The sequence below is a fragment of the Ruegeria sp. YTSA168 genome (assembly GCF_059610045.1).
In genome coordinates this window covers 54,754-166,798 of sequence record NZ_JBXWMW010000006.1, presented here as the reverse complement: position 1 = coordinate 166,798, position 112,045 = coordinate 54,754, and the positions used below count along the sequence as shown (strand labels likewise).

Genomic DNA, 112,045 nt, shown 5'->3' with positions numbered 1-112,045 from the left:
CCCACCGGGGCGAACCAGGATCAGATCGCCCACGGTCAGGTCCGAAACAGCAACCTCTTCCTCGACCCCATCAATGACGCGAATGGCGCGAGGCACCTCAAGCGCGGTCAACTCCTCGGCTGCGGAGCGCGCCGCCGCCCGGGTTCGGTAGTCCAGATATCGTCCAGCCAGCAGGAAAAAGGTCAGCGTTAGCGCAGCATCAAAATAAGCATGTTTCCCGCTAAGCGCCGTTTCCCAAAGCGATGTCGCCAAGGCCAGCAGGATCGCCAATACAATCGGCACATCCATGTTCAGACGTCGCACGCGCAGGGCGCTCCAGGCGTTGGCAAAGAAGGGCTGTGCCGAAAAGGCAATCGCGGGCAAGGCGATGGCGGCAGAAATCCAGTGGAACATATCGCGCGTTGCATCGGCTGCACCCGACCAGACCGACACTGACAACAACATCACGTTCATCGAAGCAAACCCGGCCACAGCGAGCCGCATCAACAGATCCCTTCCCGCCTTATCCGCACTGGTTGCAGACAGGGCGCCGGGGTCCAGCTCATGCGCCTCATATCCGGCGCGTTCCAGAACCGGGATCAGGTCTGTCGCCCGCGTTTCGGGCGTGGCTTTGATCATCGCGCGTTTCAGAGTCAGGTTCACGCGTGCATCCTCGACACCGGGATGTGCGTTCAGTGCACGCTCGACATTCGCGATACAGGCCGAACAATGAATGCTCGGCAATGACAGCGCAATCTGCACATCCTCGGGGATCGGGCGCGCCGGTTCAGCCGGGGTTGCGATGCACCCTGGACAAGCTGCCGTACCTGAAGACATCTGTGCCGTCACACCATCAGCCTTTCACATAAAGCGGAACGCGCTGAGCAAACTCAGCCCCCGCATGATCGCGAGCCACCAGACGGATATTCCAATTCCCCTTACCCAATGCAGCAGGTGTCGCATAGGCGATGCCATCAAAGGTGAACTCGGGCGAGAAATCATCCTTTACATGGGTCGCGCGACCTACAACGGCCTGCAATTCGGCGACCTGAACCGGTGCGCCGGTCGCATCGGTGATATGCAGGATCAGCAACCCGCCCTTGGTTTCGGCCCGCACGTCCCACCCCAAGGCCCGTTGCTCTTGCAGACGTTCATTGAAGTTCTGGCTGGCCACGTAGGAGTTCTTTACCTCCAACCCCGGAAAGGTTTTCACGGCGCTATAAGCGAGCAGCAGATTGACCGAGATGATGACCGTGAAAGCCCCCACAAATATGGCAAGCGCATGTTTTCCCGTAAACTTACGTTCTGTCATGATCCGTTTCCTCGTCCATTGAACGTGGTGTCTTTGTAAGCGCGTTCGCCACTGATGATATCCTCAACCCAAATCCGTACCGGCGTTGTGTGCGCACCGGCGGGGCCGGTATCGCCCGAGGCGATAATGTAAACCCGTACCAATTGGGCCGTATCGGCCGTCACATTTACAGTATGTAGGTTTGTACCTTCAATCTCCAACCGCATGCTTGGGTCCCCGGCCAGCGACAAATTGAACAACCTGTCCTCGCCATGTTTGTTGCGCAGGCGCACATCATAGGTGTTGCGGATGGTGCCATCAGACAGAGTCACAAAGGTAGGGTTTCGAACCGGCGCAACCGTCAGATCGATATCGGATCGGATGAACAGGGCAAAGAGCAAGGCGAAGCCGACGGCAGACCACAGGCCTGTGTACATGATGGTGCGCGGGCGCAGGATATGCTTCCACACGCTCTTGGGGGTCCTGCCTGCACGTTCGCGGGGCTCATCGCTTAGCGCCATATAGTCGATCAACCCGCGGGGCTTGCCGATCTTTGCCATCATGTCGTCACACGCATCGATGCACAGGGCACAAGTGATACACTCAAGTTGCTGGCCGTCGCGGATATCGATGCCAACGGGGCAGACATTCACGCAGGCCATGCAGTCGATGCAATCGCCTAGCTCGGAATCGGCGGTGCGTTTGCCCTTGCCGCGCGGTTCACCCCGCCATTCGCGATAGCCGACGACCAGAGTATCCTCGTCCATCATCGCGGCCTGAATACGTGGCCATGGGCAGGCATAGATGCAAATCTGCTCACGCGCGAACCCGCCGAACAAGAAGGTCGTGCCGGTCAGGATCAGAACAGTTGTGTACGCCACCGGATGCGCATTGCCGGTCACCAGATCACGCAACAGGGTTGGCGCATCGGCAAAATAGAACACCCAGGCACCACCCGTCAGAAGACCGATCAGAAACCATGACACCCACTTGGTCAGGCGCAGGCGTGCTTTGCGGAAATCCAGCTTCTCTTGCCGGTGCAGGCGCAAGCGCGCGTTCCGGTCCCCCTCGATCCAGCGTTCAACCAGAATGAACAGATCCGTCCAGACGGTCTGCGGGCAGGCATAACCACACCAAACCCGGCCCAAGGCCGAGGTAAACAGGAACAAGCCCAGCCCCGCCATGATCAACAGGCCAGCGACAAAGTAGAACTCATGTGGCCAGATTTCGATCCAGAAAAAGTAAAAGCGCCGGTTGGCCAGATCCAGCAGCACTGCCTGATCCGGCAGGCTGGGTCCACGATCCCACCTGATCCACGGGGTCACATAGTAAATCCCCAAGGTCACGATCAGGATGATCCATTTCAGGTTGCGAAATGGTCCGGATACGCGCCGCGGAAAGATCGGCTCTCGGGCGGCATATAGGCTGGGGGCGGGGTCGGAATCGCTCACGGGCTGGCTCCAAAAAAATGGCACTTTGGCTCGCGTGTTCTCTCAGATCACGTCCGCGCAAACTTTGACATGGGTCAAAACGCGCATCGAACACACATCTTTTAGGGCGTTGCGTCCGCTTGTCGCTTAAGCCAGCGTACAAATGTCTTGACGGCGGGTCTAAGCGGCGTTTTTGCCGTTAACACATGGTATCCGCTGCTTTCCGGTTCGAAATAAAGCTCAACCAGGCGTCCGGCGCGGATATCCTGTTCGACGAAATGTCGCACCGTGGCCGTCACTCCCTGCCCTGCGCGAAGCCCATCCAACAGCAGATTGCCTGGTAAAGACAGACGGCCCGCCAACGGGGGATGATCCACACCCCGTTTGGCCAACCAATTGCTGGCCTCGGTTGTGCCAAGTTCCTCCAACCAAGGCAACTGGCTCAACTCCTCTGGCGTCCACTTGGTTTTGCCCCCTAACAAAGCAGGCGCTGCCACGACGACAAAAGGTGTTTTTAGCAACATCTCAACATCTACTCCCGGCCACCCGCCAGCACCGTACCGGATTGCGACATCAACCCCGCCGGGCGCAAGGGTGACGAGATGTGGTGAGGGGTCGATGGCCAGGTTGATATCAGGGTGCTCGGCCTGAAACGCGGGCAAGCGTGGCATCAGCCACGATGCGGCGAATGAAGGTGTCAAAGACACATGAACCGGGCGCGCCTCGCCTGACCTCATCAGATCTTCTACAACGGCGCTGATTGATCCAAAACCAAGCTGCAGGGCGCGGGCCAGATGCTCACCTTCGGCTGTCAGGGTCAACGCCTTTCCAGTGCGATCTAACAGGGCGACGCTGAGGTGTTTTTCAAGCACGCGAAGCTGTTGGCTGATTGCCGCATGACTGACGTTCAACGCGGCACCGGCATCGCTCACATTCCGCCTTTCAGCAAAGGCCGCGAAAGCCCTGAGTGAGGCCATCGGGGGCAGAGAAAGCCAATCCATATGTAACCCATACTTACATGACGGAATGGTAATTGAGTGGCATTCAGCGCGTCAAAGGTCAATCTTTATTGTCAGAAACGCTTCTGCACAGGAGAGAAACCATGCTGACTGTTCTTGCACGCTCTTTTATGACTGCGACCCGAATAGACACACCGCGCATCCAAGACGCACCAAAACCAGGCGACCGCAAACGTCGCTGGCTGCCAGAGGGTCACTGGTGGGTAAAGAATCCGCGCGATGTGGATCTGAGCAATCTTTGATACGCGCAAAGATAAAGTATCCGAGCCGCTGCCAAAGGCAGCCATATTGTTAATATACAGACACCGGTTGCCCAGGAAACGCGCGAACAGATCGAGCAGCCGGTGCCTGAACCTGCGGGCAGCGCACTGCCTGCAGGTATTCTTGTATGCTTACTGACCGCCACCCAGCTGGTGGACATAGGCCGTGACCGCACGGATCTGAGCTTCGGTCAGGCGGTTATCCCAAGGCGGCATCACGCCAAAGCGGCTGTATGTCACCGTTTCGGTCAAGGCCTCCTCGCTTCCGCCATAAAGCCAGATCGCATCGGTCAGGTTCGGGGCACCTTGGAAGACATCCCCCTGACCATTCTCACCATGACAGGCCGAGCAATTATCTTCGAACACAACCTTGCCAGCTTGCGCCGCCGCATCGTCGGTTTGCGCGTTGGTCAGTGACATGACGTATTGCACCACCTGGGTGATCTCCTCTGATGCAAGGATGTCACCAAAGGCCGGCATCTCGGACCACCGTGTGTCGTCACTTTCTTCGCTACGGATGCCATAGCTGACTGTAGTTTCGATATCTTCCAGCGTTCCACCCCACAGCCATGCGTCATCCAGCAGGTTCGGGAAGCCGGTTGCACCCTGCGCACCCGAACCGTGACATTGCGCACACCAGGTGCGGAACACCGCGCTGCCTGCGTTGACGGCATATTGCTGCAACTCGGCATCTTTCGAGATATCCTCAAGCGGGGTTTCCACCAGCTTTACGTTCCAAGGCGCGTTGGCCTCTTCAAACGCAACCAGTTCCTTCTGCACCTCTTCACGGGATGACCATCCCATGACACCTGCGGTGGCAGATTGGACCAGTGGCCATGCCGGATACATGATCGTGTAGATCACACCCCAGATAATCGTGACGTAGAAGGTCCAGAGCCACCAGCGTGGCATCGGGTTGTCAAACTCTTCGATCCCGTCCCAGGTATGGCCAGTGGTGTTTGGATCACCCGGCTGTTTATCAGGTGTCTTGTTCATTGCCGCGCCTCCTTGGATGTGGCGGGTTCGTCTTGCTGCGGTGCAGGCGCATCGGCGTGCCGGAAGGGAATATTGGCCGTATCTTTGTATTCCTTGCTGGCGCCCGGCCGGAAAACCCAGACCACGATGCAAACGAAGAAGGCAAAGAGCAGCAATAACATCCAGCTATCCGCGAATTGCCGTAGGAGTGTGTATTCTTCCATCTTACCCTCCTGTTACCGGTTTGCTGCGGGGGTGAAGGTCGAGAAGTCGACCAGCGTGCCCAGCATCTGCAGATAAGCGATCAGCGCATCAGCCTCGGTCAGTTCGGGCTGACCATCGAAGTTGCGCACATTGACCTTGTCACCGTAACGCTCCAGCAACCCGTCAAAATCACTGTCCGGATCGGCCTGAGCGCGGAAGTCCGCCACAGCGTTCTCCAACATCTCTTCGGTGTAGGGTGTTCCAACAACAGCGTTCACCGCCATGATGTCACCAATGTATTCACCGTCGATCTTGCGGTTCTCAAGGAAACCGTATTTCGGCATCACCGATTCCGGCACAACCGACTGTGCATCGCGCAGATGGCGCACGTGCCAGTCATCCGAGTAACGGCCACCCACGCGGGCCAGATCAGGCCCCGTCCGCTTGGATCCCCATTGGAACGGGTGATCATACATCGACTCAGCCGCCAGCGAGTAATGGCCATAGCGTTCGACCTCGTCCCGCATGGGGCGGATCATCTGGCTGTGGCAGACATAGCAGCCTTCGCGGATGTAGATCTCACGCCCTGCCATCTCCAGCGGGGTGTAAGGGCGCATGCCCTCCACCTTTTCGATGGTGTTCTCAAGATAGAACAGCGGGGTGATCTGAACGATGCCACCGATGGTTACGACCAGGAAGCTGAAGATCAGCAGGAGGGTCGCGTTGGTCTCGAGGATCTTGTGTTTGTCGAGAATTGCCATTGCTCCGGCCCTCCTTATTCAGCCGGGACTGCGACGGTCAGGTTGGCCTCACGGGCCGGCGCTTTCCGTACAGTCATCCACAGGTTGTAGCACATGATCACCGAGCCAGCGAGGAACAGGACCCCACCCAAGCCACGTACCACATACATCGGGAACTTGGCGGCCACGGTGTCAGCGAACGAGTTCACCAGGAAGCCATTGGCATCCACTTCGCGCCACATCAGGCCTTCCATGATACCGGTGACCCACATCGACGCGGCGTAGAGCACGATGCCGATGGTGGCGAGCCAGAAGTGCCAACTGACCATCTGCAGCGAGTACAGACGCTCACGCTTCCACAGGACAGGAACCAGGAAGTACAGCGCGCCAAAGGTGATCATGCCGTTCCAGCCCAGCGCGCCCGAATGCACGTGACCGATGGTCCAGTCGGTGTAGTGAGACAGGCTGTTCACCGCGCGGATCGACATCATCGGTCCCTCAAAGGTGGACATGCCGTAGAAGCCGACCGAGATGACCATCATGCGGATAATCGGGTCTGTGCGCAGCTTGTCCCATGCGCCCGACAGGGTCATCAGACCGTTGATCATTCCACCCCAGGACGGCATCCAAAGCACGACCGAGAACACCATACCAAGCGTCGACGCCCAGTCTGGCAGCGCGGTATAATGCAGGTGGTGCGGACCAGCCCAGATGTACAGGAAGATCAGGGCCCAGAAGTGGATGATCGACAACTTGTACGAGAACACGGGGCGTTCGGCCTGCTTTGGAATGAAGTAGTACATCATCCCCAGGAAGCCAGCGGTCAGGAAGAAGCCAACGGCGTTGTGGCCGTACCACCACTGGATCATGGCATCCTGAACACCCGACCAGACAATGACCGATTTCGAGCCCCAGATGCTGACCGGGATGGTCATGTTGTTGACCAGGTGCAGCATGGCAACGGTCACGATAAAGGCCAGATAGAACCAGTTGGCCACGTAGATGTGGGGCTCTTTCCGCTTGATGATCGTACCCAGATAGACCGCCAGATAAGCGACCCAGACGATGGTCAGCCACAGATCGACATACCATTCCGGCTCGGCATATTCCTTGGATTGTGTGCCACCAAGAACATAGCCGGTTGCTGCCAGTACGATAAACAGCTGATAGCCCCAGAACACGAACCATGCGAGGTTTCCACCCCACAGGCGCGCAGCACTGGTGCGCTGCACCACGTAGAACGAGGTTGCGATCAGCGCGTTGCCACCAAAGGCAAAAATCACCGCCGAAGTGTGCAGAGGACGCAGGCGCCCAAAGTTCAGATAGCCCTGAGCCCATTCAAAGTTGAGCGTTGGAAAGGCCAGCTGGAACGCAATAAAGGTTCCCGCAAGGAACCCGACAACGCCCCAAAAGGCGGTTGCGATCACGCCATAGCGGATCACGTCATCCATGTATTCGCCCGAGCGATCTACAAGGATATCTGGCTCATCCGTGTTTCGAAGCGTCCAGATAAACAATCCCGCGGCGATGACCATCACCAGAATCGCATGCACCTGATACGCCAAATCCCGTGCATAGTTTGTCCCGATGGCGGCAAACACCACCAAAAGGCCAAGCACGATCAGCTTGATGTAATTCGACATATTGCGTCCCTTTACCCTGCTCTGCGCGATTTACATGCCGCGAAGAACCTTTTTGACTGCTTGATGTAATGTCGAATGATGGTCCCGACTGCTTTGATCTGAGTCAAGACAACCCGCCGTTTTCTGTGACACGCATAATAGGTGAATGGGCGTTTACTGATACCGAACCCACGCCCGGAAGATGAGGTCAACATGGCTTATAAATCTATTCTCACCATCATGACTGAAACAAAGGCGGCGCTGCCCGCGCTTGCTCAGACGGCCGCATTGGCCCAGGCACAGGATGGCCATGCCGAGGCCTTGTGCCTAGGCGTCGATCGCAGCCAAACCGGCTATTACTATGCCGGGGCCAACGCGATGATCCTTCAGGAAACCCTAAGCCGGGCCAACGCTGAAGCCGAAGAAGTGCTGGCCTTTGCAAAGGACTATCTGCAAAAAACAGGTGCGCGCTGGTCGGCGGAAAGCGGCGTTGCCCAGATTGCCGACATTGGTCGCCACGTCGCGCACCGCGCGCGGTTTTCAGACCTAGTCGTTCTGCCTCAACCCTATGGTGAGGATTGCGGGGCCGAAGCCGAACCCATCATCGAGGCCGCGATGTTCGAAGGTCATGCCCCGGTTCTGGTTGTACCGGGCACGGACAATCCTGTCTCTGCGCCTCAAAACATCATGATTGCCTGGAACGAAAGTATCGAAGCGATGCACGCCGTTCGACGCGCTTTGCCATTCCTTAGGCAAGCCGAATTGGCACACATCGTTGTAATCGACCCACCCCGCCACGGGCCCGACCGATCGGATCCGGGCGGCGGCTTGTCACAGATGCTGGCACGGCACGGCGTCAAATGCGAAATCGAAGTGCTCAGCAAAACCATGACTCGGGTCTCCGACATCCTGAACCGACATGCGACCGACACGGAATCGGACATGATTGTCATGGGGGCCTATGGCCATTCGCGTTTTCGCGAGGCGATATTGGGCGGGGCAACGCGCAATATGCTGGAACAGTCTGTGGTGCCGGTTTTTCTTGCCCACTAAACAAGGCTTACACTGTGGAGGCTGCCTGTCCGGGCAGCTTCCTTGATCACCCGCGCCGCACCAGACCGATCAGGAACAACAATATCACCGCGCCAATAGTGGCGGCGAAGATGGACGAGAACACGCCACCGCCAACGGAAAAACCCAGCGCCGGGAAAATTAGACCGGCTACAAAAGCGCCAACTATTCCGACGATGATGTTCCCGAACAGTCCAAACCCGCGACCTTCCATGATTTTGCCCGACAACCAACCTGCGATTGCACCGATTGCAACCATGGCCAATACACTGCTGAATTCCACGGTCTTCTCCTTAAAAAGGGCGTGCGGCCCTTTGCGACCGCTGCCGAGCCGGACACTCAGACAAGAAATCCGCCATCCGAGTCATCTCCGGCCTCTTCCATCAGCCGATCCATATCCGGTACGGTCACATGTCGTTTGCCTTCCAGCAAGATCACCCCGTCCTTTTTGAGCGCTGAAATCTGTCGACTGACGGTCTCTAACGTCAAACCAAGGTAATCCGCCATGGCTTCGCGTGTAAGCGGGAGATCGAAAACAAACGGACCAGACAGCCCCTTTTGGCTGACCGATGCATCGCGCCGGGCAATGATCGACAACAGGCTGGCAATCTTTTCCCGCGCGGTTTTGCGCCCCAGGACCAACATCCACTCGCGGGCAGCGTCCAACTCATCCAAGGTCATTTGAAGCAGACGATGTGCAATATGTGGCGTCACATTCATCATGTCTTCGAAGGGTTTTTTACGAAAACAGCACATGACGACATCCGTGGTGGCCTGCACATCATAGGCCGCCGCGTCGCGCCCAGGGCGACCGACAAAATCACTGGGCAGCAACAGACCCACCATCTGGGTCCGGCCGTCCTCCATGGTTTGTGTCAGCGAGGCGATGCCCGACACGATCGAGCCAACAAAGTTCATCTGGTCGCCTGACCATATGATCGTCTGGCCCGCTTCGAAGCTGCGGTAGTACTTGATGTTATCGAGCACTTCGAGCTCATCCGCATCACAGCGCGCGCACACGGCGCGATGACGGATGGGGCAACTTTCACAGTTGGCGTGATCGAACTGTACTTTTGCAGTCATGCGCGTTCCCACTTGATCTCGGTCAAAGCAGCCAGGTCGTCTAGGTGCCTAGGGTATCGCCATGATACAGAAATCACAATTGGCTCGGCTTGGACTTTTTGACGCGAAGGTACCGCGCTACACCAGCTACCCCACCGCCCCCCATTTCAGCAATGATGTGGGGGCGGATCGTTTTGGTGACTGGGTGTCCGCAATCAAGCCTGGAAGCGCGATCTCGCTATACATTCATGTCCCCTTCTGCCGCAGACTGTGCTGGTTCTGCGCTTGCCGCACGCAGGGAACGCAAACCGATAACCCAGTGATCGCTTACGTGGATGTGCTGAAAGTCGAGCTTGATTTGCTGGCAGCGCGCCTGCCCGACGGTGTGGTTTTATCGCGTCTTCATTGGGGTGGCGGCACGCCAACCTTGTTGAACGCCAATCTGATACGCGATCTATCTCGGCATATCCTTAGCATTGTTCCCCTGGGCCCCAAGGCGGAGTTCTCGGTTGAAATCGACCCGAATGAGGTTGACGAGGCACGGCTGGATGCGCTGGCCGAGGTTGGCATGAACCGGGCCTCAATCGGCGTGCAGGATTTCGATGATGAGATTCAAAAGACAATTGGCCGCGTTCAAAGCTACGAGACCACCCGACATGCAATAGACATGATCCGCGCCCGCGGCATCACCAGTTTGAACGCCGATATTCTATATGGCCTGCCCCATCAGACCAAGGCGCGTATGACAGAAAGCGTTCAGAAGCTTTTGTCGCTCAATCCGGATCGGGTCGCCCTATATGGTTATGCACATGTGCCGTGGATGGCCAAGCGGCAGCAGCTGATTCCATCGGATGCCTTGCCCACCCCGGAGCAGCGACTGGATCTCTTCGACACAGCCCGCCGCCTGTTCATATGGGATAACTACGCAGAGATCGGCATCGACCATTTCGCGTCGCAAGAAGACGGCCTGACCAAGGCGTTGAATACAGGGCGGCTGAAACGAAACTTTCAAGGTTACACTGACGATCAGGCCGAGGTTCTCATAGGCATTGGCGCAAGTTCGATCTCGCGCTTTCCGCAAGGTTATGCACAGAACGACCCGGCGACTTCGGCCTATATCAAGGCGATCCGCGACGGCACATTCTCGACCTCACGCGGACATTTGTTCAAAGGTCAGGACGTGTTGCGGTCTCGGCTGATCGAAGCGTTGATGTGCGATTTCCAAATCAACTCAGCGGAAATTCTGCGCGACCACGATGTGTCAACTGAGGAATTGAACCGTATGTGCAATTCGGTAAACGCAGCCTTCGACGGGTTACTGCGCGTCACCACCGATGGGCTGTTCATTCCGCCTGAGGCCCGCGCCTTGACCCGGATGATCGCACGGAATTTCGATGCCTATGACCTGAGCAAAGCCGGGCATAGTTCCGCGATCTAACATCCCGAGTTGCGCAGCACCCCCGGACAGGCGATGCGAAACAGGGGACTTGACGCACGGCATGTGTATTCCGCACACTCAAGGCGTGGGCCTCTATATGGGCCCACAGCCCGAGGCAGGCCCATTCGCAGACAACCCGTGCCGACGCCCCAAGCGTAAGGCAACCCCTTTCGTGCAGCCACTCTGCAACCTGAAAGAGGGACAGCACTTATGCGCGTTTTCACGGTTCTAGGCCCCAGCCAATCGGGCAAATCCACTCTGGTCGAGGCCATAAGCCGCCTCGACGGGCGCCCCACAACATTCGACATCTGCGGAACCGTGCATTTGCACGGTTTTTCTTATTTGGACGAGCCCTGGTGCGCGGTTGACGTCGATGGCGGTGGCGATGCGCTGGCCTATGTCGGCCCCGCCATGGCAATCTCGGACGCGGCGGTTGTGGTCGTGCCACCCGACCCGGACGCCGCGGTACTTTGCGCACCCTATCTGCGCCTGATCGAAGAGGCTGGTATCCCCTGCTTTTTGTTCATCAATCGAATGGACAACCCAAATGGCCGTGTCCGCGACATCATCAGCGCGCTGCAGACCTATTGCTCCCATCACATCGCATTGCGACAAGTGCCAATCCGGGATGGGGACACGATCATCGGCGCGGTTGATCTGATTTCCGAGCGGGCGTGGAAATATCAAGAAGGCCAACCCTCGGCTCTGATTGAGCTGCCACAATCGGTTGAGGATCGCGAACAAGAGGCGCGCACCGAGCTCCTGGAAACCTTGTCGGACTTTGACGATCACCTGCTGGAACAATTGATCGAGGACAAGCAACCCCCAAGCGCCGAGGTTTATGAACTCGCCGCGCAAGTCTTACAGAACCACCAACTGATCCCGGCCTGCCTGGGGGCCGCGAGCCATGGCAACGGCCTGACCCGGCTCATGAAAGCTCTAAGACACGAAGCCCCGGAGTTTGACATCGCCGCCGGACGAGATGAGGCGGCGGACAATGCGCGGGCCATCGCAGGGTTTGCCGATGTGAAAAAGCATATCGGTAAGATTACCGTGCTGCGCTGCCTGGGCGATGGTATCAAAGCGCATGAGGCCTTAGGCGGCGAAACCGTTGGCAACCTGACCACGCTGGACGCCAAGACACAGATTGGTGCCCTTGAGGCCGGGCAGATCGGTCTGGCGGTCAAGTCCGATCACCTCAACCCCGGGTTCATCTATGACAGCCGCGCAGCGACACCGCTGCCCGATTGGGCCGCGTCGCACCCGGTTGCGCATCGACAGGTGGTCTCGCCCGCGCATGAGCGGGACGATGTGCGCCTGTCAAATGCCCTGACACGGTTGGTCGAGATCGATCCAGGGCTTCAGATGGAACAGGATGAACTCAGCGGGCATGCTATTCTGGGTTCGCAAGGACCGCAGCATATGCGGCGCGTTACCGCCAAGCTGGCCGAAGATTTCGGGATCGAGATCGAGACCGACGCGGTCGAGACCGCCTATCGCGAGACAATTCGCGCACCCGTCGACCACCGACATCGACACCGCAAGCAATCAGGTGGGGCAGGACAGTTCGCTGATGTCGTCATCTCGGTTTCGCCATTACCCCGCGGCTCGGGCTTTCAGTTTGAAGAGGTCGTCAAGGGCGGGGCCGTTCCCAAGAACTACATCCCATCGGTTGAACACGGGGCACAGGATGCTCTGGTTCAAGGCCCCGAGGGCTTTCCGGTGGTAGATGTCAAAGTCATCCTGAGCGATGGTAAACACCACAATGTCGACAGCTCGGACTATGCATTCCGAACGGCTGGCAAGAACGCTGTACGTGAGGCCCTGCCGCAAGCCAAGCCGGTTGTGCTGCAGCCCATTCTGAGTGCCGAGATTCACCTGCCATCCGATTTTGTGGGTGATCTGGTCCCCACGATCAGTTCGCTGCAAGGCCAGGTTCTGGGGTTCGAAGGCAACCCAAATGCGTCGGGGTGGGAAATTTTCAACGCCCAACTTCCGGCCGTCGCACAGGATGAACTGCACCGAACCCTCGCCAGCGCCACGCGTGGCACCGGCTGGGTAAACCTGAACTTCGATCACTACGAGGAGTTGCGCGGACCGGTCCCAACTACGGCCACACGCGAAAAAGCCAACGCATAAAAAGCGCGCGAGGCGGGCGTCAGCCCGCCGCTGCGATCAGTTCGCGTGTATAATCTGTTTGAGCGTTTTCAAACAGGTCTTCTGCTGCGCCCATCTCGATCACATCGCCGTTGCGCATGACGATCACGTTATGCGACATCGCCCGAACGACCTTCAGATCATGACTGATGAACAGATAGGCCAGCCCGTATTTCCGCTGTAGATCCCGCAGCAGGTCGACAATCTGCACCTGCACCGTCATATCCAGCGCGCTGGTCGGTTCATCCAGTACCAGCAGCTTTGGTCGCAACACCATGGCACGCGCAATCGCGATCCGCTGACGCTGCCCGCCCGAAAACTCATGCGGATATCGATCCATCGAGGCAGGGTCCAGACCCACCTCGGTCATCACCTCGGCCACCAATTCGCGCGGCGCGCGGTGCGGGTCGACATTGTGAATGGCCAACCCTTCGGAAATGATCTGCTGACAGGTCAAACGCGGGCTCAGACTGCCAAACGGGTCCTGAAACACGATCTGCATGTCCTTGCGCAACCGCCGCAACTCGCGCGTTGACCAGCGGCGCACGTCCTGATCGCGGAACGTGATACCGCCTTCAGATGCGATCAACCGCATGATGGCCAAGGCAAGCGTCGTTTTGCCCGAACCACTTTCGCCGACAATGCCCAACGTCTCTCCAGCCCTGACACTCAGCGTGGCGTCATTGACAGCCTTCACATGCCCGACGGTGCGTTTCAGGAAACCACGCTGGATCGGGAACCAGACTTTCAGATGATCCGTGCGTGCAACCTCTTCGGCGTCCGCAGCCACTGGGTCAGGCTGGCCCGAAGGCTCAGCCTCCAATAGCTTGCGCGTATAGGGGTGTTGCGGATTGTCGAAGATCTCAGCCGTGATCCCGGTTTCGACGATCTCGCCATCCTTCATCACGCAGACTCGATCAGCAATCCGCCGCACGATTCCAAGGTCATGGGTAATGAACAGCATCCCCATATTCTCGGATTTCTGAAGTTCTGCCAGCAGTTCCAGTATCTGCGCCTGTATAGTCACGTCCAACGCGGTCGTGGGCTCATCTGCGATCAGGATGTCCGGCTTGTTGGCCAAGGCCATCGCAATCATCACCCGCTGGCGCTGCCCACCCGACAGTTGGTGCGGATAGCTGTCCAGCCGTTCCTCGGGGTCGCGGATGCCAACCTTGGTCAGCAATTCGACAATCCGAACGCGCGCTGCATCGCCCGTTAACCCCTGATGCAACGCCAGAGACTCGGCCATCTGCTTCTGGATTGTGTGCAATGGGTTCAGCGATGTCATCGGCTCCTGAAAGATAAAGCTGATGTCGTTTCCGCGTACCTCCATCAGCTTGGCATCAGACGCGCCAATCATCTCTTGCCCGTCATACCGCACGGACCCTTCCACAATCGCGCTGTCCCCCAACAGGGACACCGTCGACAAGGCTGTCACAGATTTACCCGATCCGGATTCCCCGACCAGCGCAACAGTTTCACCCCGGTCCACGGTGAACGAAACACCTTTGACCGCCGCAGAGATCTGCCCGTCCTGCCGGAACGAGACCTTAAGGTTGTTCACATCCAAAAGGCTCATGAGAAGGTCTTTCTGGGATCAAATGCATCGCGGACGCCTTCGAAAATGAAGACAAGCAGCGATAGCATGATGGCAAAGGTGAAAAACGCGGTGAAGGCCAGCCACGGGGCCTGAAGGTTCTGCTTGGCCTGCAAGGTCAACTCACCCAGAGACGGGGCCGAGGATGGCAGGCCGAAACCAAGGAAATCCAGTGAGGCCAGCCCGCCGATGGTGCCGGTTACGATAAATGGCATGAAGGTCAGCGTGGCAACCATTGCATTGGGCAGCATGTGGCGGAACATGATGGTCATGTTTCCCACGCCCAGCGCGCGCGCGGCACGGACATATTCCAGATTGCGCGCCCGCAGGAACTCGGCCCGAACAACACCCACCAGACCGGTCCAGCCGAACAGTATCATCAATGCCACCAGCAACCAGAAACTTCGGCCTAAAATGGCAAACATGATGATGATGACATAGAGTGAGGGCGTTGCTGACCAGATCTCGATAATCCTCTGGAAAATCAGATCAAGCCAACCGCCAAAGAACCCCTGAATGGCCCCCGCAAAGATACCGATCAGGCTGGCCGCGCCTGTTACAAGCAGGGTAAACAGGATCGACAGGCGGAAGCCATAGATAACCCGCGCCAGCACATCGCGTTTCGTGTCATCCGTGCCCAGCAGGTTCTGCCCGTTGGGCGGCAATGGGGCCGCTCCGGGGCGGTCGACGCTGGTGTTGTAGGAATACGGGATCAGAGGCCAGATGGCCCAGCCGCGTTCGAACCCGTCGGCCTGATATGTTCCGGCATCGATCTGTTCAATGATGCCTTCGGGATCGTCGAAACAGGCGTCCATACCACCACTGTCGATCAGGCACATGACCTCTGGGTCGCGATAAATCGCTTCGGTTTGGAAGTCGCCGCCAAATTCAGTTTCAGCGTAGAAGTTGAAGATCGGCGTATAGAAATCGCCGCGGTATTGCACCAGGATCGGTTTGTCGTTGGCGATGAACTCGGCAAACAGGGACAAGCCGAACAAGATTGAAAAGATGATCAAAGACCAGAAAGCCCGGCTGTTACGCCGAAAATTGCGCCAGCGGCGCTGGTTCAGAGGGGAGAGAGCCACTTATCCCTCCCGCTTTTCAAAGTCGATCCGCGGATCGACAAGGACGTACATCAGATCGCTGATGATCCCTACAACCAGACCCATCAAGCCAAAGATGAACAGCGTCCCAAATATCACCGGATAGTCACGCGCCACGGCAGCTTCGAACCCGAGACGGCCGAGCCCGTCCAATGAGAAGATCGTCTCGATAATGATTGATCCACCGAAGAACACCCCAATGAAAACAGCAGGGAATCCAGCGATCACGATCAACATGGCATTGCGGAACACATGGCCATAGAGAACCCGTTTCTCACTCAACCCCTTCGCGCGGGCCGTCATGACATACTGCTTTTTGATCTCATCCAGGAACGAGTTTTTGGTCAGCAGCGTCAGCGTCGCAAAGGCAGAAATGGTCAGCGCAATGATCGGCAAGGCGATGTGCCAGAAATAGTCAGCAATTTTGCCAAACAGGCTCAAGCTCTCCCAATTGTCCGAGGTCAGCCCGCGTAGTGGAAAGATTTGCCAATAGGATCCTCCGGCAAAAAGAACCAGCAGCAGGATGGCGAACAAGAAACCTGGGATGGCATAGGCGACGATAATGGTTCCGCTGGTCCAGGTATCGAAGGTCGATCCATCCTTGACGGCCTTGCGAATGCCTAAGGGAATGGAGACCAGATAGGCAATCAGGGTCGACCAAAGGCCCAGAGAGATCGACACGGGCATCTTTTCGAGCACCAGATCGATCACGCTGATCGACCGGAAGTAGCTTTCACCAAAATCCAGCGTCAGGTAGTTACCCAACATGTTCAAAAACCGCTCTAGCGGCGGTTTGTCGAAACCGAACTCCTTTTCCAGTTCTTCGATGAATTCCTTCGGCAGTCCACGGGCGCCGATGTATTCGCTGTCCGACCCAAATGTTTCTTCGGTCTGAACGTTCTCGCCCCCGGCAAAACCGGCGAATACATCACCTTCGCCCTGCATCTGAGCCAGAATTTGCTCGATCGGGCCACCTGGCACAAATTGCACGAGCGTGAAGTTCACGATCATGATGCCAAGCAGCGTTGGAATGACCAGCAAAAGCCGGCGTAGTACATATGCGCCCAAAGCCTGTTACCTCACCGCGCCGGCAGTTTTTAGTTTCTGGTATTTTTCCTCGTTAAACCACCAGAAATCAAACTGACCCACAGCCAGCGGAGGCAGTACCTCGGGATGCTCATACATGTCGTAGTAGGCGACCCAGGTATCTGAAACATATCCAGACGGTACCTGAATACGCAGGTATCTAAGGACACGATCCAGAGCTTTTAGTGATGCGATCTCTTCCTCGCGCGACTTGGTATCCAGAGCCGCATCAATGATCGCATCAACCAACGGGCTTTGCAAAGATTGCGGGTTGTAAGACGATACGACGGCGTTTTCTGATCCATACGCCTGTTTGAGACCGGTACCTGCTTCCAAGAACGGCTGGTTGCGGAAAAAGATCATGTCGAAGTCTTTATCATAGTACCGCTGAATCCACTGGGCACTGTCGATCTTTTCAACCGTGACTGAAACACCAAAGCTTTCCAGGCTTGATGCATAGGTAGTCACGATAGCCTCTGCCGTGTCCGAAGAGGACGCATTCAGCATGATCTGGATGGACATTGGATTGCCATCTGCATCCTGCAGTTTGCCCGCACCATTTACAGTCCAGCCCGCTTCGGACAGCAGTTTCAACGCGGTGCGTTTGTTCCTACGATCCACGGTACGCGATGGATTTGAGCTGTGCGCACGCACCGCTTCTTGTGTCAGAACCTCTTCGGGGACCAAATCGCCAAGTGACTCGAGGAAGGTTTTTTCAAGACCTGTCGGGACCCCCTCGGCAGCGACTTCCGAGTTTTCTGCGAAGGAATGGCGCTGTTCTGTCAGACCATATTGCAGAGATTCAGACGTCCATTCGAAGTTGAAGGCAAGCCCCAAAGCCTCGCGCACTTTGATGTCGTCAAACGGTGCCCGCGTCATATTGAAGATAAAACCCGAAGGCGATGGAGGCGACATGACCGGAATTTCTTCACGTTTCACATAGCCGTTTTGGACAGCCGGAAACTCATATCCCGTTGCCCATTTTTTGGTGCTGCCTTCGGCCCGGAAGGTGTAGACACCCGCCTTAAACGCCTCAAATTCGGCAGCATCGTCTGCGAAGTATTCGACCCGAACGGTCTCAAAGTTGTGACGACCCACATTGATCGGCAGGTCCCAACCCCAATAGTCGGGGTTGCGGCGATAGACGATATAGCGGTTCAGCTCAAAATCATCGACCACATAGGGCCCGCTGCCCATCGGAGTTTGCAAGCTCTGCTTATCCAATCGCTCGCCCGTTTTTTCGTACCAGGCTTTTGAAAACACAGGGGTCCCGCCAACCTGAGAAATCAAGGAGCGGCGCGAAACCCCATCCACGAAGTTATATTTGATCGTGTGGTCATCGATGATCTCATAACCTTCGATCCGCTGCTTCACCGCGCGGGCATAGCTGCGGATGCCTTGTTCCAGAAACAGGTCATGCGTGAACGCTGCGTCATGAGCGGTCAGCGGAGTGCCATCTGCAAACCGAGCTTCGGGGCGCATATAGAATATGCACCATTCCTTGGTGTCTGGGTATTCGACGGCCTCGGCCAACAACCCGTAAGCTTCTGTGATGGAGTCTGCAGGCGTCGCAGATCCAAATGGGCTTTCGCCAAACATGCTTTCCGCAATCAGCCCCGAATACCGCCCGGCTTTGCCTTGCCAGTTGAACCGGTTCATCCCATCGAACGTGCCGCGCGTTGAAACCGATATATGGCCCCCGACAGGAGCATCCGGGTTCACATAATCAAAATGTTTGAAGTCAGGTGGATATTTAAGGTCACCAAAGAACGAATACCCATGTGCCCGAATGATGGTCTCTGCTTCAGTACCAGCGGCCAAGACGCCGCCGAGCCCGGGGGCGGTTGCAGCAACTGCCGTACCGCCCAATAGCTGCAGCGCGGTGCGCCTGTTCATACGCGCCTGCGTTGGTATCGTGCTTTTGCGTGTCATCCCCACCTCTCCTACAAACCTGTCAACGTCTTGATGCGTCTCAGCCTAGCTAAAGGCCTAGAACACACAGTTTCAAGTTTAGAATGCATGAGCGTATTGTGAAGTAATCCTCACGCAAAAATTAAAGCCGCTGCAACAGGCAGCGGCTTTCACGAGTTTTTGATCTGTCAAAGGATCAATTGCCGATGGTCTGCAGATAGGCAATCAAATCTGCGCGATCTTGCGGCTTTTTCAGGCCAGCAAAGCTCATGGATGTGCCCGAGATATAAGCGCTTGGGCGCTCAAGGAAGGCATCCAGCGCTTCGGGCGTCCAGTTGCCACCATGCGCTTGCATCGCTGCCGAATAGCCGGTGAACCCTTTGGCCGTTGCAACAGGGCGGTCAACCACAGCATACAGATAGGGGCCTGTTCCGTTCGCTCCGTCTTCCAGCTTGTGACATGCGGTGCATTTGCGGAACACTTTGGCGCCCTTGTCGACATCGGCTGCGGCCAGCAGGTCTTCGAAGACCAATTCTTCGCCATTCGCGCTTTCGCCCGCGCTTTCGGTTTCGATAATGTAAGCGGCTTCCGCCTCGCCATGACCACCGGGCGAATACAGGATATCCGCGCCCCATTTAGCCAGAAGAAGCACCAGGAAAGTGCCGAACAGGCCTGCTGAGGCCTTGGTAACTGTCATCGTGTCGAACATTGATCGCGTGTCCATTTCAGCTGTCTGCGCAGGTGTCTAAGGCTTCCCCTGACGAGAGGCAAGGTATAGACACCGCGACTAAACGCCCAATTCAAGAACTTGTTGCACGGAATCGACCAAATGACCAATCGCATTGCATTTCAAGGGGAACCCGGTGCCTATAGCCACGAGGCCTGCCGCAATGCGCGGCCGGATATGGAGGCGTTGCCCTGTCGGACATTCGAGGATGTGATCGAATCGGTTCGCTCGGGCCAGGCCGATCTGGCCATGCTGCCGGTCGAGAACACCACGTATGGGCGCGTGGCCGACATTCACCGGCTTCTGCCCCATAGCGGCCTGCACATCATTGATGAGGCGTATGTGCGGGTTCACATCAATCTGCTTGGTGTCCCCGGCGCCAAACTTGAGGATGTGACCGAGGCGCATTCCCATCTGGTTTTGCTGCCTCAATGCGCCACTTTCCTGCGCGAACATGGCATTCGGGGCCGCGTCAGCCCTGACAACGCCCGCGCCGCACGTGAAGTCTCTGAGGCTAACGATCCGCAATCAGCCGCATTGGCCAGCGAACTGGCCGCTGAAATCTATGGCCTGGACGTGCTGGCGCGCCATATCGAGGACCACGGCGACAACACAACGCGGTTTCTGGTTATGTCACCCGAGGCTGATACTTCGCGTCGTGGTGACCATGAGATGATCACCAGTTTCGTCTTTCAGGTCCGCAACATTCCCGCTGCTCTCTATAAGGCCATGGGCGGGTTTGCGACCAATGGGATTAACATGACCAAGCTGGAAAGCTATATGGTTGATGGCTCGTTCACAGCGACCCAGTTCTACGCCGATATCATGGGGCATCCGGACGACCGGAATGTCCAACTGGCAATGGATGAGCTGCAGCACTTTACGACCAATGTCGAGATTCTGGGGGTCTACCCGGCCGCCCGGCCCAGAGGCTGACAACTACTCGCTAGGTTGTGGCGTCCGAGAACTCGGACCGGCGTTCACCGCTGCGCCATGTGGCGAGTATGGCATCAACGCATAGATCGGTTCCATCGGTCGAGGTGACCTCAAGATCGTATCGCCTGCCGATGTGGATCGTAGCTTGATCCCGCGCGGCGCTGCCCAATGGGCGGTCCCCTCGTCGACGCTCACGCTCGGTTAGTACCGGCAAAGGGCAATGGACCGCGACAAACAGCACATCATGAGCTCTGAACAGGAACTGAAGCTGCTCCGCCCAACCCGGTGTATCCAGGATATGCTCAAGCATCAAATGATTGCCCGCATCCGCATAAGCGGCCACCGACCTGTGGAATCCATCAAAGAATGCGGCCCGATCCGAGGGCCAATTAAACTCTTCTGCGCGATACCGATCCAAAGGCAGCACCCCGGCATCCCGAAGATGGTCGATCGAGATATGCCAGAACGGCAGTTCTATCTTCTTCTGAAGTGCGCGGGCGATTGTGCTCTTGCCACTACTCGATGCGCCATGAAGGACAATGATATGAGACATGCGTATCAGACTAACAGAGTATAGGCTTTCGACACCCCACCATCGAGCTGTCGATAGGTTCGGAACCCCATCGCGTCATAGTAGGCAAGGCCATCCTCGTTATCCGCACCAATCGTAGCGTCGATTGACGTCAACCCGAAAGTGCGAGCAGCATTCAGCGTCTGGGCAAACAATCCACGCCCAATGCCGCGTCGTGCGGCTGATGGCCGGATATGAGTGCCAATGATGCCCCAACCGATCGCGACATCGTACGGATTGTTTTTGGCGGCATATCTCAGCGACTGAAACCCAAGAATCTGCCCGCTTTGATTAACGGCAACCGTGCAGCGAATACTGTCAGGATGGGTGATATAGTGACCCAGAACAAACTCGGCTGTTGCTGGCGCCTTGCGCTTTCCCGCCTCAAAGATGTGCTGCAAGACGCTTGCGATACCCTCTGCGTCACCTTCTCGCGCAGGTCTGTACAAGATTTCGCTCAAATCCCTGCCCCTAACTGCCCGCAGCAACCAACATTATGCCCCGTGCTTGTAACGTTGCTCCAACTCGCGCGCGAATTCAGCCAGCCGTAGTTGAAATTGCTTGCGGAACCGCGCTTGCCCCAGCTTCATGGATTGCAACAGCAACCGCGCGGGCAGGGATTTCGCGCTCAGCGACATATCCACGCTCAACCGGGTCCTACGCTGCGACAGCGCAAGCAGATCAATTGTCGTAACGCCTGCCATCCCCTTGCTGTTGGCCTCAAACCGCATCTGCGCCGGGCGTTCACAATCTGTCATGACGACGGTCATCTGGCGCGCTTTGCCACGCAGTTTGAATTCAGTGTCCCAGGTAGTACCTGCGGCGGGCGGTATATCTTGCGTCACGCGCCGCACATCGATGCCACGCCGCATCGCCATCCGCTCGAACCGGTCGAAATCGGCGACCATTTCGAACACCGAGTTTATCGGGGCTTCGATATCTTCACGTGCTGAAAACTGCATTTCGGCCTTTGCTGTGCTTTTATCTAGTTTTTCGTCAGTCTATGGTATCTGCAAGCCAGTTTCGTAAAAGGAAATGCGCGATTGCACCTTTTCGGGCGGGCAGAAGCTTGGGGTGATCTCCGGCAAAGGCCTGCATCATTTCGGTTTTGGTGACCCAAAGCGCGTCCTCGATTTCAACCGGGTCAATCTTGATGTCACGCGACAGTGCCTCTCCCGCGCAGCCAAACATCAGCGACGACGGAAACGGCCAGGGCTGGCTGGACAGGTACGAGACGGCGCCCACCGGCACTCCTGCTTCCTCCATCACTTCGCGGCGCACGGCGGCTTCCAGCGTTTCACCCGGCTCAACGAACCCCGCGAGTAGAGAATACATCCCTTCGGGCCATCCAGGCGACCGGCCCATCAGAACCGCATCGCCATGGGTGATCAGCATGATGACAACCGGGTCGGTGCGTGGGAAATGCTGGGCCCCGCAAGACGGACAGCTGCGTTGCCACCCTGCCTGCGCGATCTGAGATAGCACACCGCATTGGGCACAGAACTTATGCGTCTTGTGCCAGCCAACAACGGACTTGGCGGTTGCAGCCAACTCGGCATCGCGGTTTGAAAGCCGGGTCATGATCCGGCGCAGCTCAGCGAACGCAGTGCCCGCGGGCAGGTCGGGATGTTGCTGTTCAGACCGATCAACAAACGTATCAAGGCCGGTCAGATCCTGCCCCTCGGCTGCCCAGCCCGAGATATCATAGGCAAAGATCGGTGCGCGCGCTTCTTCCAAACCCAAAAGGATCGGGGCAGAGATAATCCCACCCGGTCCGTTTTGAATCACAGGGTGTGACATTGGAAGCCTGACAAGCTGATCCAGCGCCTCACCCTGCACCAGCAGTTTTCCGCGCCACAGCAGGACACAGCGCGCCTTTGTATCATCGTGCGCTTGTTGCAGCTGTTCTGCATCAGATCGCAGCTCGGCGGCTCGATTCAGGCCCGAACCACCAAAAGTCACCAGTTCTGCGTTTTTCATTCATTGTCCCTTGGGCTTTGCTGACAGGGCTGCCACGGCAACCGGAATGTTGCAATGCCATTTCTTGGCGCGCGCCTGACCCTGCGACAACGCAGTGGTTGATACGCCTAAAAATATGTGCATTAAATCTACTAAATGTTGATTTTGAATAATATTATCGCCCAAAAGTAGTAGTTCAGAGTGAAAACAAGACCAGTTTGTACAGGTCAGACTGAAAGCGCAGACGTGAAAATTCGTATTCTTGCGACAACCGATCTGCACATGAACCTGACCGGTTTCGACTATTACTCCGACCTGCCCGATGTTTCGGTCGGGCTTACGCGCACCGCCAACCTGATCAACTCCGCGCGTAAATCCGCAGGTAACGCAGTTGTCCTGTTGTTTGACAATGGGGATGCGCTTCAGGGCACTCCGCTTGGCGACCGGGCAGTGCAAGACCAAGACCCTAATCCGATGATGCAGGGCTTTGCCGCTTTACAGTACGATGCGATAGGTCTGGGTAACCACGACTTTGGCTTCGGACTGGATGCTCTGGACCGCATTCTTGCCGACGCGCCCTGCCCGGTTCTGTGCAGCAATATGCACCCTGCCAAAGGCATCAGGACGCGCTGGCAAGGCCACACGATCTTTGACCGAACCGTTTTGTGGGACGGGCAAGATATCCCGCTGCGCATCGGTGTTTTTTCGGTTCTACCGCCGCAGACAATCCAATGGGAGGCCCATCACCTAAGTGGGATGGTCGCCGCCGAAGGCATGCTCGACGCGGCCAAACGCGCAGTACATACCTTGAAATCGGCGGGATGCGATCTGATCATCGCCTTGGCGCATTCAGGTATCGAGCAGGAAGACGACGCCCCCGGGTCTGAGAATACGGTGATCGCACTGGCAGATCTTAAGGGCATAGATGCCCTGATCGCAGGACATACCCATTTCACGCTGCCCGGCCCAAGCCATAGCACCATGCCCCATGTCGATCACGACGCCGGGCTGATCCATGGCAAACCTGTGGTCATGGCTGGATCCGCGGGCTCACATCTGGGACAGATTGATCTGCATATGACGCATTCAGCCGATGTTGGCTGGGCCATTATCGCGCAAAGCGCAAAACTGCATGCGGTAAGCGCGGCCTCCGAAGATGATGAAGTGCCGGAAGATCCCGAACTGGTCGCGCTCTTTGCACCAATCCACTCTAAAACCCGCGCCGAGATGGCGAAACCGGTGACTGAAATCTCACAGCCCTTGCACAGCTATTTCAGCTTTTGCGCCCCGGATCAGGGGCTTGCACTTGTTGCTGTGGCTCAGGCGGCAGGCCTAAGGCCATATTTAGCTGGCTCGGCACTGGCAGATCTACCAATTCTATCGGCTGTCTCTCCTTACAAGTGTGGTGGTCGATCTGGCCCTCGCTTCTATACCGACGTCCCCGCAGGTGAGGTTTGCCTGCGCCACATCGCCGACCTGCATATTTTCCCCAATGAGCTGCGCGCCGTCAGACTCACCGGAGCACAGGTTCTTGACTGGCTTGAGATGTCGGCCGGCGTTTTCCAACAGTTACAAGGCGATGCCGCATGCGAACTGATTGATCCAAGCCGCGCAGGGCATAACTTTGACGTGCTGTTTGGGCTGACCTACCAGATCGATCTGTCACAACCAGCGCGATTTGACCGCCAAGGGCAATTGCTAGGCCAAGACCATCGGCGCATACGCCAGCTGCGCATTAACGGGTCTGACCTGCGGCTCGAGCAGGAGGTCATCGTCGCACTCAACAACTATCGCGCCAGCGGAGGTGGGTATTTCCCCTTCGTCAATGAGGCGCATGCCATCAACTTACCGCCATTGGATATCAAACGGGTCCTGCGCGACTATTTGATTGGCGATCTGCCCGCCGATCCGCTGGCGCAGACACCCTATCCTTTTGCACTTGCCCCCCAAGACGGGGCAAAGGCGATCCTGACCACCGGACCTGGCGCGCTGAAGTATTTGGCGGAGCTAGACATATATGAACCACAAGTTCTGACCCCTGATCCCTCAGGTTTTGAACGCATTGAGTTAACTCTCTGACGGGTTGCCATTTGCAGCGGGCTTGCCTATATCAGGCCCTGAGAGGTTGGCGCGGGCGAGCGCCTCGCCAACCTGGTCAGGTCCGGAAGGAAGCAGCCACAACGAGCCCCGCTTGGGTCGATGTCCAACCTCTCACTGATCGCAACCCACAAGCCGCGGGAGGGCTTTTATGAGTGTAGCAAAACCCCTTCAGGCAGCGTGGTTCTGATCACCATCTAACCAACTGCCTGAACACATCGCCGCCGGATGCGCGTTTGCCATCTGGCCGCCATGCTGTTTCTGAACATAGGCAGATCAATGTCTCATACACTTTCGGACCTTGGATGGTCCTCTCATTTTGCCGCGCAAAGCGTGGATGACCCTAGTTGTATCCCCTATCGCATCTCAGCGGTGCATCGTGATCGTCTGATCGGGCTGTCAACTGCAGGCGAAGTGCCACTTATCTCACCTTCTCGTTCAACTGGCGACTTTGCAGTGGGCGACTGGGTTCTTGCTGATCAGGATCAGCGCATTCAGCACCTGCTGTACCGGCGCAGCCTGCTGCAACGCCGTGCCGCTGGCACGGGGGCCGAAGCGCAGCTGATCGCTGCAAATGTGGATGTGCTGTTCATCGTCACCTCATGCAATGCGGATTTCAACCTGCCCCGGCTGGAGCGATATCTGGCGCTTGCCAATCAGGCCGGGTGCTATCCGGTCATCGTGCTGACCAAAGCGGACCTGTGTGCTGATCCCGACGCGGTTCAGCGCCAGGCACAGGAACTTGGGCCTTTCCTGACCATTCTGACCGTCAACGCGCTTGATCCTGCGGATATAGGATCCGTCCTCAGCTGGTGCCCCACCGGACAGACGGCTGCTCTGGTCGGCTCGTCCGGCGTTGGCAAAACCACGCTGGCCAACGGGATGACCGGTCAGGCCGAGGCTACCGCAGGCATTCGCGAGGATGACGCCCATGGGCGTCACACCACAACTGCTCGTGCCCTGCATCCTATGCGAAACGGGGGCTGGCTGATCGACACACCGGGCATGCGCGCGTTGCGGTTGCTTGACGCGCAGGAGGGGGTGGATGAGGTCTTCTCGGACATTCTCGACCTTGCGCAAGGGTGCCGGTTCTCGGATTGTCAGCATGATCAGGAACCGGGATGTGCCGTGCAGGTTGCGATTACCGATGGCATACTTGATCCCGCGCGGCTGGATCGATGGCGCAAGCTGCGGCGCGAGGATCAGAGGAACTCAGAAACCATCGCCCAATCCCGCGCACGTGACAAAGCCTTCGGAAAGATGGTCCGGTCGGTTGTGAAAGGCAAAAAGCACCTAAAAGGTCGATGATCAAATCAGGGGCGTTGCGCGATCGACGCCCCTACTCAATCAGACGCGGCCAAACGGCCGCATTACGCCGCGCAAACGCGCCAATATGACCGATCTCCTTAACCCCGAAATCACGTGCAGACAGCACATGGCGTCGCGCCTCGGAGCCATAAAGATCGGCCAGTCCCCAGACCGCCTTAGGTGGAACGGTCTGATCATCATCGCTGGTGAACAGATCCACCGGGACACCCAGTTCCGCCCAGCGCGCTTGTGGCAGGTCTTGACCCATCTCGGGCAGATAGCTGCGCGGTGCGGTACACCACCTGCGCCATTGCCAATAGACAGGCCCCGGCAAATCAGCCCCAAACCCGATCGCCTTGCCCGGCAGATACCCCAGCGCCTTCACCAGCAAAGGCACATGCCCACGCCAAAACGTCCAGGCCAGCCCTTTGTACGGCCAAGGATGATCCGACAAGGTGACCAGCCCCGAGCAGACACAGATCATACGGTCGATCTTGTCGATGTCCGGCTGTATTGGCCCCAGCATCCCACCAACCGAATGACCAATTGTCCACTGATTGGCATCAGGAAAACGCCGCCGCATCTCGGCCCGTGCGGCTGGCATGTCGATCAAGGCCCAATCGGCCATTGTGACCTTAGAATCTCTCAAACGGCCCGTGCATGAATGGCCAAAATCGCTATAATCATAGGTCAAGCAGGCAATGCTGCGTTCTGCTGCCAACCAGCGCGCAAAGTGTTGATAATAGTCACGCGGCACACCCGTTGCGCCGTTTAACACAACAACTGTTTCGGGTTCGACTACGGGGCAATACAAGCGCGCCGACAACATCGCTGATCCGGATGGGAACCGAAAGTCTTCAACCGTCGCTGCCTCGTGCGTGTCTAACATCGCGTCTTCGGGTGCTTTCTGAACCGATCAGTTTACCGAATTAGAAAGCACAGCAAACCTTGTTCGAGTCAACCCGAGGGCTACTTGACCAAACGTCCACCTACGCAACACCATACATCTGCCCTACGTTGCAAAGATACCGCTATAGACCCTCAGGGGTGCTACCGGATCACCCCGAACGCAGTTCGAGTACGTCAGTGGTCGCGCGTGTAGCCCAGCTCATCTGTTCGTTGGTCTCCACAGCGCACGGACGCAGCGCCCGTAAGCGGGCCAACGCTTGATCAAAACGCTCACCGCATTCGATCATCAACCGCAAAACTACCATTCCGGACCGCCCGCACCCGCCCCGACAATGAACCAACACTCGGCCACCCCCGGACAGCGCATGTCTCGCTGCCGCGCTGACGGCAACCCACTCATCATCGATATTGGACAAAGGAGCTCCATAGTCCTCGACCGGCAGATGCACCCACCGGCTGGCACGCCCCTGAATATCACTGCCAAAGGTTTGGGCTCCGTCCTGAAGCATCTCAACTTCCGTCGTCATCGAGATCACAAGCCCGGGTTTCCAGTCAGATATCCTGTTCAGATCATCGGCATAATCGCCACCTCGACCCGGCAGTGATGTCAACGCAAGCGTGCCGCCCCCGACTTGCAAAGCATAGACCACTAGCTGAGACATCAACGACCTCCTCCCAAATACGCACCTGTTCAATAGTTGTATTTCTACAAATCTGAGACCTCAGTTTACGCATATCCCGATTCGCTCCAAACCAAATTTCCTGAATCGCGCTGTGGACGCGGACAGCAGCGGCCACTACGCTGTGTCGACGCCCCGAATCCGCCAGAGCAGACATGACCGAAACAGACAGCCCCGCCTATCAGGTTCTCGCCCGCAAATATCGCCCGGAAACCTTTGCGGATCTGGTGGGGCAGGATGCGATGGTCCGCACCCTGAAAAACGCGTTCGAAGCCGATCGGATTGCACAAGCCTTCGTTATGACCGGCATTCGCGGGACGGGTAAGACCACCACGGCCCGGATCATCGCCAAAGGCATGAACTGCATCGGGCCGGACGGCAATGGCGGCCCGACAACCGAACCCTGCGGCGTCTGCGAACACTGCACCGCGATCATGGAAGGCCGTCATGTCGACGTGATGGAGATGGACGCCGCCAGCCGCACCGGCGTCAATGACATTCGCGAGATCATCGACAGCGTCCGCTATCGCGCCGCCTCGGCCCGCTACAAGATTTATATCATTGATGAGGTTCACATGCTCTCGACCAGCGCCTTCAACGCGCTGCTCAAGACGCTTGAGGAACCTCCCGCACATGTCAAATTCATCTTCGCCACCACCGAGATCCGCAAGGTCCCGGTGACAGTTCTGTCTCGCTGCCAGCGCTTCGACCTGCGACGGATCGAACCAGAAGATATGATCGGCTTGCTCCGCAAAATCGCGGCTGCCGAAGGGGCTGAGATTGCCGAGGACGCATTGGCATTGATCACCCGCGCGGCCGAGGGGTCAGCGCGGGATGCAACCTCACTTCTGGATCAGGCGATCTCGCACGGGGCTGGAGAGACGACAGCGGATCAGGTGCGCGCCATGCTTGGCCTTGCGGATCGTGGCCGGGTTCTGGACCTGATGCATATGATCCTGCGCGGCGATGCCGGTGGCGCGCTGACCGAACTCAGCGCGCAATATGCCGAAGGCGCCGATCCACTGGCTGTGCTGCGTGATCTGGCTGAGATCACCCATTGGGTGTCGGTCGTGAAAATCACGCCGGACGCAGCAGAGGACCCAACCGTATCGCCTGACGAACGCGCGCGCGGCCAGCAGATGGCCGAGGCCCTGCCCATGCGCGTGCTGACCCGGATGTGGCAGATGCTGTTGAAAGCGCTTGAGGAGGTCTCGGCCGCGCCAAACGCGATGATGGCAGCCGAAATGGCCGTGATCCGCCTGACCCATGTGGCCGATTTGCCCAGCCCGGAAGAATTGATCAAACGTCTTCAGGATGCACCGCCACCGCCCATGGGCGGACCGGGAGGCGGCGCACCTGCCCACAACAATGGCGCAGCGCCGGTAGAAGCGCGCGGTCCGATGCCCACACATCACCAGCCCACCGCGCGCAGTTCCGGGGGCGCACCGGTCGCGGCGCTGGCGCAGGATGTGCAGGCGGCACTTGCGCGGTATCCAACCTTTGACCATGTGGTCGAGCTGATCCGGACCAACCGCGATGTCAAACTTCTGGTCGAGGTCGAAAATGGTGTTCGCCTGGTTTCGTACCAACCCGGCCGAATCGAGTTCTCACCCGCACCTCAGGCCCCGACCGATCTGGCCCCGCGTTTAGGTTCGGCCCTGCAACGCTGGACGGGCAACCGCTGGGCCGTTTCAATTGTGTCGGACGGAGAGGCGCCGACCATTGCCGAAATTCGCGACAAAGCCGAATTTGCACTGAAGGAAGAAGCCTCTGAGCACCCTCTGGTCCAGGCCGTGTTGGCGCAGTTCCCGAAAGCCAAAATTACCAAAATCGAGACCCCCGAACAACGCGCCGCACAGGTGGAAACCGAAGCCCTGCCTGAGGTAGAAGACGAATGGGACCCGTTCGAGGAGGATTGATTGTGGCTCAAAAGCCAATACTCCCGCGCCCGTCACGGGCCATCGGCTGACGCCGATACCCCTGAACGGCCTTGGGCCCGGCAGCGCACGGGCAAAGCCCGTGCGCTGCCGGGCCCAACGGGAGGAAAGGTCTTGCCAAAGACCTTGACGACGGACGGGAGGTTTTCTGCCCCCTTGTACCGCAACCACACCCCCCGTATTTAAGCATCAAACAGAGATACAGGAGACTCTAAATGCTCAAAGGACTAGGCGGTCTGGGCGATATGGCCAAGATGATGAAATCGGCTCAGGACCTGCAGACCAAAATGACCGATATGCAGGAAGAGCTGAACACCATCATGGTGGTTGGTGAATCCGGTGCAGGTCTGGTCAAGGCAACGGCCACAGCCAAAGGCGAGCTCAAAGGGCTGGATATCGACCCGTCGATCTTCAACGGCGACGACAAAGAAGTGGTCGAAGATCTGATCCTGGCCGCGATAAAGGACGCACAGACCAAAGCAGCTGAGCGCTCGCAGGCCGAGATGGCCAAGCTGACCGAAAGCATGGGCCTGCCCGCGGACATCAAGTTACCGTTCTGATCTTTATCTTTTCGAATACACTTCCGCCGGAGGCCTCCCCCGGCGCCAGACAGGACAGGCCGTGAGTTCAAACAGCGACATCGACAATCTGATCGACCTGATGGCCAAATTGCCGGGCCTCGGCCCGCGTTCGGCCCGTCGCGCTGTGCTGCACCTGATCCGCAAACGCGCCCTGTTGCTGACGCCTTTGGCGGACACGATGCAGCAGGTCGCCGCCACCGCCCGCGAATGCCTGAATTGCGGCAATGTCGGCACAACCGATATCTGTGACATCTGCAATGACGAGGCCCGCGCGACCGGAGAGCTCTGCGTGGTCGAAGATGTCTCGGACCTCTGGGCGATGGAGCGTGCGGGGGTGTTCAAGGGTCGCTACCATGTTTTGGGCGGTACGTTGTCGGCGCTTGATGGCGTGGGCCCGGACGAATTGCGCATCCCCCGGCTCAAAGACCGCGTCGTGGCCGAAGAGATCACCGAAGTCATTTTGGCCCTGAACGCCACCGTAGATGGCCAGACCACCGCCCACTACATCGCGGATCAGTTGGAAGGGCAGGTGCGTCTGACCTCACTGGCGCAGGGTGTGCCGATTGGGGGCGAGTTGGATTATCTGGATGACGGGACGATTACGGCGGCGTTGCGGGCGCGGAAGGAGTTGTAGTTCTCTCTATTGCGTGCTGCTTTGCTAAAATTAATCTCTGACGATGTCACAGATCTCTAACCAATCCTTTGGAAGGACATTGACAGCGACGTTGTTCGGCAGTTGATAAAACGACATGCTCCGGTAGCTCCATGCATATGGAACACAGTCCTTTAGGGCGGCCCCGTGCAAAAAGAACTGTTCCTCTCTGGGAGCATTCCGGAGTGTCTGAAGAAAAGAGTTCCTGAGTTCCATATCTGGGCCGAAGGCACGAATCTCCTTTGCCCTCCAAACGCTTGCGCAAGCCCCGACCAGCGCCGTGGAGAAACCCATCGCAAGAACAATGAAAAACGGAATTGTTACGTAAGACTTGACCCCAAGCCGCCCTAGCAATGCGGCGATCAAGAAACCAAGTACGGCACCAAGGTAAACGAGGACTAACCAAAATGCGATACCCGGTCTGCCGCCCCAAATCATAAGCAAAGCAATTGGTTGAAAGGTATCACCAAACAGAACCCTCCCCATTGCGGCATATGCAACAAGGCTAAAAACGATGGTCAACAGGAATTTCATCGGAACCAAACCCTACCTGCGCTTAAATCAAATTCACGCCTTTGTAATTCAATAAACTTTCAATACAGTCATCCAGCCGAGGACTCTATCCATGACCCGCCTTTTCGCCCTTACCTTCGCAGCCTTCACCGCAACGACCGCCTTCGCGCAAAACCTCATCGACAAAGGTTTCGTCGAAGGCTGGAACATCATGATGGACCCCGCGCTTGGGAATGGGTGCCTGATCCAAACCGTGTATCAGGACCTCTCGGTCGTGCGGCTGGGCTATGATGCGTTGGACAATCGCGGGTATTTTACTGTGTTCAACAAGGCTTGGGGCGAGATTGAGCCGGGGCAGAGCTACCCAATCCGGTTCGAGTTGGACGGCAAGAGTTTTGACGCCACCGCCATCGGGTTCAAACAGGACCGCGTGCCGGGGGCGACGGTGTTCTTCACTGACCGTACCTTCGTGGCGGCGATTGCGCAGAACAAGACGATGACCGTGTTCAACCCCGAAGATCAGCCGGTGATGGCGATTGATCTGACAGGCACCGCAAAAGCGCTGGAATACGCGCGCGAGTGTCAGAACAAAGAGCTTTAACGAATCGGGTCAAACACCGCGTCGGTTGCCTTGCAATCGCGGATCACGTCCCGTCCGCAGGGAACCGGGGCCAGATCACGTGACAGGCACAGGCGAACCTCTTCGATGTAACCCTGCTTGCAGGTCACGGTGATCATGTCGCGCTCTAGCCCGGGATTGGCCTTTAGGAACGCCTCTTCGACCACTGCGGCGGGCAGTTTCACGGTTGCGTCCAGTTGGCGGAAAACACTGGGGCGTTCAACACGGCTATAGGCCTCGCGCGATAGGGCGAAATACGCGGGCACAGAGAGGCCCGAGCAGGTGCCGTGTTTCTTCCACTGATGCCAGGCCAGGCCGGAACTGCCCTGAATATCCTCCATGTCTCGGGTCATCCCTCGCGATGGCGGAACTTCGGTCGTGCGGCAGTACGACGGCCAGCCCTGATGGAACTGCGGCCAGAGCCCATGCAGGACCCAACCGTGGTCATGTCGCGCATCACACTGATCCGACCCGCGCGCGTCCCCTTCGCGGGCGCACCAATTGGGCGACCAGCTGAGCGACAGAACATAATAGTCAAATTCGCCCGCCTTCTCGCCCTCGGCCTGAACAGCCACAGCGCCGATCAGCGCGAAAACAAAGCCCAAAACCCCTTGGCGCATTCGCCTCTTCCCTTCTTGTACTGGCGCGACTATATACGGGCCAAGTTCCCCGACAACGGAAACCTGCCCCAAAATCCGGGGCCGCCGAATTCCGGCGACGGGAAAGATGTATGTATAGGAGACGGGCTGATGGCAAAACCGCTTATGGCCAAGGCAACCGCCGTATGGCTGGTGGACAACACCACGATCAGCTTCAAGCAGATCGCGGATTTCGTAGGGATGCACGAGTTGGAAGTGCAGGGCATCGCCGATGGTGATGTAGCCACTGGTGTGAAGGGCTTCGACCCGATTGCCAACAACCAGTTGACACAGGAAGAGATCGACACCGCGCAGAACAACCCGCTGCACAAGCTGAAGCTCAAGTTCAACCCGTCGGCCACGGGCGAGGAAAAGCGCCGCGGCCCGCGCTACACCCCGCTGTCCAAGCGTCAGGACCGTCCGAACTCGATCCTGTGGCTGGTCAAATTCCACCCCGAACTTACTGATGGACAGATCGCCAAGCTGGTTGGCACCACCAAGCCGACCATCCAGTCGATCCGCGAGCGGACGCACTGGAATATCGCCAACATGCAGCCCGTCGACCCTGTTGCTCTGGGCCTGTGTAAACAGTCCGAGCTGGACGCAGTGGTTCAGAAGGCGGCCGCGAAGAAGGCGGCCGAAGGCGGCGTCATGAGCGATGACGAGCGCCGCAAGCTGGTCTCAACCGAGCAGTCGCTGGAAATGGACGCTGCACCGAAAATCCCGACGGCGATTGAAGGTCTGGAAACGTTCTCTCTGTCCGATGATCCGGAAGGTGAGGCAGAAGACAGCGATCCGATCGTGGATGCTGACAGCTTCTTCAACCTGCCCAAAGGCGGCGGTGACGAAGAAGATGAAGACGATCAGCGCCCCTGATGTGTTGGCCGCCTCGGTCTAAACAGGCCGGGGCCTTCTTTCCAACGGAAGCCTTATGCTTAGCGTACTTTCCGCCATTTTTGGCCCACACAACGCCGTTTCGATTTATGCGTTCCTCAGGACATGGGGCCTGGGTCTGGCTGCGGGCGTTGGGATGATCGCAATCGTATCCACGCTGTTCTTGTTGGGCGGAGATGGCGAGCACGAGCATCATTCGTTCATGACTGTCCCGGTCCTGTCCGCCACCGCGATCAATGGTGACCTCAGGAATGGCGTGATTGCATCGGTTCGGCTGCCGGATGGTACCGCGGCCTCGATCACGTCGACCGAGGCCCCGATCTCTCAGACGGTTGGCACCAGCGCCTGTATCGAAAAACGCATCTATGTGGACAGCGGAGAGCCCAGATACCGTTTCAAACTGCCAAAGTTCTGCGACGCAAGCTGACTTGAATGGAATTGAAACCGCCCGGCCATTGTGCCGGGCGGTTCCCTTTAGAGGGCCTGGAACACGATCCCGGCGACGATTGCACCGCCAACACCGAGGCTCAGATAGGTGGCAAAAACACGCGGTTTCACCAGTGACCAGACCGCCGCCATCGCAGGGATCGAGCTCACAGCACCCGCGACCATGAACGACATCGCAGCGCCTGCAGTCATACCTTGCTCCATCAAACCCGCCAAAAGCGGTGGCGCAACGTAGGAGTTCAGGTAAGCAGGCATGCCAACCAGTGCCGCGATCACGATGGGCAGCACGCCTTCGCCACCAACAACGCGGGCAATCAGGTCTGCAGGCACGTAGCTAACCAGCAGCGCCTCAAGCACGTAGGCAAGCGCCAGCCATTTCAGCAGAAAGATGCCATTGTGCAGAAACTCGGCGCGGAAACGCTGACGTCGTTCGGGTTCCTGCCAGAACTTCCAGACCGGCTTGTCGTCCATCTTGGGCCCGCAGCCGCAGCATCCCGCCGGTTTGTATTCCCGCAACGGCTGGGAAAACGCCCCGCTGCGCATCAGAAAGCGGACGGCGAAACCGCCGAACAGGCCCAGCGCTACGGCTGCCACTGCCTTGCCAATGGCAAAGGGCCAACCCAATGCGCTTGCCGTAATCAGCAACGTCGGCGGGTCGATCAGCGGCGAGCTGAGCCAGAACGCCATCACTGCCGACAAAGGGGCACCCAAAGCCAACAGACCGGCGATAAACGGAATAACCTCGCAGGAACAAAACGGCGCGAGACCACCGAACAGGGCCGCCAGAAAGATCATCCGTGTTTCGCGCCCTTCAAAGGCGCGCGCCACCATAACTTCGGCCCCTGTAGCCTTGAGATACGAGAGAAGCAAAACGGCGAACAGGATGTATTGACCAGTATGTGCAAGCGCTTTGACCGCAAAGGTCACAACCTCGCCCCAGTTACCCGGATCCAGAATCGCCACCAATGCCAATATGGCGACGATCAGTGCCCAGGGCGTTTTGATCAGGTCAAACACGGCCTTAGATGACAGTTTCGGATTTTGTGTTAACTCAGCCATCGTTTGCGGCCTTTCCTACCTCATCCACGCAGCATTCGCTGAGAATGAATTCTGCCAGATTTCTCAACTCATCAAAGCAGGCGCGGTTGATCGTACTGCGTCCGATCTTCTCCTGCTCGACCACGCCACCGGCAGCCAGAAACCGTAGGTGATGGGCCAGCGTCGATGGTGCAATCCCGGTACGCGACTGGATTTCACCAACCGTCAAACCAGTCTCACCCGCACGGACGAGTGTTTTCAGAACCTGTAGCCGGGCCTCGGAGCCCATGGCCGAGAATCCTGCTGCTGCGGTTTCCCACATCTGACTTCTCCATTAAACTAATTTTCTAGTTATTTAGTTTGATTCGAGCTGCCCGTCAATCCACTGCTAGAAATTTCAACAAATAGAGTAAGTCCAGATTGCACCATCCTTAAGTCCAACCTATAAGCGCCTATGGCCATCTCGATCGACACCTTCTTCCTTGAGCTCAATGGGCAAGGCACCCTGCAGGCACAGATCCAGCAGATGATCGCCGAAGGTATTCTGTCAGGTCGGTTCCATGTCGGAGAGAAACTGCCATCTTCCCGGAAACTGGCCGCACATCTGGGCGTCAGCCGCATCACCGTGACGCTGGCCTATACTGAACTGCTGGCCAACGACTACCTGACTGCGAAAGGCCGATCCGGATACTACGTGTCCGAGAATGCGCCAGTACCGCCAAAATATACGCCAGTACAGCGCAACGAAGAAACCATTGATTGGAACAGCGCCTTGGCCCGTCGGTTTTCAGGCGGGGATTTGTTGTCCAAACCCGCTGATTGGCGCGATTACCGATATCCATTCATTTACGGGCAGGCCGACCGAACCCTATTCGATCATGCCAACTGGCGGCTCTGTGCTGTTCGCGCGCTTGGGCATAAGGACTTCGCTTCGTTAACAGCTGATTACGTGGATCAGGATGATCCGCTGCTGGTGGAATTCATTGCCCGCCACACCTTGCCCCGCCGTGGCATTGCTGCCAGGCCCGAAGAGATTTTGATTACCATGGGCGCGCAGAACGCGCTTTGGCTGGCTTCACGCGTGTTGCTAACCCATCATCGCACCGCGGTAATCGAAGACCCATGCTATTACTCGCTGCGCAACCTGCTAGACCATTGGGACTGCGATATAACGGCCCTTCCCGTCGACCGGGACGGCCTGCCCCCAGATCAGTTGCCCGAAAACACTGATGTGATCTTCACAACCCCCAGCCATCAAAGCCCGACCACCGCGACCATGCCCATTGCGCGCCGACACAAACTGCTGGAACGCGCGCGCGAATTGGACGCGATGGTGGTCGAAGATGACTATGAGTTCGAGATGGCCTTTCTTGGCGCGCCCTCTCCGGCGCTGAAGTCGATGGATCGGGATGGGCGCGTGATCTATGTGGGCAGCTTCTCAAAATCTCTCTTTCCAGGATTGAGACTGGGTTACATGGTCGGGTCCGAGCCCTTCATCCGAGAAGCGCGCGCCCTGCGATCCATGGTGTTGCGCCACCCGCCGGGACACATCCAACGGACTGCGGCCTATTTCCTGTCGCTGGGCCACTACGACGCTCAAATCAGGCGCATGTCCAAAGCACTGGCAGATCGGCGGGAGGCGCTCGACAAAGCCGTCGAACACCACGGGTTGACCGTTGCCGGGCGAGGCATCATGGGCGGGTCATCGCTGTGGATGTCGGCGCCTCGACATGTCGATACCACCCGGCTTGCACAAAAGCTGCAGGGACAAAGCGTGCATATCGAACCTGGCCTGCCCTTCTTCTCGGGGCCGGAGCAGCCGCAGAATTATTACCGCCTCGGATACTCTTCGATTCCAGAGGACCGGATCGAACCCGGGATAAAGCTGATCGCCGAGGCGATCCGGGCCATCTGACAACCGACTGGACCTAGTCCGCGCTGCGTTCTGGACCTAACGCCACCCTGTCCAATGGGTCAAAACCAAAAGCAACGGCGGGGCAGCGTGCCCGGCCATTCCTCACCTGCCCGGAGATCAGTCACATGAAAATGACCACAGAAGAAGCTTTTGTTAAGGTCCTGCAGATGCATGGGATCGAACATGCGTTTGGGATTATCGGCTCGGCCATGATGCCGATCTCGGATCTGTTCCCCAAAGCCGGGATCATGTTCTGGGACTGCGCCCATGAAGGCAGCGCCGGTATGATGGCCGATGGCTACACCCGCGCCACCGGCAAGATGTCGATGATGATCGCCCAGAACGGCCCCGGCATCACCAACTTCGTTACCGCCGTCAAAACCGCCTATTGGAACCATACGCCGCTCCTGTTGGTCACCCCGCAGGCGGCGAACAAGACCATCGGTCAGGGTGGTTTCCAGGAAGTCGAACAGATGAAGCTGTTCGAAGACATGGTCGCCTATCAGGAAGAAGTCCGTGATCCGTCCCGCGTGGCCGAAGTCCTGACCCGCGTCATCAGCCAGGCCAAGCGTCTGTCTGGTCCGGCGCAGTTGAACATTCCCCGCGACTTCTGGACACAGGTGGTCGACATCGAAATCCCCGAGCCCATCGAATTCGAACGCAGCCCGGGTGGCGAAAACTCGGTCACGAAAGCGGCTGAGATTCTGTCAAACGCCAAGAACCCGGTTATCCTGAACGGCGCGGGCGTCGTTCTGTCCGAGGGCGGGATCGACGCCTCGATGGCATTGGCCGAGCGTCTGGATGCGCCGGTTTGTGTCGGCTACCAGCACAATGACGCCTTCCCCGGCAAGCACCCGCTGTTTGCGGGTCCGTTGGGCTATAACGGCTCGAAAGCCGGGATGGAGCTGATCAAGGACGCCGACGTTGTTCTGGCCCTTGGCACGCGCTTGAACCCGTTCTCGACCCTGCCCGGCTACGGCATGGAGTACTGGCCCGCAAACGCCAAGATCATTCAGGTCGACATCAACCCGGACCGCATCGGCCTGACCAAGAAAGTCAGCGTCGGCATCGTGGGAGATGCAGCCAAAGTGGCCAAGGGCATTCTGGCGCAACTGTCCGACACCGCTGGTGACGAAGGCCGTGACGCGCGCAAGGCGAACATTGCCCAGAAGAAATCCACCTGGGCGCAGCAACTGTCCAGCATGGATCACGAGGATGACGATCCCGGCACCACTTGGAATCAGCGCGCTCGCGACGCCAAACCCGACTGGATGAGCCCCCGCATGGCCTGGCGCGCAATCCAGCAGGCCCTGCCGCGCGAAGCCATCATCTCGTCGGACATCGGCAACAACTGCGCCATCGGCAACGCCTATCCCGATTTCGACGAAGGCCGCAAATATCTGGCTCCGGGCCTGTTTGGTCCCTGTGGTTACGGTCTGCCCGCCATCGTCGGCGCCAAGATCGGTCAGCCGGACGTGCCGGTTGTTGGTTTTGCTGGTGACGGCGCATTTGGCATTGCGGTGAACGAACTGACGGCCATCGGCCGCTCGGAATGGCCCGCCGTGACCCAGATCGTTTTCCGCAACTACCAGTGGGGTGCGGAAAAGCGGAACTCGACCCTGTGGTTCGACGACAACTTCGTGGGCACCGAACTGGACACGCAAGTGTCTTACGCCGGTATCGCACAGGCCTGTGGTCTGAAAGGTGTGGTCGCCCGCACGCAGGACGAGCTGACAGCAGCCCTGAACCAGGCCATCGAGGACCAGAAAAACGGTATCACCACCCTGATCGAAGCCATGATCAACCAGGAACTGGGTGAACCCTTCCGCCGCGACGCGATGAAGAAACCTGTTGCAGTTGCTGGTATCGATGCCAGCGACATGGCTGCACAGTAAGCCAAACTCGGATCGGAGCCGGAACGTATGACCCTAACGCCCATCGAGCTGTTGCGTCAGAACGTCCCGGCGACCCGACCTGTTATCTCTCTCTGCGAAGGCAGTGATCCCCGCATCGTCGCGGGGGCGCTGGCCGCTCATCAGGCCGATCTGGCCGATATTATTCTGGTTGGCCCACAGGCCGACGTCGAGGCCGCGCTGCAAGAACACGAAGCCGCCCCTACGAACGGTATCATGATCCATGATCCCGTAACCTCGGACCTGACCGAGGAATTTGCCCAAACCTATTTTGAGCTGCGACAGCACAAGGGCGTCGACCTTGCGAAAGCGCAGGCCGCTGTCAAAACACCCGCTATCTATGCGGCCATGCTGGTCCGCAGTGGCCGCGCCAATGGCACGCTTGGCGGTGCTGTTCACACGACCGGAGACATTGTCCGCGCCGCCCTGCAAGTGATTGGCATGGCTCCTGACGCCGGTATGGTTTCCTCTTTCTTTATGATGTACCCGCCGAAAAACTCAGACCCCGGTGCACGCGCGATGATATACTCCGATTGCGCGCTGATCATTGATCCGACCCCGGACGAACTCAGCAAGATCGCCATCGCTTCGGCCGCCTCAGCCCGCACCCTACTGAGGATCGATCCCAAGGTCGCGATGCTCAGCTTTTCAACCAAAGGCAGCGCCCGGCATTCGGATGTTGACAAGGTGATCGCGGCTACAGATACGCTGCGTCGCACCACTCCTGATCTGGAAGTTGATGGAGAGCTGCAATTCGACGCAGCCTATGTTCCGTCGGTTGGAGACCGCAAATCCCCCGGATCATCCGTTGCCGGTCAGGCCAACGTGATGATCTTCCCCAATCTCGATGCGGGCAATATCGCTTATAAAATCACCCAAAGGCTGGGTGGCTACGCAGCGGTTGGCCCTGTCTTGCAAGGGTTGGCCCAACCCGCCAACGACCTGTCGCGCGGCTGTAGCGCCGAGGACGTGACCCAGATGATCGCTGTGACCGCATTGCAAGCAATTGAAATCTAGAACCCAAATCAGGCATCGACCTCAGAACGATGTTCTCAAATCGACGGGAAAATGACAATGTTCTCCCGAAGTAACAGGTAGGACCCGCCAATGACCCATCAGCAGCCGATCCTTGATACATCGCCCAAAGTCTCGGACGAGATACGCAAGACCACGTGTTACATGTGCGCCTGCCGCTGTGGCATCAATGTGCATATGAAGGATGGCAAGGTCGCCTATATCGAAGGCAACCGCGATCATCCGGTGAACAAAGGCGTTCTTTGCGCCAAGGGCAGCGCCGGTATCATGCAGGTCAACGCCCCATCCCGTCTGCGCAAGCCTTTGCGGCGGGTTGGCCCACGCGGATCCGGTGAATTCCGCGAAATCGAATGGGATGAGGCGATCAGCACCGCCGTTGGCTGGCTAAATGAATTGCACGAAACTGCGCCACAAAAGCTGGCCTTCTTCACGGGCCGCGATCAAAGCCAAAGCTTCACCAGCTTCTGGGCGCAGAACTTCGGCACCCCAAACTATGCGGCCCATGGCGGGTTCTGTTCCGTCAATATGGCGGCGGGCGGCATCTACACGATGGGTGGCGCGTTTTGGGAGTTCGGCCAGCCCGATTGGGATCACACAAAGCTGTTCATGCTGTTCGGCGTGGCCGAGGACCATGACAGCAACCCGATCAAGATGGGCATCGGCAAGATCAAGGCGCGCGGCGCGCGGGTGATCGGGGTGAACCCGATCCGCTCGGGCTATAACGCCGTGGCTGACGACTGGGTCGGGATTACGCCCGGCACCGATGGCCTGTTCATTCTGTCGCTAATTCACGTGTTGATGAAAGCAGGTAAGATCGACCTCGACTACCTCAGCCGCTACACCAACGCGCCGGTATTGGTGAACGCCTCTGAGGGGCCGGAAAAGGGCCTCTTCCTGCGCGACATCGACGGCAAACCGCTGGTTATCGACCGCGTTACCGGAGAGCCCACAGCGTTCGACAAACCCGGCGTCCGGCCCGACCTGTCGGCCACCTATGACAAAGACGGCATCACCCACCGTCCGGTCTTCCATCTGATGGCCGAGAAATACCTCAGCGACGACCATGCCCCCGAAAACGTGGCCGACCGCTGTGGCATCCCTGCCCAACGCATCCGCGCCATTGCCGCAGAAATTGCCCGCGTCGCCTTTGATGAGGCCATCGAGCTGGATCATGAATGGACCGACTTCCGAGGCGAAACCCATTCCAAGATGACGGGTCGCCCGGTCAGCTTCCACGCCATGCGCGGGATTTCCGCCCATGCCAACGGGTTCCAGACCTGTCGCGCCCTGCATGTGCTGCAAATTCTGCTGGGCACGGTCGAGGTACCTGGCGGCTTTCGTTTCAAACCGCCCTACCCCAAACCAGTCGAGGCGCATCCAACCCCGCATGGCGACCGTCGCCCGGGCCGCCCGCTGGAGGGCCCGCATCTGGGCTTCCCGCGTGGCCCCGAAGACCTACTGCTTGACGCGTGTGGCACCCCACAACGCATCGACAAGGCCTTCACCTGGGAAAATCCGATGTCGGCACACGGGCTGATGCATATGGTTATCTCAAACGCCGCTGCGGGTGATCCCTACAAGATCGACACGCTGTTTATGTACATGGCGAACATGTCGTGGAACTCCTCCATGAACACCAAAGGTGTGATGGAGATGCTGACGGCCAAGACAGAAGACGGCAAATATGTCATCCCCAACATCATCTATTCGGATGCCTATTCCTCGGAAATGGTAGCCTATGCCGACCTGATCCTGCCTGATACGACCTATCTGGAACGGCACGACTGTATCAGCCTGCTGGATCGTCCAATCTGCGAGGCTGACGCCGCCGCAGATGCGATCCGCTGGCCCGTGATCGAACCTGATCGCGATGTGCGTGGCTTCCAATCGGTTCTGATCGAACTGGCCAACCGGATGAGCCTGCCGGGCTTCACCAATGAAGACGGCACGCCCAAGTGGAAAGACTACGCGGACTACATCGTCAATCACCAACGCAAGCCGGGCATCGGCCCATTGGCGGGGTTCCGGGGTGAAAATGGCGATAAAGAAGGGCGCGGAGAGGTCAATCCAGACCAGCTGAACCGCTATATCGAAAACGGTGGTTTCTACGTGGCCCACATCCCCGAAGGCGCCGACTACTACAAACCATGGAATGTAGCCTATCAGGACTGGGCGGTGGGCATGGGTATTTATGACAGCCCACAACCCTACCTGTTCCAGCTCTATTCCGAACCTATGCGCAAATTCCAACTGGCCGCTGAAGGGCACGGAGATCGCCAGCCGCCGGACCATCTGCGCGAGCGGATCAAAGACAAGATGGACCCGCTACCGATCTGGTATGAAACAGACCAACAAGGTAACGAAGGCTTCACCGTCAACGCTCTGACCCAACGCCCAATGGCCATGTATCACAGCTGGGGCACCCAGAACGCGTGGCTGCGGCAGTTGCACGGGCGTAACCCGCTCTACGTCCCAACCAAACTGATGCGCGAACATGGGCTGCAGGATGGCGACTGGGCCAAAGTCAGCTCTCCGCACGGGGAAATCACAGTGCCAGTTATGGAGATGGCCGCGCTCAACGACAACACCGTCTGGACCTGGAACGCCATCGGCAAACGCAAGGGCGCCTGGGCCCTGCAGGACGACGCCCCCGAAGCCACCAAAGGCTTCCTGCTGAACCATCTGATCCACGAACTCCTGCCGCCAAAGGGCGACGGAATGCGATGGGCAAATTCTGATCCAGTGACCGGACAGGCCGCCTGGTTCGACCTGAAGGTCAAAATTGAAAAGGCTAACCCGCCATCAGACGCCGAAAGCCAACCCGAATTCGCCTCGATTCAATCTCCGGTTGGCACTGGCCCAAAGGATATCGCATGGAAGGTTGGAAAATGACCGAATCCATTCTTCATCTGGCCCAAAATATCTCGGGGTCGCCATTGTCGCGCCATTGGTCCGAGAGACAATGGCGACGGGCAGAGCCCCAGCCCACTCTCACCATCAAAGCGGAGGCAAGGCAGTCATGACCCAGCTCCCCCAATCCACGGAACGCAAGATGGGTCTGGTCATCGACCTTGATACCTGTGTGGGCTGCCACGCCTGCGTGATTTCCTGCAAAGGTTGGAACACCGAAAACTACGGCGCCCCTCTTTCGGATCAGGACGCCTATGGCGGCAACCCATCCGGCACCTTCCTGAACCGTGTACATTCTTACGAGGTGCAACCCGAACAGGGCGCGGCTCAACTCATCCATTTCCCCAAATCCTGCCTGCATTGCGAAGACGCCCCCTGCGTCACCGTCTGCCCCACCGGGGCCAGCTACAAGCGGGTCGAGGACGGGATCGTGTTGGTCAATGAAAACGACTGTATCGGCTGCGGGCTCTGCGCATGGTCCTGCCCCTATGGCGCGCGCGAGATGGACATGGCCGAAGGTGTGATGAAGAAATGCACCCTCTGCGTTGATCGCATCTACAACGAAAACCTGCCCGAAGTAGACCGCGTGCCTTCGTGTGTGCGCACCTGCCCGGCCGGTGCCCGCCATTTCGGCGACCTCGGCGATCCGGACAGCGATGTCAGCAAACTGGTGGCCGAGCGGGACGGCATGGACCTGATGCCCGAGATGGGCACCAAACCGGTTAACAAATACCTGCCACCCCGACCCAAGGATCAGATCGAGGAGCAGATCGATATCCTCGCCCCTCTCCTGGCCCCCATCGCGGAAGAGCCCAAGGGGTTCCTCGGCTGGCTCGACAAAACACTGGAGAAGCTCTGATGCATCCGGCCCCTTCCGTCATCATCTTTACCACCTTGTCCGGGCTGGGCTTTGGCCTGCTCGTCTTTCTGGGCCTCGGCCTGCCAGAAGTCACGGGCTGGGTTGCGTTTGTATTCTTTGCGATCGCCTATGCCCTGGCCGTCGGCGGCCTGATGGCGTCGACCTTTCACCTTGGCCACCCGGAACGCGCGATCAAAGCCTTCACGCAATGGCGCTCAAGTTGGCTCAGCCGCGAAGGTTGGTGCGCGGTTATCGCGTTGATCGTCATGGGATTATACGCCATCGGCGCAGTGTTTCTAGGGCAGCATTGGGGTGCACTTGGACTACTGGGCGCGCTATTTTCGCTTGCGACGGTGTTTACGACATCAATGATCTACACGCAGCTCAAGACGATACCGCGCTGGAACTTGAAGCTGACGCCGGCGATGTTCCTCAGCTTCAGCCTGGCCGGGGGAGCACTGCTGGCCGGCCAGACGTCTATCGCCATACCATTGTTGTTGATTGCTGCGTTGGTCCAGATTCTGTACTGGCACCAAGGAGACAGCGCGCTCGCAAACTCTGGAACTGATCTGGGCACCGCAACCGGATTGGGCGCGCGTGGAACCGTGCGCGCGTTTGAGCCGCCGCATACAGGCACTAACTACCTGCTGCGCGAATTCGTCCATGTGGTGGGCCGCAAACATGCGCAAAAACTGCGGATGATCGCGTTTGCGTTGGGCTTTGTCTTGCCGCTTATTCTGCTGGCTCTACCGGTCGGAGGTTTGGCGATAAAGCATCTGTTTGCGCTATTGGCCGTGATCTCACATCTGGCGGGCATTGCCACGTCGCGCTGGTTGTTCTTTGCCCAAGCCGAGCATGTGGTCGGATTGTATTATGGCAAGCGATAGGTAGGGGGCCAGCCCCCTCTTGAGCCCGCGGCTCAATTCACCCCCCGGGATATTTCTGGCCAGATGAAGTCTGGATCCGGGCTGAAATGGAAAAGGCGGCGCTCGGGGATCGAGGCCGCCCTTTTTGCTTGGATTTGTTTAGGCTCAGATCAGACCGGCATGGGCCATGGCCGCATCAATGGCGGCTTTGGTGCTGTCTTCCAAGCTGGTCAGCGGCAGGCGCACCTCAGCGCTGCAGCGGGCCAATTTGCTAAGCGCGTATTTGGCACCCACAAGGCCGGGCTCGATAAAAAGAGCCTCGTGCAAGGGCATCAACCGATCCTGATAGGCCAATGCTGTTGCGTAGTCGCCTGACAATGTCGCCTGTTGGAATTCAGCGCAGAGTTTCGGGGCCACATTGGCCGTGACCGAGATACACCCGATACCGCCATGGGCGTTGAAGCCCAAAGCCGTCGCATCTTCCCCAGACAGTTGGCAAAAGTCGGCACCGCAGCTTGCACGCTGTTGGCTGACCCGCGCCAGATCGCCAGTGGCGTCTTTTACCCCTACAATACGTGGCAGCTTGGCCAGTTCACCCATCGTGGCGGGCGTCATGTCGATGATCGAGCGACCAGGGATGTTGTAGATGATGATCGGAATGTCGGCACAGTCGTGCAACGCGGCAAAATGTTCAAACAGGCCACGCTGAGTCGGCTTGTTGTAGTAGGGCGTCACAACAAGTGCAGCATTCGCGCCGACTTTCTTGGCAAATTGCACAAAGCGCACTGCTTCAACCGTGTTGTTCGAACCCGCACCGGCAATCACCGGCACACGACCTGCGGCGGCCTTGACCACCTCTTCCACAACCGTCTCATGTTCATCATGGCTCAGCGTCGGGCTTTCGCCGGTGGTGCCCACGGGGACCAGCCCGGTAGAGCCGGATTCGATCTGCCATTCGACAAGGTGTTTGAGCGTATCCAAGTCCAACGCGCCGTTTGTGAACGGGGTGACGAGGGCGGGCATAGAGCCTTTGAACATGACACGCTCCTTAAGGTGCAGTTTCCGTGTTTTTTACACCGCGGGCCATCACGATTTAGGCTTTGTGAGTTGATCCCGGCGATGCAAGGTTTATCCTCACAGGCTCTATCCTTGGTTGGTTGGGAAATGCAAGGCATGACACGCGTTCTGGGCCTGATGATGGCCGTGATTCTGTATTCCGCTTTAACGCCACAACCCGCGCAGGCGGATGCTGCTGCCGATTTGCGTGCCGGGTTAAGCGAGATGCGCAAGGGTGACTGGAACGAGGCACTGCGCGTGTCTGGGCAGCGCGGATCGGTTTCGCGCGATATCATCGTGTGGGAATGGCTGCGGCAGGGCTTTGGCAGCTCGGGCGATGTGCTGGTGTTTCTGGATCGCCGTCCGGACTGGCCCGGTCTGGCCTGGCTGCGCCGCAAAAGCGAGCCGTCTTTTACCGGCGCAGACCCCGATCGCGTGCTGAAGTTCTACTCAGATGTGCCGCCGCAAACGGCGGAGGGTGCGTTGAATTACGCCGTCGCCCTGATGGCAAAAGGACAACAGGGTGAGGCACAGGCGGATATCGTCACAGCCTGGCGCACCATGCCCATGGGCACGGGGTTGCAGAAAAATTACGTCGAGAATTTTGGCAAGTTGCTGAAACCCCATCACGCAGCGCGGTTGGACCGGATGTTATGGGATGGCCATCTGGTGAGTGCATCCCAGATGTTACCACTGGTGGGCGCGGATGATCGCAAACTGGCCGAAGCACGGATTGCGTTGCAAAAGCGTCTACCTGGCGTCGATACAAAGGTGGCGGCAGTGCCAAAGTCGGTTGCGGATGCCCCGGGTCTTGCCTTTGACCGTTTCGTCTGGCGCGACAGAAAAGAACTGGACGACAGCGCGGTTGATCTGATGCTGGCCCGATCTACCAGCCCGGAGGCTTTAGGCGAGCCTGACAAGTGGGCCGAAGGACGGCGCAGGTTGGCACGGCTGGAGATGCGGCAAGGCCGACCGGCGCGGGCCTACAAGGTTGCCTCAACCCATCATATGACGCCGGAAATGGGCTATGCCTATGCTGATCTGGAATGGCTGTCAGGTTTTCTGGCCCTACGCAGACTGAACGATCCAGCCACTGCTGTGCGTCATTTCCAGAATTTCTCGGACGCCGTGCAATCCCCGATCTCGAAAGGTCGCGGGGGATATTGGCTGGGCCGCGCTTATGCGGCGCAGGGTGAGGCAGAAAAGGCTTATGAGGCTTACGCCATCGGGGCGGACAATCAGACCTCGTTCTACGGGTTGCTGGCGGCTGAACAGATCGGACGCCCGTTTGATCCTGAATTGGCCACACCCCGCCGTGCGCCGCATTGGCGGCAGGCGGATTTCACCAATTCCAGTGTTCTGGAAGCCGGGCTGCTGCTGTTGAAAGCAGGCGAGGATAATCTGTCCGAGCGGTTTCTGACGCACCTGGTCGAAGGCCTTGATCCGGTTCAGGCCGCTCAGTTGGGCGATCTGGCGATCGAGCTGAACGAACCCCATCTGGCGGTCATGATTGCCAAACGGGCAGCCACCACCGGTACAGTCCTACCGGCGGCCTACTACCCCGTGCACCCTGTGGCCGATATGGGCCTGCCGATGGCCAAGGAAATGACACTAGCCATCGCACGACGCGAAAGCGAGTTTGATCCGGTCGTCATCAGCGGTGCAGGCGCGCGCGGTCTGATGCAAGTAATGCCAGCCACCGCGAAACTGGTGGCGCAGGAGCTAGGTATCCTCAGCGGGCATCAGACCGGACGCTTGACCTCGGACTGGCAGTATAACGCGAAACTCGGGGCCAATTACCTGTCGGGGCTGGCGGCTGATTTCAACGGCAATGTGGTCATGATGGCGGCAGGGTACAATGCCGGACCTCGGCGGCCTATTTCCTGGATGGAACGCTATGGCGACCCGCGCCGGGGCCAGGTGGATGTGGTCGATTGGATCGAGACCATCCCCTTTAGCGAAACCCGCAACTATGTGATGCGCGTGGCAGAAAGCCTTCCGGTTTATCGGGCTCGCCTGGGTCAACCTGCCCTGCCAATCCCCTTTTCGCAGGAGTTGAAGGGCTCAACCCTGGCTGCGTTCGCGCCATAGTGTGAACAGGCCCGCGGCCACAACAACCGCCGCCCCGACAACCACTTCGGGGCGCAACACTTCACCAAAGATTGAAATACCCAGGATTGCGCTCCAGACGAGGTGGAAATAGGCAAAGGGTTGAACGGCGCTGGCCTCGGCCATCTCATAGCACTTGATCAGCAACCAGTGCCCAAGCGCCCCGCTGACGCACAACACCGCCATCCAGCCCCAATCGCCTTGGGCCATGGGTTCCCAGAACCACATGCCAACAAGCGTCATGGCGACCGCACCGGACACGCCGGTCCAGAAAAAGCTGGTGGCCGTGCTGTCCTGACGCGCGGCATAGCGGGTCAACAAGCCGTACAAAGCAAACATCAAGGCTGAAATCAGCGGAATGATAGCCCAAGGGTTAAAGACCCCAACCCCCGGCTGCAGGATGATCAGAACGCCAACGCAGCCGACACCAATCGCCGTCCACCTACGCCATCCGACCCGTTCGCCCAGCACCGGGCCGCTGAGCGCCGCAACAAGCAGTGGATAGCAGATGAAAACAGCCATGCTGTCGATCAGACCCAGAATGGTAAAGCTGAAAACGGCGACGCAGATTTCAGCCGCCAGCAAGACGCCCCGAAAGATTTGCAATCCGAGTTGGTTGGTTCGGGTCGTTGTATTCAACCCGCCAGGCGCGCGCGCAGCCAGGGCGATCACGAAGGCAGCGAAGAACCAATAGCGGATCATCACGACCATGTAAGTGTTATAGGACTCGGCCAAATGGCGAGAGATTCCGTCCTGCAAGGCAAAGACGATTGTCGCGCCAATCATCAACGCAACGCCCGCGCGCGTATTGTTCTGCTGGGTCATGCTTTGACCGCCCGTGTCATATGGCGTTTGCGGCCATAGCCGGGGGTTCTGGTCACTTGGAAACCCGCGTCCTCCAATCCGCGCCGCACGAATCCGGCGGCGGTATAGGTGGCCGCCGAGCCCCCTTGGACCGTATGATCTGCAACCTGCTGCATCAAGTCAGGGCCCCAAAGCTCGGGGTTCTTGGCGGGTGAGAAACCGTCCAAAAACCACGCATCCGCCCGCTCCTGCCAATTCTGTAACGTCTGGCGCGCGTCGCCTTCAATGACGGTTAGTACCAGCGTATCGAGCAGGCAGTCTTTCCCTGTCCATTTCTCCAGAAATCGATCCGCCCATAGCGCCAGTTCAGGGAATGCAGTCAAAGCCCGCCGCATATCCGCTGTGTCCATTGGAAAAGCTTCGAAGCTAGTAAAGTGCAGCGGGGTCGTTTGACCCGCCTGTTCCCAGGCAGACCACGTGGTGAGCATATTCAGCCCAGTGCCAAACCCCAGCTCAGCAATGTGAAAACCCGGCACAAACCGCGCAGGCAGCTCGTTGCCCGCAAGGAAAACATGCCGCGTCTCCTCGACCCCGTTTTGCAACGAGTAGTATGGGTCGTCGAAACGATCCGAGACGGGTATCTGATCCTCGGTCCACGTGACCTCGGCGCGCTGGTTTGCCATCGGGGAATCCTGTAGCTAAACGGCGCGACACTGAACAAGGAAAAGGAGTTTGGCAATGGTCGATGTGACCGTCCGAGGAGCCGGGATTTTCGGCCTGTCCATCGCCTGGACCTGCGCGCAGCGCGGCGCGAAGGTGCGCATCGTCGATCCCTTTGGTCCGGGTGCGGGCTCCAGCGGCGGTCTGGTCGGTGCCTTGGCCCCGCATGTGCCTGAAAACTGGAACGCCAAGAAGGCCTTTCAGTTCGACAGCCTGATCATGGCCGAACCGTTCTGGACGCAAGTTGAGACTATCGGCGGTGTCTCTGCCGGGTATGGGCGTTTGGGGCGCATTCAGCCGATTGCCGACCCGCACAGCCTTGATCTGGCGCGCGCGCGCGAACTCACGGCACAAGAGCTGTGGCAGGGCCGTGCTGCGTGGCAGGTCATAGAGATCGCCGAGGCCGGATCATGGTGCCCGCCCAGCCCGACCGGCTATGTCATTCATGACACGCTAACCGCCCGGATGCACCCACGCCGCGCTTGCGCTGCACTAGTCGCGGCTTTGGCGGTCATGGGGGTAAAGGTGGTCACTGATGCACCCGATGCAGGTCGAGTTGTGCACGCCACCGGGGTCGCTGGCCTGCAAGAACTGAGCGAAGTCTTTGGCAAAACAATCGGCAACGGTGTGAAAGGCCAGGCGGCGCTGCTGCGGTTTGATGCGGGCTCGGTACCGCAGCTGTTTGCAGATGCGATCCATATCGTTCCCCATGCCGACGGGACGCTGGCCATCGGCTCGACCTCGGAACGTGACTATGACGATCCCGCCAATACTGACAGCGCGCTGGACGATGTGATCGAGCGCGCCATGCAGGCGGTTCCGCTGCTTCACGGCGCCGAAGTGATCGAGCGTTGGGCCGGTGTCCGCCCTCGCAGCAAAAGCCGCGCGCCGATGCTGGGCGCACACCCGTTACACAAGGGGCAGTTCATCGCCAATGGCGGATTTAAGATCGGTTTCGGCATGGCCCCGAAAATCGCCGAGGTCATGGCCGATCTGATACTGGACGAGCGCGATACAATCCCGGATGACTTCCGGCCCGAAGCCTCGCTTTGACCCGGATCTAAACGCTCAGGTTCCGCAGCTTCTGCATCAGGGTCCCCAGCATGTTTTCATAGCGCGCGCTGGTCAACCTGCCCTGATCGTCAAATTCGTTCGAACTGTCGGCCAGATGGATTTCCGGTCCCTGTAAAATCAGCGGCTGGAACGGCACCATGTAAGCCCGCAGGATCATCTGAGCCCGCTCTCCACCTGCGCGACCCGCAGCGGCTGACATGACGGCAACCGGCTTATCGGCCCATGGGTTGCCCTCGGTACGGCTGACCCAGTCCAGTGCATTTTTTAAAACCCCAGAGGGGCCCTTGTTGTATTCCGGGGTCGAGATGATCACCGCATCGGCTTGCTCAATCTGCCCGCGAAGCGTTTGAACGACAGCAGGGATACCTTCGCCTTCCTCCAAATCCCCATCATAGAGGGGCAGATTCAGGTCAGCCTCAACAAACTGAGCAGGATCAAACAGCCGCGCGGCTTCACGCAGCAATTTACGGTTGGTTGCGCTTTGGCGCAGGGACCCGGACAGGCCCAGCAGGATCGGTTTGGACATCAGGGGAAACTCCGTTTCGTTGTTTCCCCATAGTTAAACCGGCACAGGCCCGATCCAAACCCTGTTTTATGCACAGGCCCTGCGCGATCAGGTGTTACCGCTGGGGACGATCACTATCTCAACACGGCGGTTCTGTGCCTTACCCGCTGGTGTCAGGTTCGACGCAATCGGATTGTTTTCGCCCTGCCCGATGGTTGTGATGCGGTTGTAGCCCACGCCATTGGCCTGAAGAATATCCGCCACCGCATTCGCGCGACGGACCGAGAGGCCCTGATTGTAGGCGGCATCGCCGTCGCTGTCGGTATGGCCAATGATCTGGACGTTCGAGTTCGGGTAGTTCACCAGGTTCTGTCCAACCTTAACCAGGTCCGAGCGCAGGGCCGGGCGCACGGTGGCGCTGTCCGTATCGAACGTGATGTCGTTCGGCACAGTGACAATCAGGCGATCCCCGGTATTCACGATGCTGATGCCATCGTTGGCTAGCTGCTGGCGCAGTTCAGCTGCCTGGCGGTCAAGCTGATTGCCGATCAGACCGCCACCTGCCGCACCGATTGCGCCGCCCGCCAAAGCACCCAACAGCGGGTCGGAATCGTTAGAAATGGCCCCAACACCCGCCCCAATCAAGCCGCCAATAAGCGCGCCTTGTTTGGCGTTTTGGTTCGGATCGCTGGGTACATTCAGCGTGCCCGGATCGGTACATGCTGCGAGTGCCAGGGCCGAACCCAGCCCGGTCGCCACGAAAAACTTGGAAATCGTCATGATATCACCTTCTGCTCCGGCCCCCGGTTTGTTCGGGTTTGCCTTGTTCAGCGCATTATATCATGGGGACTACCTACAGGCTCAAGCAACAATGCGGTGAAGTCGGCGAATACCTGCCCAAACCCACCGATCAGGCGGTTTCGACATGGCTGTCCCAACGGGTCTGTTCCTGCCAGAGAGTGCGCAGGGATTCGCCTTGCCCGCAAAAGCTCTCGTCTATGCTTTCGCTGGCCCAGATACGGTCCGTCCGGAAATGACGAAACCCGCTGCGCAGCTCACACCAGGCGGCCAGCATCGTGCATTCGATATGATAGATCAGGGCCACGGGGCGGACGACACGAATTGTACGTTCCTCTGCCCCATTCACATAAGTAATGCGGATTTTCTGTTCGCTGCGAATGGCCTCTCGATAGCTGGCAACAGGCACGCAGCCTTTGGCCGGATCATCAGGCGGCGTTCCCCAGGTCGAGACCCGCAGCCAGCGTCTGGGCGTGTCGTGCAGCGCGTCGATCTTGCGGCAGATACGGCGGGCAGCTTCCTGCAGTTCGCTGTCGCCGGTGCGCGCCAAAAGCGACAGCCCTACCCAAAGGGCCTCAACCTCCTCCGCATCGAAATTCAGCGGCGGCAGATCATACCCGCGGCGCATCAGATACCCGATCCCCGCCTCGCCTTCGATGGGGGTGCGCTGCGCCTGCAGTGCCGCGATGTCCCGGTAAACCGTGCGCGCCGATACTTCGAGCTTGGCCGCCAATGCCTCAGCCGTCACCGGCGCGTCGGCAGCACGCAATATCTGGATGATTTCGAACAATCGGGTCGAACGGCGCATGTTTTTCTCCCTCAACGCTACTGACACATTAGCACGCCCCACTGACAAGGGGGTGTCAGGAGTGATGGGCGAAGCTGGAACAGTCCCGAATAAGGAGTGATGGCATGCCCTATCTCGACAACCACGTCATGATGACCCTGAAACTTGGCCGCTGGTCGGAGGACCACACGCTGCGCGCCTATGAGATTGAACGCGAACTTGCGCAGGTAAGACAGCCTTGCCAAGCCAACACAAAAAAACGCGCGCGCCGCTTTTCGCTTGGCAATCTGAAGACGTTGTGGACCAGCATCGCGTGAATTCAGAAATCCGCCGGCGCCCTGAATTTCATGGAAAGCCCGCCTTCGGGGTTTTTCAGACGCAGTTCCTCGGAATGCAACATCAGGCGCGGGAAATCGCGCGCAGGGCCTTCGGCATAAAACGGGTCACCCAAAATCGGGTGACCCAGCGCCAGCATATGAACTCGCAGCTGGTGTGACCGCCCGGTCTTGGGAAACAGGCGCATACGGGTACTCTCACCCTCGTGTTTAACGACGCGCCAGTCGGTCAACGCCGGTTTGCCGGTTTCATGACATACCATCTGACGCGGGCGGTTGGGCCAGTCGACGATCAGAGGCAGATCAACGGTTCCGGTCTTGTCTTTGACCCGACCCCAAACGCGCGCAACATAAGTTTTTCGCGTCTGACGTTTTTCGAACTGCATGCTCAGATGCCGTTGCGCATGAGGGGTCTGGGCGAACACCATGACGCCCGAGGTGTCACGATCCAGCCGATGTACCAACAAGGCCTGCGGAAACGCAGCCTGCACACGGGTCAACAAACAATCTGCCAGATGCTCACCCTTGCCCGGAACAGACAGCAACCCCGAAGGTTTGTTGACCACGATCAGCTGCGCATCTTCATGCAGCACATCCAGCGGTGTGTTCGGAGGATCATAGGCTTCGGTCATGCGCGCCTGCCTAACGCAGGGCGCACCCTACCGCAACGTCGTCCTTGCGCGCCACACGGTGTTCGTGAACCCTTGGACCGAGCAAGGGAGAGAGGCCATGCATCCAACAATCGAACACATGCAACAGGTTGTCGCCAAAGGGGATGAGGCGCAGATCCGCCCACTGTTGGCCGAAGACGTCCGTTTCTTGCCCCCGACCTATTTCAGCACATGGACAGGACGAGAGCCCGTTGCGGCTGTCCTGGGCCATGTGGGGCAGGTGTTTTCCGACTTTCGGTATCGACGGATCATGGGCAGCGGCTGCGATTGGGCATTGGAATTTCAATGCAAGGTCGGTGATCTGGACGCGGTTGGCGTGGATCTGATCACGCTCAACAACGTCGGCCTGATACAGGAATTCGAGGTCGTCATGCGCCCTTACAAAACTATCGGGGCCCTGCGCGAGGCGATGATGGCCCGCGTCACACGCGATCCGCGCTTTCTGGACTTCAAATCCGCACTCAGCTGATCATGCCAATCTCAATTGCCGCCGATCAGATTGTCCGCTTACCATTGGCGCCGGTTCTTGCGTTGCAGGGCCTTTCGGTGCGCCGCAGCGCTCAACTGCTGCCGGAACCCGCTGGCCCACGCCACGGGCAAATCGGTCGCGGGCCCCGGCTCCGCCTGTTGATCACGGGTGACAGTTCTGCCGCAGGGGTCGGCGCAGGCAGGCAAGATCAGGCCCTTTCCGGCCATTTGCTGCGTCACCTGTCGAAACATCACGCGGTCGAATGGCGGCTAGAGGCCACCACCGGGCATACAACTCAAGACACGCTCAACAGGCTATCGCAGCTAGGCGGCACATATGACGCTGTTGTCACTGCGCTGGGGGTGAATGATGTGACCCGTGGCGTCACTCTCAAACGTTTCGTTGAGCGCCAGACCCAATTGGCGACCCTGCTGACGCAGATGTTTGGCGCACGTCGGGTCGTGGTTACAGCCGTCCCCCAAATGAACCGGTTTCCTGCTCTGCCCCAGCCTCTGGCATGGGTTCTGGGCCAGCAATCCGCACGGCTGGACCAGGGTTTGCAACGAGTGACAGCAGTGCATCCCGAACTCAGACATCTGAAACTGGACTTACCTGACGACCCTGCCCTGGTCGCGCCAGACGGCTACCATCCCAGCCCCAAGACCTATGCGATCTGGGCTGAAAGAGCTGTGAAACTTTTGCTTCAAACCTGACGTCGCGCCTGTCGGATCATCGGAATCGAATAGACAATCAGTGCCGCCCAGATCAACGGAAACGCAATCATCCGGCCACGATCAATCTGCTCTCCGAACAAAGTGATCGCAGTGATGAAAATCATTGTGGGCGCGATGTATTGCAGAATACCCATCGTCGACAACCGCACCAGCTTGGCCCCGTTGGCATAAACCAACAAGGGCACAGCGGTTACAATACCTGCGCAAGACAAGAGCAAAGTGTCGGACGCAACCATTCCGAAATGACCCGCGCCTTGCACGCCCAGCAATGTCACATAAACCAACGCCGGGATCAGCAGGATGAGCACTTCTAGCAGAAATCCCTGATTGGGACCAATGGGCAGAGAGCGTTTGAAAAAGGCGTAAAAACCCCAGCTGACCATCAAGCCCAATGCGGCCCAAGGCAGCCGACCGGCCTCGAACACCAAAACCAGAACACCCAGCGCGGCCAGACCAACCGCCACAAGCTGCGTTCGGTTCAGCGGCTCGCGCAGCAATATCGCGCCCAGCGCGATGCTGAACAAAGGATTGATGTAATACCCTAGCGCAGCATCCAGCGCATGTCCGGTTGAAATCGCCCAAACATAAATCGCCCAGTTCACTGAAATCAGCGCAGCCGTGACCGCCGCCATCCCCAGCATCTTAGGATTACCAAGGGCTGCTTTCAGATCCCCCGTGCGCCCCAGAAGGATCAACAACAGACCCGCAACCGGCACTGACCAGATCACACGATGTGCAACCACTTCGACCGGACCAATATGATCCATCGCTTTCATATAAAGCGGCAAGAAACCCCAAAGAACATAAGCCGTAACCGCAAGCACCAACCCCTTTGGGGTATCCGCGTTCTGAAGTGAAGAGGGTGTGTCTGACACGGCAGATCTCCGGTTGGTACCGGACCGGTGTACGGCAGGTACTTAGGGATTGAAAACTCCGAAATCAGTGAAGCCTAACATAACGAATAGTGATGGGTCGATGTCTGAGCGCGTACACAATTCAATTTGAATACAGCGAGGCTCCGCCTCGCGCTCCGAGATATTTTTAGCCAGATGAAGTCAGGATCCCAAGCTTCATCTGGCCCGAAGTATCCCGGGGGAGGTGCCCGCAGGGAGCCGGGGGCAGAGCCCCCTGACCCATCTCAGACTTTGACGCGTTCGGATTTGGGGTCATACATTGGCTTCAAAGACGCTTCGGCTTTGACCTTCACGCCACAGACATCGATCTCGTAAGTCGAAGCCAGGACATCGGCTGCTTTCTCACCTTCACAGGGAACATAGCCCATGCCGATAGCGCCGCCCAGCGTGTGGCCGTAGTTGCCCGAACTCAGATAGCCGACATATTCGCCATCCCGCACGATCGGTTCGTTATGAAACAGGAGCGGTTCGGGATCGGCCAGTCTGAACTGTACCAGACGGCTTTGGGGTCCATTTTCCTTACGTGTGATCACGGCCTCGCGGCCAATGAAATCGCAGCCCTTGTCTACCTTGACGGCAAAGCCTAGCCCCGCATCTACCACATGATCTTCGCAAGTGATGTCGTGGCCAAAATGGCGGAAACCTTTTTCAATCCGGCAGCTGTCCATCATATGCATACCGCACAGCTTCAGCCCCATATCCTGACCGGCTTCATGCAGCGTTTCGAACACATGGCCGGCCATATCTGAGGAGACATAAACCTCCCAGCCAAGTTCACCCACATAGGTTACGCGATGCGCGCGGGCCAGGCCCAGGCCGATCTCGATGTTCTGCGCGGTACCAAACGGATTGGTCGCGTTCGAGAAATCAGCCGGAGAGACCTTTTCCAGGAGCGCGCGCGCATTCGGGCCCATCACGGCCAATACGCCCTCGCCCGCAGTGACATCGGTGATGACCACGTTGAAACCACCCGCGTGGCGCTGCATCCAGCTTTGATCAGCAAGCCGCGTCGCCGCCGGGGTGACCACCAGGTAGGAGGTTTCGGTCAGGCGGGTCACAGTGACATCCGCTTCGATCCCGCCAGTGCGGTTCAGGAACTGCGTATAGACGATCTTGCCATTGGGCACCGAGTAGTCACCGCCACCGATATAGTTCATGAACTTCTCGGCATCCGGCCCCTCGACCCGGATTTTGCCGAAGGAGGACATGTCGTACATACCCACATTCTCGCGCACAGCACGGTGCTCAGCTGCAGAGTTTTCGAACCAGTTTTGACGTTTCCAGCTATATTGGTACTCGCGTTCCTGCCCGTCATTGGCAAACCAGTTGGCGCGTTCCCAACCCGCCAATTCGCCGAAAACGGCCCCTTGTTCCTTCAGGTGATGATGGAACGGCGTCCGGCGCACGCCGCGCGCGGTCGCCTTTTGACGATAGGGGTAGTGGTCGGCGTAAAGCAGGCCCAATGTCTCTTTCGAACGCTCGAACAGGTACTTTTTGTTGCCCTGAAACGGCTGCATCCGGCTGATATCCACGTCACCCAGATCGAACGGCTTTTCACCACTGTCCATCCATTCGGCCAACGCCATGCCCGCACCACCGGCGGATTGGATACCGATCGAGTTGAAACCGGCGGCAACCCAGACATTGTCCATCTCGGGCGCGAGACCCAGATGATAAGCGTCATCGGGCGTAAAGCTTTCCGGCCCGTTAAAGAAGGTATGTATGCCCGCTTCGGCCAACATCGGCATGCGTTCACAGGCCGCTTCGAGGATCGGTTCAAAGTGATCGAAATCCTCAGGCAGTTGGTCGAACTCAAAGCTGTCTGGAATGCCGCCCATGGCCCAGGGTTTGGCGTTGGGTTCAAACGCACCCAGCATCATCTTGCCCGCATCTTCCTTGTAATACGCGCATTCATCCGGCACGCGCAAAACCGGCAGCGGGGTCAGACCTTCGATGGGTTCCGAGACGATGTAGAAATGCTCGCACGCGTGCAGCGGGACGTTCACACCTGCCATCCGGCCAACTTCGTGGCCCCACATACCCGCGCAGTTCACCACCATATCACATTCGATATGGCCCGAGGCGCCGCCATCATCGGCAACCCAGTCCACACCGGTGACCGTGCGGCCTTGCTTGACGATATCAGTGACCTTCACCCGTTCTTTGACGACGCCGCCCCGCTGCCGCGCGCCCTTGGCCAATGCCAGGGCGATATTCGCAGGATCGCCCTGCCCGTCGAGCGGCAGGTAAACCGCACCTTTGACACCGTCGAGGTTCAGGTGCGGATACATCTCATTTACCCGTTCGTTCGAAACTTCTTCGACCTCGACACCAAAGGCGCGGGCCATGGCGGCCTGGCGGTATATCTCTTCTTTACGTTCGTCGGTCAGCGCGACGGTGATTGACCCGACGCGCTTGAACCCGGTGGCGACGCCGGTTTCCTCTTCCAGCGCGCCGTAAAGCTCTTGGCTGTATTTCGCCAATTTGGTCATGTTTGCCGTCGCGCGCAGCTGCGCGATCAGGCCCGCCGCATGCCATGTGGTACCGCTGGTCAACTGCTTGCGCTCAAGCAGGACAACGTCTTTCCAGCCCTTCTTGGTCAGGTGATAGGCAACCGAGCATCCGATGACGCCGCCGCCGATGATGACCACTCGGGCTTTGCTGGGCAGATCAACCATTGTGCAGACTCCGCTTTGTCAGGTTTTTACCTGCATCGCACGGAAGATCGACAGAAAACCTATCAAAAACGTCAGCACATCTACAAAAATCACCTATGCGCGATTTGCCTCTTCTGGCGCCGCATCGCGAAAGGCGTGACCCCAAAGAAGCTTCGATAGACCGACGAAAACCCGTTTGGGAATCCACAGGCAAGACCGATCTCGCGCACGCTCATGGTTGTGTTCAGCAGCAGGTTGTTGGCTTTGGCCAGCCGCATTTCGCGATAAAACCCATTGGGTGTGGTTCCGAAGAAGGCTTTGAATTTCCGTTCCAGCGACCGGTTCGATAAGCCCAGCAGGTCTACGATCTCATGAATGGGCAGCGGTTCTTCGATGTTTGCCTGCATCAGCTTGATACATTGATCCAGTTTCAGGTCTCCGGTCGCTGTGGTCTTGGCCCCGGAAAATGGCTGTAAGGACGAAAAATCGCGGATGTTTTCGTGCAGCATGATATCCGCGACCGTCATTTTCACCGCGCCTGAGATGTGGCGCCCGATCACCGCCAGGGCGATATCTGTCGTCGCTCCCATCCCGGCGCAGGTGACCACCGCGCCACGTTCGGTTGCGATTGACAGTTTAGCCTCAAAACCTGCACCACGTTCACGCAGGAAAGATGCGTTTTCCCAGTGGGTTGCCAAATCGGCTGTTCCCTGTTCGTCAATGTAGCGGCTGGCCGCTTCGGCCAGCAGAAACACCTGCGCGCCGCGATAGGTGTAGTCCGAGACGACACGGCCCAGTGACAGGTCGGGTTGATACGGGTCCGTATTCCCGATGACAAAAAGATAGGCCGCTGTCGGGTTGGGCAAAACGGCTTTGGTCTCAACGGTCGCGTCGCTGCTGCTGGCAATCGGCCCTCCGCGCAGGGATCGGTAGCCAAAGGAAAACCGGGGCGACGGGCAGACCCGGTTTGCAATACGCAGCACATCGACCAAAGACGCCAGTTCCAACAACACATAGCCCGGCGCGACCAGTATGTCGAAATGGACAAGATCAGGGTCTGGTTCGGCGGAGGCTGAAACGGGTGTCTCTGTCATTCAGCCCTGCACATTTCTCAGACGATCTGATGACCGGCAGCCTTAAGCCGATGAGCCAAAGCCTCGATGTGATCTGGGCCGATCTCACAGCATCCGCCAACAATCGTCGCGCCTTGATTGACCCAGGCCATGGCATGATCGGCATAGGCTTCGGGCCCCAGATCATGGCGCTGTTCCAGCGCATCAACCGTCGGGGCATCTTTCAGGAACCCATCTGTGATATGGGTGAAACCATTGGCATAGGCCCCAAAGGGCAGACCCATGCCGGACAAAACATCCAACGCCGCCGGGATTGCCTCGGGCGGCGAGCAGTTGATCAGAACGGCGTCGGGGTGATGTTCGGCGACCAAGGGGGCGATATCCTGCAAAGGCTCACCCGAGCGCAGGCGTGTTCCGTCCTCATCCATCACCGACACGGCCAACCAGACAGGTTTCCCGCAGTTGGCCGTCCCGCGCAGGGCTCCTTCGGCCTCAAGAACCGAGGACACGGTTTCATGCAGGAACATATCGACATCATCCGCCATCAACGCGACCAGCTCACCAAACTTTTGCGCCGCGTCGTCCGGGTCGGGCATCAGGTCGGGTCGGTATGACGCCAACAAAGGCCCCAGTGATCCGGCAACCCGCCCTGTTCCATCCGGCCGCGCGGCCTTGGCCTGTGTCACAGCGGTTTGAACCAGCGGCGTCAGCTGATCTTCGATCCCTTCACGCATCAGGCGCGAGCGGTGAACGGCATAGGTGTTGGTCGTGGCAACGGTTGCGCCGCGGGCGAAGTATTCGGCATGTACCTCACGTACCAGTTCGGGATGATCAATCATCACCCGCGTCGACCACAATGGCGTCGGGCGCTTGCCGCTGCGTTTCACCAGCTCTTGCCCGATTGAGCCATCCAACAAAGTAATCTTCGCCATACCAAACCTTCCTTACGGGATCAGCACCAGTTTCCCCGGCAGCGCTTTGGACTGAAAAGCCTCTTGCGCCTGAGTGATATCCCTTAAGGGGTATGTACGGGAAATCAATGGCTTGATGCGACCAGCATTCATAAGTTCGACCAGGCGGCCAAAGACCTCGGGCGCTTGATGCGTGCAGCCGTGGATGGTGATGTCGCGCAGATAGATATCGCGCAGGTCTGCCTGTACCATCGGGCCCGCGATTGCACCGGATACGGCGTAGTGACCGCCGGGTTTCAGCGCAAGGATCAGATTTGCCCATGCCGGGCCACCAACCACGTCGATAACAACATCGAACATATCGGCAGGCAGAGGCGCATCGCGGTCAAAGGTCCCGACCGCGCCCTGAGATTTCACCACCTCGGCTTTTGCCTCCCCGGTCACGCCCCAGACCTGTGCGCCATGCAGGCGTGCCAGTTGCACAGCGGCCAGACCTACGCCACCCGATGCGCCAGTTATCAGGACCTTGTGACCAGCGGTGACACCCGCGCGGGTCAGTAGATTCTCGGCGGTCCCGTATGCGCAAGGGATGGCCGCAATCTCGATATCTGACAGGGGCGAAGCGGAGACGTCATAAAGATCATCCGCCTCAACCAGACAATATTGCGCAAAGGCCCCATCGATCTCGGACCCCAGCGCGATGAACCCGTGCGGATGACCGGGACGCGGACGTGGCAGGTTGATCGGGCAGGTCACGCGCTGACCCGGCTTGAACCCCACCTCAGAGCCGACAGCTTCGACGATGCCACACAAATCACCCCCTTGAATCCGAGGAAATTGTAATGCACCGCCCCAGCCCCCGGCCTCGACATCCTGATCGACGTCATCTGTGGCCCCGGTTACATCCGACGAATACCAGCCGACCCGTGTATTGATATCCGTGTTATTGACCCCGGCAGCTGCAACGCGCACCAGAACCTGCCCGGGGCGGGGCATTGGCACGGCAATATCTTCACGCCATTCCAGCGCCTCGGGCCCACCATGGTGGGTCAGATAAACGCCGGACATTGTGGTTGGGATAGTCATAGGGGACGCCGTTCAACCTGCATCATCGGGATGGGGCGGAACAGGGCCCATCGGTACAATATCATAGCGGGAATTAAGCGCAGCCATCTTTGCCTCATCAGCAAAGTCAGCCTCACTCATATTCGCCAGCTCAGCCAGGAAATCGTCAAAACCCGAAGGCTGAAAGATCATCAGCATCTTTGCGGGTGCATTGCCCGCTGTTCGGCACGCGTGCGGCACACCCGGGGGCACGTGCATCGTGGTCCCTGCCCTGCAGCGATGCCAATCGCCATCGATGTAAAAATCAACCTCACCATCCAGAAAATAGAATGTTTCGGCGTGGGTTTCGTGTCGATGAAGGCCAAGCACAAAGCTGGCCTTCAGATTGTCCTCCATAAGAGTATAAGCGCCATTCGTATCCCGACCGGACACTTTCACAAACGTATGGTCGTTTTCCCAGTCATAGTTGGGGCCGTCACCAGGCCCCAGAACTGAATAGCGTTTGCCCATTTTGGGTCTCCTTCTTAACGATCAGGCGCGCAGCCGCTCGTTCGCCGGATCCCAGAGCGGTTGGTCCTCTTCTACCACAGCGCGGTATTTCTGACCGTAGATTTCCACCTGAAGCTCGGTTCCAGGGTTCGCGGCGTCGGTCTTAACCATGCCCAGCGCGATGGACTTTCCGACGCGGTAGCCCCATGCGCCCGAGGTCGTCTCACCCACGATCTGATCACCTTGCCAGATGCAGGACATGTAAGGCGCATCGCAATCACCGGCTTCAACGGTCAGTGTCACAAAGGATTTCTTCACCCCTTGCTGTTTTTCGTTCAGGATCGCAGCCTTGCCGGGGAAATCCTGCGGCTTGTCCAGCTTCACGAAACGCTCCAGCCCGCCTTCAAGCAGTGAATAGTCGGTGCTCAGATCGCCCTTCCAAGCGCGGTATCCTTTCTCGATGCGCAAGGAGTTCAGGGCGTACATCCCAAACGGCTTGGCCCCGGCGTCAAGGATCGCGTCATAGATGGCTGGCATATCCGCGTTCAGGGCATGGACCTCCCAACCCAACTCTCCTGCGAAGGACACACGGATCAGATGGGCAGGGTGTCCGGCCACCGTGGCGCTTTGATGGGTCAGCCAGCCGCTGGTCAGATCGGCGTCGGTCATCCCCGCCAGTATCTCACGCGACTTGGGCCCTGTGACGATCAGCGTGTCGCGGGTTGTGGTGACGTCTTCAATCGAGACAGTCGAGGGCATCGCGCTGAACAGGATATCCCGGTCATGCCATTGCGCGGTCGCGGCAGTGATCATCACGAACTCATCCTCACCCAGACGGACACAGGACATCTCGGTCAGGATGCGACCGCGTGCATCTGCGATGTAGACCAGGTTAATACGTCCGATCTTGGGCAGACCACCGGTGACAAGGCCGCGCAGCGCCTCAGCAGCTCCCTCGCCCTTGACGATGAAGCGCGAGAAACCCGGCAGGTCCAGCACGCCACAATGGTCGCGCACAGCTTCGCATTCTTCCTTGATCCGCTGTTCCCACGGACCCGAACGACCCCAGGTATGCGTGGCCTCAAGCGAGGTATCGTCGCCCTGTTGCGCGAACCAGTTGGCGCGTTCCCAGCCGTTATAAGCCCCCATGACACCGCCTTGCGCGATGACTTTGTCATGCACTGGCGACAGTTTCTTATCGCGTGCGGCAGGCCATTCGTGATGCGGGAAGTGCATGGCGTATTCGTTGCCATACACCTCCAGCCCCTTCTGGTTACAGTAGTCCTGATCGGTGTAATCGGTGTAACGGCGCGGATCGACGGCCCACATATCCCATTCGGTGGCGCCATCAACGATCCATTCCGCCAGCACCTTGCCGGCCCCGCCACCCTGCGCGATGCCGAAGGTAAAGGTATGCGCCTCAAACGCATTTTTCACACCCGGCATTGGACCGATCAACGGCAGACCGTCCGGCGCGTAGGGGATCGGGCCATTGATAACGCGGCCAACGCCCGAGGTAGCCATCAGCGGCACCCGCTCCATCGCATCGGTGATGATGTCTTCGATCCGGTCCAGATCGTCGTTCCAGAGTTGGAACGAGAAATCCTCAGGCATCGGGTCATCTTCGGTCATCCAGTGGCCCTTACAGTTGGGCTCATACGGGCCGAGGTTGAAGCCGTGCTTCTCCTGCCGCAGGTAGTAGGACACGTCAACATCCCGTAGCAGTGGCAGCTTGCCGCCATTTTCCTTGGACCATTCTTCGATTTCAGGAATCTCATCGGTCAGCAGGTACTGATGGCTCATGACCATTGCTGGAACGGTCCGACCACCAAAAGGTTTGAACCATTCACCCACGCGCTGTGCGTAGTAACCAGCAGCATTCACGACATAGTCACAAGGAATATCGCCCTGATCTGTGTGCACCGTCCAGGTGCCATCGTCGTGTTGGGTCACACCTGTCGCCGGGCAGAAGCGGATGATCTTCTGGCCCATGTCACGAGCACCTTTGGCCAGCGCCTGTGTCAGCTGGGCGGGGTCGATATCGCCATCTGTTGGGTCATACAAAACGCCTTCAAGATCATGCGTTTCCAAGAATGGATAGCGCTCCTTGGCCTCTTCCGGGGTCCACATTTCCATCGGAATGCCCTGATACCGGCCCATCGCCAAGGCGCGTTCGAATTCCTGCATCCGCTCTTTGCTGTGCGCCAGACGGATCGAACCCGACTGGTGATAGTTCATCGGATAGTCGACCTCATCCCCCAGCCGCGCATAAAGCTCGGTCGAATACCGCTGCATGTTCATGATCGCCCATGAGGTCGAGAAGGTCGGCACGTTGCCTGCTGCATGCCATGTCGAGCCTGCGGTCAGTTCGTTCTTTTCCAGCAGAACGCAATCAGTCCAGCCTTTCTTGGCAAGATGATACAGGGACGAGGCCCCCACCACGCCACCACCGATGATAACCACGCGGGCTTTTGTCGGAAAATCATTCATGTCATTCAGTCCCTGTTACTGTGCCTCTTGGGGCAGATCGTCCGTAATGTCGTAGTAGTCGCCCTTGTCAGCCACGAAGATGTGGCGGGCGAGGTGCAACCCGGTGCGCCCGTCAAAGGCCCCCATGGAAATCGAAATCGTGTCCTCGTCATTGTGCTGCCAGAAGAGAAACGACCCGCATGCATTGCAGAACCCGCGACGGGCGGTATCAGAAGCTTCGAACCACTTTAGCGTGTCGCGCGCGGTGAAACTCAGATTGTCCTCATGCGTCCAGGTCGAGGCCCAGACATGCCCGGATTGCTTGCGGCACTGGCCGCAATGGCAGGCCGAGGGTGGCGACAGTTCCCCGTCAATCTCAAAGACAACAGAACCGCAAAGGCAAGATCCGGAATACATGGTTTTACCCCCTTGTTACGGGCGTCGAACTGGCCCCCAGCATGACACCATAGATGATGAAACAGGTTGCCATCACACGGCGCACCCAGATGTTGAACACCGCCCCCAACGCCGCTTTGCCCATCATCGCGCCCAGCACTGTGAAACCCGTATAGCTGAGCGTGGTGATCACCAGCGCGGTGGGCATGATCACCCCCATTTGCTGCCAGACCGGCACGTCGGGCTGCACGAATTGCGAAAAGGCGGCAAGGTATCCGGCCACGCTTTTAGGATTGATCGTCGCTACGGCCAACGCGTGCAGATATACATGGCTTGCGGGTCTTTCACTGGCTGGCGCAGGTTTTGCTGCGTTCATCCAGCCGCGTATCCCGAGCCAGATCAGAAAACCGGCCCCGATCAGTTTGGCGATGAAGAACCCGGTCGGAGAGGCAGCAATCAGCGCGGTCACACCCAGCGCAGACAGGATCAGAAACGCGCTTGCCTGCGTCAGGATCGCAAGAACCCCCAACATGGCCTTGGGAAATGACAAGCTCATCCCGTTTGAGATACAATTGACCGCGTTCGGCCCCGGCGTCGTCACAAACACCACCCAGAACAGGGCGAATATGGTCCAGGCCTCGAAACTCATCAATACACCGGCGGGGCGATCACCCAGATGGCTATGGCAGGCTCATCATAGGGGTTCGCCCATTGATAGGGTTCATGCTTGATCCGAAAACTGTCACCCGGTTCGACGGTGTATTGACGCGCGCCGATGATCAGGTCCAGCCGGCCCGAGATCATATATCCAACTTCCTGCGTCGGTCGATTGGCAGGCTTTTGCATTCTTGATCGGGGCTCAAAGGTGGAATGGACCATTTCGAAATCGTCTGTCAGATCGGGCGACAGCAGCTCTTCAATCAACCCTTCCTCGCCCGAACCCATAGGTCGGCGTGAACCGGCACGGACCACATAACCTTGCTCTTCCGCGGGTACCGACGAATGCGCAAACAACATCGACATCGGAACACCCAGACATTCTGCGATCTGACGCAGGTCCGAGATCGACGGGTCGGACATGTCTCGCTCAACCTGGCTGAGCCACCCGACGGAGCGGTTAAGACGCTCGGCAATCTCGGACAAGGTTAATCCCCGCGCCTTGCGCAAGGCGCGCAGGTCCGCTCCGAGTGTGGCGCTTTGCGGGGCCTGACTGTTCAAAGGGCGCTCCGAATCTCGTGAAATTTACGTCTCGTTTTTCACGATGGCGCAGTTCTGTGAAATTTCCAAGAGTTTTTTCACGGATACTGACGTTGTGCCGATCTACAAAAAGTGAGACACGAAAGCTACCCGCCGAATGTCTGAGTCAGGATCGATGCAAGGCGATCTGCGTCGGTTTGACTAAATGCGTCCGGCCGATCGCTATCTATGTCAAACACCGCGATCACGGCACCCGTGGCGTCGCGCACCGGCAGAACCAGCTCGGACCGGGTGGACGAAGCACAGGCGATATGGCCGGGAAACGCGTCCACATCCGGCACAAGTTGCACCTCGCCTGTGCGTGCGGCGGCCCCGCAAACGCCGCGTTCAAACGGAATGACCAGACAGCCATGACCACCCTGATACGGTCCGATCTTCAGCAGGCCGGGCTGGGTCACGCGATAAAACCCCGTCCAGTCAAACCGATCATCGGAATGATGAACCTCACACGCGATAGTGGCCATCAGGGCGACCTGATCCGTTTCCCCTTCGGTCAGGGACGCGATGGTTTTGGCAAGGGTATCGTAATCGATTGTCATGACGCGCTTTCAGGTAGGGGAAACGGGAGCCAGCCCCGCATCCCCGAACTATGTGGAAAACGATAAAGCGTCAAATGCGTTCGATGGCGATGGCGGTGCCTTCCCCTCCGCCAATACAAATCGCTGCAACACCGCGTTTAAGGTTCCGTTTCTCCAGCGCATTCAACAATGTGACCATGATCCGTGCGCCGGATGCACCAATCGGGTGACCCAGCGCGCAGGCGCCGCCGTTCACATTCACTTTCTCCCGTGGCAATCCCATTTCATGCATGAAAGCCATTGGAACCACGGCAAAGGCTTCGTTTACTTCCCACAGATCGACATCCTCGACTGCCCAACCGACCCGATCCAGCAGTTTCCGCGCTGCGGGCACCGGGGCCGTGGTGAACAGACCCGGTGCTTGAGCATGACTGGCATGACCCAAAATTCGAGCACGGACCTTTAGACCCTGTGCTTCGGCCTGGGCTGCAGACGCCAACACCAATGCGGCCGCACCATCCGAGATCGAGGAAGCGTTGGCCGCCGTGACCGTACCATCCTTGCGGAAGGCGGGTTTCAGGGTCGGAATTTTCTCAGGCCGGGCGGATTTAGGCTGCTCGTCCGTGGACTGAGTCACCTCACCCTTGCGCGTCCGCACGGATACAGGGGTGATCTCATCGTCAAACGCTCCGTTTTCCTGCGCGGCCAATGCGTTGAATAAGGATTGCAGGGCGTATTCATCCTGCGCCTCACGCGTGAATTGATAGGCCTCGGCACAGTCTTCTGCAAAGGTGCCCATCAGCCGACCCTTGTCATAAGCGTCTTCCAGGCCATCAAGGAACATGTGATCCACAACCTGCCCATGCCCAATGCGCGCACCACCTCGCATCTTTGGCAGCAGATAGGGGGCATTTGTCATGCTCTCCATTCCACCCGCAACCATCAGGTCCGCATGGCCCAGCGCGATCTGATCAAAAGCCATCATGGCAGCTTTCATGCCCGACCCGCACATCTTGTTCAGCGTTGTCGCTGGAACATCTTCGCCCAAGCCAGCTGCAAAACCAGCCTGACGCGCGGGGGCTTGCCCCTGCCCGGCAGGAAGAACGCAGCCCATCAGAACCTCATCCACCGACTGGGTGCCCGCCTGCGCAAGCGCCGCCCGGATCGCCGTGCCACCGAGCTCCGCCGCCGAGACGCCATCAAACATGCCCTGAAACCCACCCATCGGGGTACGCGCGGCCCCTGCGATCACAACATCTTTCATCCCGGCCTTCCTTTGTTCGAATTCTGTCCTCTGAATACCGAATGGTAAGATTTGCCGTCTAGCGTATTTCTACGACGTAGTTTTAGCGAAGAGGGCGGTCAAAATGGGTCTGACCAGCAAGACGACCGGGGATACCCAGATCATAACGGTCCAATCCGACCGAATCGATGCTGCCATGGCCATCCAGTTCAAGGAGGATATGCGGCGCGAAACCGAAACAGAATGCGGCCGCGTCATACTGGATCTGGCAGGGGTCGAGTTTATTGATTCCAGCGGTCTGGGTGCGATCGTCGCGTCGATGAAACAGCTTGGTGACGGCCGCAGACTGGATTTGTCGGGCCTGCAACCGGTTGTCGAAAAGGTTTTTCGCCTGACGCGCATGGACACAGTGTTCAAACTGTTCACAACTCTGGACGACGCTTTGGCAGAGACGTTGGACTGATCTGGCAGGAGTGAACTGCGTGACGCCGATACGGAACGAAACCTGCCTGGAACTCAGCTTTCCCGCCACCGAGGTGGAAGCCAGCGCCGGGATTGCACAGCTCAGCACCGGGCTGGCACAACAGGGGTTGCCTGATCATATGGCAGATGACGTCAAGATTGCCCTGGCTGAGGCAATCAACAACGTGGTTGAACATGCCTATGAGGGGATTGCGCCCGCAAAGGTGCAGGTAACCTGCCGGCTTGAACGCGACCGATTGGACATTTTGATCTCGGACACCGGGAACCCAATGCCCGGTTATCAACTGCCTGACGGAACCCCAGCCTCTGTCGAAACCGACCTGCGGGATCTGCCCGAAGGCGGATTCGGATGGTTTTTGATCAACCAACTGACAAGCGATATCTGTTATGAGCGACATCAGGGATGCAATCGCCTGTCCCTGCGATTTGACTTTGAACGCCAACACTAATTGAATCACTGTCGCCACAATAACGCCTTTTTCGAACCATTGTGGCGCCTCAAACAACCATCATACAGTGACTCGTAGCTCAGATAGCTTCCCTCGGCGCCAAGTGTCACAGCCCCCACCCAGTGAACGGCGCCGAGGAACCTCCCCCCGCCTGAAATATCTGGACAATCCTTCCCCCCACTTTACCTTCGCCACGGCAAGGAAGAGGAGAGAAGTTATGCGCGATTTGCACGTGCCTGGACGGTCCGAGGTTCTGGCAACAGAAGGTATGTGCGCAACCTCTCATCCCCTGGCGACAAAGGCCGCGCTGGATATTCTGGCGCAGGGCGGCAATGCAATGGACGCGGCCATCGCCGGTGCGGTTTTGCTGGGCATTTGCGAACCACAAATGACCGGGCTGGGCGGCGATTGCTTTGTCCTGTTCAACCGGGCGGGCGAAAACAAGGTTCGCGCGCTGAACGGATCAGGCCGAGCCCCGGCCAAGACCAATGCTGATGCGTTGCGCGCTCAGAACCTGACCGCAATCCCCCTGACCAGCCCCGATGCGGTTACGATTCCCGGCGCGGTCGATGCGTTCTGCCATCTCGCTGAAACTGAAGGGCTGTTGGGACTGGCCGCAATTCTGCAACCCGCAATCCACTATGCCGAACTGGGTGTTCCGGTTGCACCGCGCGTGGCCTTTGACTGGCAAAGCGGGGCAGCAACCCTGCAAGGTGCTGCAAAACAGCACTATCAGATAGATGGACAGGTTCCCAAGGTTGGTCAGGTTTTCCGATCCCCCGGTCAGGCAGAGGTGTTGCGCCGCATTGCCAAAGACGGGCGTGAGGCCTTCTACACTGGCGAGATCGCTCAGGATATGCTGTCTGCACTGTCCCGACTCGGTGGTGTGCACACCGCCGAAGATTTTGAACGTACCGCATGCACGCCGACGGACCCGATAAGCGGCAGCTATGGCGGTATCGATCTGGTCGAGCATCCACCCAACGGACAAGGTGCAACCGCCATCTTGCTGCTGAACATCCTGAAACATTTCGATCTGGCAGACATGGACCCGTTTGGCGCAGACCGGGTCCATATCGAAGCGGAGGCCACCAAGCTGGCCTATGATGCGCGCAACCGTTTCATCGCCGATCCGGACCACACCGCACGTGCGGAACGTTTCCTTGATCCGGACGTTGCCGAACGCCTTGCCTTGCTGATTGATCCCAAATGCGCAATCGGGGCTCCTGCACCGCTGACCGAAGCCATTCACAAAGACACGGTTTACATCACCGTTGTTGATCGGGATCGGATGGCCGTTTCGCTGATCTACTCGATCTTTCACAGTTTCGGTTCGGGGATCGCCTCGGACAAATACGGAATTCTGCTGCAAAACCGCGGGGCAGGCTTTACGCTGGAACGCGGCCATCCCAACGAATTGGGCGGGGGGAAACGTCCGATGCATACGATCATACCAGGCATACTGACGGAGAACGGGCGCGTCATGATGCCGTTTGGCGTGATGGGCGGGGCCTATCAGCCAACAGGCCACGCCCGGTTTGTATCGAACATGACAGATTTCAACCTTGGGCTACAAACCAGCATTGATGCCCCCCGTGCCTTTGCCGATGGTGGAGTTCTGAAACTGGAACGTGGCTTCCCACAGGAAGCCGCTCAACAATTGGCGGATATTGGCCACACTGTCACAGCTCCAGAAACCCCGCTTGGCGGGGCTCAGGCTATTCGAATCCGCGAGGATGGTATTTTGGAAGGGGCCAGCGATCCGCGCAAGGATGGCTGTGCACTCGGGTACTAGTCACATCCGCCTTTGGCCCCACGGGCCCAAAGGTTCAGTTCAAATGAAAGTGCAGCGGGTAGGAGCCGTCTTCGAAAGGACCAAACATATTGGGGATGTCCGGATGCTCGACCGGTTCGCCCGATTGATCCTCGATCAGATTTTGTTCTGAAACATAAGCGACATAGAAGGATTGATCATTCTCGGCCAACAGGTGATAGAACGGCTGATCCTTGATCGGCCGACTTTCTTCGGGGATGGCTTCGTACCATTCTTCAGTATTCGAAAACTCCGGATCCACGTCAAAAATCACCCCTCGGAAGGGATGTTTTTTGTGACGAACAACCTGTCCCAGGCCGTATTTGGCGTGTGTCTTTAGCATTGTTTCAGCCCCCAAAGCAGTTACTACCTCTTTCCGGGCAGAAAAGCCAATATTTGATCTGAATTTCAGGGAAACAGTCTGTGAACCTTCTACTGACAGTGTTCGAAATTGTCGCACCCGTCTTCATTCTGGCCGGAATCGGCTTTGCCTGGGTCAAGCTTGGGTTCGAATATCGGCTGCAGTTCGTCACCCGATTTGCCATGACATTGGCGGTGCCCAGTCTGATCTTCGTTGCCCTGATGCAAACCGAGATTCCGGGCGGTGACCTGTCGCGCTTTACCGTCGCCACGATCATCGCCAACCTTGTTCTGGCAGCTGTATTCTGGGCTTTCGTGCGCGTGCTGAAATTGGACCAGCGCACCTATCTGTCACCACTGATTTTCGGTAATACCGGAAATCTTGGCCTACCTTTGTGCATCTTCGCCTTTGGTCAGGCGGGGCTGGGATATGCCGTGATTTTCCTGTCGGTGACAGCTTTGTTTTCCTTCACTTACGGCATCTATCTGGTCGCCGGAAAAGGCGCGTATGGGCAGGTGATCCGACAACCTATGGTCTGGGCGACACTTCTGGGTGCGCTGTTTTTGTGGCGGGGGTGGGAAACCCCACTGTTTCTGACCAACACGTTGGATTTGCTGGGGCAAATGGCTGTGCCAATGATGCTTGTCACCCTCGGCGTTGCCATCGCCCGACTCACCACGCGCAACCTGGGCCAGGCGGTGGGACTATCCCTTCTGAAAGTCGGTGTCTGCTTTGCACTGGGCTGGATCGTCGCGGTTGCGTTCGATTTAGAAGCCATCGCTTTTGGCGTACTGGTTCTACAAATGAGCACCCCGGTTGCGGTGACATCCTATCTGCTGGCCGAACGGTTCGAGGCCGATGCCGATGCGGTGGCAGGGATGGTTATGGTCTCGACCGTGTTGTCCGTTGCAACACTACCACTTGTTTTGGCGCTTGTGCTCTAGCGATTGTGATTCCATCCACGCTCAATCTGCGCTAGAATGTCCGAAAAAAGGCATGAGGCACATGAGCAGAATTCTTTTCGTACTCCTTGGGGTGCTGCTTTTGGCATCCTGTGGCGGTGGTTCTAAGCAACCGCCCAGCAGATTGAATGACGCGTGCAGTATTGCGCGCGAGAAGCCCGATTATATCCGGGCCTTTCAAAAAACCGAACGCAAATGGGGCGTTCCCGTTCACGTTCAGATGGCCACCATCTATCAGGAAAGCCGATATCGTCACGATGCGCGCACTCCGCACCGCTATGTTCTGGGCGTAATCCCAATGGGGCGCCAAAGCAGTGCCTATGGCTATGGCCAGGCCCTGGATGGCACGTGGGAGCAATACCAGCGTGAAACCGGCAAGCGCCGCGCCAAGCGGGATCGTATCAGCGATGCGTCGGACTTTATCGGTTGGTACATGAACAAAAGCTACGAGCGGAATGGCATCCATCCTGCGGATACACGCAATCAGTATCTGGCCTATCACGAAGGGCACACAGGGTATGCGCGTGGCAGCTACAATCGCAAATCCTGGTTGCTTGGCGTGGCCAGCGACGTGGATGCGCGCGCCGAAATGTATCAGGCGCAGCTGGCAAACTGCCGATACTAAGCGTGATGGGGTCAGCGGTTTCGCTGACCCTTATTCGCTATTTGTCTGAAAAGATATCCTGATCAAAGGTACCGCCCTTGGTCAGCGGACCCAGCAGTACTGTGGTTTGGGTGCCTGCGTTGTCGTGGATCACCCATTTCCGCAGCTCAACAGGATTGTCGGTGAACATCATCTCGATCCGGCCCGATTCAGGGTTCTTGGGGTCCTGCGCCGTGACCACCGTTGCCGTGCCGTCAAATTCATGCCCAACCACCATATTCGCCTGTCCCAGATTGACGTTGCGCGCCAAAACCAAAGACAGTGGTGTTCGCCTCAGCGGGTATTGCTCGGGCGGTTGGTTCGATTTGGGATCGAAGATCAAAACACTGCCCGCCCGTGCCAGAACAACCGCGCTGTCCGGCGGATCATATTCAAACCGCATTTTACCCGGCCGTTGAATCCAAAGCTCGCCAGTGCTTAGCGAGCCATCGTCATTGACCTGGGTAAAGCTCGTCTGAACCGTTTTCATCTGGTTCAAATAGTTCGAAATCTCTGACAGCGGCAGTCTATCCGCCGCCCAGGCCGCAGGTGCGGCCAATGTCAGTGCAAGGGCAAAAGCAATCTGTTTCATAAGACCCAGATAAGCCTTTTGCCCTTGTTATTAAATATCCTACTGCTCGGGGACGAGGATTTCCCGCTTACCGACGTGATTTGCCGCCGAAACAACGCCTTCGTCCTCCATCTGCTCAACAAGCCGCGCGGCTTTGTTGTAGCCGATGGCAAGTTTCCGCTGGATATATGAGGTCGAGCATTTGCGATCCTTGATCACAATCGCCACCGCCTGATCATACAGCGCGTCTTCGCCATTGGTGTTGCCACCCGTGTTGAGGCCCAAAACGGCGTCGATGTTGTCAGCCTTTTCCTCAGCCGGTCCATCAACCACGCCGCTCATGTAATCGGGTGGGCCGAATTGCTTCAGGTGGTTGACGATTTCCTCGACTTCCTCGTCCGAAACAAAGGGGCCATGGCAACGAGTGATCTTGGCGCCACCCGCCATATAGAGCATGTCGCCCTGCCCCAGCAGCTGCTCAGCACCCATTTCGCCCAGAATTGTACGGCTATCGACTTTCGAGGTCACCTGGAACGAGATCCGGGTGGGGAAGTTTGCCTTGATTGTGCCGGTGATCACATCGACCGAGGGGCGCTGTGTGGCCATGATCAGGTGGATACCCGAGGCCCGCGCCATCTGCGCCAGACGTTGAATACAAGCTTCGATCTCTTTCCCTGCCACCATCATCAGGTCGGCCATCTCATCGACGATGACGACGATATAGGGCATCGCCTCGGGCGCGAATTCCTCGGTCTCGAACATCGGCTCGCCGGTATCATCGTCGAACCCGGTCTGCACCGTGCGGCTGAACATCTCGCCCTTGGCCAGAGCGTCCTTCACGCGGCCATTGTAGCCCGCGATGTTGCGAACGCCCATTTTGGACATCTTGCGATAGCGGTCCTCCATCTCGCCCACGACCCATTTCAGGGCTACGACCGCCTTTTTCGGATCGGTTACAACGGGTGAGAGCAAATGTGGAATGCCATCATAGACGGACAGTTCCAGCATCTTGGGGTCGATCATGATCAAGCGGCACTCATCCGGGGTCAGCTTGTAGAGCAGCGACAGGATCATCGTGTTGATCGCCACCGATTTACCCGAACCCGTGGTTCCCGCGATCAGCAGGTGAGGCATCTTGGCCAGGTTCGCCACGACAGACTCACCGCCGATATCCTTGCCCAACGCCAGAGGCAGCGCATGGTTGCCATCGCCAAAATCACGGCTGGCCAGAATTTCGCGCAGCACCACCATCTCACGATTTTCGTTGGGCAATTCGATCCCGATGACCGAGCGGCCCGGCAGGGTCGAGACCCGCGCCGAGAGTGCCGACATGGATCGCGCGATATCGTCGGCCAGACCAATCACGCGGCTGGCTTTCAGGCCCGGAGCAGGTTCCAACTCGTACATGGTCACAACAGGACCGGGACGCACGCTGACGATCTCACCCTTGACGCCATAGTCATCCAGCACATTTTCCAGCATCCGTGCGTTTTCCTCCAGCGCCTCATCGCTCAGATGGTGGCGCTGAATGGCGGACGGGTTGGACAACAGACCTAAGGGCGGCAACTCGAAATCCGAATGTCGTTCTTCAAAGGACAATGCTGGTTGTGCCTCGGCCTGTGCTCGGCGCGACGGTTGCGGTGTACGACGCACAGGCTGCGCGACCACCGGCTTGCGCGGCTCCGCCACAGGGATTTTCATCGCGGGGCGTACCTGCGGTTCCGGCGCAGGCATGTCTTCGAACACGGTATCGTCGTCGTCAAACTCTGGCTCAGCCGCGAAATCCTGATGCAGCGGCTCTTGCCACTCCGTCGTGGCCTCGGCGCTCAGCGTCGGTTCCGGAGGCAAGTCGGTCCAACTCATGGGTGGTTCGGGCGGCAGCTCCGCAGCTGCACCAGTGTTCAGGATCAGGGGATCAGGTCCCCGGCCACGGCCTTTGGTTAGCGGCAGGTTCGGATCAGGCTCAGGCGTTACCTCACCCGTCGCCACCTTGCGATTACGTACCGCTGCCGAAATTTTCGACCGAATGCGATCTTCGCCCGGCATTTCGTCAAAACCTTCGACCGGCATCGCTTCGACCAATTCCGGTTCAGGCATCGGATCAGGGCGGCGGATCAGAGCCGGCATACGGGCCAGCAGCCCGGTTTTCTGAGGAGGTTCAGGGGTCTCTTCTTCCAACTCTTCAAAAACAGGATCACCAAAGGCAACCACATCCTGCAAGACCGGCTCAACCCGCGCTGCCCGGTGCTCTTTCCATTGCACGCGACGATCCCGCGCCGCTTGCGCCGTGGCCGAAGCCCCCCGGCCCAGCAAGGTCATCAGCATGTCATAGGACACCACCAGGCCCAGCAGGAAGGCCCTAAAACCGCGCTTTACATCACTTCTGGTGAAGCCCAGAACGAAGACACCCAGCGCAAGCATGCCGATCGCCATCACCAACGACATCAACTTGACAACAAAGGCCGACGAGATCGGGAGGATCAGCAAGATAAAGCCCAGCACAGTATCACCGCCCAAGCCGCCGAGGCCATAGCTATGGGTAACGCGCCACGCCTCTCCGGGCACCAGAGTCGCCGCATAGACCGCCAAAACTGCGATCCAGATGGGTGCAAAGATCAGCCGTGCAATGGCACGATCCTCGCCGAAATGGCCCGCAAACCGCACGCCCCAGACGATCAACGCCAGGGCAAAGCCCCAACTGCCCCAACCCACAACCATAAAGCAAAACGCAGCAACCCAGGCACCGACCCGGCCCATCCAGTTCTGCACCGGCGCATCGGTCGAAACCATCCAGTTCGGGTCCTCGGGCGTGTAGGACCAGATCATTGCTGCCGCAGCCAGGCCCAGCAGGATCAGTGCAATCCCGATCAATTCCTTGCTGCGCCGCTCGATGGCGGCCTGTGTGGTGCTGTCCAGCAGTGGATCGCGGTTGCGCGCGTTCAATGATGCCATTTTGCCCTCGTACCTCACGAATAGATGCAGTCGCGGAGTGTGATCAGCCCGCGCTGCAACTCTGTTTTTGGGGCCACCATGGCGGCCCGGATAAATTGCTCGCCCGGGTTTTGCCCCGGGTCACCCTGAGAAAGATATGCGCCCGGCAGGACCCGCACTCCGGTTTCCTGCCACAGCTTCAACGCGGTTTCTTCGCCGTTATCGACCGGCAGCCAAAGGAAAAACCCGGCCTCGGGCGGCATATAGCCTTGCACATTGGCAAAGACCTTATCCGCGATGGAGTATTTCTCCTGATAGAGCGCGCGGTTTTCCACCACATGCGCCTCATCCGCCCAAACCCGCGCTGCTACGGCTTGCAGAGGCAAAGGCAAAGGCGAACCGGCGTAGTTGCGCAATTGCTTAACGCGTTTGATGGTTTCCGGACCACCCGCGATCAAGCCGGATCGCAGACCAGCCAGATTGGATCGTTTCGACAGAGAATTGAACAGGGTGATCCTTTCGGGATCAGCGCCCACTTCTTGCGCGACCGTTAGAACGCCCGTGGGCGCCTCATCCCGGTAAATCTCGGAATAGCATTCATCCGCAAAGATGCGGAAATCGAATTTCTCGGCCAGCCCGATCAACTCGGACCAGTAGTCACGTGATGCGACAGCCCCCTGCGGGTTCGCGGGGGAACAGATATAGGCAATCGCGGTGCGGTTCAGCACATCTTCGGGCAATCCGGCATAGTCGGGCAGATGGCCCGTAGCCGCAGTCGCAGGCACAAAGACAGGTTCTGCCGCAACCGAGATCGAGGCGACCATATAGACCTGATAGAATGGGTTCGGGCACAAAACGACCGGCTTTTGACCATTCTTCTGTTCGGGGCACAGGGCCATGGCCGCATTATACAGCCCCTCGCGGGTGCCGTTCAGGGCCATCACATTGGTTTCGGGGTCCATGCTCACGCCATAGCGGCGTTTGATCCAGTCGGTGATTGCCCCGCGCAGTTCGGGAGAGCCTTCATTCGGTGGATAACCCTGAAATCCCGCAGCGTTTTCGACAATGACATCTGTCACCCAAGCAGGGAAATCATGCATCGGCGCACCGATGGTCATGTGAATAACGTCTCCGCCCGGCTGGTGATGATCCAACAGGGTGCGCAGACGCGGGAATGCATATTCCGGTAGGTTCGAAAACCGCTCGGGAAAATTCATAACTACTGCCTCAAGATCGGGATCGTTTTCGCCCCGTTTTTTGACAGAGTACAGATCAGACCCCGCCCCGTCCAGACAAAGAGACGTCGAATCAGGGGATTGTGGCATTCACGCCAATGTGGTTTCCGCCGCTGATCCCACCCGCAACAGGGCCTCTTCCGACCCCGGATAGCCCAGCATCATCAACCCGCAACCCGGTGTACCGATCGGCAGTGTCAGGGCCGCCAGTCCCATCAGATTTCCGATGCGGGTGTTTCGCAGAGCCAGCAGGTTCTCGGTCATGTAGTATTCGTGATCATTCATCAACCTGTCCAGATTGGGCGGCAGAATAGGCGCTGTGGGGGCCAGAACGGCGTCAAACCCGGCAGCGGCCGCATCCCATGCGGCCCGACAGGCTTTGAGTTTGGACCAGGCTGCAACGTAGTCCGGCCCGGAATGGGCCTGTCCCATGCGGAACCGTTCCAAAATCTCGGGATACATCGCCTCGGGATTGGCTTCGATCACGTCTTTCCACAGACCATATGCCTCGGTGGTGTAGAGCACACCCGACAGGCCCATCGCCTCGTTCAACTCGGGCACCTCAAGCGGAACAATCTCGGCCCCGGCATCCATCAGGCGTTGTAGTGCCCCTTCATAGGCTTTGCGCGGTTCATCCCGCAGGTCATCCTTGGCCACGTTTTGTAGATCGGCAAAGCGGCGTCCAACCAGTGATGCACCGCGCAGATCAGCAGGTGTGCCGCCCTCTAGCAAGGCCAACATATGCGCTGCGTCCTCGACCGACCGCGCCAGTGGACCAACTGTGTCGAAGCGCAGGCACAGCGGCACAGTTCCTTCCAGACTGACCCGCCCCGCGGTGGTTTTCAGCCCCACCAGATTGTTCCACGCCGACGGAATGCGAACAGATCCGCCAGTATCCGATCCGATCCCGCAAGCCGCCAACCCCCAGGCCACCGAGGCCGCCGCACCCGAGGATGACCCGCCTGGCACAGCCTCTTCATCATCAATGCAAGGCGGAGTGCCGGTGATCGGGTTCAGGCCAAGGCCGGAAAAGGCAAGCTCACTCATATGGGTTTTACCCAAACAAACCGTACCCATCGCAGTGGCGTTGCGCACAACCACGGCGTCTGTTTCGGGCACGCGGCCTTTCAACAGGGCCGATCCCGCCTCGGTCCCGATACCGGCGGTATCGAACAGATCTTTCCAACTGATCGGAACGCCATCCAGCAGCGACCGGCGCAATCCCAAGGCGGCGCGGTCCTTTGCAGCCTTCGCCTCGGCCCGTGCGCGATCATGGGTGACGCGGGCATAGATACGGTCACGATGCGGGTGGGCGTCAATGGCAGCCAGATAGGTTTCAGTCAGCTCGACCGGGTCGATCTGCCCCATGCCAATACCTCGACCCAGATCACAGGCTGTCATCACCAACCATTCCTGCATCACCGCGCTCCTTCTTTTTTGGCTGAACCGGACGGTAGCGACAGGACCGCACATGGACAATCCCGAAAGGGCGCGCATAGTGCGGGGCATGACACGAGGCTCTGACATTCTGATCGTTGGCGGCGGCTTGAACGGCCCCGCCTTGGCGCTGGCGCTGGCCCAAACCGGGCATTCGGTGACTGTGATTGATGCGCTGGCCGAAAAGATACGCAAAAATGCGGGTTTTGACGGGCGGGCCTATGCTTTGGCGTTAGCCTCTCAGCGTCTGCTGGATGCAATCGGCATATGGAATCGCGTAGCCGAACACGCCCAGCCCATGCTTCAGATCAAAGTGACCGACGGGCATGCGGGTGCAGGCCCATCACCCTTTTTCATGCATTTCGACCATGCCGAAATCGAAGAAGGCCCAATGGGCTATATGGTCGAAGATCGCCACCTGCGCCGCGCGTTTCTGGGCGCAATGGCCGAGGACGAGCGCATCACCCTGATCGACGGCAAGACCGTTGTAGCGCAGGAAACAAGTACGAGCGGGGCGGTTCTGACACTGGATGACGGCACCACGATCGCAGGGCAGTTGCTGGTCGGCTGTGACGGTCGTCGCAGCGGTACGGCGGCGCGGGCAGGTATCAAACGCACCGGGTGGGACTATGGGCAAACCGCTCTAGTCTGTGCAATTGAACATGAGTTGCCACATCACGGCATCGCACATCAGTTCTTCATGCCGCCCGGCCCGCTGGCTATTCTACCGCTGACCGGCAACCGCAGCTCGATTGTCTGGAGCGAACGGACCGAGACCGCGCATCACATCAACACCTTGCCCGAGGCCGAGTATCTGCAGGTGCTGCGCCCAAGGTTCGGTGATTTCCTGGGCGATATTCGCCTGCACGGCGATCGATTCACCTATCCGCTGAACCTAACCATCGCCAATTCTTTCATCGCCGATCATCTGGCTTTGGTTGGAGACGCCGCACATGGGATGCACCCCATTGCCGGGCAGGGTCTAAACGCCGGCCTGCGTGACGTGGGCGCACTGGCCGAAGTGCTGACACTGGCCGGGCGGCGTGGTGAAGAAATTGGATCGACCCTCGTGCTGCAGCGGTATCAGGAATGGCGACGGTTCGATACCGCCTCGCTCGCCATGGCGACGGATGTGTTCAACAGGCTGTTTTCGAACGACAATCCGCTGCTTCGGCTTGGGCGGGATATCGGGATGGGGATCGTTGGCTCTCTGCCCGGATTACGCCGCGGTTTCGTGCGCGAGGCCGCAGGGCTGACCGGAGACCTGCCGAAGCTTCTACAAGGACGCTCGATTTAGTCCAGCTGACGCGCCTCATCGACCAACATCACAGGAATGCCATTTCGGATCGGAAAGGCCAGCCCTGCGGCTTTGGACACCAGCTCCTGCATTTCGGCATCATAGTGCAAGGTGGTCTGAGTCTGAGGGCAAACCAGCGCCTCAAGCATATGACGGTCAAAGGCGTTCGCGGAATCGCTCATTGCAAAGTTTCCTCATTTGATCCGCCGCGCATGGCGAATTCAATCAGTGTCACCAAGGTCTCGCGCCGGGTCCGCAGGCATGGGGCCTCAAGCAGGGCTTGTTTATCCTCTGGCTCAAAATCCATCAGCATCGACAGGGAATTCACCAAAAGCTCATCATCTGCATCCTTGAGAGAATCCCAATCGGTCGACAACTGACGGGAGTCAAAGAACCGTTCCAACAAGGTCAGGAAACGGGTTCGATCGAACCCGTCATCCTTCTCGGATTTCCCCAAATCGCGATCAAACCCTTCCCAGGACACTTCGCAGCGTCGATATGGTGTGAATCCATCAAGCTCTGATTTGATGCGGAACCGAGATATCCCGGTCAGGGTGATCAAATAGCGCCCGTCCTCGGTTTCTGAAAACTGGGTAACACGCCCCGAGCATCCGATCCGATGCAACTTTTTCTCATCATTCACTGACGGGTTTGGCTGGACCATTGCGATCAGCCGTTCCTTGGTCTTCAGCGCATCGTCCAGCATCTGCAGGTAACGCGGCTCAAAGATATGCAGCGGCAAGCGAGACCGAGGCAGCAACAGCGCCCCGGGCAATGGAAAAACGGATACCGTTTCCGGCAGGTCGGCTGGATGCATCATGTATCCGAGTGTAGCTCTGATCGGGAATTAGGCAAATATCATCGAGCTGAGCTTGCGCCGCCCGTTCAGAACAATCGGATCATTGGGCTTGAGCGCTTCAAAGATTGTGAACAGCTGGGTCTTGGCGGCCGCGTCATTCCACTCACGGTCCCGGCGGAACAGTTCCAGCAATTGTGCCACGGCATCTTCGACATCCCCATTGGCATGCAAAGCCTGCGCCAGATCGAAACGCGCCTGATGGTTGTCAGGCTCAGCCTCGACCGCTGCCATCAGTTCAGCCACCGGACCGGCATCCGCGGCCTGTTTCGCCAGTTCCAGTTGAGCATTGGCCGCTTCCAGTTCGGGCGTACTGGAAATTTCTGCAGGGGCTCCGTTCAGGATCGCCTCGGCCTGTTCCAAATCGTCGGATGCGATATGCGCCCGCACCAAGCCGCCATAGGCCGCCGCATGGTTGGGATCTTCGCCCAGAATGGCAGCAAACGTCTGCGCCGCATCGACGGCGGCCCCTTCGGCCAGCATTTCTTCGGCGGCCTGAACAGCATCCTCCAATTGACCACCCGGGCTTTCGCCGCCTGCCGCTTCGATCACCCGGTCCACAAAGGCCTTGATTTCGGACCCCGGCACAGCCCCTTGAAACCCGTCAACAGGCTGACCCTTGAAGAACGCGTAAACGGTGGGGATCGACTGAATGCGCATTTGCGACGCGATCATCTGCGCCTCATCCACGTTGATCTTGACCATCTTCACCGCACCCTTGGCGGCGGTCACGGCCTCTTCCAGCAAGGGCCCAAGCGTCTTGCACGGGCCACACCACGGGGCCCAGAAGTCAACGATCACAGGGGTTTCCTGCGACGCCTCGACCACATCGGCCATAAACGTCGCCTCAGATCCATCCTTGATTAGATCGGTGGCGGCGGTGCTGTCTGAGCTGTTCAGAAGGTCCATGGCAAATACTCTTTCGTTCAAACTTGCGCCCTATATGCAACCGCTGAACGCAGAAACCAAGGGCCGAGTTGTACAGTTACAGATCGAAACTGGCAAAGACCGGGGCATGATCGCTGGGTTTCTCCCACCCGCGCGCGTCGCGCAGAATACGGCTGGAATGGCCTGCGTTCGAAATATCCGGCGTGGCCCAGACGTGATCCAGCCGCCGCCCTTTGTCTGCCGCATCCCAATCCCGCGCGCGATAAGACCACCAGCTATAGAGCTGCCCTTCGGGGATATCCTGACGGGTGATATCGACCCAACCGCCTGCGTCCTGCGTTTCGGCCAGTTGCTCAACTTCAATCGGCGTGTGCGAGACAACCTTGAGCAGTTGCTTGTGCGACCAGACATCATCTTCGCGCGGGGCGATGTTCAGATCGCCCACCAAAATGGATTTCTCTGGCTTCTCCGCATGGAACCAGTCGCGCATATCGGTAAGGTAATCGAGCTTCTGCCCGAACTTCTCATTCACCTTACGATCCGGCACGTCCCCGCCCGCCGGGACATAGAAATTATGGATCGTCACACCGTTTTCCAACCGACCCGCGATGTGTCGGGCATGGCCAAGGCCGGCGAAATCCTTGTCGCCCACTTCCTCCATCGGTAGGCGCGACAGAATGGCAACGCCGTTGTACCCCTTCTGCCCGCGCGCCACCATGTGGGTATAGCCCAGTTCCGCAAATCCTTCGGTCGGGATCTTTTCGACCGGAGACTTGCACTCCTGCAAACACAGAACATCCGGAGCCTCTTCCTGCAGCAATTTCAGCACGATAGGCTCGCGCAGACGGACCGAGTTGATGTTCCAGGTGGCAAGGGTGAAGGGCATGGGTTGGCATTCCTCTGTCGCGATTGGGCGAAGGTTAGCGTGGTGTGGGATGGGGTGCTATCAAAAAACGTGCCGAAAACCTCAGGCCTATAAATGACAGCTATGCGGGACATAGCCGCTGTTTGATCGACTTGCCCAAATGTCTGCTTTTTTTGATTTCGAGGCGGAGAAAGATTAGCTTACTGCCGCATGATGTGTTTCGAGGAGCGAAGCTATGTCTGATCCATATTCTAATCTAGGAGCGCAAGATCCTGCGATTCAGGAACGGATTGCAGCAGCGATGGAAGCCCGCTGTCTTGAGCCTGCACAGGTAGCAATCCGCAGAGCCTATCTGAATGATTTAGAGCTCCCGAGCAATGCAAGTGCGTTGGAATTGGGGTCCGGCACCGGCCATGTAACAAAAGACCTGTTGGACCTTGCTGGCGCATCAACCGCGCATGGGCTCGAACCCTCGCCGATTATGGTGGAACGGGCTAAAAAGAGTTTCGGCGATGATACGCGTCTCAATTTCGAAATCGGCGACGCCAAGAACACAGGTTTTGAAGACGCATCATTCGACCTTGTTTTGATGCACACCTTGCTCTGCCATGTGCCTGACCCCGAAGACGTAGTTCAGGAAGCATTCCGCATCCTGAAGCCGGGCGGTGTTTTGGCAGTCTGTGACGGCGACTACGACACCGCGACGGCGCAGATTGCAGATTTTGACCCGCTCGATCAGCTCATCCGTTTCATGATTAATCAAAACGTCACCAATCTTTGGATTATGCGACAAATCTCCGGCATGCTTGCCAAGACTGGTTTTCAACTTGGAGCGCGCAGAGGGCATGGATACGTCGCCGAAGGAGAGGCGACATATTTCCTGACTGTTATTGACCGAGGCGCGGATCGCATGGTCGAAGAGCGTTTACTGTTCCCGGAAACAGCGGAGGCACTGAAGACAGAAGCAAGACGTCGGGTGTCCGAAAAGACCTTCTTCGGCTTTATGTCTTACGTGAGCCAGATTGCCACAAAGCCCTAGGAAACTAAGAAATCTCGTAGTCCGGACATTCGTTTGACGCGCAGCATCGGTCACTCAGGGCTCAAAGCAGGAATCTTACCAACCTAGCCTAAGAAAAAAGCCGGGCCATAAGGCCCGGCAGTCCAACAGGGAGGTACATGTCATAACCCGGACATGTGCGGGATGGGAGTAACCTAATTATGAGTACAGAGTATCACTTTGATCCAAGTCAATCCATAGGCGATCAAGATACTAATCGATATCCGCCCGATTCTGTGACCAAAAGGCGCGCATTGGACGGATCGGGCTCAATTTTCTGACGCAGGCGGTAGATGTGCGTTTCCAGCGTATGGGTCGTGACACCCGCGTTGTAACCCCAGACCTCATGCAGCAGCACATCGCGGGCAACCACACCATCGGTCGAGCGATACAGGAATTTGAGGATGTTGGTCTCTTTCTCGGTCAGCCGGATTTTCCGGTCTTCCTCGGTGATCAGCATCTTCATCGCGGGCTTGAAGGTATACGGCCCCAGCACAAATACGGCATCCTCAGATTGCTCATGTTGGCGTAGTTGCGCGCGAATACGAGCCAGCAGAACCGGGAATTTGAAGGGTTTAGACACATAGTCATTGGCACCGGCATCCAGGCCCAGGATGGTGTCTGCGTCGCTGTCATGGCCGGTCAGCATCAGGATCGGGCTTTTGACACCTTGCTTACGCATCAGGCGGCACAGCTCTCGCCCATCGGTATCGGGCAGGCCAACATCCAGAATGACCAGATCGTAAATCGCTTCGCGGGCCCGCTCCATCGCTGATGCACCGTCTGAGGCTTCGAAGACATCAAAGTCCTCGGTCATCACCAGTTGCTCACTAAGCGCTTCGCGCAGGTCTTCGTCGTCATCCACCAGCAGGATTTTCTTGAGCTGAGCCATCTGCGGTCCTCCTAAGCCTTTTCCATCACTTGCGTTTGGAATATGCAATCAGCAAGCTTTGCTGCAATCGTCTCACGCCTTCGTGTCGGACGCAGCGGAAATGTTTCACTTTTCCGGGTGAAACCGATAGTAATTCGCCGGATGTTGTAAGGTATCATCGATGAGTCTTAGCCCTGACATGACCGAATTGCTGGCCCGCGCACGAGCCGATTTGCGCATGGGCGTGCCGGTGGCACTGACCGATGATACCGGGTTTTGCGTGTTGGCCGCGTCGACCGAGACGCTCAGCCCTCAGCGGCTGGCCGATCTGCGCAAGCTCGGAGGCACGCCCGTGGTGGCGATCACCGGACGGCGTGCTGAGACGCTGAAGGCGCGGGCCTATGACGGCGATCTGGCGCGGGTTCTTGTTCCTGCGGACGCAGATATCAGTTGGGTGCAAGCCGTTGCTGACCCGTCGGACGATCTGAACGCACCCATGAAAGGCCCGCTGATGACCGAGCGGCAGGGCAGCGCCAATCTGCATCGCATCGCCATAACTCTGACCAAATCCGCGCGCCTGTTGCCCGCTGCGGTGGTCGTTTCTGTCGAAAACGGCCGATCCTTCGCGGCTGAACGCGGGCTGACTTGTATCGATCACGCGCGCGCCGCGCCGCATCTGGCCGAGCGCAGCGCATTGCATGAAATCGTCGCCGCGCGCTTGCCGATGGAGGTGTCCGAAGCCGGGCGGTTGCATGTTTTCCGTCCTGAAGACGGGGGCGAAGAACACTACGCCGTCGAAATTGGACGCCCGGATCGCAGCAAGCCGGTCCTTGCCCGCCTGCATTCAGCCTGCTTCACGGGCGACCTGATGGGCAGCCTTAAATGCGATTGTGGGCCTCAACTGCGCGGGGCTCTGGCGCAGATGGGGGATGAAGGCGCGGGCGTATTGCTCTACCTGAATCAGGAAGGTCGCGGGATTGGGTTGGCCAACAAGATGCGCGCCTATTTTCTTCAGGATCAAGGGTTTGACACGGTCGAGGCCAACCATCGGCTGGGCTTTGAGGATGACGAACGCGATTTCCGTCTGGGCTCGGACATCCTGAAATCGCTGGGCTTCAGCTCGGTTCGACTGCTGACGAACAACCCTGCCAAGATCGCGATGATGGAAAAAACCGGCATCGCTGTAACCGAGCGTGTCCCGCTGAAGGTTGGTGAAACCGCACATAACCGAGGCTATCTGGCCACCAAGGCCGCGAAGTCCGGACATCTGCTTTGACACCTGGTGATCTGGTCCTGACCCCGCGTGGGGTCCGGTTTATGGGTCGTGTCTTTCCCTGTTCGATCGGGAAAGGGGGGCTAAGCGCCAACAAACGCGAAGGCGATGGCGCAACCCCGACCGGGACCCATCGCATCGTCGGCATGCTCTATCGCCCTGACCGCATCACTGCGCCCACCGCATGGGCCCGGCCCATTGGCCCATGGGATCTGTGGTCAGATGATATGTCGGATAATCGCTATAACTCTTTGGTAACAGCATCTTATGGCTTTAGTCATGAGAAGCTGCGACGCGCCGATCCGCTTTATGATCTGGTTCTGATCACCGACTGGAACTGGCCCAATGTGGTGCCGGGTCGCGGGTCAGCTATTTTTATCCATCAATGGCGCAGACCCGGATATCCGACCGAAGGCTGTGTCGCTTTTCGGCGCGACCACCTGCGTTGGATGGCGCGCCGCATTAACCTCGGCACGCGTCTGATCATCCCTGAGGTTTGACGCGTTCCCCAAAGATTGCCGAACCAACGCGTACATGGGTGGCACCCAGTGCGATAGCCTGTTCAAAATCACCACTCATCCCCATCGACAGGCCCGTCAAACCATTTCGGTCTGCGATTTTGGCCAGCAGAGCAAAATGCAATGCAGGTTCTTCTTCGACCGGCGGTATACACATCAGGCCCTGGATGGGCAGATCAAGCGCGCGGCATTCGGCGATAAAACCATCCGCCTCCAACGGTAAAATCCCTGCCTTTTGCTCTTCTTCACCTGTATTTACTTGAATGAAAAGCGCGGGGCAGCTTCCGATCTCCTGCGCCAGTCGGGCCAGAGTCTTGGCCAGCTTCGGGCGATCAACCGAATGGATGGCGTTGCATAACTCCATCGCCTGACGTGCCTTGTTGGTTTGCAGCGGGCCGATGAGGTGCAGGTCAATTCCTTCGAATTGTTCCTTGAACATCGGCCACTTACCCGCCGCCTCCTGCACCCGGTTCTCACCGAAGCAACGATGGCCCTGCTCTAGCACAGCCTTCACCCGCTCATTCGGCTGCACCTTGGAAACAGCGATCAGCTTGACCGACCCCGGATCGCGCCCAGCTTTGGCTTCGGCACTGGTGATGCGGGTGATGATGTCTTGCAGCGACATGGTGTTCCTTGAATCTGCTTTCTGAGGCGACAGAACACCATGTGACGGAAAAAGAAAAGGGCGGGTCCGAAGACCCGCCCCAAGAACCTTGTGGTTCAGATCGACTTAGAAGTCGAAGCGAGCACCGAAGTCAGCTTTCAGCTGGCTGTCTGCGTTGCCGGTTTTGGTGTTGCCGATACCACCGCGCAGCGATGCACCGCCGCCCAGATCGTAGATGGCACCAATACCGTACTGCTGAGTGTCGTTGTCAGCCGAACCGTCACCGTAAGCTGCGGTCAGGGTCAGAGCTGCACCAACGTTGTAGGCCAGCGAGAAGCCATATGCAGTGCCGTTTTCTGCGTCATCTGCAACATCATCGTCCGCTACGAACAGAGTACCCGAGAAGTCACCGAATTCTGCGCCCAAGGTCAGGACGGTCAGGGTGCTCTTCTCACCACCAGCCGGAGCATCGGTCTGACCATAGGCCAGTGCTGCGGTGATGTTGTTGAAGGTATAGGTCGCGCTCAGGTCCCAACGGTCAATGCCGCTCAGGGTGGTGTCGCCACCAACGTTGCCAACGTTCTGGTCGTACGACGCGCCAAACGCGAAGTCACCAACTGCGTACTGGAAGAACACAGCGTTTGCGCCTGCGCCAGTCGACGAGTAGGCCAGGAAGTCATAGTCAACGCCGGAGTACTGACCGATGAAGTTTTCCAGACCAGGCTCGTTACCGTAGTAGTTTGCCAGGTTGTCGAACGAGCCAGCTACGTTGCCCGCGTCAACACGCAGACCACCGAAGATGACCGAGAAGCGTGCACCGTTCAGGCCAGCTGCGTTTGCTTCGCCGTTGCCGGAGTCTTCGTCAGCCTGCACACGAACACGGCCTTCGAAGCGTACGCCGCCGTCGGTTTCAACGATGCCGTCGATGTTCAGACGGAAGCGCGAGACCAGGATGGTGTCGCTTACGTTTTCGTCAGTCGAACGGTCTTCAGCGTAGCCAATACCGAAACGACCGTAGCCGCCGAACTTAACTTCTGCTGCTGCAACGCCTGCGGTCGCGATCAGCGCCGTCGTTGCAAAGAGAACTTTTTTCATCTTGTTTCCCTCGGTTTCAAAGATTTATCTACTCGACACATGCCTAGCACATGTCTCAGCACGGACATCGTTTCGCTTTTTTTGCCCCCTTTGCGCAAGCTTGGCCTAATCAACGCGCTGTCATTGACAAAATATTGGTGCAAGGATGCCACAGTCACCTTCTCGCCCCGCTGCCCAACTGCACACTCAATAAATACCAAAGAATAGGGTTGTTGCACACAGGGACCTTAGTTAGGAGTATCCCCTGACGATGACAGCGAGTGAAAACAGGACCTGCTTACAATGCGTGTGCCTACGATTTTGGGTTTGATTGCAACAATTGCCGCCGTTTCGGCCTGTGGCCCGAATCGAAGCGCTGCGCCGAACCCCGTTTATCGCAACACCGACAGTAGCCGGTCAGCTGAGCGCGAATTGAACGACCCTGAGCGTACTACAATCTGGGATGTGTTTGATCGCAGCACTGCCGAGCAGACAACCAATGTGAATCGCTATCTTTGGTCTGCGTCTCTGGATGTTCTCAGCTTTCTTCCCATTCAAGAGGTTGATCCCTTCACCGGCGTGATCGTGACGGGGTATGGCACCCCCCCGGGTGGAGGACGCTCTTACCGAGCAACCGTGCATATCAGCGACCCGGCCCTTGCCGCGCGGTCGTTGTCGGTCGCCTTGCAGAGCAGCGGCGGCGCGCCGGTCAGCGATGCGACCGCGCGCGCGGTCGAAGATGCGATCCTGTCCCGTGCCCGTCAGCTACGCATTGCAGACAGTAAGTTCTAGCAACCCGACGAAATACGCTCTAATACCACGCCGGGTTCTGACCCGGCGTTTTCATTCACGAAGGACCGCATGATGTCGCGCTATTCGGCCAACGAAATCGAAGCAAAATGGCAAGAGGCCTGGGACAAGGCCGGGATCTTCACCGCCAGCCGTAAGGCGGACAAGCCGAAATACTATGTGCTTGAGATGTTTCCTTACCCGTCCGGGCGTATCCATATGGGTCATGTGCGCAACTATACGATGGGCGACGTGATCGCGCGGCACAAGCTGGCGACTGGCCATAACGTATTGCATCCAATGGGTTGGGACGCCTTCGGGATGCCAGCCGAAAACGCGGCAATGGCAATCGGCGGCCACCCGAAAGATTGGACATACAGCAACATCGCCGACATGCGTGGGCAGATGAAGCCTCTGGGCCTATCCATCGACTGGTCCCGAGAATTCGCAACCTGTGACCCCGAATACTATGGTCAGCAGCAGGCTTTATTCCTCGATATGCTTGAGGCCGGGCTGGTCTATCGCAAGAACGCCGTGGTGAATTGGGACCCGGTCGACATGACCGTTCTGGCCAACGAGCAGGTTGAAAACGGGCGCGGCTGGCGGTCGGGCGCTTTGGTGGAACGGCGTGAGCTGACGCAATGGTTCTTCAAGATCAGCGACTATTCCGAGGAATTGCTTGAGGCGCTCGACACGCTCGACAACTGGCCCGCCAAGGTGCGCCTGATGCAGGAAAACTGGATCGGCAAGTCGCGCGGCATCGAAATCCCGTTTGAGCGCACAGACGGTGGTGAGCCGATCATCTGCTACTCGACCCGCCCGGATACACTGCGGGGTGCGAGTTTTATTGCAGTCTCGCCGGAACATCCTTTGTCGCGCAAACTGGCGGAAAGCAACCCAGAAGCCGCTGAATTCATTGCAGAATGCCGCAAGATGGACACCACCGAAGCGGCCATGGAAAAGGCCGAGAAAAAGGGCATCGACACCGGTATCTCTGTGCGTCATCCCGTTTGGCCCGATCAGGAACTGCCGGTTTGGATCGGCAACTTTGTCATGATGGATTATGGCACCGGCGCGGTTTACGCCTGTCCTGCACATGATCAGCGTGACCTGGATTTTGCCCGCAAATACCAGCTTCCTGTTGTTCCAGCATTCCATATGCCCGGTGATGAGTCCGAAATCGGTACCGAGGCGCTGGTACCCCAGAAATCTGAAAAAGTCGTCTATATCGACCACTTTGCCGGTCTGGGCGAAACCACCAGCCAGGATGGAATCGACAAAACAATCGACTGGTTCGAACAGCGGGATTTGGGCAAAGCACAGGTCAAATACCGCCTGCGTGACTGGGGCCTCAGCCGTCAGCGCTATTGGGGCTGCCCGATTCCCGTGGTTCATTGCGAAAAATGCGGCACAGTTCCCGAGAAGAAAGAAAACCTGCCGATCGAACTGCCCTATGATGATGGCAACGGCAAACCCATCGACTTTTCGATCCCCGGCAACCCGCTGGACCGCCACCCCAACTGGCGCGATACCCCGTGCCCGGCCTGCGGCGCGCCTGCCAAACGCGAAACCGACACGATGGACACGTTTGTCGATTCGTCCTGGTACTATGCTCGTTTCACCGCCCCGCGCGCTGAAACACCCACAGATTTGGCCGAGGCGGAATACTGGATGAATGTCGACCAGTATATTGGCGGGATCGAGCATGCGATTCTGCATCTGCTCTATTCCCGTTTCTTTGCGCGGGCGATGCAGATCACCGGTCATCTGCCGAAAAAAGCCATCGAACCGTTCAATGCACTGTTCACCCAAGGCATGGTGACGCATGAAATCTACCAGACGCGCGACGCCAACGGTCGTCCGGTCTATCACCTGCCTGAAGATGTGACCGACGGAAAACTGGCCGACGGCACCGAGGTCGAAATCATCCCCTCGGCCAAAATGTCGAAATCCAAGAAAAACGTGGTCGACCCTGTCAGCATTATCTCAGCCTTTGGTGCGGACACTGCGCGCTGGTTTGTTCTGTCCGATTCTCCGCCTGAACGGGACGTGGAATGGACCGCATCCGGGGCCGAGGCCGCCTTTAAGCATCTCAGCCGCGTGCACCGTATCGCGTCTGAGATCGCCGAGTCGGATATCCCCGCCAATGACGAGGATGAGACCCTTCTGCGCGAGATGCACAAAGCGATCCATGATGTATCTGGCGGGGTCGAATCCTTTGGCTTCAACGCATCTATCGCCAAGCTTTACGCGTTCACAAATACGCTTGCGAAATCCAAAGCCGGGTCAGATGCCAAACGCCAGGCAGCGAAGATATTGGCACAGCTGATGTCACCGATGACGCCGCACCTGTCCGAGGAGCTCTGGCAAATGTTGGGAGGTGAAGGGCTGGTGGCAACTGCCTCGTGGCCCGAGGCGGATGAGGCGATGCTGGTGGATGATACCGTCACCCTGCCCATTCAAATCAACGGAAAGCGCCGCGCGGAAATCAGCGTTCCGAAGGATATGCCCAAGGACGAGGTTGAAAAAATCGCGCTTAGCACCGAAGCTGTCGAAAAGGCGCTGGATGGTTCGGCGCCGAAGAAAGTCATTGTTGTTCCGGGTCGGATCGTGAATGTCGTCGTTTAATCGCAGAAGAGTTCTACTGATGCCACTGGCAGCCTGCCTTGCCGGGTCTGCCTGCGGATTTGAACCTGTTTACGCCCCCGGTGGGTCTGGTTCAGAGCTGTTTGGCCGGGTCGAGCTATCGGCCCCGAACACGGTTGATAGCTTTCTTCTGGTTGAAAACCTTGAACAAAAGCTGGGCCGCAGCGCTACATCCGGCAAGGATTACAAACTGAACGTCCAGGTTACGACCAATATTCAAGCCGCCGCGATAACCACCACCAACGAAATCAACCGCTATACAATCAACGGCCGGGTCGAGTATTCGCTTCGGTCCAATGAAACGGGCCAGATCATGGCGTCGGGCTCGGTTACTGATTTCGTGGGATATTCGGCTGCAGGCTCGACCGTTTCCACGCTGGCAGACGAGCGGGACGCGAAACGGCGGTTGATGTCGATTCTGTCGGATCAGATCGTCAATCGGCTGTATGCCACGCCGGACCTGACCGCATGAAGCTGAGCCCGCGCGAGGCGGATGGCTATTTCGCCAAGCCGGATGCGGACAAAACCGGGCTGCTGATCTACGGTGCCGATGCCATGCGGGTGGCGTTGAAACGCCAACAGATTCTCGCGGCTCTGCTTGGAAAGAGTGCCGAAGAAGAAATGCGCCTGACGCGGATGCCGGGCAGCGACCTGCGCGGCGATCCTGCTCTGTTGTTGGATGCAGTTAAGGCGGTTGGCTTTTTTCCAGGGCCGCGCGCGGTTTTTGTGGAAGAGGCGACCGATACCGCCGCGCCTTCGATTCTGGCAGCGCTCGAGGATTGGGCACCCGGTGATGCGCAGATCATCGTCACCGCGGGTCAGCTAAAACCCAGTTCGAAAATCCGGAAAGCCTTTGAGGCGCATCCACAGGCTTACGCAGTTGGCATCTACGATGATCCCCCGTCACGGGCCGAGGTCGAGCGGGTTCTGACCCAAGCAGGACTACGCAACATCCCACGCGATCCGATGTCAGCACTCAGCGAGCTGGCCGTCAGCCTTAGCCCCGGCGACTTCTCCCAAACCATTGAAAAGTTGTCACTTTACAAACGCGGCGATGACACCGAGCTGAGCATGGATGACATCGAAGCCTGCGCGCCCCGCTCGACCGAGGCAGCGTTGGATGATGTCCTGAACGTTGTTGCCGAGGGACGCGCCGGCGAAATCGGGCCGCTGATCCGGCGGTTGCAGGCACAAGGCACCAATGGGGTGACACTGTGCATCGGTGCGACCCGGCATTTTCGAACGCTTTATGCCTGCGCCTCAGATCCCGGTGGTGCAGCGCAAGGCATCGGTAAGCTGCGGCCTCCGGTTTACGGCAAACGGCGCGACCGCATTCTGCGGCAGGCCCAAGGATGGGGTGCACCGAAACTACAAACGGCACTGACGGTTCTGACCGACACCGATTTGTCCCTGCGATCTGCCGGCCAAACCGCCCCCGCGATGGCATTGGTCGAACGCGCAATGATCCGATTGGCGATGCTGGCGCGGTCACGCTGACCCCGCGTATGTCTTGACGTACGCGCGATCCGGGTCACATTCGGTCAGGCATTTGGCAGGAGGATAGCATGTACAAAGTCTATGGGAGCGTTCGAAGCCGCGCAGCGCGTGTCATCTGGCTGCTTGAAGAGTTGGGTCAGCCATATGAGCTGATAAAAGTCGGTCCACGCGACCCCAAGGTCGTGGCGTTGAACCACACGGGCAAGATCCCTGTACTCGAGGATGGTGGCCATTTGATCTCGGACAGCTCCGCGATCATGACCTATCTGGCTGATAAACATGGCGCTTTCACCTATCCGGCAGGCAGCTATGACCGCGCTATTCAGGATTCGCTTTTTCATGCAATTCTTGACGAGTTGGACGCCGTTCTGTGGGTCGCCGCACGACATGGCTTCATTTTGCCCGAAGACAAACGCGCACCCGGCATCAGTGAGGCGGCCAAATGGGAATTCGACAATAACTTCCAGCGACTAGAACGCCGGTTTCAAGGTCCGTTCCTGCTGGGTGATCAAATGACGATTGCCGATATCCTTTTGGTCCATTGCATGAGCTGGGCCAAAGGCGCCGGATTCCCTTTGAACTCAGATGTACTGAAAACCTATGGCAAAGAAATGCGGAACCGGCCTGCCTATAAGAAACTGGCCGAACTTAGCTAGTTTGCAACCAGTCCGTGGCTGATCGACCAGCCCAGCGCCCGGTGGCGAAACACGCCGTGAGCAGATAGCCGCCCGTCGGGGCTTCCCAATCCAGCATCTCGCCCGCGCAGAACACACCCGGAAGGTTGGTCAGCATCAGGCCGTCACTCACCGCATCGCGTGAAACGCCCCCCGCGGTCGAGATTGCTTCGTCTATCGCGCGCAATCCAGAATGACAGATGGGCAACGCCTTGATCACCTTGGCCAACGCCTCGGGCTCGGTGGGAAGGGGGCGACCAAACTCGGTCAGCAAAGCGGTTCGGGTCGGACCCAGCTTGAGCGACTTGCGAATATGGTTGGATAGACTGGCTTTGCCGCGTGTTTTGCTTAGGCGCTGCGCCACATCCTCCGCCGACAGATCGGGCATCAGATCAAAGGTCAACTCCGCCCCTTCCCGCACGGCTTTGCAGATGCTGTAGATGCCGCCGCCTTCCAGACCACGGGCTGAGATCACGGCCTCGCCCCGTGTGCGCAGCGATCCGGCCCGCAGGGCGACGCCTTTGATCGGCGCGCCGAAGTGCTTTGACATGTGATCGGACCAATCGACAAGCAGACCCGCATTTGCGGGGGCAAAGGGGGCGACCTCGACACCTCTTTGGACAAGGTCATTCGCCCAAGCCCCATCCGATCCCAAACGCGCCCAACTTGCCCCACCCATTGCAAGGATCGTCACATCGGCTTTCACCGCCTGCGCCCCGTCTGGCGTGTCAAAGCTGAGCGCGTCGTCCTGCCATCCGGTCCAGCGCCAGCGGGTTTTAATCTCAACGCCAATTTCAGACAGGCGCGCCAACCACGCGCGCAGCAACGGCGAGGCTTTCATAACCGACGGGAACACACGCCCGGTAGAACCGGTGAATAGTTCCTGCCCCAGCTCCTGAGCCCAGTTTTTCACATCCTGCGCGTCGAATTCAGCTAGCATCGGGCGGAGCCAGTCAGCGGCTTCGTCATAGGATTGGAGCAGCGTCTCGAAAGGTTCATCCTTGGTCAGGTTCAAGCCCGACTTACCCGCCATCAGAAACTTGCGCGCGACTGAAGGCTTAGCCTCGGCCACCGAAACCTTGTGACCAGCTTGGGCCAGCTGTTCTGCGGCCATCAATCCGGCGGGCCCTGCCCCGATTACCACTGCCTGCGCCATTGCAGCCCTCTTGCCTTCATCGCCCGCAGGCGCATCATTCCAGATCATGACGAACAGCGATCAAATCTGCCCGCTTTGCGACCGCCCGATCCCGGAAGGCGGTGGCAGTCTGCATCATCTGATCCCAAAACTCAAAGGAGGCAAGGGCGGACCCACCGTGCTGCTGCACAAGATTTGCCACAAAGAGGTCCACGCTCCCTTGTCTGAGGCCGAACTGGCGCGCAGTTTCAACACGGCTGAGGCCCTGCGCGCTCATCCACGGCTTGAGAAATTCCTGAACTGGGTCCGCAAACGCCCACCCGCATTTCAATCGAAAGTGCCGGGCAAGCGCAGAGGGCGATGATCAAACTGGAAAGATGGGATTGCCAAACGCATCCTGAATAGGTTCTGCCAAACCTTCGACCTCCAGCCCCTTGTAGTCCGGCACAGGCGCGAATTGCGCACCCGGGATGTGCTGGAATTCCAGCGTTGTGTAGGGTCGTTTCCACAGCCATTCGCGGTTCGACACCGCCCAAAGATCGGGATCAGGCGGTACGTCATGCTTGAACGCATAGAAATGCAGATCGAAGCCGTGCGAGGCGACCTCTTGCATCGATAGCAAGGACATACCTTGGGCGCGACAGACTACATCTACCGCTGCGATGTCACCGGTCCGCAGGGTGATTTGACCAACCCGTGCCTTCGCAAAGGGTTGCGCTGGGTCGGCTGCGGTTTCGGGTCGGTTGCCTTCGAAATCATGCTGAAGCAGTTCGATCACAAAGCCTTCGGGGTCGCTGAGATGGGCCATGTAGCCGATATCCAGAAACTGACGCGGGACACTGACAGCATGGCCCTGTTTGCCCAACGCCTCAACCGCCACGTCCACATTGGGCAGGGTAATCCCGATCTTCCAGTATCGTTGCCCCTGATCATGGGCGTACCCGCCGCCACCCGGCATCAGCAACAGATCCGCATCCTGCCCGTTATAGCCAACACGGCGGTTCTGCCCCTCGACCTGCACCGACATACCCAGCGCCTCCCGATAGAAACCGGCTAGGCGATCCGGGTCGGCGACGCGCAATCGCAGCGCGGACAACCTCATCGGCACAGCTCGGCGATGCCAGCGGCGATGTCGGGTTTTGCAGCCACACTGTCCGCCACCAGCTCTTGCGCAGTGGGCATCAGGTCTTCGGGTGCGACGATGCGGTCGACCAGACCAAAGGCATAGGCCTCTTCTGCTGTGATCTTCTGCCCCGCCATCAGGATCAGCTTGGTCCGCGCCGGGCCTATCAATGCCGCCATGCGTTTCGGATCGGACCGCTGAGGCAGGAAACCCAGCTTCATCACCGGATAGAAGAACTTGGCCGACGGCACCGCGATGCGTAAATCACAGGCCAGCACCATCCCGTTCGCCCCCCCGGCCAAGGTGCCATTCAATGCGGCCACCGTCAGGCAAGGCAAGGCCGCAATCGCGCCTGATAGGCGTTCCCACACGTCCGAGGTGGCAAGCCCGGCCCGCGCCTCGTCCAGATCGGCCCCTGCGCTGAACACCTTTCCCTTACCGGTCAGAATCAAAGCATGGGCCTCGGTGGCAGCCTCTGCAATCTCGGCGAGTTCGGTCAACATCGCCCCGGTCAAAGCGTTTGCCTTGCCGGGGTTGTTGATTGTGACGGTCCAAAGCCCGCCCTCTTGCGTCAGTTCAATCACGTCAGACCGATCCTTTGGCGAATGTCATCCTGCCGAAGGGAAATTTCGGACCCCAGAAACTCATCTGCATCCTGCGAACACATCCACAACAATGCACGTGCAGGCCAATCCGCCGGGATATGAACATCCCAGTCCAACTGGCTGACCGGGTTGATGCCGCTGGCCTTGATGACACGCTGCATATCTGTGGCCACCGTACCCGGCGAAAGACCCATCGCGCGGATACCATTATGCGCCTCTTCCAGATGCAGGCATTCGGTCAGCATCTTTGCCCCCGCTTTCGAGGAACAATAGTGGCTCCACGCCTCAACCGGGTTCGAGGCGGCGCCCGACGAGACGGTCAGTATCGTCCCCCCGCCCGCCGCGCGCATGACCGGCAGGGCGGCGCGCATCCCGTAAAAGACACCTTTGAGGTTGATGTCGATGGCCTGGCTCCAGGAGTCGACATCAGCATCGGCCAGATGAAAAATCGGCTCAATCACCCCGGCATTGCCGATCAGCACATCCAATCCGCCAAAACGAGCAACGCAATCGGCCACTGCCTGCTCGACCTGCGCGAAATCGCTGACATCGCAGGCCAGCGCGATTGCATTGTCGCCCAGCGAAGCCGCCAGTGCATCGATTTGATCACGACTGCGTGCAACCAGCGCCACATTGGCCCCGGCTGCGGCAAAAACGCGCCCTGCCTCAGCCCCGATACCCCTGCTGGCCCCGGTAATAAGTACTGTTTTTCCCTGCATTTGCCCCTCCTCACGCATTGGGCTGGTATTTGGCTACAGGCGTAGCGCGGAAACGGGGAAAGGGTCCAGCCCTTGCCCCTTGACGATACCCGCCACAAACCCGACCATGCGCAGCAAATTGATCAAGAAGGGTTACCTTATGTCTGTTTTCTTCCGCCGCAGCTGCGGCGCAGCCCTGGCTTATACAATTGCCACCCAAGGCGCCTGGGCCGACCTGACCGCCAATGATATCTGGGCGGATTGGCAATCTTACTTTCAGTCGATGGGCTATACTATCACCGGCAGTCAAAGCAGCGCCGGGGACGTGACCACAATCGCGGACATGACCGTGCTGATGGAACTGCCCGATGATGAGGGCGAGTTCAGCATGGTGGTGCCTGAAGTGACGCTGACGGAAAATGGTGATGGCACCGTCGGCATCGGCTTTCCCGAAAGCTTCTCGGTAACACTGGCCGGCACCGCCGAAGACGAGGTGTTTTCCGTCGATATGGTCTATTCGCAGTCCGATCTGGACATGGTGGTTTCGGGCACGCCTGAAGATATGACCTATGACTATTCAGCATCCGAGTTCAGCGTCGCGTTGCAAGAGCTGGAGGCAGGCGACGAAGCGCTGCGTGCGGATGCGTTTGACGTCAGGTTCGACATGACCGACCTGAGCGGCAGCTCGCGCATGCAGATTGGTGAGGGTCGCACCATCACACAGACCATGGAAGCCGCGGAACTGTCTTACAACATCGCGTTTGAAGACCCCGACCTGGGGGATTCGGGCTTGTTCGTCGGGCAGCTGAACGAGCTGACCTTCGAAGGTGACAGTGTTCTGCCCAGCGGATTGGACCTGAGCGACCCAAGCGCGTTTTATACCTCGGGTTTCGAATTTGACGGTGAATTCACCTACGGCTCAGGCGAGACAAATGTCAGCGGGGTCGCAGAGGGTAGCGAGTTCACCATGGCAAGCTCCTCCGAAGGTGGGCGTTTCGCGGCCAGTATGGACGCCGAAAGCCTGGCCTATGATCTTGAGCAAAACAAAACCCAGATGGCGGTGACCACAGCCGACCTGCCTTTCCCACTGGAACTGGCGATGGAGAAGGCCGGTCTGAAGCTTGATATCCCGGTGCAACCCTCGGATGAGGTCAAACCGTTCGGCTTTGCGATGAACCTGACCGATTTCACCATGTCCGACGTTTTGTGGAGCATGTTCGACCCGGCAGGCACCCTGCCGCGCGATCCGGCCACAATTGCGCTGGATACAAGCGGAACGGCCAAGGTTCTGATGAACATCTTCGACCCGGAACAGGCGGCAGCATTGGAAAGCTCGGACGAGATGCCAGCCGAGTTGCATTCGCTCAAGATCAACGAGCTGCTGGTCTCGCTGGTTGGCGCGCGCCTGTCGGGTGACGGAGACTTTGCCTTCGACAACGAAAACACCCAGGAATTTGGCATGCCCGCCCCATCGGGTGTCGCCAATCTTGAGTTGGTAGGCGCAAATACGCTGATCGACAATCTGATGGGCATGGGTCTGATGTCCGAGAATGATGCGCTGGGTGCGCGTATGATGATGGGCATGATGGCCGTACCCGGTGATGAACCCGATACGCTGACATCGACCATCGAGTTCAAAGAAGACGGCCAGATTCTGGCCAATGGTCAACGCATTAAGTAAATGTGATCGAACAAGGGCGCCCCAATGCGCCCTTGTTCATGACCTTGGATGTAAACACCGCGATTGCATCCGGCTGCAGGTCTTGCGAGACGGGCTGTGCAAGGCTACGTCCTGTGCAAATAAACCGGAGACCCCATGACCCGTACGCCACAAGACCTGACCCAGAACCTGTTGGATGCCGCCCACAAAGCCGGGGCTGAGGCAGCGGATGCCATTGTGATCGACGGCTCGTCGGTCTCTGTCGAGGTGCGGCACGGAGCCTTGGAGCATGCCGAACGCTCGGAAGAAACGGAATTTGGGCTGCGCGTGTTTGTCGGCAAGCAGCAGGCGATTGTCTCCAGTTCCGATACGCGACCCGATACGCTGACCAAAATGGCCGAACGTGCCGTGGCCATGGCCAAGGAGGCGCCCGAGGACCCGTTTACGGGCCTGGCTGACAGCGCTCAACTGGTGACCGATTGGGATATCGACGCGCTGGAACTGTTCGACCCCGCCCCGGAACCCGCAGCAGATGCCTTGATGCACGATGCAATTGCTGCCGAAGCCGCCGCGCTGGCGGTGTCTGGCGTATCACAAGTGTCAGATGCGGCGGCCAGCTACGGTACCCATCGGGTTAGTCTGGCGGCGACCAACGGGTTTTCCGGACACTATGCGCGCAGCTATCGGTCAACCTCCTGCGTTGCGATCTCGGGTGAAGGCACGGGGATGGAGCGTGACTATGACGGCGACGTCCGCACCTTCCAATCGGACCTGCGCACACCGCAGGATATTGGCCGCTCCGCCGGCGAACGGGCCGTGGCATTAGTAGGCGCGCGTAAACCAAAGACCGGCAGCTTTCCGGTTTTATTTGACGAGCGCATATCGACCTCTTTGATCGGTCACTTGCTGGCAGCCAGCAACGGCGCCGCGATTGCGCGCGGGGCATCCTGGCTGAAAGACAATCTGGGGGAACAGGTTCTGCCCGCGCATCTGTCCCTGATCGAAGACCCGCATCGCCCGCGCATCTCGGGCTCTCGCCCTTTTGATGCCGAAGGCCTGCCAACCCAGCGTCGTGCGATTGTCGAAAACGGGGTGCTGACCGGCTGGACGATGGATTTGTCCAGCGCGCGCAAGCTTGGCATGGCGTCAACCGGGAATGCCGCTCGCGGCGTTTCAGGCCCGCCCTCGCCCAGCAACTGGAACCTGAGCCTGACCCAAGGCACGCAAAGCCGTGCCGATCTGCTACGCGATATGGGAACCGGATTATTGGTCACTTCGATGATCGGTTCAACGATCAACCCCAATACCGGTGACTACTCGCGCGGGGCATCGGGTTTTTGGGTCGAGAATGGCGAGATCACCTACCCGGTCAACGAATGCACCATCGCGGGCAACCTGCGCGATATGCTTATGCGAATGATCTCGGCCAATGATGCGCGGCCTTATTTGTCGCGGGTCGTGCCCTCGGTACTGATCGAAGGAATGACGCTTGCCGGCAACTGATCTGCCCCTTCTGATCGACGCAGCCCTTGAGGCTGGCAAGATCGCGTCCCGCTATTCGGGACCGCAGGCGCAGCGCTGGGATAAACCCGACGGTGCCGGACCCGTGACCGAAGCGGATCTGGCCGTGAACGCGATGCTCGAACAGCGTTTGCCAGCGGCCCGCCCGGGCTATGGCTGGCTCAGCGAAGAAACCGAAGATACCGCCGCGCGTCTTGATCGAGACCGCGCCTTTATCATCGACCCAATCGATGGCACCCGCAGCTTTGCCGAAGGGTCCCGGACTTGGGCCCATTCGCTGGCCGTTACCGACAACGGCGAAGTGACTGCTGCCGTGATCTACCTGCCCATGCGGGATCTGCTTTATGCAGCCAGCAAGGGCGAGGGTGCCACGCTGAACGGCGCGCCGATCCACGCGACACAGGCTAAGGTTTTGGATCAGTCCGAGCTTTTGGCAGCCAAACCCAACCTTGCTGCGCATCATTGGCGCGCGGGTCAGGTGCCACCCTTTAAACGGGCTTACCGCCCATCGCTGGCCTATCGCATGGCTCTGGTCGCCGAGGGCCGGTTCGACGGAATGTTGACGCTGCGCCCTAGCTGGGAATGGGATATCGCAGCCGGGGATCTGATCGTGCGCGAAGCGGGCGGAATATGTACCGACCGCCAAGGTCAGCCGCTGCGCTTTAACAACGAACATCCCCGATTGAACGGAGTGGTCGCTGCCGGTGAAGGGCTGCATACCATTCTTGCCGCGCAACTTGATGAGGATGGTCCGGGGATCCCGGCATGAGCCAACCTCAATCGCTTAGCCTTATAGCCTATCGGATTCTGTCGTGGCGCATGCCGAAAAACGACGGCAGAACCGATCTGCCCCGCCCAACTGGCGAGGTTTTGTGGGTGCATATCGCCGATCCGGACCGTCTGCGCGTGATTGTTGATCTGTGCGACCGTCTGAAACAGGTCCGACCCGGATTGTCCGTGCTGCTAACCGCCCCTCCGGATGCTGATCTTTCGCGTTGGGCGGAAACCAGCTTTCCCCTGATCACGCTACCTTTGGAGCAAACCGGCGCAGCCCGCAGCTTTCTGGATCACTGGCGCCCGGATATGGGTCTGTGGGTCGGTGGTGGATTGATGCCAAACATCATCACCCGCGCCGCAAGGCAGAAGATTCCTCTGATCCTGATCGAGGCAACCCCTGATGTCGTAAGCGCCAGACTTGCACGCTGGCTGCCGGATATCAGCCGGTACACCTTCAATTGCTTTGATCATATTCTGACGCCATCAGAAGAGATCGCGCGCCAGATTCGGCGATTGGGGATTGCAACGCCAAAAGTCGAGGAATCCCCACCCCTTCAGATAAGTCCAAACCCGAGGCCATGGCCCGAAGACGAACTGATCGAGGTCACCCATAACCTGTCCAGTCGGCCCGTCTGGCTGGCGGCATGGGTTCAGGATAAAGAGTTTATCTCTGTCCTCAGCGCGCACCGTCAGGCCTTGCGCATGATGCCCCGGCTCGTGCTGGTGTTGCATGTCGCCGATATGGGCGAAGCACTGCCCCTGCAGCGGCGATTGGCATCGATGGATTTACGCTGTAGCAACTGGGACGAGGGTGACCAGATCGAAGACGCGACACAGGTCGTCCTGACCTCAGAGCCCGAGGATCTGGGTCTGTGGCAACGGGTCTGCCCGGTAACATTCATGGGCAGCTCGCTTGAGCGTGGCGCAGGCGGATGCGACCCGCTGGAAACGATTGCCCTTGGCTCGGCCATCGTGCACGGACCATTTGTGCATCGATACCAGGGGCTTTACGATCAGCTGGAACAGATCAAGGCAGCGCGCATGATCAAATCCGCAACCGAATTGGGCGACGCGGTGGCCGAACTGCTGGCGCCGGATCAGGCGGCGGGGATGGCGCTGGCAGGGTGGAAGATGATCACCGAAGGCGCGCCTCAGGCCGACAGGTTGATCGAGATGGTGCAGGACGCGCTGGACCAACGGAGTTCCGACAATGCGGGCACCTGAGTTTTGGAACACCCCCCCGGATCAATTGGATCTAAGGGCGAGGGTATTGGCCCCTCTGGGTCGGATTTACGCGTCGGCCACCGCCCGCCGCGTCGCATCGGCGGCCGGACTCAAACCGGGCGTGCCGGTCATATGCATCGGCAATCTGAATGCAGGCGGTACTGGCAAGACACCCACGACCATCTGGATGGTCGAGCAGTTGCGCGACAGCTGGCACACGCCGCATATCGTGACCCGCGGTCATGGCGGCACGCTGGAAGGCCCGGTGCGGGTCGACCCCGGCAAGCATTCGGCAGCGCAAGTCGGGGATGAACCGCTGCTGCTGGCCATGTTCGCCGATGTCTGGGTCGCAAAAGACCGCGCCGCCGGGGCACGCGCGGCGGCAGAGGATGGGGCAACGGTCATCGTTTTGGACGATGGGTTTCAGAACCCGTCAGTCGCCAAGGATTTCTCGATCATTGTGGTGGATGCCCAACGCGGTTTCGGGAACGGACTGTGCCTGCCCGCAGGTCCCTTGCGCGAGCCAGTCGATGTAGGGTTGAAACGCGCCGATCTGGTACTTTCGCTTGGGGACGCCACTGCTCAGGATAGCTTCGCAGCGCATTGGGGTAACACGATTGCCGTGCCGCACGCGACCGGAGTGGTCGAGCCCCTGCAAACTGGCATGGATTGGACAGGCTCAAAGGTACTGGCCTTCGCTGGAATTGGACATCCCGAGAAGTTCTTTCAGACCTTGCGCCAACAGGGGGCTGACCTGGTGCGCGCCGAAGCGCTGGATGATCACCAGCCGCTGACCCCGGCCCTGATGGCCCGGCTTGAGAATGAAGCGCGCCTATTGGGGGCCCAAATGGTGACAACCGAGAAAGACGCCGTCCGCCTGCCCGAGACCTTTCGGCGAAAGGTTGTGACCCTGCCAGTTCGTCTTCGCATCTCGGATGCAGACGCCGTCAAAGAGATGTTGGCAAAGGTCGCGCCGTCACCTTAGGGTCGGCCCTGTTCGGGCCGACCGGATTTCTGCTTAGCTACCCAGTTCAGATTCGATCAGCGTCTTGAAATCAGCATAGGACTGGTTGGACACTTTCTTGCCATTGACGATGAAAGACGGTGTCGCCTCAATCCCGTCACGCTCGGCGTTTTCCTGATACCAGGCAACCAGCGTCTGGGCACGCGTTCCATCTTGCAGACAGGCCTCAAGCTGGTCGTTGTCGATCCCGGCAAGGCGACCGATCTTGCGCAACTCATCCACGATCTCGGTCGGACCACCGGCGCGGGTCCATTCTGACTGACCTTCGTACAGCAGATCAGTGATGCCAAAGAACTTATCAGGACCCGCGCAGCGCGCTATCATCGACGCCCACAGGCCATAGCGGTCAAAATAGACTTCACGATAAGTGAACTTAACCTTGCCGGTGTCGATGAAATCCTTCTTCAATTGCTTATAGGCCCCCTGATGGAAAGTGGCACAATGCGGGCAGGTGTAGGATGCATATTCGATGATCTCGACCGGGGCATCTTCAGCCCCCTGAACCATTTCAACGATGGTCGAAGTGTCCAGCTCTGCCTCTTGTGCGTTCGCACTTCCGACCAGCGGATTGGCAGGGGTCGAACTTGTGGTTGTCAGCCAATACCCACCAGCGGCAATGGCGACAGCCGCACAGATTCCTGTTGCAATACGGCTCATTCTCAGCCCTTTCTCAGCTTTTGTGCTTAGATAAAATGTTGCGGCCCAGACGTTCAAGGGCAGCGCGCAAATCACCATCGTGAATGTCACGCGACACTTTGTCTGCCTCGGCTACAATTTCAGGTTCTATTTCGGGTTTTGGCGGTTTCGGCTTGTGATCGAAACTGGCCTGCCCCTCGGCAAATCCGGTCGGAGCGGTCTGGGTGATCCGGATACGGCTGATCGCGTTGTAACCGTAAACAGCATTCACCTTGCTGCGCAGCTGTTCTTTTTGCATTTCCAGCATCGGAGCCTGCGGCCCAGTGGTCAGCAGCGTCAACGTCGCGCCGATCCCGCCTTTGCTATACCCTACATTCACCGGGCGCGCGATGGAGGCAGTATCCTGACCCACAATCTCGGCCCAATGGGTCAGCAGACGTGACACAGCAAATCCCCGGCTTTCCCCGGCGCGCCGAATCTGATCATTCAGCAAACTGGCGGTGCGTTTGAACCCGCGGGTCGAGGAACGTCTGCGTTGCATCTGGTTTCCAACTCCTGCGCAGCTATTGTAATGAGCACGAGGATAGGTGCCAGCGAAACCTGACAGGGAGTTAGATAAAACTTGCGTGACATCACTGAATTCAGCGTAAGCACCGCGCTCTTGGACTGGTACGATCACCACGCCCGCGAAATGCCATGGCGCATGGGTCCGGCGGATCGGGCGGCTGGTGTACAGCCTGACCCCTACCGCGTCTGGCTGTCCGAGGTGATGTTGCAGCAAACAACGGTGGCCGCCGTGCGCGACTACTTCACACGCTTCACCACGCGTTGGCCTACGGTTCAAGCGCTGGCCGCCGCACCGGATGATCAGGTCATGGGTGAATGGGCCGGACTAGGCTATTATGCCCGCGCCCGCAACCTGTTGAAATGCGCTCGGGTGGTGGCCAAGGATCACAATGGGCAGTTTCCGGACACTTACGATGCGCTTCTGCAATTACCCGGAATTGGCCCCTATACCGCCGCTGCGATCTCGGCCATAGCCTTTGACCGTCGCGAGACGGTGCTGGACGGCAATGTCGAACGGGTCATGGCGCGGCTCTATGATATTCACGATCCACTGCCTGGGTCGAAACCCGTTCTGAAGGAAAAAGCCGCAAGGCTGACGCCCGATCATCGCCCCGGAGACTACGCACAAGCTGTCATGGATCTGGGCGCAACCATCTGTACTCCGAAATCCCCCGCCTGCGGCATCTGTCCGCTGCGCGATCCCTGTCTGGCCCGCGTCGCCGGAACACAGGCAGAGCTGCCAAAGAAAACTCCGAAAAAGCCCAAACCCACCCGCTTCGGTCATATCTATATCGCCCAGCGCGAGGACGGGGCTCTGCTGTTGGAACGCCGTCCTGATAAGGGTCTATTGGGTGGTATGCTCGGCTGGCCCGGGCCTGACTGGTCTGAGACCCCTGCCGAAGCGCCCCCTTTCCAAGCGGATTGGTGCACCCTGCCGGGCGAAGTGCGCCACACTTTTACGCATTTCCATCTGGTGCTGAAAATCTGGACAGCCGAGCTGCCAGCCAACACCATACCAGAAGGACTGACACTTCTGACCAAGTATGAGTTCAAACCCAGCGACCTGCCTACTGTGATGCGCAAGGCTCACGATTTGTGGAGGGGGCAATAAGCCCGCTGTCCAAGCGCTATTGCTCGGGCTAGGCTGCTCTCAAAGGTTCGGAGCACCAGATGATTGCAACAGAAACCCTGACCCGCTGGCAGACCGCGATGCCTTTTTGGGTGTCGTTCCTGTTGATCCCCTTGATCTGGGCCACAGCACTTGCGGGTGGATGGTGGGTTCTGCTGGTCCCCTTGTCCACCTGGTGGGCCTTTGCAGCACTGGATCAGCTAACCGGGCTTGATCTGAGCAATGCCGACCCGGAAACGCCCGATGACATCCTGCATTGGTATATCCTGCTGACCAAGCTTTGGGTTCCTGCTCAGTTCATCACACTGTTTGGCCTGATCTGGTATGCAACCCATTCCGACCACTTGACGACCTGGTCCAAGATTGGACTGTTCTTTGGTATGGGCATCCTGTCGGGCACGGTGGGCATCAATTACAGCCATGAACTGATGCACCAGAAATCCCGGCTGGAACGCTGGCTGGGGGATATCCTGCTCGCTATGGTCCTGTATTCCCATTTCCGATCCGAACATCTGCTGGTGCATCATCGCTATGTCGGAACGCCGCGAGACCCGGTGACTGCGCGGTATAACGAAGGGTTTCATCGCTTCTATCCACGCGTTTTATTGCAATGCCTGGTCTCAGCTTTTCAGGCCGAGAAGGACAAACTTGCCCGCAAAGATCGCCCTTGGGCAGACAGTGCAAACCCGTTCTGGCGCTATTGGGCGCTACAGGGCGGGATGCTGCTGCTGGCGGCGCTGATCGGAGGATGGGCCGGGCTGGGATTGTTCCTGCTGCAGGCGGGTGTTGCGATCTGGCAACTGGAACTGGTCAACTATGTCGAACATTACGGGCTGACACGGAAACACATGGGCGATGGTAAATACGAACATGTCCTGCCCCGCCATTCCTGGAACGCCGCGCAAAAAGCCTCGAACTGGCTGCTGATCAACCTTCAGCGCCACTCGGACCACCACTACAAACCAAACCGGCGCTTCCCCCTGTTGCAAAACCACGCGCAAGAGGACGCACCACAACTGCCCTATGGCTATCCCGTGATGACCGTGGCTGCGATGATTCCACCCCTGTGGCGACGCGTCATGAACCCCCGCGTTCGGGCCTGGCGGCAGCAATACTACCCCGAAATCACGGACTGGCACCCTTACAACAAAGCGCTGAACCCGCGGCCAAACGCCTGACCGCAGCGCGCCCCGCGCGCTGCCCGGCCCAACGGGTGGGGTTGCATCTTTGATGCTGCCCCTCCGGGCGGGAGCTCCTTAGTTGACCCAGATATCCATAGGGTCTTCAACACCGCGCACCGGTTGGCTGGTTTTCTGGGCAAATCCTTCCAGCAATGGCTGGCTTGTTGGGCTTTCCTGCAATACCTGCTGCCGCAGCGCATCGCTGATCACAATATCCGCCTTGAAATCACGGGTCACCGCCTCAAGCTTGGCCGCAACGTTCACGGCGTCGCCGATCACTGCAAACTCCAGCCGGTTGGCCCCGATATCTCCCAAAACGACCGAGCCATAGTGGACCCCGATCCCAACATGAATCTCGACCTCCCCCGCGCGTCGACGTTCAAGGTTCCAGCGTTCGATAACCTCGGCCATGGCCCGCGCGCAGCCCAGCGCGTTGGTCGCATCCAGCGGCGTTGTGACCGGGGTTCCAAACGTGGCCATCAAGCCATCGCCAAGATATTTGTCCAATGTACCGTTATGCCGAAATACCTCAGTCTCCATCCGCCCGTGAAACCCGCGCAAAACCTCGATCACCTCATAGGGATCGCGGCCCGCCGCAAACCGGGTGAACCCCACGATGTCGATAAACAAAACCGCTACGTTCTCTTTGCGAACCTGTTTCAGTGGCTCATCGTTGTGACTGAGCGATTCAACAACATTGGGCGAGAAATACCGCGACAGGTTTGCGCGTTCTCTCTCCAGCCCCGCATTGCTGAGCAACAGGCGATTGAGCCGCCGCATTGAGATGCCCAAGGTCACCGCAACCATAATGAACACGATGACCTGCTGTATGCGCTGAGGTGCCTGGAAACTGTTCGGGTCAAGCATTTCTTGCAGTTCAGGATGCCCCTGCAACGCCACAAAGACCCGTTCGCCCAATTCTGGGAACGGTGTCGAAAGGAGCCAAGCCAAAACCCACCCGGCCGTCCATATACCCGCTGTCCACGTGCCGATGGCCACAACCGTGCGCCAGGAATAGGCCAACGTTCCTGCGGCAAGAATAATGAAGAAATACTGGAAGTTATCGAATCGGAATTGAATCGCAAGCGGTCGGACTTCGTCGCTAAACGGGTTCGGAACGATCATGCCCAGCGTCATGATCAGCAGATCTGCAAAGATCAAAAGCAGCTCTACCCTGGATTGCCCGACCCGCCCAGCACGCTGAATCAACCAGCCGTTTGCGCAGATTAGCAACAGGATGAAATGATAATACAGAACCTCCCAATTCGGGTTCAGGTAGATCAGCAAGATGCCGGTCAACCCCATGGCAACCCAGCGGGCTCTGACGGCCAGTTCCAGCCCCTCGCGCTTATGCCGCTCCAGCGCCTCTTCGGCGTATTTATGGTCCAGATCAAAATCATCTGGCTGAGTTATGAAAAAGCGGCCAAAGCGGGACGGGTTGGGGGTGACGTCGGTCAAAGTCAGCGCTCCTATACGGTCTGACGTGTTCGCCTATGCAATCATTCCTTGGCCCAAAACAAAAGACCCCGCCGTAAGATCGGCGGGGCAAGGCTGAGTGCCTTGTGTCAGGCCACAGGCACCGGCGGTGTTCTTAAGATCAGTTGTGCATCTCGGACCGGATCTGCTGACGCAGCACGTCGATGGGCACAGTCTTGCCATCGCGTTTAAAGCACCAGTAGGTCCAGCCATTGCAGGAGGGGGCGTTTTCCAGATGCGCACCAACCTGATGGATCGAACCTTTGACATTATCGCCCACCAGGGTGCCATCTGCCCGAACCTTGGCCTTGTGACGCTGGTTCATGGAATAGAGTTCTTCACCCGGACGCAACATGCCACGTTCGACCAACTGGCCAAAGGGTACGCGCGGCTCGGCGCGTTTGCTGGCGCTGACCTCCAGCGCCTCGCGGTCGAACTTACGCACCTTGGCGATGCGTTTTTCGGCGACCTTGCGATAGCTTTCTTCGCGCTCGATGCCGATGAACTCACGCCCCAGCATTTTCGCGACGGCACCCGTGGTGCCAGTGCCAAAGAACGGGTCTAACACCACGTCACCTGGATTGGTCGATCCGATCAGAACGCGATGCAGCAGTGATTCCGGTTTCTGCGTGGGATGTGCCTTATCGCCGTTGTCGTCTTTCAAGCGTTCGTGCCCGGTACAGATCGGCAGCACCCAGTCGCTGCGCATTTGCACGCCCTCGTTCAGGGCCTTCAGCGCCTCATAGTTGAACGTGTATTTCGCGCCTTCCTGTTTCGAGGCCCAAATCATAGTCTCATGTGCGTTGGTAAAGCGCTTGCCACGGAAATTCGGCATCGGGTTCGATTTACGCCACACGACGTCATTCAGAATCCAATACCCAGCGTCCTGCAGGGCCGAGCCCACGCGGAAAATGTTGTGATAAGAGCCAATCACCCAGATCGCACCGTTGGGTTTCAGCAGGCGACGCGCAGCCTTCAACCATTCCCGCGTGAACTGATCATAGGCCCCAAAACTGGAAAACTGATCCCAGTGATCATCAACCGCATCCACCTGAGAGTTATCGGGGCGGTGCAACTGACCTTTCAGTTGCAGATTGTACGGTGGATCCGCAAAAATCAGGTCAACAGACGCCTCAGGAAGACTGTTCATCACCTCGATGCAGTCTCCGGATAGGATCGTGTTTAAAGGGAGCGCGGCTGCGCCCTTTGTCTTGATTGTGGTCATATCACTGCCTCAGTTCCACGGCGCTTTTGCGCTCATTTGGTTGAGACAAGGATGAGTCAAAGATGATTCGCCGTCAAATTCTTTTTTGAATCAGTAGCTTACGATTTACTCTTGATACAAGATATTGTGGACTGGTTTGAACGAACGTCTATGGTGTGGGGTCACACCAAGATTTCGCAGCGCATCGCGGTGTTGTTTTGATGGATAACCGGCATTGGTTTCCCATCCATATCCCGGATGCTGTTGCGCCAAATCCACCATCAGTTGATCGCGCCAGTTTTTGGCAAGGATCGAGGCCGCCGCAATCGACACTGATCGGGCATCTCCTTTGACCACAGCTTGCGCGGGGATCTTCAGGCCGCGCGGGATCATGTTACCATCGATCAGCAGATAATCAGGTGCCGGGCACAGAGCTGCAACTGCCCGCTCCATTGCCAGATGCGAGGCGCGCAGTATGTTAATCTCATCAATCTCGGCCACGGATGCTTCGGCCACTGCAAACTCTGCCCGGACCCGCAACGCCGAATCCAAAGCGGCGCGGCGTTTCGCGGTCAGTTTCTTGGAATCGTTCAACCCTTCGGGGATATCCTGCGGGTTCAGGATCACAGCGGCCGCAACCACCGGCCCGGCCAACGGGCCGCGCCCCACCTCATCCACACCTGCGATGCGAAGATGCCCACTGTCCAGCAGGGCCTGCTCAAGCTCAAAACTCGGAACCATCATCCCCCTGGAAAACCGCGTTTCATCACCGACCGCAAGAAAAAAGAGAGGGCAGCTTACGCCGCCCTCTCTCTTACGCGGTACTTCTGTGGCACCGCTCCTGCTCGTGACTGATTACTGATAAACCACGCGGTAACCTTGTTGGCGCAGGCATGCGGGTTCGTAGGCCCGTTTGACCTTTTTGCCATTCCAAAAACCGACCTTGCACTCTTGTGGCAGGCTACCTGCATGTTTGTAGTGCTTGTTGAGGCAACCGGTCCCCAACAGCGGCCGATCCCCATAGGCATTGAAAGTTCGCAAACAACGCTGGGGCAAATCATACCGCGCCACCCGCTTGGGCAGAGGTTTCACATGGCGCGGCTTTGGGTCCACATGGGTGTACTGCCGCGAGGCACGTTCACGATCTTTGCGTTTTTCCTTGTTGTAATGATTGACCGCCGCACCAATAATCGCGATTGCGGCCAACCCGCCCAATATGTCACCCGTGTCCGCCGCGCGCGCTTGCGAGGCGGAAACCCCGGTCACAGCCATGGCAACCCCAACGATCAGAGCAATGAATTTCTTGTGCATCTTGCTTGTCCTTTCGGATGTGGATGCGACCACCTGACGGGCCGCGCATTCGATGTACCCAAACTGGGCCCGCACCTTTCAGACAGGCAATAACAGGCCCTTGCTATCCAATATCAACTTGCGCAAACCCCTTGTGTTATTGAATATCGGGCCAACCCATGCGCAGGATGTGGCCTATGAAACAGATCGTCTCTTCTTTGGCCCTGGCGTCCCTGATATCGGTGGGCTCCGTCGCGTCCGCAGCGGATTGCTATGCGGATTATAAGGCAAAACAGGACAACCCGTTGCGCCTGCATTACGGTGTGATGCAGCTGACCTCATGCGACAAAGGTCAGGCGCAGCAAGAGGTCGCCCAGCGCCTGCAAGGCTCTGGCTGGACCTTGCTGAATGTAATGACAGTGTTCGGACCGGAAGGGTTAGATCAAAGGAAGGCCAATGCCGGAAAATTCTATCTCCGTTTCTGATGCAAGACGCTCTGGTACACGGCTTGTGGGGCTGGGGATCGCCGCGATCCTGATCATCCTTGTCACCGCTGCCGCCTTTTTGCTGTGGACATTGCCCGACGCCAACGCCTTCAACGTGCGGGTCGAGCGGTTATTCGTTGAAAGCGATCTGACATCGCAAACAGAAATCCGGCTGTTGGAAATTTTGGCCCAATCCGGCACCGCCTTTGCGGATACGCTGTCCAGCTATCGGATGGTGATTTACGTCTTATTGGTCTTTTCCTGCGCGATGCTGATTTCAGCCTTTGTGTTTCTCGTCATGCTGGTGCTGCTGAACCGTCGCATGGCCCAGATCGAACGCACCGGGATACAGGTTACTTCCCTGCTGATCAGCCGTGAGGAAAACACTGTCTACCTCAACAACATGGATTTCAAACTGACCCCCGCGGCAATGGAAACCCTGTCCGTTCTGGCGGAATCCCGTCTGGATGACGAGGTACTATCCGGCGCCCAGATCGAAGGAATGATCTCTGG

General features: G+C 58.2%; 113 protein-coding genes and 1 other RNA gene (2 of these 114 running past the window's edge). 48 read left to right on the top strand and 66 right to left on the bottom strand.

Annotated features, from left to right (window positions below; translation table 11 throughout):
* From AC2FFE_RS13320 to ccoN, 8 genes are all read right to left on the bottom strand, one after another.
* On the bottom strand, positions 1-816 hold the start of the coding sequence (locus AC2FFE_RS13320) for a heavy metal translocating P-type ATPase (RefSeq protein ID WP_496819723.1). It extends 1,350 nt beyond the left edge of the window; only the first 816 of its 2,166 coding nucleotides appear in the window; its start codon is at positions 814-816; the stop codon falls past the left edge of the window.
* 16 nt (positions 817-832) lie between these two features.
* A complete protein-coding gene (locus tag AC2FFE_RS13315) occupies positions 833-1,291 on the bottom strand; it encodes a FixH family protein (protein WP_480826422.1) in 459 nt (152 codons plus the stop codon).
* Positions 1,288-2,721, bottom strand: a complete 1,434-nt coding sequence (gene ccoG, locus AC2FFE_RS13310) for a cytochrome c oxidase accessory protein CcoG (protein ID WP_496846859.1) — start codon at positions 2,719-2,721, stop codon at positions 1,288-1,290. Before ccoG ends, AC2FFE_RS13315 begins: the two co-directional genes overlap by 4 nt.
* Before the next feature lie 101 nt (positions 2,722-2,822).
* Positions 2,823-3,701, bottom strand: coding sequence for a LysR family transcriptional regulator (locus AC2FFE_RS13305; RefSeq protein ID WP_496846858.1), 879 nt, complete (start codon positions 3,699-3,701; stop codon positions 2,823-2,825).
* A 410-nt stretch (positions 3,702-4,111) separates the two neighbouring features.
* Complete coding sequence (ccoP, locus tag AC2FFE_RS13300) at positions 4,112-4,975, bottom strand: cytochrome-c oxidase, cbb3-type subunit III (protein ID WP_496846857.1); 864 nt, start codon at positions 4,973-4,975, stop codon at positions 4,112-4,114.
* Positions 4,972-5,178 carry a cbb3-type cytochrome c oxidase subunit 3 gene (locus AC2FFE_RS13295; RefSeq protein ID WP_496819717.1) on the bottom strand — a complete coding sequence of 69 codons (207 nt, stop codon included), beginning with the start codon at positions 5,176-5,178 and terminating at the stop codon, positions 4,972-4,974. The genes ccoP and AC2FFE_RS13295 overlap by 4 nt, the downstream gene beginning before the upstream one ends.
* A gap of 12 nt (positions 5,179-5,190) precedes the next feature.
* A complete protein-coding gene (gene ccoO, locus AC2FFE_RS13290; RefSeq protein WP_480545445.1) occupies positions 5,191-5,919 on the bottom strand; it encodes a cytochrome-c oxidase, cbb3-type subunit II in 729 nt (242 codons plus the stop codon).
* 14 nt (positions 5,920-5,933) lie between these two features.
* Positions 5,934-7,541, bottom strand: coding sequence for a cytochrome-c oxidase, cbb3-type subunit I (gene ccoN / locus AC2FFE_RS13285; RefSeq protein WP_496846856.1), 1,608 nt, complete (start codon positions 7,539-7,541; stop codon positions 5,934-5,936).
* 192 nt (positions 7,542-7,733) lie between these two features.
* Between ccoN and AC2FFE_RS13280 the strand changes: the two genes are divergently transcribed.
* Positions 7,734-8,573 (top strand): universal stress protein, encoded by an 840-nt coding sequence (locus AC2FFE_RS13280; protein WP_496846855.1) that lies wholly within the window; start codon positions 7,734-7,736, stop codon positions 8,571-8,573.
* A 46-nt stretch (positions 8,574-8,619) separates the two neighbouring features.
* Here the strand turns inward: AC2FFE_RS13280 and AC2FFE_RS13275 are convergent, their stop codons facing one another.
* Both AC2FFE_RS13275 and fnrL read right to left on the bottom strand, forming a co-directional pair.
* Entirely contained in the window at positions 8,620-8,850 is a 231-nt protein-coding gene (locus tag AC2FFE_RS13275) for a GlsB/YeaQ/YmgE family stress response membrane protein (protein ID WP_480550860.1), read from the bottom strand.
* A gap of 80 nt (positions 8,851-8,930) precedes the next feature.
* Positions 8,931-9,674, bottom strand: a complete 744-nt coding sequence (gene fnrL / locus AC2FFE_RS13270) for a transcriptional regulator FnrL (protein ID WP_496819713.1) — start codon at positions 9,672-9,674, stop codon at positions 8,931-8,933.
* Between the two features lie 61 nt (positions 9,675-9,735).
* On the opposite strand from fnrL, the gene hemN reads away from it, so the two are divergent.
* Positions 9,736-11,091 (top strand): oxygen-independent coproporphyrinogen III oxidase, encoded by a 1,356-nt coding sequence (gene hemN, locus AC2FFE_RS13265; RefSeq protein ID WP_496846854.1) that lies wholly within the window; start codon positions 9,736-9,738, stop codon positions 11,089-11,091.
* 210 nt (positions 11,092-11,301) lie between these two features.
* Positions 11,302-13,230, top strand: a complete 1,929-nt coding sequence (locus tag AC2FFE_RS13260) for an elongation factor G (protein ID WP_496846853.1) — start codon at positions 11,302-11,304, stop codon at positions 13,228-13,230.
* Positions 13,231-13,249: 19 nt separating this feature from the next.
* On the opposite strand, the gene AC2FFE_RS13255 is transcribed toward AC2FFE_RS13260, so the two are convergent.
* From AC2FFE_RS13255 to AC2FFE_RS13235, 5 genes are all read right to left on the bottom strand, one after another.
* Positions 13,250-14,827 carry an ABC transporter ATP-binding protein gene (locus AC2FFE_RS13255; RefSeq protein ID WP_496819710.1) on the bottom strand — a complete coding sequence of 526 codons (1,578 nt, stop codon included), beginning with the start codon at positions 14,825-14,827 and terminating at the stop codon, positions 13,250-13,252.
* The gene (locus tag AC2FFE_RS13250; RefSeq protein WP_496819709.1) at positions 14,824-15,930 is read right to left on the bottom strand and encodes an ABC transporter permease; all 1,107 of its coding nucleotides are present in this window, start codon (positions 15,928-15,930) and stop codon (positions 14,824-14,826) included. The genes AC2FFE_RS13255 and AC2FFE_RS13250 overlap by 4 nt, the downstream gene beginning before the upstream one ends.
* Entirely contained in the window at positions 15,931-17,016 is a 1,086-nt protein-coding gene (locus tag AC2FFE_RS13245; protein ID WP_480826413.1) for a microcin C ABC transporter permease YejB, read from the bottom strand. It lies immediately after the preceding gene.
* A gap of 6 nt (positions 17,017-17,022) precedes the next feature.
* On the bottom strand, positions 17,023-18,966 hold the full coding sequence (locus AC2FFE_RS13240; RefSeq protein ID WP_496846852.1) for an extracellular solute-binding protein: 1,944 nt from the start codon (positions 18,964-18,966) through the stop codon (positions 17,023-17,025).
* A 175-nt stretch (positions 18,967-19,141) separates the two neighbouring features.
* Positions 19,142-19,654 carry a c-type cytochrome gene (locus AC2FFE_RS13235; RefSeq protein WP_496846866.1) on the bottom strand — a complete coding sequence of 171 codons (513 nt, stop codon included), beginning with the start codon at positions 19,652-19,654 and terminating at the stop codon, positions 19,142-19,144.
* A 120-nt stretch (positions 19,655-19,774) separates the two neighbouring features.
* Between AC2FFE_RS13235 and AC2FFE_RS13230 the strand changes: the two genes are divergently transcribed.
* Positions 19,775-20,608 carry a prephenate dehydratase gene (locus tag AC2FFE_RS13230; RefSeq protein WP_496819706.1) on the top strand — a complete coding sequence of 278 codons (834 nt, stop codon included), beginning with the start codon at positions 19,775-19,777 and terminating at the stop codon, positions 20,606-20,608.
* A 10-nt stretch (positions 20,609-20,618) separates the two neighbouring features.
* On the opposite strand, the gene AC2FFE_RS13225 is transcribed toward AC2FFE_RS13230, so the two are convergent.
* From AC2FFE_RS13225 to nudC, 4 genes are read right to left on the bottom strand one after another with little or no spacing between them, the layout of a single operon-like run.
* A complete protein-coding gene (locus tag AC2FFE_RS13225) occupies positions 20,619-21,161 on the bottom strand; it encodes a chloramphenicol phosphotransferase CPT family protein (protein ID WP_496846851.1) in 543 nt (180 codons plus the stop codon).
* 5 nt (positions 21,162-21,166) lie between these two features.
* Complete coding sequence (locus tag AC2FFE_RS13220; RefSeq protein WP_496819704.1) at positions 21,167-21,640, bottom strand: GNAT family N-acetyltransferase; 474 nt, start codon at positions 21,638-21,640, stop codon at positions 21,167-21,169.
* Positions 21,641-21,673: 33 nt separating this feature from the next.
* Positions 21,674-22,141, bottom strand: a complete 468-nt coding sequence (locus tag AC2FFE_RS13215) for an SRPBCC family protein (protein WP_496819702.1) — start codon at positions 22,139-22,141, stop codon at positions 21,674-21,676.
* A gap of 34 nt (positions 22,142-22,175) precedes the next feature.
* Positions 22,176-23,159, bottom strand: a complete 984-nt coding sequence (gene nudC, locus AC2FFE_RS13210) for an NAD(+) diphosphatase (protein WP_496819701.1) — start codon at positions 23,157-23,159, stop codon at positions 22,176-22,178.
* A 180-nt stretch (positions 23,160-23,339) separates the two neighbouring features.
* On the opposite strand from nudC, the gene AC2FFE_RS13205 reads away from it, so the two are divergent.
* The 3 genes from AC2FFE_RS13205 (at position 23,340) to rsgA (ending at position 26,543) form a co-directional block, all read left to right on the top strand.
* Positions 23,340-25,217: a bifunctional 2',3'-cyclic-nucleotide 2'-phosphodiesterase/3'-nucleotidase gene (locus AC2FFE_RS13205; protein WP_496819700.1), complete on the top strand. Its 1,878-nt coding sequence runs from the start codon at positions 23,340-23,342 to the stop codon at positions 25,215-25,217.
* 39 nt (positions 25,218-25,256) lie between these two features.
* Positions 25,257-25,355: signal recognition particle sRNA small type (gene ffs / locus AC2FFE_RS13200), an RNA gene on the top strand.
* A 159-nt stretch (positions 25,356-25,514) separates the two neighbouring features.
* Positions 25,515-26,543, top strand: a complete 1,029-nt coding sequence (gene rsgA, locus AC2FFE_RS13195; RefSeq protein ID WP_496846850.1) for a ribosome small subunit-dependent GTPase A — start codon at positions 25,515-25,517, stop codon at positions 26,541-26,543.
* 31 nt (positions 26,544-26,574) lie between these two features.
* Here rsgA and AC2FFE_RS13190 read toward each other — a convergent pair whose 3' ends face one another.
* Together AC2FFE_RS13190 and AC2FFE_RS13185 are read right to left on the bottom strand one after the other, a co-directional pair.
* A complete protein-coding gene (locus AC2FFE_RS13190; RefSeq protein ID WP_496819698.1) occupies positions 26,575-27,432 on the bottom strand; it encodes an alpha/beta hydrolase family protein in 858 nt (285 codons plus the stop codon).
* Positions 27,433-27,601: 169 nt separating this feature from the next.
* Complete coding sequence (locus tag AC2FFE_RS13185; protein WP_496819697.1) at positions 27,602-28,114, bottom strand: protein-tyrosine phosphatase family protein; 513 nt, start codon at positions 28,112-28,114, stop codon at positions 27,602-27,604.
* Between the two features lie 173 nt (positions 28,115-28,287).
* Between AC2FFE_RS13185 and AC2FFE_RS13180 the strand changes: the two genes are divergently transcribed.
* From AC2FFE_RS13180 to recR, 3 genes are all read left to right on the top strand, one after another.
* Positions 28,288-30,051: a DNA polymerase III subunit gamma/tau gene (locus AC2FFE_RS13180; RefSeq protein WP_496846849.1), complete on the top strand. Its 1,764-nt coding sequence runs from the start codon at positions 28,288-28,290 to the stop codon at positions 30,049-30,051.
* A gap of 233 nt (positions 30,052-30,284) precedes the next feature.
* Positions 30,285-30,629, top strand: a complete 345-nt coding sequence (locus tag AC2FFE_RS13175; RefSeq protein ID WP_039529126.1) for a YbaB/EbfC family nucleoid-associated protein — start codon at positions 30,285-30,287, stop codon at positions 30,627-30,629.
* Between the two features lie 61 nt (positions 30,630-30,690).
* Positions 30,691-31,284, top strand: a complete 594-nt coding sequence (recR, locus tag AC2FFE_RS13170; protein WP_496846848.1) for a recombination mediator RecR — start codon at positions 30,691-30,693, stop codon at positions 31,282-31,284.
* A gap of 30 nt (positions 31,285-31,314) precedes the next feature.
* On the opposite strand, the gene AC2FFE_RS13165 is transcribed toward recR, so the two are convergent.
* Positions 31,315-31,836: a hypothetical protein gene (locus AC2FFE_RS13165; RefSeq protein ID WP_496846847.1), complete on the bottom strand. Its 522-nt coding sequence runs from the start codon at positions 31,834-31,836 to the stop codon at positions 31,315-31,317.
* Between the two features lie 91 nt (positions 31,837-31,927).
* Here AC2FFE_RS13165 and AC2FFE_RS13160 point away from each other — a divergent pair, with 91 nt between their 5' ends.
* Complete coding sequence (locus tag AC2FFE_RS13160; protein WP_496846846.1) at positions 31,928-32,416, top strand: hypothetical protein; 489 nt, start codon at positions 31,928-31,930, stop codon at positions 32,414-32,416.
* Here AC2FFE_RS13160 and AC2FFE_RS13155 read toward each other — a convergent pair.
* Complete coding sequence (locus tag AC2FFE_RS13155) at positions 32,413-33,054, bottom strand: ribonuclease T2 family protein (protein ID WP_496846845.1); 642 nt, start codon at positions 33,052-33,054, stop codon at positions 32,413-32,415. The genes AC2FFE_RS13160 and AC2FFE_RS13155 overlap by 4 nt on opposite strands.
* A gap of 129 nt (positions 33,055-33,183) precedes the next feature.
* On the opposite strand from AC2FFE_RS13155, the gene AC2FFE_RS13150 reads away from it, so the two are divergent.
* Both AC2FFE_RS13150 and AC2FFE_RS13145 read left to right on the top strand, forming a co-directional pair.
* Positions 33,184-33,948 (top strand): DUF1013 domain-containing protein, encoded by a 765-nt coding sequence (locus tag AC2FFE_RS13150; protein ID WP_496819691.1) that lies wholly within the window; start codon positions 33,184-33,186, stop codon positions 33,946-33,948.
* A gap of 55 nt (positions 33,949-34,003) precedes the next feature.
* On the top strand, positions 34,004-34,393 hold the full coding sequence (locus AC2FFE_RS13145) for a hypothetical protein (RefSeq protein WP_496846844.1): 390 nt from the start codon (positions 34,004-34,006) through the stop codon (positions 34,391-34,393).
* Positions 34,394-34,440: 47 nt separating this feature from the next.
* Here AC2FFE_RS13145 and AC2FFE_RS13140 read toward each other — a convergent pair whose 3' ends face one another.
* Positions 34,441-35,472 (bottom strand): permease, encoded by a 1,032-nt coding sequence (locus AC2FFE_RS13140; RefSeq protein ID WP_496846843.1) that lies wholly within the window; start codon positions 35,470-35,472, stop codon positions 34,441-34,443.
* A complete protein-coding gene (locus AC2FFE_RS13135; protein ID WP_480550786.1) occupies positions 35,465-35,773 on the bottom strand; it encodes an ArsR/SmtB family transcription factor in 309 nt (102 codons plus the stop codon). The genes AC2FFE_RS13140 and AC2FFE_RS13135 overlap by 8 nt, the downstream gene beginning before the upstream one ends.
* Before the next feature lie 132 nt (positions 35,774-35,905).
* Here AC2FFE_RS13135 and pdxR point away from each other — a divergent pair, with 132 nt between their 5' ends.
* The 6 genes from pdxR to AC2FFE_RS13105 all read left to right on the top strand — a co-directional run bounded on the left by pdxR (position 35,906) and on the right by AC2FFE_RS13105 (position 44,970).
* Entirely contained in the window at positions 35,906-37,366 is a 1,461-nt protein-coding gene (pdxR, locus tag AC2FFE_RS13130) for a MocR-like pyridoxine biosynthesis transcription factor PdxR (RefSeq protein ID WP_496846842.1), read from the top strand.
* 125 nt (positions 37,367-37,491) lie between these two features.
* Entirely contained in the window at positions 37,492-39,261 is a 1,770-nt protein-coding gene (xsc, locus tag AC2FFE_RS13125; protein ID WP_496846841.1) for a sulfoacetaldehyde acetyltransferase, read from the top strand.
* A 27-nt stretch (positions 39,262-39,288) separates the two neighbouring features.
* Entirely contained in the window at positions 39,289-40,296 is a 1,008-nt protein-coding gene (pta, locus tag AC2FFE_RS13120; RefSeq protein ID WP_496846840.1) for a phosphate acetyltransferase, read from the top strand.
* Between the two features lie 90 nt (positions 40,297-40,386).
* Positions 40,387-43,206 carry a molybdopterin oxidoreductase family protein gene (locus tag AC2FFE_RS13115; protein WP_496819685.1) on the top strand — a complete coding sequence of 940 codons (2,820 nt, stop codon included), beginning with the start codon at positions 40,387-40,389 and terminating at the stop codon, positions 43,204-43,206.
* Positions 43,207-43,333: 127 nt separating this feature from the next.
* Positions 43,334-44,083 (top strand): 4Fe-4S dicluster domain-containing protein, encoded by a 750-nt coding sequence (locus AC2FFE_RS13110; RefSeq protein WP_496819684.1) that lies wholly within the window; start codon positions 43,334-43,336, stop codon positions 44,081-44,083.
* Positions 44,083-44,970 (top strand): dimethyl sulfoxide reductase anchor subunit family protein, encoded by an 888-nt coding sequence (locus AC2FFE_RS13105; RefSeq protein ID WP_496819683.1) that lies wholly within the window; start codon positions 44,083-44,085, stop codon positions 44,968-44,970. Before AC2FFE_RS13110 ends, AC2FFE_RS13105 begins: the two co-directional genes overlap by 1 nt.
* A gap of 144 nt (positions 44,971-45,114) precedes the next feature.
* Here AC2FFE_RS13105 and dapA read toward each other — a convergent pair whose 3' ends face one another.
* On the bottom strand, positions 45,115-45,987 hold the full coding sequence (dapA, locus tag AC2FFE_RS13100) for a 4-hydroxy-tetrahydrodipicolinate synthase (RefSeq protein ID WP_496819682.1): 873 nt from the start codon (positions 45,985-45,987) through the stop codon (positions 45,115-45,117).
* Between the two features lie 135 nt (positions 45,988-46,122).
* Here dapA and AC2FFE_RS13095 point away from each other — a divergent pair, with 135 nt between their 5' ends.
* Positions 46,123-48,096: a lytic transglycosylase domain-containing protein gene (locus AC2FFE_RS13095; protein WP_496819681.1), complete on the top strand. Its 1,974-nt coding sequence runs from the start codon at positions 46,123-46,125 to the stop codon at positions 48,094-48,096.
* On the opposite strand, the gene AC2FFE_RS13090 is transcribed toward AC2FFE_RS13095, so the two are convergent.
* Together AC2FFE_RS13090 and mnmC2 are read right to left on the bottom strand one after the other, a co-directional pair.
* Positions 48,070-48,939: a DMT family transporter gene (locus AC2FFE_RS13090; protein WP_496819680.1), complete on the bottom strand. Its 870-nt coding sequence runs from the start codon at positions 48,937-48,939 to the stop codon at positions 48,070-48,072. The two genes, AC2FFE_RS13095 and AC2FFE_RS13090, sit on opposite strands and share 27 nt — an antisense overlap.
* On the bottom strand, positions 48,936-49,601 hold the full coding sequence (gene mnmC2 / locus AC2FFE_RS13085) for a tRNA (5-methylaminomethyl-2-thiouridine)(34)-methyltransferase MnmC2 (RefSeq protein WP_496819679.1): 666 nt from the start codon (positions 49,599-49,601) through the stop codon (positions 48,936-48,938). The genes AC2FFE_RS13090 and mnmC2 overlap by 4 nt, the downstream gene beginning before the upstream one ends.
* A 55-nt stretch (positions 49,602-49,656) precedes the next feature.
* Here mnmC2 and AC2FFE_RS13080 point away from each other — a divergent pair, with 55 nt between their 5' ends.
* A complete protein-coding gene (locus AC2FFE_RS13080) occupies positions 49,657-50,691 on the top strand; it encodes an NAD(P)/FAD-dependent oxidoreductase (RefSeq protein WP_496846839.1) in 1,035 nt (344 codons plus the stop codon).
* Positions 50,692-50,698: 7 nt separating this feature from the next.
* Here the strand turns inward: AC2FFE_RS13080 and AC2FFE_RS13075 are convergent, their stop codons facing one another.
* The 3 genes from AC2FFE_RS13075 to AC2FFE_RS13065 all read right to left on the bottom strand — a co-directional run bounded on the left by AC2FFE_RS13075 (position 50,699) and on the right by AC2FFE_RS13065 (position 52,823).
* On the bottom strand, positions 50,699-51,238 hold the full coding sequence (locus AC2FFE_RS13075; protein WP_496846838.1) for an NADPH-dependent FMN reductase: 540 nt from the start codon (positions 51,236-51,238) through the stop codon (positions 50,699-50,701).
* Positions 51,239-51,325: 87 nt separating this feature from the next.
* On the bottom strand, positions 51,326-51,997 hold the full coding sequence (locus tag AC2FFE_RS13070) for a YiaD family glycine zipper/OmpA-like lipoprotein (RefSeq protein WP_496846837.1): 672 nt from the start codon (positions 51,995-51,997) through the stop codon (positions 51,326-51,328).
* 130 nt (positions 51,998-52,127) lie between these two features.
* Entirely contained in the window at positions 52,128-52,823 is a 696-nt protein-coding gene (locus AC2FFE_RS13065) for a helix-turn-helix transcriptional regulator (RefSeq protein ID WP_496846836.1), read from the bottom strand.
* A gap of 104 nt (positions 52,824-52,927) precedes the next feature.
* On the opposite strand from AC2FFE_RS13065, the gene AC2FFE_RS13060 reads away from it, so the two are divergent.
* Entirely contained in the window at positions 52,928-53,119 is a 192-nt protein-coding gene (locus AC2FFE_RS13060; protein WP_496846835.1) for a hypothetical protein, read from the top strand.
* A 2-nt stretch (positions 53,120-53,121) separates the two neighbouring features.
* Here AC2FFE_RS13060 and AC2FFE_RS13055 read toward each other — a convergent pair whose 3' ends face one another.
* On the bottom strand, positions 53,122-53,769 hold the full coding sequence (locus AC2FFE_RS13055) for an RluA family pseudouridine synthase (RefSeq protein ID WP_496846834.1): 648 nt from the start codon (positions 53,767-53,769) through the stop codon (positions 53,122-53,124).
* A gap of 97 nt (positions 53,770-53,866) precedes the next feature.
* Between AC2FFE_RS13055 and AC2FFE_RS13050 the strand changes: the two genes are divergently transcribed.
* Together AC2FFE_RS13050 and AC2FFE_RS13045 are read left to right on the top strand one after the other, a co-directional pair.
* Positions 53,867-54,277, top strand: coding sequence for a nuclear transport factor 2 family protein (locus AC2FFE_RS13050; RefSeq protein WP_496819672.1), 411 nt, complete (start codon positions 53,867-53,869; stop codon positions 54,275-54,277).
* Between the two features lie 2 nt (positions 54,278-54,279).
* On the top strand, positions 54,280-54,990 hold the full coding sequence (locus tag AC2FFE_RS13045; RefSeq protein WP_496846833.1) for an SGNH/GDSL hydrolase family protein: 711 nt from the start codon (positions 54,280-54,282) through the stop codon (positions 54,988-54,990).
* Here AC2FFE_RS13045 and rarD read toward each other — a convergent pair.
* From rarD to AC2FFE_RS12985, 12 genes are all read right to left on the bottom strand, one after another.
* Entirely contained in the window at positions 54,981-55,886 is a 906-nt protein-coding gene (rarD, locus tag AC2FFE_RS13040; protein ID WP_496846832.1) for an EamA family transporter RarD, read from the bottom strand. The genes AC2FFE_RS13045 and rarD overlap by 10 nt on opposite strands.
* A 263-nt stretch (positions 55,887-56,149) precedes the next feature.
* Entirely contained in the window at positions 56,150-58,603 is a 2,454-nt protein-coding gene (locus AC2FFE_RS13035; RefSeq protein ID WP_496846831.1) for a GcvT family protein, read from the bottom strand.
* Between the two features lie 89 nt (positions 58,604-58,692).
* Positions 58,693-59,676, bottom strand: a complete 984-nt coding sequence (locus AC2FFE_RS13030) for a GlxA family transcriptional regulator (protein WP_496846830.1) — start codon at positions 59,674-59,676, stop codon at positions 58,693-58,695.
* Positions 59,677-59,693: 17 nt separating this feature from the next.
* Positions 59,694-60,587, bottom strand: coding sequence for a homocysteine S-methyltransferase family protein (locus AC2FFE_RS13025; RefSeq protein ID WP_496846829.1), 894 nt, complete (start codon positions 60,585-60,587; stop codon positions 59,694-59,696).
* 12 nt (positions 60,588-60,599) lie between these two features.
* Positions 60,600-61,652 (bottom strand): alcohol dehydrogenase family protein, encoded by a 1,053-nt coding sequence (locus AC2FFE_RS13020; RefSeq protein ID WP_496819667.1) that lies wholly within the window; start codon positions 61,650-61,652, stop codon positions 60,600-60,602.
* 12 nt (positions 61,653-61,664) lie between these two features.
* The gene (locus AC2FFE_RS13015) at positions 61,665-62,141 is read right to left on the bottom strand and encodes a cupin domain-containing protein (protein ID WP_496846828.1); all 477 of its coding nucleotides are present in this window, start codon (positions 62,139-62,141) and stop codon (positions 61,665-61,667) included.
* A 21-nt stretch (positions 62,142-62,162) separates the two neighbouring features.
* Complete coding sequence (locus AC2FFE_RS13010; protein WP_496846827.1) at positions 62,163-64,610, bottom strand: GcvT family protein; 2,448 nt, start codon at positions 64,608-64,610, stop codon at positions 62,163-62,165.
* Positions 64,611-64,625: 15 nt separating this feature from the next.
* A complete protein-coding gene (locus tag AC2FFE_RS13005) occupies positions 64,626-65,006 on the bottom strand; it encodes a GFA family protein (protein ID WP_496846826.1) in 381 nt (126 codons plus the stop codon).
* A gap of 4 nt (positions 65,007-65,010) precedes the next feature.
* Positions 65,011-65,634 carry a LysE family translocator gene (locus tag AC2FFE_RS13000; protein ID WP_496819664.1) on the bottom strand — a complete coding sequence of 208 codons (624 nt, stop codon included), beginning with the start codon at positions 65,632-65,634 and terminating at the stop codon, positions 65,011-65,013.
* Entirely contained in the window at positions 65,634-66,203 is a 570-nt protein-coding gene (locus AC2FFE_RS12995; protein WP_496819663.1) for a helix-turn-helix domain-containing protein, read from the bottom strand. The genes AC2FFE_RS13000 and AC2FFE_RS12995 overlap by 1 nt, the downstream gene beginning before the upstream one ends.
* A 125-nt stretch (positions 66,204-66,328) precedes the next feature.
* The gene (locus AC2FFE_RS12990) at positions 66,329-66,781 is read right to left on the bottom strand and encodes a GAF domain-containing protein (protein WP_496819662.1); all 453 of its coding nucleotides are present in this window, start codon (positions 66,779-66,781) and stop codon (positions 66,329-66,331) included.
* Positions 66,782-66,851: 70 nt separating this feature from the next.
* The gene (locus AC2FFE_RS12985) at positions 66,852-68,024 is read right to left on the bottom strand and encodes an acetyl-CoA C-acyltransferase (RefSeq protein WP_496819661.1); all 1,173 of its coding nucleotides are present in this window, start codon (positions 68,022-68,024) and stop codon (positions 66,852-66,854) included.
* A gap of 103 nt (positions 68,025-68,127) precedes the next feature.
* On the opposite strand from AC2FFE_RS12985, the gene AC2FFE_RS12980 reads away from it, so the two are divergent.
* From AC2FFE_RS12980 to AC2FFE_RS12970, 3 genes are all read left to right on the top strand, one after another.
* A complete protein-coding gene (locus AC2FFE_RS12980; protein WP_496819660.1) occupies positions 68,128-68,466 on the top strand; it encodes an STAS domain-containing protein in 339 nt (112 codons plus the stop codon).
* 19 nt (positions 68,467-68,485) lie between these two features.
* Positions 68,486-68,935 (top strand): ATP-binding protein, encoded by a 450-nt coding sequence (locus AC2FFE_RS12975; RefSeq protein ID WP_496819659.1) that lies wholly within the window; start codon positions 68,486-68,488, stop codon positions 68,933-68,935.
* A gap of 217 nt (positions 68,936-69,152) precedes the next feature.
* On the top strand, positions 69,153-70,730 hold the full coding sequence (locus tag AC2FFE_RS12970) for a gamma-glutamyltransferase family protein (protein WP_496846825.1): 1,578 nt from the start codon (positions 69,153-69,155) through the stop codon (positions 70,728-70,730).
* Between the two features lie 34 nt (positions 70,731-70,764).
* On the opposite strand, the gene hspQ is transcribed toward AC2FFE_RS12970, so the two are convergent.
* Positions 70,765-71,091, bottom strand: coding sequence for a heat shock protein HspQ (gene hspQ / locus AC2FFE_RS12965; protein ID WP_496819657.1), 327 nt, complete (start codon positions 71,089-71,091; stop codon positions 70,765-70,767).
* A gap of 80 nt (positions 71,092-71,171) precedes the next feature.
* Between hspQ and AC2FFE_RS12960 the strand changes: the two genes are divergently transcribed.
* Positions 71,172-72,053: an AEC family transporter gene (locus AC2FFE_RS12960; RefSeq protein WP_496819656.1), complete on the top strand. Its 882-nt coding sequence runs from the start codon at positions 71,172-71,174 to the stop codon at positions 72,051-72,053.
* Between the two features lie 61 nt (positions 72,054-72,114).
* The gene (locus AC2FFE_RS12955; RefSeq protein WP_496819655.1) at positions 72,115-72,696 is read left to right on the top strand and encodes a transglycosylase SLT domain-containing protein; all 582 of its coding nucleotides are present in this window, start codon (positions 72,115-72,117) and stop codon (positions 72,694-72,696) included.
* Positions 72,697-72,733: 37 nt separating this feature from the next.
* Here AC2FFE_RS12955 and AC2FFE_RS12950 read toward each other — a convergent pair whose 3' ends face one another.
* From AC2FFE_RS12950 to AC2FFE_RS12935, 4 genes are all read right to left on the bottom strand, one after another.
* Positions 72,734-73,306: a LolA family protein gene (locus AC2FFE_RS12950; protein WP_496846824.1), complete on the bottom strand. Its 573-nt coding sequence runs from the start codon at positions 73,304-73,306 to the stop codon at positions 72,734-72,736.
* 39 nt (positions 73,307-73,345) lie between these two features.
* Positions 73,346-76,237, bottom strand: coding sequence for a DNA translocase FtsK (locus AC2FFE_RS12945; protein ID WP_496846823.1), 2,892 nt, complete (start codon positions 76,235-76,237; stop codon positions 73,346-73,348).
* Between the two features lie 14 nt (positions 76,238-76,251).
* A complete protein-coding gene (locus AC2FFE_RS12940) occupies positions 76,252-77,433 on the bottom strand; it encodes an aminotransferase class I/II-fold pyridoxal phosphate-dependent enzyme (RefSeq protein ID WP_496819742.1) in 1,182 nt (393 codons plus the stop codon).
* 108 nt (positions 77,434-77,541) lie between these two features.
* The gene (locus AC2FFE_RS12935; protein WP_496846822.1) at positions 77,542-78,870 is read right to left on the bottom strand and encodes an amidase; all 1,329 of its coding nucleotides are present in this window, start codon (positions 78,868-78,870) and stop codon (positions 77,542-77,544) included.
* Between the two features lie 52 nt (positions 78,871-78,922).
* Between AC2FFE_RS12935 and AC2FFE_RS12930 the strand changes: the two genes are divergently transcribed.
* The gene (locus tag AC2FFE_RS12930; protein WP_496846821.1) at positions 78,923-80,185 is read left to right on the top strand and encodes an FAD-dependent monooxygenase; all 1,263 of its coding nucleotides are present in this window, start codon (positions 78,923-78,925) and stop codon (positions 80,183-80,185) included.
* Here AC2FFE_RS12930 and AC2FFE_RS12925 read toward each other — a convergent pair.
* The 4 genes from AC2FFE_RS12925 to AC2FFE_RS12910 form a co-directional block, all read right to left on the bottom strand.
* Positions 80,182-80,367 carry a Trm112 family protein gene (locus AC2FFE_RS12925; RefSeq protein ID WP_496846820.1) on the bottom strand — a complete coding sequence of 62 codons (186 nt, stop codon included), beginning with the start codon at positions 80,365-80,367 and terminating at the stop codon, positions 80,182-80,184. The genes AC2FFE_RS12930 and AC2FFE_RS12925 overlap by 4 nt on opposite strands.
* Positions 80,364-81,005, bottom strand: a complete 642-nt coding sequence (locus AC2FFE_RS12920) for an LON peptidase substrate-binding domain-containing protein (protein ID WP_496846819.1) — start codon at positions 81,003-81,005, stop codon at positions 80,364-80,366. The genes AC2FFE_RS12925 and AC2FFE_RS12920 overlap by 4 nt, the downstream gene beginning before the upstream one ends.
* A gap of 27 nt (positions 81,006-81,032) precedes the next feature.
* A complete protein-coding gene (trxA, locus tag AC2FFE_RS12915) occupies positions 81,033-81,950 on the bottom strand; it encodes a thioredoxin (protein WP_496846818.1) in 918 nt (305 codons plus the stop codon).
* Positions 81,951-82,026: 76 nt separating this feature from the next.
* Positions 82,027-82,815, bottom strand: coding sequence for an exodeoxyribonuclease III (locus tag AC2FFE_RS12910; protein WP_496846817.1), 789 nt, complete (start codon positions 82,813-82,815; stop codon positions 82,027-82,029).
* Between the two features lie 214 nt (positions 82,816-83,029).
* Between AC2FFE_RS12910 and AC2FFE_RS12905 the strand changes: the two genes are divergently transcribed.
* A complete protein-coding gene (locus tag AC2FFE_RS12905) occupies positions 83,030-83,833 on the top strand; it encodes a methyltransferase domain-containing protein (RefSeq protein ID WP_496846816.1) in 804 nt (267 codons plus the stop codon).
* 223 nt (positions 83,834-84,056) lie between these two features.
* On the opposite strand, the gene AC2FFE_RS12900 is transcribed toward AC2FFE_RS12905, so the two are convergent.
* Positions 84,057-84,743 carry a response regulator transcription factor gene (locus AC2FFE_RS12900; RefSeq protein ID WP_170533404.1) on the bottom strand — a complete coding sequence of 229 codons (687 nt, stop codon included), beginning with the start codon at positions 84,741-84,743 and terminating at the stop codon, positions 84,057-84,059.
* Positions 84,744-84,903: 160 nt separating this feature from the next.
* Here AC2FFE_RS12900 and ribA point away from each other — a divergent pair, with 160 nt between their 5' ends.
* Both ribA and AC2FFE_RS12890 read left to right on the top strand, forming a co-directional pair.
* Positions 84,904-85,998, top strand: a complete 1,095-nt coding sequence (gene ribA, locus AC2FFE_RS12895; protein WP_496846815.1) for a GTP cyclohydrolase II — start codon at positions 84,904-84,906, stop codon at positions 85,996-85,998.
* A complete protein-coding gene (locus AC2FFE_RS12890) occupies positions 85,995-86,495 on the top strand; it encodes a L,D-transpeptidase family protein (protein ID WP_496846814.1) in 501 nt (166 codons plus the stop codon). Before ribA ends, AC2FFE_RS12890 begins: the two co-directional genes overlap by 4 nt.
* Here AC2FFE_RS12890 and AC2FFE_RS12885 read toward each other — a convergent pair.
* Complete coding sequence (locus AC2FFE_RS12885; protein WP_496819643.1) at positions 86,479-87,138, bottom strand: YggS family pyridoxal phosphate-dependent enzyme; 660 nt, start codon at positions 87,136-87,138, stop codon at positions 86,479-86,481. The genes AC2FFE_RS12890 and AC2FFE_RS12885 overlap by 17 nt on opposite strands.
* A gap of 105 nt (positions 87,139-87,243) precedes the next feature.
* A complete protein-coding gene (locus tag AC2FFE_RS12880) occupies positions 87,244-88,212 on the bottom strand; it encodes a porin (protein WP_496819642.1) in 969 nt (322 codons plus the stop codon).
* 282 nt (positions 88,213-88,494) lie between these two features.
* On the opposite strand from AC2FFE_RS12880, the gene AC2FFE_RS12875 reads away from it, so the two are divergent.
* The 5 genes from AC2FFE_RS12875 to AC2FFE_RS12855 all read left to right on the top strand — a co-directional run bounded on the left by AC2FFE_RS12875 (position 88,495) and on the right by AC2FFE_RS12855 (position 93,779).
* Positions 88,495-88,983, top strand: coding sequence for a DUF3576 domain-containing protein (locus tag AC2FFE_RS12875; protein WP_496819641.1), 489 nt, complete (start codon positions 88,495-88,497; stop codon positions 88,981-88,983).
* A gap of 72 nt (positions 88,984-89,055) precedes the next feature.
* Positions 89,056-91,608: a leucine--tRNA ligase gene (gene leuS, locus AC2FFE_RS12870; protein WP_496846813.1), complete on the top strand. Its 2,553-nt coding sequence runs from the start codon at positions 89,056-89,058 to the stop codon at positions 91,606-91,608.
* On the top strand, positions 91,595-92,098 hold the full coding sequence (gene lptE / locus AC2FFE_RS12865) for an LPS assembly lipoprotein LptE (RefSeq protein ID WP_496846812.1): 504 nt from the start codon (positions 91,595-91,597) through the stop codon (positions 92,096-92,098). Before leuS ends, lptE begins: the two co-directional genes overlap by 14 nt.
* Positions 92,095-93,123 (top strand): DNA polymerase III subunit delta, encoded by a 1,029-nt coding sequence (holA, locus tag AC2FFE_RS12860; RefSeq protein WP_496846811.1) that lies wholly within the window; start codon positions 92,095-92,097, stop codon positions 93,121-93,123. The genes lptE and holA overlap by 4 nt, the downstream gene beginning before the upstream one ends.
* A gap of 68 nt (positions 93,124-93,191) precedes the next feature.
* A complete protein-coding gene (locus tag AC2FFE_RS12855; RefSeq protein ID WP_480826359.1) occupies positions 93,192-93,779 on the top strand; it encodes a glutathione S-transferase family protein in 588 nt (195 codons plus the stop codon).
* Here the strand turns inward: AC2FFE_RS12855 and AC2FFE_RS12850 are convergent.
* Entirely contained in the window at positions 93,772-94,953 is a 1,182-nt protein-coding gene (locus AC2FFE_RS12850; RefSeq protein ID WP_496846810.1) for a TIGR03862 family flavoprotein, read from the bottom strand. The two genes, AC2FFE_RS12855 and AC2FFE_RS12850, sit on opposite strands and share 8 nt — an antisense overlap.
* Positions 94,954-94,999: 46 nt before the next feature.
* Between AC2FFE_RS12850 and AC2FFE_RS12845 the strand changes: the two genes are divergently transcribed.
* Entirely contained in the window at positions 95,000-95,296 is a 297-nt protein-coding gene (locus AC2FFE_RS12845) for an HNH endonuclease (RefSeq protein ID WP_496846809.1), read from the top strand.
* Here the strand turns inward: AC2FFE_RS12845 and AC2FFE_RS12840 are convergent, their stop codons facing one another.
* From AC2FFE_RS12840 to AC2FFE_RS12830, 3 genes are read right to left on the bottom strand one after another with little or no spacing between them, the layout of a single operon-like run.
* Entirely contained in the window at positions 95,297-96,034 is a 738-nt protein-coding gene (locus AC2FFE_RS12840) for a VOC family protein (RefSeq protein ID WP_496846808.1), read from the bottom strand.
* Positions 96,031-96,639, bottom strand: coding sequence for an enoyl-CoA hydratase/isomerase family protein (locus AC2FFE_RS12835; protein ID WP_496819634.1), 609 nt, complete (start codon positions 96,637-96,639; stop codon positions 96,031-96,033). Before AC2FFE_RS12835 ends, AC2FFE_RS12840 begins: the two co-directional genes overlap by 4 nt.
* Entirely contained in the window at positions 96,636-97,379 is a 744-nt protein-coding gene (locus AC2FFE_RS12830) for an SDR family oxidoreductase (protein ID WP_496846807.1), read from the bottom strand. Before AC2FFE_RS12830 ends, AC2FFE_RS12835 begins: the two co-directional genes overlap by 4 nt.
* 139 nt (positions 97,380-97,518) lie before the next feature.
* Here AC2FFE_RS12830 and AC2FFE_RS12825 point away from each other — a divergent pair, with 139 nt between their 5' ends.
* From AC2FFE_RS12825 to lpxK, 5 genes are all read left to right on the top strand, one after another.
* Complete coding sequence (locus AC2FFE_RS12825) at positions 97,519-99,039, top strand: DUF2125 domain-containing protein (protein WP_496819632.1); 1,521 nt, start codon at positions 97,519-97,521, stop codon at positions 99,037-99,039.
* A gap of 135 nt (positions 99,040-99,174) precedes the next feature.
* On the top strand, positions 99,175-100,521 hold the full coding sequence (locus tag AC2FFE_RS12820) for a TldD/PmbA family protein (protein ID WP_496846806.1): 1,347 nt from the start codon (positions 99,175-99,177) through the stop codon (positions 100,519-100,521).
* Positions 100,508-101,308 carry an inositol monophosphatase family protein gene (locus AC2FFE_RS12815; protein ID WP_496846805.1) on the top strand — a complete coding sequence of 267 codons (801 nt, stop codon included), beginning with the start codon at positions 100,508-100,510 and terminating at the stop codon, positions 101,306-101,308. The genes AC2FFE_RS12820 and AC2FFE_RS12815 overlap by 14 nt, the downstream gene beginning before the upstream one ends.
* The gene (locus AC2FFE_RS12810; RefSeq protein WP_496846804.1) at positions 101,305-102,540 is read left to right on the top strand and encodes a 3-deoxy-D-manno-octulosonic acid transferase; all 1,236 of its coding nucleotides are present in this window, start codon (positions 101,305-101,307) and stop codon (positions 102,538-102,540) included. Before AC2FFE_RS12815 ends, AC2FFE_RS12810 begins: the two co-directional genes overlap by 4 nt.
* Complete coding sequence (lpxK, locus tag AC2FFE_RS12805; protein WP_496846803.1) at positions 102,527-103,525, top strand: tetraacyldisaccharide 4'-kinase; 999 nt, start codon at positions 102,527-102,529, stop codon at positions 103,523-103,525. Before AC2FFE_RS12810 ends, lpxK begins: the two co-directional genes overlap by 14 nt.
* A 33-nt stretch (positions 103,526-103,558) precedes the next feature.
* Here lpxK and AC2FFE_RS12800 read toward each other — a convergent pair whose 3' ends face one another.
* Together AC2FFE_RS12800 and AC2FFE_RS12795 are read right to left on the bottom strand one after the other, a co-directional pair.
* A complete protein-coding gene (locus AC2FFE_RS12800) occupies positions 103,559-104,221 on the bottom strand; it encodes a DsbA family protein (protein WP_496846802.1) in 663 nt (220 codons plus the stop codon).
* A gap of 13 nt (positions 104,222-104,234) precedes the next feature.
* The gene (locus tag AC2FFE_RS12795) at positions 104,235-104,741 is read right to left on the bottom strand and encodes a DUF721 domain-containing protein (protein WP_496846801.1); all 507 of its coding nucleotides are present in this window, start codon (positions 104,739-104,741) and stop codon (positions 104,235-104,237) included.
* Between the two features lie 81 nt (positions 104,742-104,822).
* Here AC2FFE_RS12795 and mutY point away from each other — a divergent pair, with 81 nt between their 5' ends.
* Entirely contained in the window at positions 104,823-105,878 is a 1,056-nt protein-coding gene (mutY, locus tag AC2FFE_RS12790) for an A/G-specific adenine glycosylase (RefSeq protein WP_496846800.1), read from the top strand.
* 59 nt (positions 105,879-105,937) lie between these two features.
* The gene (locus AC2FFE_RS12785) at positions 105,938-107,074 is read left to right on the top strand and encodes an alkane 1-monooxygenase (protein WP_496846799.1); all 1,137 of its coding nucleotides are present in this window, start codon (positions 105,938-105,940) and stop codon (positions 107,072-107,074) included.
* Between the two features lie 78 nt (positions 107,075-107,152).
* On the opposite strand, the gene AC2FFE_RS12780 is transcribed toward AC2FFE_RS12785, so the two are convergent.
* The 4 genes from AC2FFE_RS12780 to AC2FFE_RS12765 all read right to left on the bottom strand — a co-directional run bounded on the left by AC2FFE_RS12780 (position 107,153) and on the right by AC2FFE_RS12765 (position 111,068).
* Positions 107,153-108,535, bottom strand: a complete 1,383-nt coding sequence (locus tag AC2FFE_RS12780; protein ID WP_496819623.1) for an adenylate/guanylate cyclase domain-containing protein — start codon at positions 108,533-108,535, stop codon at positions 107,153-107,155.
* A gap of 139 nt (positions 108,536-108,674) precedes the next feature.
* Positions 108,675-109,778 (bottom strand): site-specific DNA-methyltransferase, encoded by a 1,104-nt coding sequence (locus tag AC2FFE_RS12775; protein WP_496819622.1) that lies wholly within the window; start codon positions 109,776-109,778, stop codon positions 108,675-108,677.
* A 105-nt stretch (positions 109,779-109,883) separates the two neighbouring features.
* Entirely contained in the window at positions 109,884-110,501 is a 618-nt protein-coding gene (rnhB, locus tag AC2FFE_RS12770) for a ribonuclease HII (RefSeq protein WP_496819621.1), read from the bottom strand.
* A gap of 111 nt (positions 110,502-110,612) precedes the next feature.
* A complete protein-coding gene (locus AC2FFE_RS12765) occupies positions 110,613-111,068 on the bottom strand; it encodes a hypothetical protein (protein WP_496819620.1) in 456 nt (151 codons plus the stop codon).
* Between the two features lie 176 nt (positions 111,069-111,244).
* Here AC2FFE_RS12765 and AC2FFE_RS12760 point away from each other — a divergent pair, with 176 nt between their 5' ends.
* Positions 111,245-111,532: a hypothetical protein gene (locus AC2FFE_RS12760; protein ID WP_496846798.1), complete on the top strand. Its 288-nt coding sequence runs from the start codon at positions 111,245-111,247 to the stop codon at positions 111,530-111,532.
* Positions 111,504-112,045: the 5' portion of a winged helix-turn-helix domain-containing protein gene (locus AC2FFE_RS12755; RefSeq protein WP_496819618.1), read on the top strand. It continues 160 nt past the right edge of the window; only the first 542 of its 702 coding nucleotides appear in the window; it begins with the start codon at positions 111,504-111,506; the stop codon falls past the right edge of the window. Before AC2FFE_RS12760 ends, AC2FFE_RS12755 begins: the two co-directional genes overlap by 29 nt.

Excerpts from the sequence above, each read along its gene's own strand:
- AC2FFE_RS13315 (WP_480826422.1), bottom strand. The coding sequence starts at position 1,291 with ATGACAGAACGTAAGTTTACGGGAAAACATGCGCTTGCCATATTTGTG.
- AC2FFE_RS13305 (WP_496846858.1), bottom strand. The coding sequence starts at position 3,701 with ATGGATTGGCTTTCTCTGCCCCCGATGGCCTCACTCAGGGCTTTCGCG.
- ccoP (WP_496846857.1), bottom strand. The coding sequence starts at position 4,975 with ATGAACAAGACACCTGATAAACAGCCGGGTGATCCAAACACCACTGGC.
- AC2FFE_RS13295 (WP_496819717.1), bottom strand. The coding sequence starts at position 5,178 with ATGGAAGAATACACACTCCTACGGCAATTCGCGGATAGCTGGATGTTA.
- ccoO (WP_480545445.1), bottom strand. The coding sequence starts at position 5,919 with ATGGCAATTCTCGACAAACACAAGATCCTCGAGACCAACGCGACCCTC.
- ccoN (WP_496846856.1), bottom strand. The coding sequence starts at position 7,541 with ATGTCGAATTACATCAAGCTGATCGTGCTTGGCCTTTTGGTGGTGTTT.
- AC2FFE_RS13280 (WP_496846855.1), top strand. The coding sequence starts at position 7,734 with ATGGCTTATAAATCTATTCTCACCATCATGACTGAAACAAAGGCGGCG.
- AC2FFE_RS13275 (WP_480550860.1), bottom strand. The coding sequence starts at position 8,850 with ATGGTTGCAATCGGTGCAATCGCAGGTTGGTTGTCGGGCAAAATCATG.
- fnrL (WP_496819713.1), bottom strand. The coding sequence starts at position 9,674 with ATGACTGCAAAAGTACAGTTCGATCACGCCAACTGTGAAAGTTGCCCC.
- hemN (WP_496846854.1), top strand. The coding sequence starts at position 9,736 with ATGATACAGAAATCACAATTGGCTCGGCTTGGACTTTTTGACGCGAAG.
- AC2FFE_RS13260 (WP_496846853.1), top strand. The coding sequence starts at position 11,302 with ATGCGCGTTTTCACGGTTCTAGGCCCCAGCCAATCGGGCAAATCCACT.
- AC2FFE_RS13255 (WP_496819710.1), bottom strand. The coding sequence starts at position 14,827 with ATGAGCCTTTTGGATGTGAACAACCTTAAGGTCTCGTTCCGGCAGGAC.
- AC2FFE_RS13240 (WP_496846852.1), bottom strand. The coding sequence starts at position 18,966 with ATGACACGCAAAAGCACGATACCAACGCAGGCGCGTATGAACAGGCGC.
- AC2FFE_RS13235 (WP_496846866.1), bottom strand. The coding sequence starts at position 19,654 with ATGTTCGACACGATGACAGTTACCAAGGCCTCAGCAGGCCTGTTCGGC.
- AC2FFE_RS13230 (WP_496819706.1), top strand. The coding sequence starts at position 19,775 with ATGACCAATCGCATTGCATTTCAAGGGGAACCCGGTGCCTATAGCCAC.
- AC2FFE_RS13225 (WP_496846851.1), bottom strand. The coding sequence starts at position 21,161 with ATGTCTCATATCATTGTCCTTCATGGCGCATCGAGTAGTGGCAAGAGC.
- AC2FFE_RS13215 (WP_496819702.1), bottom strand. The coding sequence starts at position 22,141 with ATGCAGTTTTCAGCACGTGAAGATATCGAAGCCCCGATAAACTCGGTG.
- nudC (WP_496819701.1), bottom strand. The coding sequence starts at position 23,159 with ATGAAAAACGCAGAACTGGTGACTTTTGGTGGTTCGGGCCTGAATCGA.
- rsgA (WP_496846850.1), top strand. The coding sequence starts at position 25,515 with ATGTCTCATACACTTTCGGACCTTGGATGGTCCTCTCATTTTGCCGCG.
- AC2FFE_RS13190 (WP_496819698.1), bottom strand. The coding sequence starts at position 27,432 with ATGTTAGACACGCACGAGGCAGCGACGGTTGAAGACTTTCGGTTCCCA.
- AC2FFE_RS13185 (WP_496819697.1), bottom strand. The coding sequence starts at position 28,114 with ATGTCTCAGCTAGTGGTCTATGCTTTGCAAGTCGGGGGCGGCACGCTT.
- AC2FFE_RS13180 (WP_496846849.1), top strand. The coding sequence starts at position 28,288 with ATGACCGAAACAGACAGCCCCGCCTATCAGGTTCTCGCCCGCAAATAT.
- AC2FFE_RS13175 (WP_039529126.1), top strand. The coding sequence starts at position 30,285 with ATGCTCAAAGGACTAGGCGGTCTGGGCGATATGGCCAAGATGATGAAA.
- AC2FFE_RS13165 (WP_496846847.1), bottom strand. The coding sequence starts at position 31,836 with ATGAAATTCCTGTTGACCATCGTTTTTAGCCTTGTTGCATATGCCGCA.
- AC2FFE_RS13160 (WP_496846846.1), top strand. The coding sequence starts at position 31,928 with ATGACCCGCCTTTTCGCCCTTACCTTCGCAGCCTTCACCGCAACGACC.
- AC2FFE_RS13155 (WP_496846845.1), bottom strand. The coding sequence starts at position 33,054 with ATGCGCCAAGGGGTTTTGGGCTTTGTTTTCGCGCTGATCGGCGCTGTG.
- AC2FFE_RS13150 (WP_496819691.1), top strand. The coding sequence starts at position 33,184 with ATGGCAAAACCGCTTATGGCCAAGGCAACCGCCGTATGGCTGGTGGAC.
- AC2FFE_RS13145 (WP_496846844.1), top strand. The coding sequence starts at position 34,004 with ATGCTTAGCGTACTTTCCGCCATTTTTGGCCCACACAACGCCGTTTCG.
- AC2FFE_RS13140 (WP_496846843.1), bottom strand. The coding sequence starts at position 35,472 with ATGGCTGAGTTAACACAAAATCCGAAACTGTCATCTAAGGCCGTGTTT.
- AC2FFE_RS13135 (WP_480550786.1), bottom strand. The coding sequence starts at position 35,773 with ATGTGGGAAACCGCAGCAGCAGGATTCTCGGCCATGGGCTCCGAGGCC.
- pdxR (WP_496846842.1), top strand. The coding sequence starts at position 35,906 with ATGGCCATCTCGATCGACACCTTCTTCCTTGAGCTCAATGGGCAAGGC.
- xsc (WP_496846841.1), top strand. The coding sequence starts at position 37,492 with ATGAAAATGACCACAGAAGAAGCTTTTGTTAAGGTCCTGCAGATGCAT.
- pta (WP_496846840.1), top strand. The coding sequence starts at position 39,289 with ATGACCCTAACGCCCATCGAGCTGTTGCGTCAGAACGTCCCGGCGACC.
- AC2FFE_RS13115 (WP_496819685.1), top strand. The coding sequence starts at position 40,387 with ATGACCCATCAGCAGCCGATCCTTGATACATCGCCCAAAGTCTCGGAC.
- AC2FFE_RS13110 (WP_496819684.1), top strand. The coding sequence starts at position 43,334 with ATGACCCAGCTCCCCCAATCCACGGAACGCAAGATGGGTCTGGTCATC.
- AC2FFE_RS13105 (WP_496819683.1), top strand. The coding sequence starts at position 44,083 with ATGCATCCGGCCCCTTCCGTCATCATCTTTACCACCTTGTCCGGGCTG.
- dapA (WP_496819682.1), bottom strand. The coding sequence starts at position 45,987 with ATGTTCAAAGGCTCTATGCCCGCCCTCGTCACCCCGTTCACAAACGGC.
- AC2FFE_RS13095 (WP_496819681.1), top strand. The coding sequence starts at position 46,123 with ATGACACGCGTTCTGGGCCTGATGATGGCCGTGATTCTGTATTCCGCT.
- AC2FFE_RS13090 (WP_496819680.1), bottom strand. The coding sequence starts at position 48,939 with ATGACCCAGCAGAACAATACGCGCGCGGGCGTTGCGTTGATGATTGGC.
- mnmC2 (WP_496819679.1), bottom strand. The coding sequence starts at position 49,601 with ATGGCAAACCAGCGCGCCGAGGTCACGTGGACCGAGGATCAGATACCC.
- AC2FFE_RS13080 (WP_496846839.1), top strand. The coding sequence starts at position 49,657 with ATGGTCGATGTGACCGTCCGAGGAGCCGGGATTTTCGGCCTGTCCATC.
- AC2FFE_RS13075 (WP_496846838.1), bottom strand. The coding sequence starts at position 51,238 with ATGTCCAAACCGATCCTGCTGGGCCTGTCCGGGTCCCTGCGCCAAAGC.
- AC2FFE_RS13070 (WP_496846837.1), bottom strand. The coding sequence starts at position 51,997 with ATGACGATTTCCAAGTTTTTCGTGGCGACCGGGCTGGGTTCGGCCCTG.
- AC2FFE_RS13065 (WP_496846836.1), bottom strand. The coding sequence starts at position 52,823 with ATGCGCCGTTCGACCCGATTGTTCGAAATCATCCAGATATTGCGTGCT.
- AC2FFE_RS13060 (WP_496846835.1), top strand. The coding sequence starts at position 52,928 with ATGCCCTATCTCGACAACCACGTCATGATGACCCTGAAACTTGGCCGC.
- AC2FFE_RS13055 (WP_496846834.1), bottom strand. The coding sequence starts at position 53,769 with ATGACCGAAGCCTATGATCCTCCGAACACACCGCTGGATGTGCTGCAT.
- AC2FFE_RS13050 (WP_496819672.1), top strand. The coding sequence starts at position 53,867 with ATGCATCCAACAATCGAACACATGCAACAGGTTGTCGCCAAAGGGGAT.
- AC2FFE_RS13045 (WP_496846833.1), top strand. The coding sequence starts at position 54,280 with ATGCCAATCTCAATTGCCGCCGATCAGATTGTCCGCTTACCATTGGCG.
- AC2FFE_RS13035 (WP_496846831.1), bottom strand. The coding sequence starts at position 58,603 with ATGGTTGATCTGCCCAGCAAAGCCCGAGTGGTCATCATCGGCGGCGGC.
- AC2FFE_RS13030 (WP_496846830.1), bottom strand. The coding sequence starts at position 59,676 with ATGACAGAGACACCCGTTTCAGCCTCCGCCGAACCAGACCCTGATCTT.
- AC2FFE_RS13025 (WP_496846829.1), bottom strand. The coding sequence starts at position 60,587 with ATGGCGAAGATTACTTTGTTGGATGGCTCAATCGGGCAAGAGCTGGTG.
- AC2FFE_RS13020 (WP_496819667.1), bottom strand. The coding sequence starts at position 61,652 with ATGACTATCCCAACCACAATGTCCGGCGTTTATCTGACCCACCATGGT.
- AC2FFE_RS13015 (WP_496846828.1), bottom strand. The coding sequence starts at position 62,141 with ATGGGCAAACGCTATTCAGTTCTGGGGCCTGGTGACGGCCCCAACTAT.
- AC2FFE_RS13010 (WP_496846827.1), bottom strand. The coding sequence starts at position 64,610 with ATGAATGATTTTCCGACAAAAGCCCGCGTGGTTATCATCGGTGGTGGC.
- AC2FFE_RS13005 (WP_496846826.1), bottom strand. The coding sequence starts at position 65,006 with ATGTATTCCGGATCTTGCCTTTGCGGTTCTGTTGTCTTTGAGATTGAC.
- AC2FFE_RS13000 (WP_496819664.1), bottom strand. The coding sequence starts at position 65,634 with ATGAGTTTCGAGGCCTGGACCATATTCGCCCTGTTCTGGGTGGTGTTT.
- AC2FFE_RS12990 (WP_496819662.1), bottom strand. The coding sequence starts at position 66,781 with ATGACAATCGATTACGATACCCTTGCCAAAACCATCGCGTCCCTGACC.
- AC2FFE_RS12985 (WP_496819661.1), bottom strand. The coding sequence starts at position 68,024 with ATGAAAGATGTTGTGATCGCAGGGGCCGCGCGTACCCCGATGGGTGGG.
- AC2FFE_RS12980 (WP_496819660.1), top strand. The coding sequence starts at position 68,128 with ATGGGTCTGACCAGCAAGACGACCGGGGATACCCAGATCATAACGGTC.
- AC2FFE_RS12970 (WP_496846825.1), top strand. The coding sequence starts at position 69,153 with ATGCGCGATTTGCACGTGCCTGGACGGTCCGAGGTTCTGGCAACAGAA.
- hspQ (WP_496819657.1), bottom strand. The coding sequence starts at position 71,091 with ATGCTAAAGACACACGCCAAATACGGCCTGGGACAGGTTGTTCGTCAC.
- AC2FFE_RS12955 (WP_496819655.1), top strand. The coding sequence starts at position 72,115 with ATGAGCAGAATTCTTTTCGTACTCCTTGGGGTGCTGCTTTTGGCATCC.
- AC2FFE_RS12950 (WP_496846824.1), bottom strand. The coding sequence starts at position 73,306 with ATGAAACAGATTGCTTTTGCCCTTGCACTGACATTGGCCGCACCTGCG.
- AC2FFE_RS12945 (WP_496846823.1), bottom strand. The coding sequence starts at position 76,237 with ATGGCATCATTGAACGCGCGCAACCGCGATCCACTGCTGGACAGCACC.
- AC2FFE_RS12940 (WP_496819742.1), bottom strand. The coding sequence starts at position 77,433 with ATGAATTTTCCCGAGCGGTTTTCGAACCTACCGGAATATGCATTCCCG.
- AC2FFE_RS12935 (WP_496846822.1), bottom strand. The coding sequence starts at position 78,870 with ATGCAGGAATGGTTGGTGATGACAGCCTGTGATCTGGGTCGAGGTATT.
- AC2FFE_RS12930 (WP_496846821.1), top strand. The coding sequence starts at position 78,923 with ATGGACAATCCCGAAAGGGCGCGCATAGTGCGGGGCATGACACGAGGC.
- AC2FFE_RS12925 (WP_496846820.1), bottom strand. The coding sequence starts at position 80,367 with ATGAGCGATTCCGCGAACGCCTTTGACCGTCATATGCTTGAGGCGCTG.
- AC2FFE_RS12920 (WP_496846819.1), bottom strand. The coding sequence starts at position 81,005 with ATGATGCATCCAGCCGACCTGCCGGAAACGGTATCCGTTTTTCCATTG.
- trxA (WP_496846818.1), bottom strand. The coding sequence starts at position 81,950 with ATGGACCTTCTGAACAGCTCAGACAGCACCGCCGCCACCGATCTAATC.
- AC2FFE_RS12910 (WP_496846817.1), bottom strand. The coding sequence starts at position 82,815 with ATGCCCTTCACCCTTGCCACCTGGAACATCAACTCGGTCCGTCTGCGC.
- AC2FFE_RS12905 (WP_496846816.1), top strand. The coding sequence starts at position 83,030 with ATGTCTGATCCATATTCTAATCTAGGAGCGCAAGATCCTGCGATTCAG.
- AC2FFE_RS12900 (WP_170533404.1), bottom strand. The coding sequence starts at position 84,743 with ATGGCTCAGCTCAAGAAAATCCTGCTGGTGGATGACGACGAAGACCTG.
- ribA (WP_496846815.1), top strand. The coding sequence starts at position 84,904 with ATGAGTCTTAGCCCTGACATGACCGAATTGCTGGCCCGCGCACGAGCC.
- AC2FFE_RS12885 (WP_496819643.1), bottom strand. The coding sequence starts at position 87,138 with ATGTCGCTGCAAGACATCATCACCCGCATCACCAGTGCCGAAGCCAAA.
- AC2FFE_RS12880 (WP_496819642.1), bottom strand. The coding sequence starts at position 88,212 with ATGAAAAAAGTTCTCTTTGCAACGACGGCGCTGATCGCGACCGCAGGC.
- AC2FFE_RS12875 (WP_496819641.1), top strand. The coding sequence starts at position 88,495 with ATGCGTGTGCCTACGATTTTGGGTTTGATTGCAACAATTGCCGCCGTT.
- leuS (WP_496846813.1), top strand. The coding sequence starts at position 89,056 with ATGTCGCGCTATTCGGCCAACGAAATCGAAGCAAAATGGCAAGAGGCC.
- lptE (WP_496846812.1), top strand. The coding sequence starts at position 91,595 with ATGTCGTCGTTTAATCGCAGAAGAGTTCTACTGATGCCACTGGCAGCC.
- holA (WP_496846811.1), top strand. The coding sequence starts at position 92,095 with ATGAAGCTGAGCCCGCGCGAGGCGGATGGCTATTTCGCCAAGCCGGAT.
- AC2FFE_RS12855 (WP_480826359.1), top strand. The coding sequence starts at position 93,192 with ATGTACAAAGTCTATGGGAGCGTTCGAAGCCGCGCAGCGCGTGTCATC.
- AC2FFE_RS12850 (WP_496846810.1), bottom strand. The coding sequence starts at position 94,953 with ATGGCGCAGGCAGTGGTAATCGGGGCAGGGCCCGCCGGATTGATGGCC.
- AC2FFE_RS12845 (WP_496846809.1), top strand. The coding sequence starts at position 95,000 with ATGACGAACAGCGATCAAATCTGCCCGCTTTGCGACCGCCCGATCCCG.
- AC2FFE_RS12840 (WP_496846808.1), bottom strand. The coding sequence starts at position 96,034 with ATGAGGTTGTCCGCGCTGCGATTGCGCGTCGCCGACCCGGATCGCCTA.
- AC2FFE_RS12830 (WP_496846807.1), bottom strand. The coding sequence starts at position 97,379 with ATGCAGGGAAAAACAGTACTTATTACCGGGGCCAGCAGGGGTATCGGG.
- AC2FFE_RS12825 (WP_496819632.1), top strand. The coding sequence starts at position 97,519 with ATGTCTGTTTTCTTCCGCCGCAGCTGCGGCGCAGCCCTGGCTTATACA.
- AC2FFE_RS12820 (WP_496846806.1), top strand. The coding sequence starts at position 99,175 with ATGACCCGTACGCCACAAGACCTGACCCAGAACCTGTTGGATGCCGCC.
- AC2FFE_RS12810 (WP_496846804.1), top strand. The coding sequence starts at position 101,305 with ATGAGCCAACCTCAATCGCTTAGCCTTATAGCCTATCGGATTCTGTCG.
- lpxK (WP_496846803.1), top strand. The coding sequence starts at position 102,527 with ATGCGGGCACCTGAGTTTTGGAACACCCCCCCGGATCAATTGGATCTA.
- AC2FFE_RS12800 (WP_496846802.1), bottom strand. The coding sequence starts at position 104,221 with ATGAGCCGTATTGCAACAGGAATCTGTGCGGCTGTCGCCATTGCCGCT.
- AC2FFE_RS12795 (WP_496846801.1), bottom strand. The coding sequence starts at position 104,741 with ATGCAACGCAGACGTTCCTCGACCCGCGGGTTCAAACGCACCGCCAGT.
- AC2FFE_RS12785 (WP_496846799.1), top strand. The coding sequence starts at position 105,938 with ATGATTGCAACAGAAACCCTGACCCGCTGGCAGACCGCGATGCCTTTT.
- AC2FFE_RS12775 (WP_496819622.1), bottom strand. The coding sequence starts at position 109,778 with ATGACCACAATCAAGACAAAGGGCGCAGCCGCGCTCCCTTTAAACACG.
- rnhB (WP_496819621.1), bottom strand. The coding sequence starts at position 110,501 with ATGATGGTTCCGAGTTTTGAGCTTGAGCAGGCCCTGCTGGACAGTGGG.
- AC2FFE_RS12765 (WP_496819620.1), bottom strand. The coding sequence starts at position 111,068 with ATGCACAAGAAATTCATTGCTCTGATCGTTGGGGTTGCCATGGCTGTG.
- AC2FFE_RS12760 (WP_496846798.1), top strand. The coding sequence starts at position 111,245 with ATGAAACAGATCGTCTCTTCTTTGGCCCTGGCGTCCCTGATATCGGTG.